Source organism: Allobosea sp. MMO-172 (genome assembly GCF_037147855.1).
In the GTDB taxonomy this organism is placed as follows: domain Bacteria; phylum Pseudomonadota; class Alphaproteobacteria; order Rhizobiales; family Beijerinckiaceae; genus Allobosea.
In genome coordinates, this window is sequence record NZ_JBBCUM010000001.1 from 282,146 (window position 1) to 392,591 (window position 110,446).

Below are 110,446 nucleotides of genomic sequence, written 5' to 3' on the forward strand. Positions count from 1 at the left end.
GAGCCACTGGAGACCTCTCATGCGCCATTTCCTGATCGCCGCGGCGTTTGCCGCCAGCGCAGCCATGATGGCGCCGGCAGCGTCGGCAGCACCGGTGAGCGAAACGCTTCCGCCGGCGTTGGCCGAGCAGCTCGACGCTCAGCCGATCGCCTTCACCGCCAGCGCCGCGAAGCGCGAGCGGATGATGATGATCCAACGGAACCTGGAAGCGGAGCGGCGCTACAACCGCGGCGGCGGACGTGGCCCTGGCGGCTATGATCGTGGCTACGGCCGGGGTCCCGGTTACGGCCGCGGCCCCGGATACGGCCCGCGCCATGACAGCCCGCCGCCCTATGGCCCCCGTCGCAACTACGACCGCCGCTGGTAACGCCGGCAAGGCCCGGACAACAGAACGGGCCCGAACCGGGCCCGCGACATCCACATTCGGCGCGGAGGGCTGGCATCCAGCCCTCCGCTTCGTTTTCATGGAGCTATCAGCTCCAGAATCCTTCCTGATGCACGCGAGGCGAGAACGTATCTTCGTCCTCTTGCTGTTCCTCGCGTTTGTCCTCTTCGCGCTCGGCTTCGAACGCTGAACAGGAATCGTGCCGGTCAAGCATGGGTCTCTCCTTTCGAAGGTCTGAGGGAGGTGCTTTGGGCAACCGTCAACATATGAACTTATGCTGCATCGCACAAGTTCCGCCGCGAAACGCGATCTGCCATGCACCTGCAGCATGACCGGCCGATGACATTGTGGAGCGCGAGAACGGCCTAGCCGGCCCGCTCCCGCACGACCGGCAAGCGCACCGGCGCCCGGTCGATGCGGCCGGCCGCAGCCGCCGCGCGTAGCATGACGAGCCCGGCCCCGAGCCTGCGGGCGCCCAGTGAAAAGGCCAGCCGCTCGCGCAGGGAAGCGGCGATCCCACTTGCGGGAATCAGGGCCGGCTTCGCCGCAGCCACCAGAAGATGGCGCTCCACGGCCTGCACCCAATGGGCCTGCGGCACGTCGCCGGCATCGAACAGGACTACGCGATCACCCCGCGCACCGGCCGCGCCGTCCTGCCAGGCGCTGCCGTTGCTCGCGCGCAGATAGCGGGCACCGGTCGCGTCGGCAGCCCGTTCCGTCTCGGGCGAACCAACCGTATCGACGAGCACCGCGTGGCCGAGAAAGCCTTCCGCCACGGCCGGAATCAGCACGGAGAGGGTCGCGGCGAGCGCCTGCTGGGAACCATCGCTGCGGATCACGGCTGTGAGCATGAGCAAAATCCTATGCCGCAACGCAGCATGCCACAATCCCGTCACTTGCTTTTTGTTCCCTATATGTTCACTCTACATGAGACCAGAACGCGTCGATTCCCGGCGCGTGACGCGGTTCGGAAGCCATGCCCCAGGCCAGACCCACCTTACGGCCCTTCCCGGCGGCCCAGCCCCTGCGGCGAGCTGACAGGGAGCCGAGCGTTTCCGCGCCGGTCGTAGCCCCCGCCGACCCGATGGCCTATGCCGGCCACCGCATCGATCCCGACAGGCGGCGCGGGCGCGGCGCCACGATCAACCCGGGCGGCCGCTACGAGATGGAGCAGCGCGTCACCGAGGATGACGGCTGGGGCTCGCTGGAGGAGCTGCCGCCGTTCTCGACCGAGATCGCCTATGAGAAGGCGCGCACCATCATCACGCGCAACGACTCGCCGGACATCTCCTTCGATCGTTCGATCAATCCCTATCGTGGCTGCGAGCATGGCTGCGTCTACTGCTTCGCCCGGCCGACCCATGCCTATCTCGGCCTGTCGCCGGGGCTCGACTTCGAGAGCAAGCTGACGGCGAAGCCCGATGCGGCAGCGCTGCTGGAGAAGGAGCTATCCTCGCCCTCCTACCAGCCGCGCACGATCGCGATCGGCACCAATACCGACGCCTATCAGCCGATCGAGAAGAAGCTCCGGATCATGCGCCAGATCCTGGAGGTGCTGGCGAAGTTCAACCACCCCGTCGGCATCGTCACGAAATCGGCACTGGTCCAGCGCGACATCGATATCCTCGCGCCGATGGCGGAGAAAGGGCTGGTCAAGGTCGCGCTCTCCGTGACGACGCTCGACCCGAAGACCGCGCGCGGGATGGAGCCGCGCGCCGCCTCCCCCGCCAAGCGGCTGGAGACGATCCGCAAGCTGTCGGAAGCCGGCATCCCGGTCACGGCGCTGGTGGCGCCGATCATCCCGGCGATCAACGAGCACGAGATCGAGCGCATTCTCGACGCAGCGAAGGCGGCGGGCGCCGAAGCCGCCGGCTATGTGCTGCTCAGATTGCCGCTCGAAGTCCGCGACATAGTGCAGGAATGGCTGCTGACGCATCACCCCGACAAGCTCCGGCATGTGATGTCGCTGATCCGCTCGACGCGCGGCGGCAAGGACTACGATTCGCAATGGGGCCAGCGCATGGTCGGCTCCGGCCCTTATGCCTGGATGATCGGGCGGCGCTTCGAAATGGCGGCCGAGCGCATCGGCTTCAACGCAACGCGGCGACGGCTGCGGACGGACCTTTTCGTGAAGCCGGAGAAGGAGAAGGCGCAGTTGAGCCTGTTTTGAGGGTTGGGTTTCCGGGCAGCGCGACGAGACAATTGAAAACCGCGGGATCCCCTCTCCTGTAAGGAGAGGGGTAGGGGTGAGGTGTCGGCCGCTGGACCAGTTGCGTGGCCCCTCACAGCTGCCGCGGTTGGGTTGCAACCATGGCGTCCGACGGCCTACCCCTCACCCTGCCCTCTCCCTCCGGGAGAGGGTTTCCCGCGGTTCCGGCATCGACCAAGTCGGGCACGAGCATGGCGGTGTGAATGCACGTTAGCCGGTGGAGCGCATCCTCGCCGCTCTGGCCCTATGCCCCGGCCTGCTGCATAACCCCGCCATGCCCGCCGATTTCAGCCGCGAGACCTCCGCCATTGCCAACGGCCTGTGGCCACTCGCCGGAATCGACGAGGTCGGGCGCGGGCCGCTCGCGGGCCCTGTCGTCGCGGCGGCGGTGATCCTCGATCCCGGGCGGGTGCCAGACGGGCTCGACGATTCGAAGAAGCTGTCGGCCGCGATCCGCGAGGAACTGTTCGGCGAGATCATGGAACGGGCGCTGGCGGTATCCATCGCCAGCGTGACCGCTGCGGAAATCGACGCCATCAACATCAGGCAGGCGACGCTGCTGGCGATGCGCCGCGCCGTGGCCGCCCTGCCGCTGACACCTCTCCACATCCTGGTCGACGGCAACGACCCGCCGCAATTCGCCTGCTCCTGCGAGGCGATCGTCCATGGGGACGGACAGGTCGCCTCGATCGCGGCGGCTTCGATCGTCGCCAAGGTCACGCGGGACCGGATGATGGCGCGGCTCTCGCAGCTTTACCCGGCCTATGGCTTCTCCGGCCATGTCGGTTACGGCACGCCGCAGCACCGCAAGGCGATCGCCGCACACGGCCCCTGCCCCGAGCACCGCTATTCCTTCGCACCGGTGAAGGGCGTCTGGTTCCGGTAGAAGCCTTGTTCCGCTGCGCGTCATTCTCGGGCTGAGCGAAGCGCAGACCCGATAATCCCTTCCGGAAAGAGGTCCCGGCGCCCCCATGTCACGAGATGCCCGGGTCAAGTCCGAGCATGACGGCCTGTTTTGGCCAAGAGGGAAACGGACCGCCCTTGTAAACTGCCGTAACGGCAGCTCCAGACGTTAACCGCCGTTTACGAATTTCCTTTGATTCCCAATAGGCTAGGCAAAAGTTGCAGCCCCAGAATGGGACGCATTTTTTTCAAAGCGGAAACCCGACCTTTACCCTGTCTGACCAATATCGCCCTCGTTGAAGTTGCGTAACGGTCTTGGCGTCATGGGTATCTCGCGTACCGGGACCGCCAGTGCTCCCGTCCGGATTCAGGTTTCGCGTACCGGACGGCCTGCACTGGGGACCCGGATGAAGGCCAAGAGCCTTCCCGAACATATCGGCATTCCTCAGGAGCTGCCGCTGGATCAGGTCCTCGTCGGCGATTGCATCGCTGCGATGAACGCCCTGCCCCCGGCGAGCGTCGACCTGATCTTCGCCGATCCTCCCTATAATCTCCAGCTTGGCGGCGATCTGCGCCGGCCCGACGACAGCCTCGTCGATGCCGTCGACGACGACTGGGACAAATTCGCCTCCTTCTCCGATTACGACCGCTTCACCCGCGACTGGCTGTCGGCTGCCCGCCGCATCCTGAAGCCGGACGGGGCGCTGTGGGTCATCGGCAGCTATCACAACATCTTCCGCGTCGGCGCGACGCTGCAGGATCTCGGCTTCTGGATGCTGAACGACATCGTCTGGCGCAAGGCCAATCCGATGCCGAACTTCCGCGGCCGGCGCTTCACCAATGCGCATGAGACCCTGATCTGGGCGGCGCGTGGCGAAGCTTCCAAATACACCTTCCATTACGAGGCATTGAAGGGCGGCAATGACGACCTGCAGATGCGCTCGGACTGGTATCTGCCGCTCTGCACCGGCGAGGAACGCCTGAAGGACGAGAGCGGCGCCAAGGTTCATCCGACGCAGAAGCCGGAAGCCCTGCTCGCCCGCGTGCTGCTCTCCGCCTCGAATCCAGGCGACATCATCCTCGATCCGTTCTTCGGCACGGGCACGACCGGCGCCGTCGCCAAGGCGCTCGGCCGCCGCTTCATTGGGCTGGAGCGCGACCCGGTCTATGCCAAGGCCGCGCGCGAACGCATCGCCGCGGTGACGCCGCTCGCGCCGGAAGCCTTCTCGACCGCGCCCTCCAAGCGCAGCGAGCCGCGCGTGCCCTTCCTCAGCCTGGTCGAAGCCGGGCTGGTGAAGGCCGGCGAGACCGTCCATGATGAGAAGCGCCGCTACAAGGCGACGGTGCGTGCCGACGGCACGCTGCTGCTCGGCCCGGCGGTCGGCTCGATCCACAAGGTCGGTGCGTTGGCGCAGGGCTTGCCCGCCTGCAACGGCTGGACCTTCTGGCATGTCGAGCGCGAAGGCGGGCTCACCGTGCTCGACGCGCTGCGCGGCGAGATCAGGGCACAGATGGCCGCAGCCTGAATCGGCAGGCAAGAGCGCCGCTATCGCTCATTCGTTCGGAGGATGCGCGCCCGTCAGGGACACGCGCATCTTCGCACGCATGACAGCGAGGGTGGCAGCATGGCGACGATCCTCAAGACCGGTTCCCGCGGGCCCGAGGTCAAGACGCTTCAGGAAGCGCTGAACGCCAAGCTCAAGCCGGTGCCCAAACTCGTGCCCGACGGCCAGTTCGGCACCTTCACGCATAACGCGGTCATCGCCTTCCAGCGCAAGAACTGGCTGGTCGAGGATGGCCAGGCGGGGCCTGCGACCCAGGCCTGCCTCTACGACACCGAGGCCTTCGCGCCGATCCTGCACAAGGTCCCCTTCATCGCGCAGCCGACCAACACGACGTGCTGGGCGACCTCGACGGCGATGATGAAGAAATCGACCGTGCCGATCATCATCGCCAAGACGCCGCCAGATATGATCGCCTCCGATGGCGGGCTCTTGAACTCCTCCGAAAGCGACCAGGCGATCGTGACCGGCCAGCGCTATGGCCGCGTCCATGGATTGCGCTGCAATGCACCGCAGTCATGGTCGGTGGAGCAGCTCCGTCAGGCGGTCTCGCGCGGGCCGCTGATGTTCGACATGCTCTGGCGCGTCGACGAGTACACGGCCGGCCGCGGCAGCCCCGGCCACATGATCGTCATCGTCGGCATGCGCGGCGACGGCAACCCGGACGGCACCGGCACGACGCTGCGCATCCACGATCCCTGGCCGCCGAACCGCGGCAAGATCTATTCGAAGGGCTATTTCAAATGGTCCGTCGAGCTGCCGACGATGACCTATCGCGTCTTCGAATTGTAGAGCCCGGCGCGCTCGACCACCTTGAGCATCAGGCTCGGCAGCGGCTCGCCGGACAGGTTCGCCAGTGGTGTGAAGCGCATGCCGGCCGGGGCCTGAGTGCGCGCAGGAACGCTGCCGGTGAACACCGTCAGCTCCAGCGGAAAATGCGTGAAGACGTGGCGGACCGGCTCCGCGACCTGTGTCCAGCTCAAGGGCAAGGGCGCATCCTGCGCCGCGCCGTCGAGCTCGTAATCGGCCCGCCATTCGCTGGTCGGCACCTCGGCCATACCGCCGAGCAGGCCCTTGGCCGGCCGGGTGCGCAGCAGGATCGCGCCATCCTGCCGGGTCAGCACGAAGGCCGCGCCATAGCGGGTGACGCCGGCCTTTTTCGGCGCCTTGCGCGGAAAGCTCTCCTGCGTGCCGGCGATCCTCGCCCGGCAGGGCTCGCGCCAGGGGCAGAGGCCGCAGGCGGGATTGCGCGGCGTGCAGATGGTGGCACCGAGATCCATCAGCGCCTGAGCGAAATCGCCGGGGCGACCATGCGGCAGCAGCGCCAGCACATGCTCCCGAATCAGGGGCCGGGCGCCGGGCAGTTCGTCCTCGATCGCGAAGAGCCGACTCATGACGCGCTCGACATTGCCGTCCACGGCCGCCGCCGGCCGGTCGAAGGCGATGGCCGCGACGGCACCGGCCGTATAGGCGCCGATGCCCGGCAGGGCGCGAAGCTCGTCCTCGGTATCGGGAAAGCGGCCACGATGGTTCTCCATCACCGCCTTGGCGCAGGCATGGAGATTGCGGGCGCGGGAATAGTAGCCGAGCCCGGCCCAGGCCTGCATGACCTCCTCGGAGGGCGCCTCGGCGAGGGTCTTCACGGTCGGAAAGCGGGTCATGAAGCGCTCGTAATAGGGCTTCACCGCCGTGACCGTGGTCTGTTGCAGCATGATCTCGGAGGCCCAGACGCGATAGGGATCGGGCCGCTCGCCCGCGCCCGCACGCCAGGGCAGCGCCCGGCGATGACGGTCGTACCAGGCGAGAAGATCGGCGGCGCGGGCCTCTGGAGTCATGAGGTCGATGTAGCCCGAGAGGTCATGGCTGCGGAAGGGCGGGATCGACGGGAACCGTCCTAACGTCCGTCCGCCGCACGTCCGCCCCGGATGACGAAGCTCAGGAGGTTTGCGTAGCCACGCGCGTCATCGATCGCGCGATGCGTATGCTCGACATCGCCGAGCCATTCGGCGGGATAATTCTCCACATCGCATTCCCAATGCCCCCGCCCCGTGCTGCCCGCAACCATGGACATCAGACAAAGCGCCGCGTGAGAAAACAGGCGGTCGGAGACCCACGGGCCTTCCAGCAGCGGGCGCCCGATAAAGCGACGCAAGTAAAAATCGAACCACAGCCCGTCGAGGCCGACCGGGTGCGCGGCAAAGATCGGCTTGCCATCGAATGATCTCACCCAATCGACGAAACGGCCGATGACTGTGGCGGCAGGCTCCGCATTGCTGGTGGCAGCGGCCCAGGCTTCCGGGTGCCTCTGCCAGAAAGCCATGGTGCCGGGATCGCGGCCTGCGCCCTCCAGCGGCTCCAGAACCGCCTCGAACTCCCCGAGAATGCGGCCGCTGGCCGAGACGGCGACGGAGCCGAACGAGAGCATGGAATTTGCACCGGGCGTCGGCCCGTCGAATTCGCAGTCCGTGACGACGTAAAACGGCCCCATCGCTATTCCCGTTGCCCTTCAAGCCTCTGAAGCGATCCCTTGTATAGAGCTTCGCCTGCTCCCCGCCAGCCGCGGCAGGCAGGGGGCGAAGGGCTTGCGGAGACCGCCTCGCGGCGCAGTTACTTCAGCGATGCGATGATGGCCTCGATATCCCTGCAATCCTGCGCGGAGGGCGTCTGGCCGGCCCGCTCGTCGACCGCTCTGATCGCTTCGTGGGCCTTCCTGAGTCGCTCGATCGTTGTCGGCGACTGATCCTTCATCATCATGCCGGAGGTGATCTCCATCACCTGCATGGAACGCTTGTTGAGCTCCTCCTTGCTGCAGCTTCCGGCAGCGGCCGGGGCCGCCCCGCCGCCGGCAGGCTTCGCCTTCGCCGCGGCATCCCGCAGTCGGACCGTGGAGACGGCGAGATCGCAGGCCGGCGCGAATTGCTCGGCCTTGTCCGCCCGGTAGATGCACTCGAAATTATAGGCCTTGCCGTTCGCGATCGTGAAAACGTAGCGCTTGAGCTGCGGACGCTCCTTGCTGAAGGGCATCCGAACGTTCTGGAAGATCATGTCGACGGCGGGGCCACCGAGCATCGTGGTCATCGACGAGGATTTGAGCGTGGTCGAGGGCAAAGGCGCGATCGCCTTGGTGAAGGCGTCCGTGATGCCCCGCCGCGTCGCCTCGCTCGCCTCCTTGAACTCGCCCGCGTCGCGAGGGCCGAGAAGCGTGATGATCACATCGCCATTCGTCGGCGACGATGCGGTGACGCCCGTTACGTCGCCGGTCCCATCGGCGAATTCGTGATCCAGCGCGAAGTTCTGGGGATAGTTGAACGTGTAGGCGCCGTCGGGGGCCTGGAAAACCTGCGTGCCCTGCGCGGCGACGGCGGTCGGCATGGTCAATGCAAGGGCCACGAGTAGGCCGGCACGTGCAAAAAGCGACATCGTCTTCCTTCTGTCTCGATTGCGAGCAGCCTGTCGCGGCTGCTCGATCTTCATGGACCATCCGAACCCGGCCGTCATTGCGGCATGATGAAACGTCTTCACGACAGAATCTCATCTCGCCATCGCCGCTCATTCGTAGGCTACGGCTTGCGGCTCACAAGCGCCGTGCCCACAATGCAGCCATGTCCGCCAAACCTCTCGCAGAGCTGATCGACGACTGCATCGCGCCCGCGCTCGCCGCGCAGGGCTTCGCGGGGCGCGCCATCGTCTCGCTCTGGCCGGAGATCGTCGGCGAGCGGCTGGCGGCGCGCTCGCGCCCGCTCAAGATCGACTGGCCGCGGCGCCGGCCGGCGCCGGGCGAGGCCTCGGAGCCTGCGACGATGGTGGTGCGGGTCGAGAGCGCCTTCGCGCTGGAGATGCAGCATCTCGGGCCGCTTCTGGTCGAGCGCGTCAACACGCATCTGGGCTGGCGGGCTGTCGGCAAGCTCGTGCTCAAGCAGGGGCCGGTGGCGGCGCCTGTCGTTGCGAAGCCGGCCCCGAAGCTCGACAGCGAGACGGCGGCGCGCGTCGAGGCGCAGGTTTCCGGCGTCGCCGACGAGGGGCTGCGCGAGGCGCTGGCGAAGCTCGGCCGGGCTGTGGCGCTGCGCGCGAAAACGCAAGGCGATGACACGGCTTCGTGAGCGGAGCGGTGCGCGGCACGATGCGCTCTTGCCACAATCGCGATGGCCTCTATAGCTCCAACCGATTTCGACCTTTCCGAGGATATCTCACGATGACGAACAGGCGACAGCTCCTGACCGGCGCAGCCGGCATCGCCGCTGCCGCGCTCGCTGGCGGCACCGCCGCGCGGGCCCAGACCAAGCTGCCCGATGCCGGCCCGCTGGGCGATGTCTGGCTCGGCTCCGCCGACGCCAAGGTCAGCATCGTCGAGTACGCGTCGCTGACCTGCTCGCATTGCGCGAGCTTCCACGCTGCGACCTGGCCGGAGCTGAAGAAGAAGTACATCGACACCGGCAAGGTGCGCTTCAACCTGCGCGAATTCCCGCTCGATCCGCTGGCCACCGCCGGCTTCATGCTGGCCCGCTGCAACGGCAACGACAAATATTACCCGATGACGGACCTGCTCTTCGCGCAGCAGCGCAACTGGGCCTTCACCGACAAGCCGGTCGATGCCCTCTCGGCGCTGGTCAAGCAGGCCGGCTTCACACAGGAATCGTTCGAAGCCTGCTTGAAACGCCAGGATATCTATGACGCCATCACCGTGGTGAAGGATGGCGGGGCCAAGGCTGGCGTGGATTCGACGCCGACCTTTTTCATCAACGGGCAGAAGCGTTCCGGTGCGCTCACGATCGCCGAATTCGACAAGATCCTGGAGCCGCTCCTCGGCAACTGAGGCAGCGGATTTCGCGTGCGTTTCCTTCTCCCCTCGCATGTCGGATGTTTCCGACATGCGAGAAAAGATGCCCATATCGGGCAGGCCCGAGATGGGTGGGAGAAGGTGGCAGCGCGAAGCGCTGACGGATGAGGGCAGGTTCGCGCTGCCCTACCCTTCCCTCATCCGACCCGGCTACGCCGGGCCACCTTCTCCCCCGAGGGGAGAAGGAGAAAGGCGCCGATGCATCTGACGCGCCTCAAGCTCGCCGGCTTCAAGACCTTCGTCGAGCCGACGGAATTCCCGATCGAGCCGGGCCTGACCGGCGTCGTCGGCCCCAATGGCTGCGGCAAGTCCAATCTCGTCGAAGCCCTGCGCTGGGTGATGGGCGAAAGCTCGTTCAAGAACATGCGCGGCTCGGGGATGGACGACGTCATCTTCGGCGGCTCCAACGAGCGCCCGGCCCGCAACATGGCCGAGGTCTCGCTCACCCTCGACAACAGCGACCGCAAGGCGCCCGCCGCCTTCAACGAAGCCGATGTGCTGGAGGTCACGCGCCGGATCGAGCGCGAGGAAGGTTCGACCTACCGCATCAACGGCAAGGAGGTGCGGGCCAAGGACGTGCAGCTCCTCTTTGCCGATGCGGCGACAGGCGCGCGCTCGCCGGCCCTCGTCCGGCAGGGACAGATCAGCGAGATCATCTCGGCCAAGCCGCAATCGCGCCGCCGCATCCTCGAGGATGCCGCCGGCATCGCCGGGCTGCACAGCCGCCGACATGAGGCCGAGCTGCGGCTGCGCGGCGCCGAGGACAACCTGACCCGGCTGGAAGACGTGCTCGGCGAGATCGACGGGCAGATCGACGCCCTGCAGCGTCAGGCGCGACAGGCAGGCCGCTATCGCAGCCTCGCCGCCGATATCCGCCGGGCCGAGGCGACGCTCGCCGTCATCGCCCTGCACGACGCCCGCGCCCAGGAAGCACAGGCGGCGCATGTTCTCGAAGAAGCGGTGCGCGGCGTCGCCGACCAGACCGGGCTTCAAGCCGAAGCCGCCAAGAGACAGGCGATTGCCGCGCATGAACTGCCGGCGCTGCGCGAGGGCGAGGCGATAGCCGCAGCAGTGCTGGTGCGATTGAAGCGCGGGCTCGACGAGCTCGAAGCGGAGAACAGGCGGGCTCGCCAGCGCGCCGAGGAACTCGGCAAGCGCCTCGCCGAATTGCAGGCCGACCTGTCGCGGCAGGAGACGATCGGCCGCGACGCTGCCGAGAGCCTCGCCCGGCTGGCGGAGGAGGACGAGGCGCTCGCCCGGGAAGGCAATGGTGCCGGATCAGGCGCCGAGACCGCAGCGGCCGCGCAGCGTACCGCCGAGGCAGCGCTTGCCGCAGCCGAAGCCGAGCAGGCCACGGCGCAGGCCGCCCTGTCCGACCTTGCCGCGCGACGCGGCGCTCTGGAACGCACGTTGCGCGAGGCGCGCGAGCGGCAGGAGCGCGCCGGAGCCGAACGCGACAAGCTGCGCCGCGAACTTGAAGCGCTGGATGCCTCCGATGCGAAGATCGTGCTCGACAAGCTCCGCGAGGCTCTGGCCGCTGCCGAGAAGGCGCTGAAATCCGCCGATGCGGATGTCGTCACGGCGCGCCATGCCGTCGCTTCGGCGCGCGAGCGCGAAGCCGGGCAGCGCGGCCCCCTCGCCGAGGCCGACCGCCGAGCACAGCGCCTCGACACCGAGATCGGCACGCTGCGCAAGCTGCTGGCCCCCGCTGCGGGTGATCGTTGGCCGGCGGTGCTCGAAGCCGTCAGCGTCGCCAAGGGCTACGAGATTGCGCTCGGCGCCGCGCTCGGCGACGATCTCGACGCCTCGACCGAGGCGACCGCCCCCGCTCATTGGGACGATACCGGCGAAGGCCGGGACGACCCAGCCCTGCCTTCGGGCGCTCAACCACTGCTCGCTCATGTCAAGGCGCCGGCGGCGCTCCGCCGGCGGCTGGCGCAGATCGGCGTCGTCACGCCAGAGGATGGAGAGATTCTGCGGCACTCCCTGCAGCAGGGCCAGATTCTCGTGTCGCAGGCGGGCGATCTCTGGCGCTGGGACGGCTTCACCAGCGCGGCCGACGCCCCCTCGCCCGCGGCGCGGCGCCTCTCCGAAAAGAATCGCCTTGCCGACCTGGAACGCGAGGCGCAAGCGGCCCGAGAGGCGGCGGAGGCTGCGCGCCGGGCTCTGGAGGCTGTGAGCGCCGAGGCGCGGCAGGCCGCACAGGCCGAAAGCGCGGCCATCGAAGCCGCAAAGCAGGCACGACGCGGCGTCGATCAGGCCCGCGAGCAACTGACCGTTGCCGAGCGCAAGGCGGCCGAGACGCTGGTCAAGCGCTCGACGCTGGCGGAAGCGATCAAGCGCCTCGGCCAGGCCGTGTCGGAAGCTTCGCAGCAGGTCGCGGCGCAAGAGACCGGGCTTGCCGCCCTGCCCGCTTCCGCCGAACTGGAAAACAGCTTGCTCAAGGCCCGCGTGGCGCTGGGCGAGGCCCGGGCCGCCGCTTCCGATGCGCGTGCCCGCGTCCAGACCCTCGCGCGTGAAGCCGACCTGCGCGCCCGCCGCCGCGAAGCCATCGCCGCCGATATCAAGGCCTGGAAACAGCGCACCACGGCCAGCCTGCAAAGCGCCGAGGAGACGCGACGCCGAATCGACGCCGCCGACGCCGAGCAGAAGGCGCTTCTCGAAGCACCCGACACCTTCCTGACCGAACGGCGCCGCCTCGTCGCCGAAATCGAGCAGGCGGAAGATGCGCGCCGGGACGCTGCCGACAAGCTCGCCTCAGGCGAGACGACCCTTGCGGAGGCCGACCGGCAGGCCCGCATCGCGCTCGAAGGCCTGTCCGGCGCTCGCGAGCGGCGTGCCTCGGCTGAAGCGCGGCTCGAAGCCGCGCGCCAGCGCGTTGGCGACATCATCCGGCAGATCGAGGACGGGCTCGATACCGGGCTCGACGGCCTGCAGGCGATCGCTGGAATCAAGGCCGGAGACGCGCTGCCCGAGCCCGAGGCGATCGAGCGGCGTCTCGCCAATCTCAAGGGCGAGCGTGAGCGGCTCGGCGCCGTCAATCTGCGCGCCGAGGATGAATTGACCGAGGTGAAGGCCAAGCGCGAGGGCCTTTCAGGGGAACGCGACGACCTGACCGAGGCGATCCGCCGCCTGCGGCAGGCGATCGGCGCGCTCAATCGCGAGGGGCGCGAGCGGCTCATCGCCGCGTTCGACGTCGTCAACGGCCATTTCCAGCGCCTGTTCGGCGTGCTGTTCGGCGGCGGCGAAGCCGAGCTCAAGCTGGTGGATTCGGAAGACCCGCTCGATGCCGGGCTCGAAATCTTCGCCCGCCCGCCCGGCAAGAAGCCACAGGTGATGACGCTGCTCTCCGGCGGCGAGCAGGCGCTGACCGCGACCGCGCTGATCTTCGCGGTGTTCCTGACGAATCCATCGCCGATCTGCGTGCTCGACGAGGTCGACGCCCCGCTCGACGACGCCAATGTCGAGCGCTACTGCGACCTGCTCGTCGACATGGCCCGCAATACCGAAACGCGCTTCATCCTGATCACGCATAACCCGATCACGATGGCGCGGATGGAGCGGCTCTTCGGGGTGACCATGGCCGAGCGCGGGGTCAGCCAGATGGTCTCGGTCGATCTCGCGACGGCCGAGCGCATCCGCGACGCGGGATAAGCGGCGCGATCATCCCCAAAAACCTAGCCGGGAACGGCCGCGCCCCGCTGAAAAAATGCCACATTCGGTCCCGCAATGCGGCAAGATTGTCGCACTTTGCCAGAATTTATAGATATTCCAATGCGTTAGACATTATCCACCTGCCTTGACAGCGCGGGGGGCTGCCAATAAAGGAGGCCGTGCTGACGACGGCTCGATGCGCGGGTTTGGTCGTGGTTATAGTGGTTTTTCGCCGGATCGCGGCGTAAACGCGATCAAGACGGAGACCAAGACCATGTCCGAACCCGACCCAAACGCTTCAGACTCGGAGTTGCGCGCAAGACTGGGTTCCCTGAAGTCCGCGATCCAGCGGGCGGAAGAGAACGAAAAGCCGGGCGCCAGCCCGGTTGGAGAGGACAAGGCCCTTGCGGGCGCGATGTCCTCAGGCTTTCGCGCCGCGACGGATCTTGCAGGCGGTGTCATCGCGGGTGCCCTGATCGGGTATCTCGGCGACCGGTGGCTGGGAACGTCCCCGTTCCTGCTGATCGCCTTCCTGGTGATCGGAACCATCGCGGGTTTCAGGGCTGTCTACCGGCTCGGTTCGCGTCCGACCTCCGGGTCGAAGGGCGGTCCGAAGGCGAATTGATCGAAAGGCGGCCGTCCGGGCCGCGCGACGAGGAACGAGACCATGGCGGCCGGCGGCGGAATCGATCCGATCCACCAATTCCACATCACGAATCTCGTTGAGCTGAAGCCGCTCGGCATCAACCTGTCGTTCACCAACACCTCGCTGTGGATGGTGATCGTGCTCGGCGTCGTCTCGGCGCTGATGATCTACGGCTCGAGCCAGCGTGCGGTCGTCCCCGGCCGCCTGCAGTCGCTCGCCGAAATGATCTACGAATTCGTCGCCTCCACGCTGACCGGCGTGATGGGCAAGGAAGGCATGAAGTTCTTCCCGTTCGTGTTCTCGCTGTTCATGTTCGTGCTGGCCAGCAACATGCTCGGTATGATCCCCGGCTCGTTCACCGTCACCAGCCAGATCATCGTCACCGCCGCCTTCGCCGTGCTCGTCATCTCGGTCGTGTTGATCTACGGCATCGTGAAGCATGGCAGCCATTTCTTCGGCCTGTTCGTGCCGTCGGGCGTGCCCGGCTGGCTCCTGCCCTTCATGGTGCTGATCGAGGCCGTCTCCTTCCTGTCGCGCCCGGTTTCGCTGTCGCTTCGTCTGTTCGGCAACATGCTGGCCGGCCACATCGCCCTGAAGGTCTTCGGCGGCTTCGTCGTCGCGCTGCTCGGCTCGGGCGCCGTGCTGAGCTATGCCATCGCGCCGCTGCCGCTGCTGCTGGCGGTTGCGCTGACCGCGCTCGAATTCCTCGTCGCTTTCCTGCAGGCCTATGTCTTCGCGATCCTGACCTGCGTCTATCTCAACGACGCGCTGCATCCCGGCCACTGAGGCCAAGGGCAGCGCTCGCGAGAGTTCATCCCACCCCTGTCAATTAAGTTCCACACTGGAGATAAGACCATGGATCCTGTTGCAGCCAAGTTCATCGGCGCCGGCCTCGCCTCGCTCGGCATGGGCCTCGCCGCCATCGGCGTCGGCACCATCTTCGGCAACTTCCTCTCGGGCGCGCTCCGCAACCCGTCGGCGGCTGACGGCCAGTTCCCGCGCGCCTTCATCGGCGCGGCGCTCGCCGAAGGTCTGGGCATCTTCGCGTTCGTCGTCGCGCTCGTCCTGCTCTTCGTGGTCTGACGTTTTCGTCGACTGCTTTCTCGTCGCGCGTTCGGGCCATCGGCCAAGCGCGCGACGGTTCCTTATCTTAAGCGCTGAAAGGCACGCTATGCCGGTTCGATCTTCAGGGTTCGCGCGACAAGGACGGCTTCTGGCTGTCGGCTCGTTCGCCACTCTGGCGGCGGGTGCGGCGCAGGCTGCCACTCCGGGCCTGAGCGGCGAGAAGGCCTCCTTCCCGCCCTTCGACCCCGCGCATTTCGCCAGCAACCTGTTCTGGCTCGCGGTCACCTTCGGTGCGCTGTACTGGCTGATGTCCAAGGTCGCGCTGCCGCGCCTCGGCTCGATCCTGGAAGAGCGCGCCGACACGATCGGCCGCGATCTCGACCAGGCCACCGAGATGCAGGCCAAGGCCGAAGACATGGCGCAGGCCTATGAGAAGGCCCTCGCCGAGGCCCGCAAGAACGCCCAGGGCATCGCCCAGACGGCGCGCGAAGCCGGCGCCAAGGCGAGCGACGCCCAGCGTCACGCCACCGAGGCCGAGCTTGCCGCCAAGATGGCGCAGGCCGAGGCGACCATCGCCAAGACCAAGACCAACGCGATGGGCAATGTCCGCGATCTCGGCAGCGACATCGCCGCCGCCATCGTCACCAAGCTGACCGGTCAGGCTCCCAGCGCCAGCGAGGCGTCGGCGGCTGTCGACCAGGCCCTGACGCGCGGCTGAGGAGAGTTCAGATGGATACTTTCTGGGTCGGCGTCGCGCTCGTCATCTTCCTGGCCATCCTGGTCAAGTTCGGCGTGCCGGGCGCGATCGTGAAGGCGCTCGACGCGCGCGGCGAGAAGGTCGCGCAGGAGCTGGCGGAAGCCCGCCGCCTGCGTCAGGAGGCCGAGAAGCTGCTCGCCGAGTACGATGCCAAGCGCAAGGCCGCCGAGGCCGAAGCCGCCGAGATCGTCTCCTCCGCCAATGACGAGGCCAAGCGCCTCGCGGCGGAAGCCGAGGCCAAGCTCGCCGATTTCGTCGCCCGCCGGACCAAGGCGGCCGAGGAGAAGATCGCCCAAGCCGAGAGCCAGGCCGAGGCCGAGGTTCGCGCTGCGGCTGCGGAGGCTGCCACCAAGGCGGCCGAGACCATCCTGCGCGGCCAGATGGCCGGCAAGGCTGGCGAAGCGGCCTTCGCCGCCGGGCTGAGCGAGGTCAAGGCCAAGCTCAACTGAGCCTGCAGCCGATTGCTCGATATGATGACGCCGCGCCCGCAAGGACGCGGCGTTTTTCTTTGGCGTTCAATTGAGGGAACTCCGGCGTGGGGCGCCACTATCGCAATCACCCGGCGCCGGTCGATGCGGGCGGAACACAACGTCATCCTGGACGCAGCGAAGCGGAGATCCGGGATCCATCGTAAAGCTCCGGCACTCTTCGATGGATCCCGGGGCAAGCCCGGGATGACCCGTGGTTCGAGGGCGAACGAGCAAGCCTGATCGCACATTTTGAAAGCTAAGGAGGTTAGGGATGATCGGTCGCCTCACCCGCTTGCTCGCCGTCGCGCTCCTGCCCTTCATGGTGGCTACGGCTGCCGCAAACGCCTTCGAAAAGGTGAGCTTTCCGTCGCGCGATTCAAGCGATCTCGTGGGCTGGCTGGCGCGCCCCGCCGGTACAGGCCCCTTCCCCGTCGTGATCGGCCTGCATGGCTGCGCCGGGCTCTACAGGGGTTCAGGGGAAATCAATGCTCGCGAGGACGACTGGTCGCAGCGCCTGACCAGCGCAGGCTATGCCGTGCTCCTCGTCGACAGCTTCGGGCCTCGCGGCATCAAGGCACTGTGCAACGAGCGCGAGCGCGCACTGACGCCGGCCGGCCGCGCCCGCGACGCCTTCGCCGCCGTCGACTGGCTGGAGAAGCAGGGCTTTGCCCTGAAGCAGCGTATCGCCCTGATCGGCTGGTCGAATGGCGGTTCGACGGCGCTGCGCGTCGCGGGTGCGCCCGAGGCCAAGCGTCTGCGCCACGTCATCGCCTTCTATCCCGGCTGCCGCGCCATCCTGAAGCGCGGCTGGCAGGCGCAAACCGATACGGCAATCTTCCAGGGGCTGACCGATGACTGGACGCCGGCCGCCCCATGCGAGGAGCTCGCCCGCAGCGGCGGCGCGCGCTTCGTCGGGTTTCCCGGCGCCCATCACGATTTCGACCATCCGAACCTGCCGCTGCGCGAACGCAAGGCGGCCTATTCGCAGCGGCCCGATGGCATGGTCACGATCGGCAGCGACCCAAAGGCCCGCGCCGAGGCGATCGACGCGGTGATGGCGATCCTGAAGCGTCCCTGAGGGTTCTCAGTTGCTGGCCGTCGCTGTCGCGGCCGGCGGATTGCCTGAGGCCGCCATCGGCGCCGCGGCAGGCCGCGCAGGCGGGACCACGGCCGCCTTCGGCTTTGGCTTACGCGGCTGGATCGTCGAGGTGACAATGCCCTGCGGCGTGTCGAGCCCGTAGATGTCGTCCCGGAACTGCACCTGCCCGTCAGCGCCCTGCCAGCCGGTGAGATAGACCCAGGCGACCGGAACCTGCTTCTTCAGCGTGATGTTCTTGCGTTCGCCCTTGGCGATCTCGTCCTCGATCGACTGGCGGTTCCATTCCGAACCTTCGAGCAGCCAGGCTCCGAGGTCGCGGACGCCCTCGATGCGGGCACAGCCGGAGGAGTTGAAGCGCACGTCGTTGCGGAACAGCGTCTTCTTCGGCGTGTCGTGCATGTAGACCGCATCGCTGTTGGGCATGTCGATCTTCATCTGGCCGAGCGAGTTCGTCGGGCCCGGCTCCTGGCGCACGTAGAAATAGGGGTTCTTCAGGGTCGCCCAGTTGACGCTGGCCGGGTCGATTTCCTTGTTCTCGGCGCCGAGCAATTTCATGTTCGACTTGGCGATGAAGCTCGGGTCCTTGCGCATGTGCGGGATGATGTCGGCCTTCACGATCGACATCGGCACCGTCCAGTACGGATTCAGGTTGACCGAGGAGATATTGGCCTGGATCACCGGCGAGGGCCGGTCCGGCCGGCCGACGATGGCGAGGTGGCGCTGGGCGACCGTGCCGTTCTCCACCGCCTCGACGCTGGCGCCGGGGATGTTCACCACGACATAGCGATTGGCGAAATTGAAGCCGTTGCCCTTGAGGCGCTCCAGCGTCGCGGTGAGCTGGTTCAGGCGCGATTCCACCGGCGTGTTCATCGCCTTGAGGGTCAGGCGCCCGACCGTGCCGAGATCCGACAGGCCATGGCGGCGCTGGAAGCGCTTCACCGCCTCGACCACGTTCGCGTCGTAGACATCGCCGGCCACGGCTTCCGGCGCGAGATCGCCGCTGGCGAGCAGGCGCTGCTTCAGCGCGACGACATCCGGACCTTGCGAATCCGGCTTCAGCGCGCTGGCGCTTGCCGGCACCTTGGGCCAGCCGCCGCGGTTGGCGACGTCCTCATGGGCGATCAGCGCCTCGAGCGTGCGGTCATAGGTGTTGGGGCCGTAGCTCGGCTCGTTGGCACGCACGAGCGCCGTCGAGGCCAGCAGAGCAGCAGCCGCAAGAGCGAGGATGGAGGGACGCGCAGACATGAAAACCCCCGGGCCGCACAGAGCGGCACCGGGGGATCATTCCGCGACATGGTCAAGGAATGCTTAAGAAGCTGCCCGCGCCCTTCACCATGCTGACGAATGTCGTCAGCATGGTCGGGAACGCCCTATTCCGCCGCCTGCGCGGGGGCCGGCTTTTCCCATTTCAGCACCGGCGAACGGGCTGCGCGGGTCTCGTCGAGGCGGCGGATCGGGGCGTGATGCGGGGCGCTGGTGAAGCGCTCCTTGTCATTGCCCTTGGCCGCGATGGCGAGATCACGCAGCGTCGCGATGAAGAGGTCGAGCGCCGCCTTCGATTCCGACTCGGTCGGCTCGATCAGCATGGCGCCGTGGACGACGAGCGGGAAATAGACCGTCATCGGGTGGTAGCCCTCGTCGATCATCGCCTTGGCGAAGTCGAGCGTCGAGACGCCCGAGCCCTTCAGCCACTCGTCGTCGAACAATACCTCGTGCATCGACGGGTGATCCGGGAAGGGCAGCGACATCAGGTCGGCGAGGCCGGCGCGGATGTAGTTCGCGTTCAGTACCGCATCCTCGGAGGCCTGGCGCATGCCGTCCGAGCCGTGGCTCAGCATGTAAGCCAGCGCGCGGACATACATGCCCATCTGGCCGTGGAAGGCGGTCATGCGGCCGAAGGGCTGGTTGCCCGCCGGCGCTTCGCCGCGCGACTCGATCAGATGCGGCTTGCCGTTCTCGACATGAATGAAAGGCACCGGCGCGAAGGGCGCCAGACGCTCGGAGAGCACGACCGGACCGGCACCGGGACCACCGCCGCCATGCGGCGTCGAGAAGGTCTTGTGCAGGTTGATGTGCATGGCGTCGACGCCGAGATCGCCGGGACGGGCCTTGCCGACGATGGCGTTGAAGTTGGCGCCGTCGCAGTAGAAATAGGCGCCGGCCTCATGCATCGCCGCAGCGATCTCGACGATCTGAGGCTCGAAGATGCCGCAGGTGTTCGGGTTGGTCAGCATGATCGCGGCGATATCCGGCCCGAGCAGCGCCTTGACGTCCTCGACCGCGACGGTGCCGTCCGGACGGGCCGGAACCGCCTTCACCGAGAAGCCGATCAGGGCTGCGGTGGCCGGATTGGTGCCATGGGCCGATTCGGGAACGAGCACGACATTGCGGGTCGCGCCCTCGCCCTTGGCGGCAATCGCGGCCTTGATCGCCATCATGCCGCAGGCCTCGCCATGGGCGCCAGCCTTGGGGCTCAGCGCGACGGCCGGCATGCCGGTCAGCGTCATCAGGTAGCGGGCGAGCTCCAGCATCAGGTCGAGAGCGCCGGGCACTGTCGAGGTCGGCTGCAGCGGATGCACGTCGGAGAAGCCCGGAAGCCGCGCCACCTTCTCGTTGAGGCGGGCATTGTGCTTCATCGTGCAGGAGCCGAGCGGGAAGAGCCCGGTATCGATGCCGTAGTTCTTCTGGCTGAGGCGCACGAAGTGACGCATCGTCTCGGGCTCGGAGAGGCCGGGCAGGCCGATCTCGCCCTGGCGGGCATGCTTGCCGAGGCGCGACTTGAAGGGCGCCGGCTTGTCGATATCGACGCCGGTCGCCTCGTGATGGCCGATCTCGAAGATCAGCGGCTCGACCTGCTGGAGAGCCTTGTTGCCGGTGAAGGTGGCGTGCTCGGCGTGAGCCGCCTCGCCGGCCTGGGTGGGACGTCCCTGACGGTTCAACATCACAGCACCTCCACGAACGCCGCCACGAGGGCCGCCCGGTCTTCATCGGTATTCACCTCGGTCGAGGCGATGATCAGCAGGTCGTCGAGCCCGGCCTTGGGCAGGAGTCGCGAGACGGGAACGCCGGCCAGGATGCCCTTGGCGGCGAGCACTTCGACGACCTCGGCAGCGGGCTTCTTCAGCTTCACGGTGAACTCGTTGAAGAAGCTGTCGTTGAGGACGGTCACGCCTTCGACGCCAGCGAGCGCGTCGGCGAGCTTCACGGCGTTGGCGTGGTTCACCTCGGCAAGACGTGCAAGACCGGTCTGGCCCAGCAGCGTCATGTGGATGGTGAAAGCCAGCACGCAGAGGCCGGAATTGGTGCAGATGTTCGAGGTCGCCTTGTCGCGGCGGATATGCTGCTCGCGCGTCGAGAGCGTCAGCACGAAGCCGCGCTGGCCGGTCGAATCGACCGTCTCGCCGCAGAGCCGGCCCGGCATCTGGCGGATATATTTCGACTTGGCGGCGAAGAGGCCGACATAAGGGCCGCCGAAGTTCAGGGCATTGCCGATCGACTGGCCTTCGCCGACGACGATATCGGCATCCTGAGCGCCGGGCGGCACGACGGCGCCGAGCGAGACAACCTCGGTGAAGACCGCGATCAGCAGCGCGCCATGGGCATGGGCCTTCTCGGCGATCGGCTTCAAGTCACGCAGGTTGCCGAACACGTCCGGCGACTGGACGACGACGCAGGAGGTGCTGTCGTCGATCTGGGAGAGGATGTCCTCGTTGGCCGAGACATCGGGCTTCAGGACCACGACCTCGTCATTGGCCATCTCGGAGAGGGTCTCGACGACCGCGGTGTAATGCGGATGCAGGCCGCCGGACAGCACCGCCTTGCGGCGCTTGGTGACGCGATGCGCCATCAGCACGGCCTCGCCGGTGCCGGTCGAGCCGTCATACATCGAGGCGTTGGCGACCTCCATGCCGGTCAGCGCGGCGACCTGGGTCTGGAACTCGAAGAGATATTGCAGCGTGCCCTGCGCGATCTCGGGCTGATAGGGCGTGTAGCTGGTCAGGAACTCCGAGCGCTGGATCAAGTGATCCACCGTCGCCGGAACATGGTGCTTGTAGGCGCCGGCGCCGACGAAGAAGGGCACGGCGGAGGCAGCGGTGTTCTTGCCCGCCATCTTGCCGAGGATGCGCTCGACCTCGAGCTCGCCCTTGGCGCGGGGCAGATCGACCGGGGCCTTCAGCAGCTTGCCGGCCGGCACGTCGCTGAACAGCGCGTCGACATCGGAGACGCCGATCCGCGCGAGCATGTCCTCGCGGTCGGTATCGGTGAGCGGGAGATAGCGCATGGGGTGATTCCGTTTCGGGGTGTCATCCCGTGCGCGCTGCGGCATGGAATGCCGCTGCGCAGACACGGGATCGTGCGACGAGAAGGCGCCTTATCCTGATGGCGGTCCCGCATCTGCGCGGCAGCACTTACGTGCTGCGGCGCGTGCGGGACGACACCCGATCAGAGCGACTTCACGTAGTCCTGGTATTCGGCCTCGTTCATCAGGGCGTCGAGCTCGCCGGCGTCCTTGATCTTGATCTTCAGGAACCAGCCCTTACCGGCCGGGTCCTCGTTGACGGTGCCGGGCGCCGCCTCGAGCTCGCCATTGACCTCGACGACCTCGCCGGAAACCGGGGCATAGACCTCGGACGCCGCCTTGACGCTCTCGACCACGGCGGCTTCGCCGCCCTTGGCCAGCGCCTTGCCGACGCTCGGGAGCTCGACGAAGACGACGTCGCCGAGCTGGGACTGGGCGTAGTCGGAGATGCCGACGGTGCCGACGTCACCCTCGATGCGGATATATTCGTGGTCCTTGCTGTAGCGGGTCTCGGCCATGGTTTCCTCCTGGCGTCAGTTGTCTGGAAAAGGGGTCAGCGTTTGTAGCCGTTCGGCACGAAAGGCATCGTCGCCACGACGGCCGGCAGCGACTTGCCGCGAACGATCAGGTTGAGCTGCGTGCCCGGCGCGGAATGAGCCTTGGCGACATAGCCCATGGCGCAGGGGCCGTTGAGCGTCGGGCCGAAACCGCCGGAGGTCACGACGCCGATCACCTCGCCCTCGGGCGTCGCGATCTCGGTGCCCTCACGAGCCGGGGCGCGGCCTTCCGGCTTCAGGCCGACGCGAATGCGTGAGACGCCTTCCGCCAGCTCGCGCTGGACGCGCGCGGCGCCGGGGAAACCGCCCTCCTCGCGGCGGCGCTTCTGGATCGACCAGTTGAGCGCGGCCTCGATCGGCGAGGTCGTGGTGTCGATGTCATGGCCGTAGAGGCACAGGCCGGCTTCGAGACGCAGCGAATCGCGGGCGCCGAGGCCGATCGGCTTGACGTTGCCGTCGAGTAGCAGCGTGTCCCAGATGTCGCCGATCTTGTTGGCGGCGGCGGAGATCTCGTAGCCGTCCTCGCCGGTATAGCCGGAGCGGCTGACATTCGCCTTGATGCCGGCGACTTTCATGGTGCGCGAGGACATGAAGCCCATCTCGGCCGCTTCGGGAGCGATCGCGGCGAGCGCCGCCTCGGCGCCGGGGCCCTGCAGCGCGATCAGGCCGCGATGCTCGGCCTTGACCAGCTTCACATTCGCCGGCAGGCGCGCCTCGATATGGGCGTAGTCGGCATCCTTGCAGGCGGCGTTGACGACGACATAGAGCGCGCCATCCTCGTCGGGATCGATCGAGCGCGTCACCATCAGGTCGTCGAGGATGCCGCCTTCCTCGTTGAGGAGCTGCGAGTAGCGCTGCTTGCCGGGGGCGAGGTTGACGATATCGGCGGGGATCAGCGCTTCGAGCGCCCTGGCCGTGGTCTCGTGATCGGGGCCGATCAGGAAGCACTGGCCCATATGCGAGACGTCGAAGAGCCCGGCCTTCTCGCGCGTCCAGTTATGCTCGGTCAGGATGCCCGCAGGATACTGCACCGGCATGTCGTAGCCGGCGAAGGGCACCATGCGGGCGCCAAGCGCGACGTGGCGCGCATGCAGCGGGGTCTTCAGCGGCGCAGCAGCGCCGGCAGTATCGGTATTGGCCTCGGCAGCCATGGCATGCCCCTCCCAGAGTCAAGCGCAAGCCCCGGACGATAGTGTCCGGAACGCGCCCCCTCTGTCTCGGCACCTGAGAGATTTCCCCACCCGACCCATAAGATCGGACGAGTTACACCCGTCGGTGGGCGGGCATCGCTGCCCGCCGCTTTCCAGAGCGCCAAATCCCCAGCGGCCCTTTTGCCTGAGCGTTTCCGGGGCGGTTGCGCCTTCGGCGCCGGGCTCGAAGCCCGGTCTCTCCCGCGGGGATATGCGGCTTCGGCACAGATACAAGACGCGCCGATTGAGTCAATCGGCGCGCCGTCGTCTTTCACGGCAAACCCTGCCTCGATCAGCGGCGGCGACGCGCCGGCGCGGCAGGCCCGCCACCGCCCAGACCGACGAAGATCTCGACGTCGCCCTTGCCGGCCGGCACCATGATGCCTTCCTCGACATGGGTGAAGTCGGCGCCGCCCTGGCCCGACGGGATCGTCGCGCCGACGCGCGCGCTGCGCTTACCGAGGACGCTCGTCCCGCGCATCACAGTGGTCGTCAGCGTGGCGCCGTAGCTGCCGGAACCGCCGGCCGGGCCGAGCAGAACGCGCCCCTCGACGCCGACCTTGAGGCGGAAGGTGCCGTTACCGGTCGCGGTGCATTCGCGCGCGACGTTGGTGATCGAGATCTGGTAGCGCAGGCCGCTCGAATCCTGACCCGACTGGGCGCGGATCGCGGCGCCGCCATCGGCGATGATGACCTCCGGGCAGACGAGCTGCTGGTCCTGCTCGTCGTCCTTCGGCAGCTGGTCGGCCGGGGGGGGTGTGGTGGACTGGAACATGATGACGTTGAGCGCGGTATTGCCTCCGGAAGAGGAACCCGCGCCGCAACCGGCAAGGCCGAGGCACAGCAACGGCAGGGCAAGCCAACGGCTCGCGAACACAGTCTGATCGATCACGGCAACGCCTCCACGCCCGGGCCGAAGCCATTGAGGGAAACGGGCACGCCCACCCCCTCTTCCGGCGTCTGGAATACGATGAAAGTCGCGCTCTTGCCGCCCTTGAGCTGGCCGAGCAGGGTATCGTCCATGACGACCTCCGCCACGCAACCGGTGGTCAGGCAGCGCACGAAGCCGGCGCGGCCGATATCCTTGTCGTCGATCTTGAGGCCGAGCCCGGAGGGAAGCAGCACGCCGAGCGGGGCGACGACGCGCAGCAGCCGGCTCTTCTGGTCCGCCGTCTTCAGCACGATGACGAGAAGCGTCAGATTCGGCCGGTCCTCGGCGGCGACGTTCTGGACGAGCGCGCACTGCTCCGCCTTGGCGCCCGGCGGCACCTCGCAGCGCATCTGCCAGTCGCCATGTGTTGAGCGCACCGCGCCCTGCGCGAAAGCGGAGCCGGCGGCGAGGCTCGTCCCCATGAGCGCCAGCGCCAGGGCGCCTGCCGCTCCGATGATCCTCATCATCCCTGCCATCCCTTCCAAACCGGACCGTGAAACCGCAGCAGAAGCGCAGAATTCAGGCAAAACGCCGACCGCGCCAGAGAATCCCGCCGCTCCTCAACATAAAACGCGTTCGGACCATGCAGGGTGGGTCCTGTCAAGGCGGAACGCCCGCCCCGGCGCTTCGTCAAGGCCTCGTGCGATTTTGCCGCACTGTGGATGGGGGCAGTCTTCATTGCCCCTCTGGCGCAAGCGTGATCTTTGATTTATCGCAATCTCGAAGAATGAGGCGACTTCACGGTCGCCCCTTCATGCGTGGGGCAAAGCCGGTCGGCTCCCATGCAAGTCGATTGAGGAGCATGTCGGATCGATGCGATTTCTGAGCAGGACTTTTGCAACAGCGGCCGCCACGGCCCTTGCCGTCGCAGCGCTGGCGACCGTCCCGGCGCTCGCCGGCACCGGCATGCCGTCTCCCTGGCAGATGAACCTGCAGGGCGCCGTCACGCCCGTCGCCGAGTTCATCCACTGGTTCCATGACTGGCTGAACATCATCATCGCCATCGTCACGCTCTTCGTGCTGGCGCTGCTGATCTATGTCGTCTTCCGCTTCAACGAGAAGGCGAACCCGGTCCCCTCCAAGACCACGCATAACGCGCTGCTCGAAGTGGCCTGGACCGTGATCCCGGTCCTGATCCTCGTCGTGATCGCTATCCCCTCGTTCCGCCTGCTCAAGCTGCAGCTCGAAGTGCCGCAGTCCGACATGACCCTGAAGGTCACCGGCAACCAGTGGCGCTGGACCTACGAGTACCCGAAGGAGAGCGGCGGCTTCACCTTCGATTCGCTGATGCTGAACGAGGAAGAGCGCGCCAAGGCGATCGCCAGCAAGCGTATCGCCGAAGCCGAGGCGCCGCGCCTGCTCGCCGTCGACAACGAGGCCGTCATCCCGGTCGGCAAGATCGTCCGCGTCCAGGTCACCGCCTCCGACGTCATCCACAAGTTCACGGTCCCGTCCTTCGGCATCAAGATCGACGCCATTCCCGGCCGCCTGAACGAAACCTGGTTCAAGGCCGAGCGCGAAGGCATCTATTACGGCCAGTGCTCGTTCATCTGCGGCCAGGACCACGCCTATATGCCGATCGCCGTCCGCGTCGTCAGCCAGGAGCGCTATGCCGCCTGGCTCGCGGAAGCGAAGCAGAAATTCGCCAATGCCGAAGATGCGGGCAGCAAGTTTGCTGCCGCGTCCAAGTAAGTCGCCGAGGAGAAGAACGATGGCAACAGCGGCTCACGCTCACGGCCATGACGAGGCCCATCACGACCATCCGACCGGATGGCGCCGGTGGCTCCTGTCGACCAACCACAAGGACATCGGCACGCTCTACCTGATCTTCTCGATCATGGCGGGTCTCGTCGGCGGCTTCCTCTCGATCATGATGCGCATCGAGTTGCAGCAGCCCGGCCTGCAGATCTTCGCCAACGGCCAGAGCTACAACGTCTTCGTCACCGGCCACGGCCTGATCATGATCTTCTTCATGGTCATGCCCGCGGTCATCGGCGGCTTCGGCAACTGGTTCGTGCCGCTGATGATCGGCGCGCCGGACATGGCCTTCCCGCGCATGAACAACATCTCGTTCTGGCTGACGGTCGCCGCCTTCATCCTGATGATCATCTCGATGTTCGTCGAGGGCGCGCCGGGCGCCAAGGGCGTCGGCACGGGCTGGACGGTCTATCCGCCGTTCTCGACATCCGGACACCCGGGTCCGTCGGTCGATTTCGGCATCCTGTCGCTGCACCTTGCCGGTGCCGCCTCGATCCTGGGCGCGATCAACTTCATCACCACGATCCTGAACATGCGCGCGCCGGGCATGACCATGCACCGCATGCCGCTGTTCGCCTGGGGCGTGCTGGTCACGGCCTTCCTGCTGCTCCTGTCGCTGCCGGTCCTCGCTGGCGCGATCACCATGCTGCTGACCGACCGCAACTTCGGCACGACCTTCTATGATCCGGCCGGCGGTGGCGATCCGATCCTGTACCAGCACCTGTTCTGGTTCTTCGGTCACCCCGAAGTGTACATCATGATCCTGCCGGCCTTCGGCATCGTCAGCCACATCATCTCGACCTTCTCGAAGAAGCCGATCTTCGGCTATCTCGGCATGGCCTACGCCATGGTCGCGATCGGCGTCGTCGGCTTCATCGTGTGGGCGCACCACATGTACACCGCCGGCCTGTCGCTCAACACGCAGCGCTATTTCGTGTTCGCGACGATGGTCATCGCGGTCCCGACCGGCATCAAGATCTTCTCCTGGATCGCGACGATGTGGGGCGGCTCGATCCGCTTCACCGCGCCGATGGTCTGGGCGATGGGCTTCATCTTCCTGTTCACCGTCGGCGGCGTCACCGGCGTGGTGCTGGCCAATGCCGGCGTCGACCGCTCGCTGCACGCGACCTATTACGTCGTGGCGCACTTCCACTACGTGCTGTCGCTCGGCGCCGTGTTCGGCATCTTCGCGGGCTTCTACTACTGGTTCCCGAAGATGAGCGGCTACGTGATCCCGGACTGGATCGGCACGCTGCACTTCTGGGTCGCCTTCGTCGGCGCGAACCTGCTGTTCTTCCCGCAGCACTTCCTCGGGCTCGCCGGCATGCCGCGTCATTATGTGGACTATCCGGACGCCTTCGCGGGATGGCATTTCTGGTCGTCGATCGGTTCCTACATCTTTGCCTTCGGCCTGCTGATCTTCTTCTACGGCCTCGTGGTCGCCTTCACGAAGAAGCAGCTTGCCGGTGACAATCCGTGGGGCGAAGGCGCGACGACGCTGGAGTGGACCCTGTCCTCGCCGCCGCCGTTCCACCAGTTCGAGACGCTGCCGCGCATCACCGGCTCGGACCACTGAGACTTCGATCATCGCGCGTCGATGGACGCGCGATGATCTCGCCGACTGCTAGAGCATCCGATTTTTCCGAAAAGTGGGTCCCACTTTTCGGTCCGATGCTTGAGGCGGCGGGTCCCACGACCCGCCGCCGCCCTTCCCCCGAGCGCTCCAAGGAGCGTTCCGGAGACGGGCGGCAACCATCGCCGCGAAGACCCCGCGCCCACGGGCGCCGTTCACAAGAGTACGAAGACGATTCAACCGATGTCTGCTGCGTTCGAGACCCGCACCGAGAGCCTGACAGCCTCCACCGGCGAAGCGCGTGACTTCTTCGCGCTGCTGAAGCCGCGCGTGATGTCGCTGGTCATCGTGACGGCGCTGACCGGCATGGCCACCGCGCCGGGCTCCGTGCATCCCGTGCTCGGCCTTGCCGCGCTCCTGGCGATCGCGGTCGGGGCCGGCGCGTCCGGCTGCCTCAACATGTGGTATGACGCCGATATCGACGCGCTGATGAGCCGCACCGCCAAGCGGCCGATTCCGTCGGGCCGCATCCTGCCCTCGGAAGCGCTGGCCTTCGGGCTGACGCTCTCGATCGGTTCCGTGCTGGTGCTCGGCCTTGTCGCGAACGCGCTCTCAGCGGCGATGCTGGCCTTCACGATCTTCTTCTACGCCGTCGTCTATTCGATGTGGCTGAAGCGCTGGACGCCGCAGAACATCGTGATCGGCGGTGCCGCCGGCGCCTTCCCGCCGATGATCGGCGAGGCCGTCGTGACCGGCGATTTCGGCTGGCACTCGCTTGTGCTGTTCGCGATCATCTTCCTGTGGACCCCGCCGCATTTCTGGGCGCTGGCACTGGTGAAATCGCGCGACTACGCCCGCGCCGGCATCCCGATGATGCCGAACGTCGCCGGCCCGGCCGCGACCCGCCGGCAGATCGTGCTCTATTCGCTGATCATGGCGCCGGTCGCCGTCCTGCCGGCTCTGATGGGCTTCGGCGGCCTGCTCTATCTCGCCGTTTCGGTCTCGACCGGGCTCGTCATGATCGCGCTGTCGATCCAGGTCTGGCTGCGGACCGAAGGCCCCGCCGCGACCAAGGCCTGCTGGTCGCTGTTCGGCTTCTCGATCCTCTATCTCTTCCTGCTGTTCGCCGTGCTGCTCGTCGAGAATGCTTTCGGGCTGATGTGGGCGCTGCCGAAGGTGATCGGATGAGCGATCAGCGCCCTCAGCAGGCCGCTCCGGCCCCGTTCTCGCCCGAGGACATGGCACGCCGCCGCCGCCGCTCGATCGCGCTGGCGCTGGTGCTCGGCGGGCTCGTGATCTTCTTCTTCGTGGTCACGCTGGTGAAGACCGGCCCCGCGATCCTGAACCGGCCGCTGTGATGACGGCGCCCGCCCCCCAGCAGCGCAAGGGCAATCCGGCGCGCACCGCGCTGATCTGCGCCGGCGTTGCCTTCGGCATGCTCGGCGCCTCCTTCGCGGCGGTGCCGCTCTACGACCTGTTCTGCAAGGTCACCGGTTTCGGCGGCACGCCGATGACGGGCACGGCCGGCGCCGGCAAGATTCTCGACCGCACGATGGCGGTGCGTTTCGACGCCAATGTCGCGCCGGGTCTCGGCTGGAAATTCGAGGCGGAAAGCCCGGAGATCAAGGTCAGGGTCGGCGAGACCCAGACCGTGTTCTACAAGATGACGAATCGCTCGGACCGCACGGTCACGGGCATCGCGACCTATAATGTCGCCCCCGAGAAGGGCGCGGCCTATTTCGTCAAGATCCAGTGCTTCTGCTTCACAGAGCACACGTTGAAGCCCGGCGAGAGCTTCGAGGCGCCGGTGGTGTTCTATATCGACCCCGAAATCGCTCAAAACCGCGAGCTCGACGGGGTCCACGCCATCACGCTGTCCTACACCTATTTCGCCTCCAAGTCGGGCCAGCCCGTCGCGGAGGACAAGGCCGGCCCCGTCAAGGGTGACGCGGGCAATCCGAAACTGTAGAACCACGCTAGATCAAAAGCGCGGACAAGACGCCGTACGCGGAGACTGAATACGATGGCCGGGGCCCATACGAAGCACCACGATTACCACCTCGTCGATCCGAGCCCGTGGCCGCTCGTCGGCGCCGCCAGCGCGACGATCATGGCGATCGGCGCGGTGATGTGGATGAAGGCGCTGCCGGTCGGCGGCATGCATCTCGGCCCCCTGGTGTTCGGCGCCGGCCTGCTCGGCGTGCTCTACACCATGCTCGCCTGGTGGATGGACGTGATCCGCGAGGCCGAGAAGGAAGGGCACCACACCCGCGTGGTGCAGCTCCATCACCGCTACGGCATGATCATGTTCATCGCCTCCGAGGTGATGTTCTTCGTCGCCTGGTTCTGGGCCTTCTTCGATGCCAGCCTCTTCGCCGGCGAGCAGATCAACTATCTGCGCTACGATTTCACTGGCGGGCACTGGCCGCCGAAGGGCATCGAGACCTTCGATCCCTGGCACCTCCCGCTGCTCAACACGCTGATCCTGCTGACCTCGGGCACGACCGTGACCTGGGCGCACTACGCCCTGATCAACAACGATCGCGCCGGCCTGAAGCAGGCGCTGTGGCTGACCGTGATCCTCGGCGTCCTGTTCACGATCTGCCAAGCTTACGAGTATTCGCACGCCACTTTCGGCTTCAAGGGCCACATCTACGGCGCCACCTTCTTCATGGCGACGGGCTTCCACGGCGCGCATGTCATCATCGGCACCATCTTCCTGGCGGTCTGCCTTTACCGGGCCTATCTCGGTCACTTCAAGCCGGACCAGCATCTCGGCTTCGAGTTCGCCGCCTGGTACTGGCACTTCGTCGACGTGGTCTGGCTGTTCCTGTTCGCCGCGATCTATGTCTGGGCAGCGGGCGCGCCTGCTGCCGGACACTGACGCCGCTTACCGCGCCCTCGCGGTCAACGTCTGAAAGGCGGCCGCGAGGCCGCCTTTCCTGCTTAGGTCCTTTGATTTCGCATCGATCCGAAAGCCGGATTCCACTTTTCGGGTCTATGCTCTGGGAGGCTGCAATGGCCGGTCCTGAACCCACACTCCCCTCCCCCTATTCGACGGGGCTGGCGGGTCGTTGCCCGCGCTGCGGCGAAGGCGCGCTGTTCGACGGCTTCCTCAAGCTCAAGCCGCGCTGCAATGCCTGCGGGCTGGACTACAAATTTGCCGACTCGGCCGACGGCCCGGCCGTGTTCATCATGCTGATCGCCGGCTTTATCGTGCTGGGCGCGGCCCTCTATGTCGAGATCGCCTATGAGCCGCCGATCTGGCTGCACCTGATGATCTGGCTGCCGCTGGCCATCGTGCTCTGCCTCGGCCTGCTCAGGCCGATGAAGGGGCTCGCCGTCGCCCTGCAATACGCCCACAAGGCCGAGGAAGGCAGACGCGAATCGTGACCGCCGTGTCGTCCCCCGCACCTCGCAGGCCCGGATTGCTGCTGCCGACGCTGCTGACGGTCGTCGGCACGGTGGTGCTGTGCACGCTCGGCACCTGGCAGCTCCAGCGCATGGGCGAGAAGCACGCCTATATCGACCGCCTTCGGGAACAGGCGGCCGGAAGGCCGGCACCGATGCCACCGAGCGCGAGCTGGGCGAAGCTCGATCCTGCCGCGCTCGATCTGACCCATGTCGTCGCCAAGGGCAGCTATATCGACGACCGGATCGCCGGCGTGCGCACCACGATCGCCGCCGGTCCGCCAGGCAGCCGGCAATTGTCCGGTTTCGGACGCTGGGTCTTCCAGGCGTTCAAGCTGGAGGATGGCGGAATCATCCTGGTCAATCGCGGCTTCGTGCCGGAAGGCCGGCTCGGCCAGGTCGGCCCGGCCAGCGGCCCCGACACGATCAAGGGTTTCCTGCGGGCGCCGGAGAGCCGCAACAGCTTCACCCCGCAGGACCTCCCGGCGATCCGCGAGTTCTACACGCGCGACCCCGCCGCGATCGCAGCCGCGCTCGGCCAGCCACCCGCACCGTTCTATCTGGAAGCGGCCCGCGAGGGCGACGGCATGACGCCACCGGCCGGCGTCGATGTGCGCGAGCTGATCGCGCGCATCCCGGACAACCACCTGCAATACGCGCTGACCTGGTTCGGGCTGGCACTGACGCTGCTCGGGGTGTTCGCGGCCTGGGTCTGGCAGACGCGGAAGGGAGCGGCGGCGGGCTGAACGCGCAACGGTTTTGCCCAAAGCGCCGGACCGGCCTATAGCATCAGGCTGAGACCACCGAGGCCAAGATCGTGCTGCATGTTTCCACCCGGGGTGAAGCCCCGGCGCTCAGCTTTTCCGACGCGCTCCTGACCGGGCTCGCCCGCGATGGCGGACTCTACCTGCCGCAGAGCTGGCCCAAACTCTCGACCACGGAGATCGCCGGTTTCGCCGGCAAGCCCTATACGGCAGTGGCCGAACGCGTGCTCGGCGCGCTCGCCGACGGCGATATCGAGAGCGGCGCGCTGTCCGGCATGATCCGCGAGGCCTATGCCGGCTTCCGCCATCCGGCCGTCTGCCCGCTGACGCAGATCGGCGACAATCTCTTCGTGCTGGAGCTGTTCCACGGCCCGACGCTCGCCTTCAAGGACGTGGCGATGCAGTTGCTCGGGCGGCTGATGGACCATGTGCTCGGCCAGCGCGGCCAGCGCGCGACCATCGTCGGCGCAACCTCTGGCGATACCGGCGGCGCGGCGATCGATGCCTTCAAGGGGCTGAAAAGCGTCGACGTCTTCATCCTCTATCCGCAGGGCCGCGTCTCGGACGTGCAGCGCCGGCAGATGACCACGGTCGATGCCGACAACGTCCATGCCATCGCGGTCGAGGGCACTTTCGACGATTGCCAGAACCTCGTGAAGGCGATGTTCAACCATCACGCCTTCCGCGACGAGATCGGGCTCTCCGGCGTCAACTCGATCAACTGGGCGCGCATCGCGGCGCAGGTGGTCTATTACTTCACCGCGGCCGTCTCGCTGGGCGGGCCGGGGCGGAAGGTCTCCTTCACCGTCCCGACCGGCAATTTCGGCGATATCCTCGCCGGCTGGGTTGCCAAGCAGATGGGCCTGCCGATCGAGCGGCTGGGCATCGCGACCAACAGCAACGACATCCTGGCGCGCACGCTGGAGACCGGCGCCTATGAGATGCGTGGTGTCCAGGCGACGACCTCGCCCTCGATGGACATCCAGATTTCCTCGAATTTCGAACGCCTCCTGTTCGAAGCGCATGGTCGCGACGGCGCCGCCGTGCGCCGCCTGATGCAGTCTCTGCAGCAATCCGGCCGCTTCGAGATCGCGCCCGAGGCGCTCCAGCGCATCCGCAGCGAGTTCGACGCGGCCTCGCAGAGCGAGGACGAGATCGCCAATGAGATCAGGAAGAGCTGGACCGAGGCCGGCTATCTGCTTGATCCGCATACCGCGATCGGCGTCGGCGCGGCGCGGCAGGCGCTGAAGCGCGATTCCGCCACGCCGATGATCGTGCTCGGCACCGCCCATCCCGCCAAGTTCCCGGCGGCGGTGAAGGCAGCGAGCGGCGTCGAGCCGGCACTGCCCGCCCATCTCGCCGACCTGATGGAGCGCAAGGAGCGCGTCACACTGCTGCCGAACGACCTCGGCACGATTGAGGCCTTCGTGCGCGAGCATGCGCGGGCCGTGCGCGGAGCGGCGGCGTGAGCGCGACCGCCCCGGTGGACGAGCACGAGCTGGCCGCGCCCGCGCGGCCGGAAGGTCCTCACGATCCCGATGTCGCGCTGACCACCCTGCCCTCGGGCCTGCGCATCGTCTCGCAGCGCATGGACCATGCCGCCACCGTCTCGCTCGGCATCTGGATCGGCGCCGGCGCGCGCGACGAGCTCCCGAACGAGCATGGGCTCGCCCATCTGCTCGAGCATATGGCGTTCAAGGGCACCGCACGACGCAGCGCGCTGGAGATCGCCGAGGAGATCGAAAGCGTCGGCGGCGATCTGAACGCCGCGACCTCCGTCGAATACACCTGCTACACCGCCCGCGTGCTTGGCTCGGATCTCGGCCTCGCCGTCGATATCCTCGCCGACATCATCACCTCGCCCTCCCTCACCGAGGAGGAATTGAAGCGCGAGAAGGGCGTGATCCTGCAGGAGATCTCGGCCGTGCAGGATACGCCGGACGATCTCGTCTACGATCGCTTCCTGCAGGCGGCCTTCCCCGACCAGCCGATCGGCCGGCCGATCCTCGGCACAGCCAAGACGGTGAAGGGCTTCACGCCCGACGCGATCCGCGCCTATCTCGCCCGCAACTACCATGCCGGCAACATGGTGCTCGCGGCTTCCGGCGCGGTCGACCATGACGAGCTCGTGGCGCTGGCAAGCGAGCATCTGTCGAAGCTGCCGGCCGCGCCCGCCAAGCCTCTTGAGCGCGAAGCCGGCGAGTATCGCGGCGGCGAGGCCCGCATCGGCAGCGACGAGGAGCAGGTCCATCTCGTGCTCGGCCTGCCCGGCCTGCCCTTCAAGGGCGGCCAGCATTACGCGCTGCAGATCTTCGCCTCTGTGCTCGGCGGCGGCCTGTCCTCGCGCCTGTTCCAGGAGGTGCGCGAGCAGCGCGGCCTCGCCTATGCGATCGACGCCTTCCACTGGCCCTTCTCCGATTGCGGCGTCTTCGGCATCGGAGCCGGCACGGCGCCTGAGGATGCGGGCGAACTGATCGAGGTCGCGCTCGGCTGCCTGCGTCAGGCGGCGGAGGATGTCAGCGAAGCGGAAGTCGCCCGTGCCCGTGCCCAGATGAAGGTCGGCCTGCTGGCTTCGCTCGAAAGCCCCGGCGGCAAGCTGGAGCAGATGGCGCGGCAGGTTCTGCTCTTCGGCCGGGCGATCCCACGCGAGGAATTGGCCGCCCGGCTCGATGCGGTGACGCTGGACGACGTCCGCGCTGCCGGCCGCTCGCTGCTCGGGCACCAGCCGACCATCGCGGCGGTGGGTCCGACCCATGGCCTGCCGCCGGCCAAGCGCCTGCGCCACGCGGCCCGGGCGGCGGACTGACCGGCGATGGCGCTCTTCCGTTTCCCGAGCGAGCCGCCAAGCCGCCCGCTGATCCGGACGCCGAACCTCTATCTGCGCGCGCCCCAGGCCAGCGATCACGCGGCCTGGGCACTGCTGCGCATGGAAAGCCGGGAATTCCTGACGCCCTGGGAGCCGACCTGGAACGAGGACGACCTGACCCGCGCCTCGTTCCGCCTGCGCGCCAAGCGCGCCACCCGCGAGATCTCGACCGACGAGGCCTATTCGCTCTTCATCTTCGAGACGGGGACCGAAACCCTGATCGGCGGGCTGACGCTCGGGCTGATCCGGCGCGGCGTCGCGCAGGCCTGCACGCTCGGCTACTGGATGGGCCGGCGCCATGCCGGCAAGGGCCATATGACGGAGGCCGTGCGCGGCGCCGTGCGCTTCGCCTTCTCCGACCTCGCGCTGCACCGTGTCGAGGCCGCCTGCCTGCCCAATAACGAGCCGTCGCGGCGCCTGCTGGAGCGCGTCGGCTTCCAGCACGAGGGACTGGCGCGGGCCTATCTCAAGATCAACGGCAACTGGGCCGACCACCTGCTCTATGCCGTACTCTCCACCGACACCTTGCCCGGAAGCCGGCCGTGACTGCGGCGGTTGACCACAGCCCCGCTCCGCCTTGCCCTTGCCATGAGCGGCCGATAGGGCTTTTCGTTAAATTGCGAATGATCGCTTCCCGCCTGATAGCCGAGCACAGCTTGTCCATTTCCGCGCGCATCTTAAGGGTCGGCCTCGCCCTGGCCGGCCTTGTCCTGTGGTTCTGCGCTGCAGTCCTCCCGGCCCAGGCCGTCGAGCCGGTGCGCGTCCCGGTCGATGCTCCCGTGATCGACCTGACCAATGTCGTCGAGCGCAACAAGTCCGACGGCGACGTCATCCAGATCTCGACCGCTCCGGGCCCGGACGGCATCGTCCGGCGCATCGCTGTGAAGGCCCGAGAGGCCGGCGCGCGTCCGGACTGGATCGTCTTCGCGCTCACCAACGATTCCGACGAGCAGATCGACCGCCTGCTGGTCGCGCCCTTCCACCGGCTGATCGGCTCCGGCGTGATCTGGCCCGATCTCGGCGACAAGCGCATCGAGGCCGTAACGGCGAGCCAGGGCCTCGCGCCCGATCGCGAGCCCAGCCCCGACGCCGACGTCTTCCTGATCACGCTCGACCCCGGCACGACGGTCACCTTCGTCGCCGAGCTCAAGTCGCCGAACCTGCCGCAGCTCTATCTCTACGAGGCCGAAGCCTATCGGCAGAAGACCAACGGCCTGACCCTCTACAAGGGTATCATCATCGGCATTGCCGGCCTGCTGGCGCTGTTCCTGACCATCATCTTCGTGGTCAAGGGCGCGGTGATCTTCCCGGCCGCGGCGGCACTGGCCTGGGCGGTGCTGGCCTATGCCGGCCTCGATTTCGGCTTCTTCCAGCGTCTCTTCCCGCTGACCCCGGCGATCGAGCGAATCTATCGCGCCGGCGCGGAGGTCGTGCTGGCGGCGACGCTGCTCGTCTTCCTCTTCGCCTATCTCAACCTGTCGCGCTGGCATGTGCGCTACGGCCATGTGACGCTGCTCTGGATTCTCGGTCTGGCCGGTCTGGTCGGGCTTGCCGTCTTCGACGCGCCGATGGCGTCCGGCATCGCGCGCATCTCGATCGCAGCCGTCGCGGCGATCGGCTTCATCCTCGTCGTGCATCTGGCGACGCATGGCTACGAGCGGGCGGTGATGCTGATCCCGACCTGGTTCCTGCTCGCCGTCTGGGTCACCGCCGCCAGCTTCACCGTGACCGGGCAGTTCCAGCGCGATCTGGTGGCGCCTGCCCTGCTGGGCGGCCTCGTCCTGATCGTGCTGCTGATCGGGTTCACCGTGATCCAGCACGCCTTCGCCGGCGGGGCGATCTCGCAGGGGCTCGTGTCCGATACCGAGCGCCGGGCGCTCGCGCTTTCCGGCTCGGGCGACCTCGTCTTCGACTGGGATGTCAGCTCCGACAAGGTCTTCGTCTCCCCGCAGATCGAGACGCTGCTCGGCCTGCCGAAGGGCTCGCTCGAAGGCTCGGCCGTGCGCTGGCTGGAACACATGCATGTCGCCGATCGCGACCGCTACCGCGTCACGCTCGATGCCGTGCTGGAACAGCGCCGCGGCAAGCTCAATCTCGACCTGCGCCTGCGCTCCGCCAACGGCGCCTATCACTGGATCAACGTGAAGGCGCGGCCGGTGATCGGCTCGGACGGCGAGGTCATCCGCGTCATCGGCACGCTGGCCGACGTCACCGAGCAGCGCACCGCGCAGGAGCGCCTGCTGCACGACGCGGTCCATGACAACCTGACCGGCCTGCCCAACCGCAAGCTGTTCCAGGACCGGCTCGGCGCAATCTTCGGCTTCACCCGCGCCGACGACAATATCCGCCCGACCGTGCTCGTCATCGATGTCGACCGCTTCAAGCAGGTCAACGAATCCGTCGGCTTCTCGGCCGGCGATTCGATCCTGCTGACGCTGGCGCGCCGTCTCGGCCGCCTGCTGCGGGCGCAGGACACGCTCGCCCGCATCGGCGGCGACACCTTCGCGATGATCCTGGTCTCCGAGCGCGATCCCGAGCGCATCCTGGCCTTGGCCGAGCTGGTGCGCCGCGCCGTCTCGACGCCGATCACCTATGCCGAGCGCGAGATCGTGCTGACGCCCTCGATCGGTCTGGCCCTGTTCGACCCGGCGCCGGCCTCGCGCAAGGAAGACGCGCTGAAGAACGCCGAGCTCGCCATGGCCCATGCCAAGCGCCAGGGCGGCAACAAGATCGAGGTCTTCGTGCCGGCGATGCGGACCGACCGCAACGACCGGCTCGCGCTCGAAAGCGACCTGCGCCGCGCGATCGAGCGCAACGAGATCCAGGTCATGTACCAGCCGATCGTCCGGCTGGAGGACCGCACCATCGCCGGCTTCGAGGCGCTGGTGCGCTGGGACCATCCGCGCGAAGGCCGCCTGATGCCGCAGGATTTCCTCGCCATCGCCGAGGAGACCGGGCTGATCGTCGATCTCGGCGTCTATGTCATGGACAAGACGGCGCGCGAGCTGGAGGCCTGGCAGGCGGCGCTCGAAGTCGACCCGCCGATCTTCGCCAGCGTCAACGTCTCAAGCCGGCAATTGCTGCGCCACGACCTGCTGCATGACGTGAAGACCGTGCTCGGGCGCCGCCGCGTGCTGCCGGGCACGCTCAAGCTCGAGATCACCGAGAGCCTCGTGATGGAGAATCCGGAATATGCCGCGCAGATGCTGCAGCGCATCCGCGATCTCGGCGCCGGCCTCTCGCTCGACGATTTCGGCACGGGCTATTCCTCGCTGTCCTACCTGCAGCGCTTCCCGTTCGACACGATCAAGATCGACCAGAGCTTCGTGCGCCAGATGGGCAATGGCCGCCCGCCGGTGATCCTGCGCTCGATCGTGCAGCTCGCCGCCGATCTGCACATGGATGTCGTCGCCGAAGGCGCGGAGAGCGAGTCCGATGCGATCGAGCTCTACCAGCTCGGCTGCCAATACGCGCAGGGCTACATCTTCGGCCAGCCGATGACGGCGGCGGAGGCGCGGCGCCTGATGGGCGCAGCGGCTGCGGCTGCCACCGAGGTGGCTTAAGAATCCTTCTCCCCTCGGGGGAGAAGGTGGCAGCGCGCAGCGCTGACGGATGAGGGCAGCACCACATCGCAGAAACAGAAAAAGGGCCGTTCGTGCGGCCCTTCGCTCATCCGTCTGCTTCGCAGACACCTTCTCCCCCAAGGGGAGAAGGGATCAAGCGTGCCCCGCCTCACGCGACAGGAAGGCCGGGTCGATGCCGATCTTGCCGAGGGCGCGCTGGTACTTGGTCTCGACACTCTCGTCGAAGAGCAGTTCGGGATCGGCGGCGCAATGCAGCCAACCGTTCGACTGGATCTCGGCCTCCAGCTGTCCTGCGGCCCAGCCGGCATAGCCCAGCGCCAGCACCGCGTTCTCCGGCCCGTCGCCATTGGCGATGGCGCGCAGGATATCGAGCGTCGCGGTCAGGCAGATGCCCTCGTCGATCGGCAAGGTCGCCGATTCCAGGAAGAAATCGGCGGTATGCAGGACGAAGCCGCGCTTGGTCTCGACCGGGCCGCCGCGCAGCACCTGCATGCGCTCGGCCCGACTCGGCAGGCGGATCACCTCCTCGGAGGGAATCACGTCGAGCTGGACGAGCAGCTCCGGGAATTTCGTATCGCCCGCCGGCTTGTTGACGATGATGCCCATCGCCCCGTCCTCGGAATGGGCGCAGACATAGACGACGCTGCGGCTGAAGCGTGTATCGGCCATGCCCGGCATCGCGATCAGGCATTGCCCATCGAGATAGCTGCGGCCGCCGACGCGCGATTGTGAGCCGATTTTCATGAGGCTCATGCTAGAGGCTGTCGGGGAGTCTCGGCAAGACTTGGCTGAGGCCGATGGTGCCGAGGAGCGCCTTCGCGGCTGCGCCCCGCTCCCGATCACGTTCGCGTGCACCGGCAGCGTCATGCCACGTGGGGCCGCCCCTATCGCGATTGTGCCCCAATCCTGCGCGATGTTGCCGCGAGATCGTTCAGGCGCCGACCGGCGGAGGAAGACAGGTTTTGTTCGCTTTTCAGGCTCGCGATCGTTAAAGGCTGGGCCCGTGAACCGCATCCTTCCCCTGCTGGCGCTGCTGCCCCTGACGCTCGGCCCCGCCCCGCACGCGCAGGAAACACCCAACGAGGCCGCGACGTCGCCATGGTCCGCGAGCGAGCACGCGAAGCTGCGCCTGATCGCCGGGCCGACCACATCGACCGGCAAGCAGCGCGTCGGCGTCGAGATCGTGATGTCGCCGGGCTACAAGACCTATTGGCGCAGCCCCGGGCAGTTCGGCGTGCCGCCGGCCTTCGACTGGTCGGGCTCGACCAATATCGGCGGGCTCGACGTGCGTTGGCCCGTGCCCGAGCGCTTCCAGGATTCGGCCGGCTATTCCATCGGCTATGTCGGCGAGGTCGTGATCCCGATCTCGGTCCAGCCGGTCGATCCGTCGCGGCCGGTCCTCGTCGTGCTCAAGCTCGACTATGCGGTCTGCGAGAAGATCTGCATACCCGCAAAGGGCGAGGCCAGCCTCTGGCTCGAACCCGGCGTGACCACCGTGACCTCGCCGCGGCTCGAAAGCTTCGAAGCGCGCGTGCCGGTTCCGGTCAAGCCCGGCGCCCATAAGGAGAAGATCGCGATCGTCGAGGCCGCGCCAGACGACAGCGTGGTCGATCCCGGCCTGCGCCTCATCCTGCAGCCGCCGCCGGAAGGCAGGATCGAGGACATCTTCGTCGAAGGCTCGGGCATGTGGTCCTTCGGCAAGTCCCGCCTGACGCCGCAGGCGGACGGCACGGTCCTCGCCCAGATCCGGATCGACGAGCGGCCGAAAGGCGTGGCCGGCCCGGTTCCGCTGATCTTCACCGTGCGCGGCACGCCGCGGCCGATCGAGACGCGGCTCGACCTCGACATCCCCGCCTCAAAGCCCTAATCCCTCAAGCTGGGCGGCCCCTCTGGCCGCAGGCTTCACGGAGAGACAGGCTCATGACCATCAAGGTGGGTGACAAGCTTCCCCAGGCGACGTTCCGCGTCATGACCGCCGACGGCCCCGCCGCGCGCACGACGGACGACCTGTTCAGCGGCAAGAAGGTGGTGCTCTTCGCCGTGCCCGGCGCGTTCACCCCGACCTGCCACCGCAACCACCTGCCCGGCTATCTGGAGAAGGCAGCCGAGATCAAGGCCAAGGGCGTCGACGCCATCATGGTCACCAGCACCAACGACGTCTTCGTCATGGAGGCCTGGTCGAAGGCGACCGGCGGCGCCGGCGTGATCGAGTTCCTCTCGGACGGCAACGCCGATTTCGCCAAGGAAATTGGCCTCTCGCTGGACGGCTCGGGCTTCGGCCTCGGCACCCGCTCACAGCGCTATTCGATGCTGGTCGAGGACGGCACCGTGAAGGTGCTCAGCGTCGAGGAAGCCGCCGGCAAGGCGGAAGCCTCCGGCGCCGAGGCGATGCTCGCCAAGCTCTGAGCCCGAGGGCACGGAGAGAGATTGGAGCCCGCGCAGGCGCTGCGCGGGCTTTTTGTTGGCTGGCCGGATCGAGCAAATGTCTGCAGAGGGCCGGAAGCGGACGGAATGACGCTTGGAAGGGTAAGAAGGCGCCTTTAACCTATCTGGCGCACGATGAGGTATCCTAATTGGAGAGTAATTTGATATGGCGCTACTCTACATAATTGATATGCTTTTTATATTTATATCCTCATATTTGCTGATGTTTGTTTTTATAGAAATCAAGCCTTGGGTCGGCGTTCTGGCGGTGTTCTTTGCCGCATGCGCCCTGCATTTTGCTTTATACTATGTGATAAAGCCAAAATAAACTTCCGCAACGCTGCATCCCGTGGCTGTTGTTATGCGGCGATGGAATGACGGCAAAGGGGCGGAAGCCGACCTAGCTTTTGACATTGCGAGGAGTGCACCGCCTCTTAAATTGCTCCACTTCTCCGGCACATGGAGGAGGACATGCCGTTTCAAAGCGCCGTTGTCGAACCTGCGGAGCTGGCAAAATTGGCTGGCGCGTTCGACGCCGCCTGGATGGCGGTGAACAGCGTCAACACCGTCGGCGGCCAGCAGCAGAGCCGGGCGAGGACCCGCCTGGCGGCTATCATTCTCGATCTTTGGAGAGAAGATCCCGCTCAGGCCTTGAGCGCCAGCGCTGTCGAGCGCTTCCTGGCGTCAGACCAGCCCAACTGATCGATCCGATCTGCGCTTGTCATGAGACAAGCCGGAAAACCAAAGCTAGCTTCCGGGCCGGAGGAGAACACCGATGGCCGAGATCACCATTCGCCCGCTTGCCGCGACCGACCGGGAGGCCTGGACGCCGCTCTGGCATGGCTACCTGACCTTCTACAAGGCGACGCTGCCGCCGGAGATCGACGCGATCACCTTCGGGCGCCTGACCGGCGGCGAGGAGCCGATGGGCGGCTTTCTTGCCTTCGAAGGCGACAAGCCGCTCGGCATGGTCAACTGGGTGCTCCACCGCACGACCTGGAGCGAGAAGCCGATCTGCTACCTGCAGGACCTGTTCACCGTGCCGGAATCGCGCGGCGCCGGCGTCGGCCGCAAGCTGATCGAGGCCGTGAACCAGATGGCGCGGGCGAAGAACTGCTACCGCGTCTACTGGCAGACGCATGAATCCAACCTGCAGGGACAGGCGCTATACGACAAGGTCGCCGACAAGTCCGGCTTCATCGTCTACCGCCAGCCGCTGGGCTGAGAGACCCGGCCGGAGCGAGCGTGATCGCGATCCGGGACAAGGCTGAGATCATCGAGCGGCTCGGCGCCGATCCGCTCGGCAATGTGGTCTTGCTGAAGCACCTGCAGGCTTTTCCGCAGCATACGCGGGCGCTTCAACGGCTCTCGCCGGCCGGCACGGCGACGCTCGTCCTGCTCGACACCGCCGCCAGCGACTACGACCGCAAGACCTATCCGACGGCCGCCCATGCCGCCCTCCTCCGCAGCGACGACACCGCACTGACGGAAGCGCTGCTGGACGAGTTGCCGATAGATGGCGGCGTCGTCTTCAAGCTCGGCAGCACGGCCGAGCACGACGCCGTCCACCCGCGCTATCCGCTCGTGCGCAAGACCAGCTTCCTGTCATTCACGTCGCCGGAGCGCGTTGGCGATCACGATGGCGTCCTCGTCGCGAGCAGCGCCACGAATGCGATGTACGCGCTCTATCGCACGCAGGATCATGAGCGGGATTGGCTCTCGCCGCTGCTGGCGGATGGACGCGCCTTCACATGCGTGGTCGGCTCACGCGATGAGCCGCTTTCCGTCTGCCTCGCCTTCGAGAGCTATGGCAATGTCTGGGAGATCGGCGGCGTGGTCACGCGGCCCGACCAGCGCGGACGCGGCCTCGGGGCGCGCGTGGTCGCGGCAGCGCTCGACCAGCTGAAGCGGCGCGGGCTGCTGGCCCGCTATCAGGTGCATGAGGACAACGTCGCCTCGATCCGCCTGGCGCAGTCGCTCGACATGAAACCACTCCTGCGGCTGAGCCATTATCTGCACGAGCGCTAGCTTCCAGCTTTCGGTCCGGTGAACTGCAACCGCGTCAACCCGAAAGCGGCGCAGGCCAGTGCCAGCCCCGAAGCAACCGTGCGAACCTGATTCCAGACCTGCCAGCGGCCGGAATAACCGGCCCAGATATCCCGGGCCGCGTCGATATCCGACGGAACGGGTGAGACCTTCGCCAACGCCTCATTCATCGGAACGTTGACGAGCATCGTGAGGCCGAGCCCGAAAGCCGCGTAGATGACGGCCGCAGCCATGAACCAGCACGCCGCCTGCCGCTGACGGAACAGGAACAGGGCGAGCGCCGTCAGCGCCAGAGCCACCGGGGTCAGGAAGAAGGCCGGGAAGAAGGTGATGTTGCGCACCGATGCGTTCATCGCCTGCATCGCGGCGATCGCGACGCGCGGATCGGCCTGATCCAGCCCCCACATCGTCGAACAGACCCAGGCATAAAAGAAACCGAAGATCGCGCCGCAGAGCAGGATCGACGCCGTCGATATCATCACGAGCAGATTGGCCATGGCGCCGCCCCTATCCGTACACACTAGTACACTTGATTTATCCGTACATAGAGATACGGATTCGATCAAGATGCGGCGGAGATCGGCATGCGGGACGAGAGCAGGACGGAGCGCCAGCGCGAGATCGAGGCCGTGGCCTATCGGCTGATCCGGGAGCGCGGCTATGGCGGGGTGTCGATGCTGGCCATCGCCAAGGAGGCGAAAGCCTCGAACGAGACGCTCTATCGCTGGTATGGCAGCAAGCGCGGACTGCTCGCAGCGATGGTCGAGCGGAACGCGCAGGCGACAGCGGACACGTTGCAGTCGGCGATAGAAGACGGGAGGGATGCTATCTCCACGCTGGAGGGGATCGCACCGATCCTGCTCTCGATGCTGCTGGGCGAGAAGGCGATCCTGCTGAACCGAGCCGCCGCTTCCGACGAAACGGGAGAGCTGGGTGCCACGATCAATCTCGCCGGTCGCAGCACCGTCTTTCCGCTGATCGAAACGCTGATCGCACGCGGAATAGCTGACGGCGAGCTGAATGCCCCGTCAGCGCGCGAGGCGACCGAGTGGTTCCTTTGCCTTCTGATCGGCGACCAGCAAATCAGGCGCGTCATCCGCACGCTGGAACAGCCCAGCGAGGCGGAGATCGGTGCGCGAGCCGCCAGCGCGGTTTCGGCCTTCCGGAAGCTGTGCGGAGACTAGCGCCCCGGCTTGAACGGCGCCATGCCGGCGCGTGCCCGAGCTTGAGGCTCCGAGCGGATTACGGTCCGGCCGCCCGTTGGCTTTCGCAAGGCTGCCCTTCGCCCTTCAGCGCTGCCAAAAGGCGTTGCGAACCGGGACGGCCCCGTCGAAGGACATCTGGACGCCGTCTCCGGAAACCGCGTCGATGGCGTGGATGTGCAGATGCGGCTCGGTGCTGTTGCCCGAATTGCCGGCCTGCCCGATGGGGTCGCCGACCTGGATGGGCTTACCGACAGCGACAGCAACGCTCCCCTTGCGCAAATGAGCGAGCTCGACCAGCAGCCCGCCGCAGGCCAGCACGGCGTGATTGCCGGCAGGATTGTTCCGGTCGGCCTGCGGCGGCGACAGGTCGGGCAGGCCGTCGACTGCCGCCGCAACGGTTCCATCGCAAGGGCTGATCACGGGCTTGCCGAAAATGGCGTAGCGTGCAGGGTCCTGAGGCAACAGGCCCGACGCCCGAAAGCCCGAGGCTCCCACGGCCGTAATATCGACAGCGTGGCGCTGGACGCGATGGCCGCTGTGATGGTTCAGGATGCCGATGCCACCGCCCTGGGCCACGACGAAGCGGCCGCCATCGAGCGGAAACGCCAGCGCATGCGGCCGGTCCCGCGCCGCCAGCCCACTCGTCACATAGGCGAGCGCCATCCCGGACAGGGCGAGCGCGGCCAGCCTGTGGCCATGGCTGTGCCAGATCGACGCTTGCCCAGCCACCAGCCATGGCCGCCGGGCATGGCGCATCAAGGAGACGAAAGCCGCTGCAACGACTGCCCCGAGGAGCAGGACGCGGCTCCACAGGCCCGCCATGTCCCAGCGTCCGAGCAACAGGATCAACGCCAGCAACACCGCCGCCTCGGCCAACGCGATCAACCATGCCAGGCGGCTTGGTTCGTCGAGGCGCCATAGTCTCCACGCCAGACCGGCCGGCACGGCAAGGCAGACAAACAGCATCAGGGCGACGACGGCGATCATGGGCCGTACCTATGCAGCGGCCCGGAAAGCGCCAGATGCCCTCCTGTCGAGAGCGGTCGCGAGGTCTCAGCGACCGCCGCTCTTGAACGGCGCCATGCCGGCGCGCGCCAGGGCGTCGGCACGCTCGTTCATCTCGTCGCCGGCATGGCCCTTGACCCATTTCCACTCGATCTTGTGGCGGCCGAGCGCGGCTTCCAGGCGCTGCCAGAGCTCGGCGTTCTTGACCGGCTTGCGATCAGCCGTCTTCCAGCCGTTCTTCTTCCAGCCATGGATCCAGCCGGTGATGCCCTGCCGCAGATACTGGCTGTCGGTGTGGAGCGCGACCGTGACGGGACGCTTCAGCGCCTCAAGCGCGGCGATCGCCGCCATCAATTCCATGCGGTTATTGGTGGTCTGCGCCTCGCCGCCGGAGAGTTCCTTTTCGACGCCGTTGAAGGTCAGGATCGCGCCCCAGCCGCCGGGACCGGGATTCCCTGAACAAGCCCCGTCCGTCCAGACTTCGACCGTCCCCTCGCTCATCGCTTCAGCCCGTATTCGCGAGCGTCGGCGATGCGCTGGTGGAAGACGAGCCTGCGGTCATATTCGAGCGGATCGAGCGGCTTGACCAGCGCGCCCGGAGGCACGTTGAGCCAGTCGACCAGTCGCGTCACCAGGAAGCGCAGCGCCGAGCCGCGGCAGAGCTGCGGCAATGCCTCGACCTCCGCCGGAGTGAGTGGCCGCACGCTCTCGTAGCCGGCGAGCAGCGCCTGGCCCTTCGTCAGGTTGAACGAGGCATCGGCCTCGAAGCACCAGGAATTGAGGCAGATCGCCAGATCATAGGCGAAGGCATCGGTGCAGGCGAAATAGAAGTCGATCAGGCCGGACAACCTGTCCTTGATGAAGAAGACATTGTTCGGAAAGAGATCGGCATGGATCACGCCGCGCGGCAGGTCCTGCGGCCATGAACGCTCGTGGACCTCGACCTCCGCCATGACGCGCCGCGCCAGCCCCGGGGAAACCGTATCCGCCGCCGCCCCCGCCTGCTCGGCCAGCGGGCGCCAACCGGGAACCGACAGCGAATTGACCCGCTCCATGCCGAAATCGGCACCGGCTTCGTGCAGCTGGGCAAGCCCGCGCCCAAGCTCGGCGCAATGCGTCACGTTCGGGCGCCGGACGGACAGGCCGTCGAGGAAAGAGACTATCGCCGCCGGACGGCCGGCCAGCCGGCCGACGGCCGCACCGTCATCCATGCGCAGCGGGACCGGGCAGATCAGGCCGCGCCGGGCGAGATGGTCCATCAGCCCGATGAAGAAGGGCAGCTCCGTCTCGTCCACCCGCTCCTCATAGAGGGTCAGGATGTAGAAGGCCTTGGTCGTATGCAGCAGGAAATTGGAGTTCGAGACGCCCTCGGCGATGCCCTTGACGGAGAGGAGATCGCCGATGCCATAGCGCGCCACGAAGGCGGCCAGCTCGTCATCGGGCACTTCGGTATAGACGGCCACGCTTGCACTCTTCTGCTGAGATTATTCCGCCGCGTCCGGCGTCGCCTCGCCGCGTAATTCGCGCGGAAGCGGGAAGAAGACGTTCTCGTCGGCGGTCGAGACGGTCTCGACGCGGACATCGTAGCGCGCGGCGAAAGCGTCGATGATCTCCTCGACCAGCACCTCGGGCGCACTCGCACCGGCGGTGATGCCGAGGCTGCGGATATTGCCGAAAACCGACCAGTCGATCTCGTCGGTGCGCAGCACGAGCCGCGCCACCGGACAGCCGGCGCGCTCGGCGACCTCGCGCAGGCGCTGCGAATTCGAGGAATTGGGCGAACCGACGACGATCAGCCCCTCGACCAGCGGCGCGACGCGCTTCACCGCCTCCTGGCGATTGGTCGTGGCGTAGCAGATGTCTTCCTTGTGCGGGGCGATCAGCTCCGGGAAGCGGGCCTGCAAGGCCTCGACGATTTCGCGGGTGTCGTCGACCGAGAGCGTCGTCTGGGTGACATAGGCGAGCGGCTGGCCTTCCGGCGCCTCAAGCGTCGCAACGTCGTCCAGCGTCTCGATCAGCGTGATCGCGCCCTCGGGCAGCTGGCCCATCGTGCCGATCACCTCGGGATGGCCGGCATGGCCGACGAGCAGGATATGGCGGCCGCGCTTGTGGTGGACCTCGGCCTCGCGATGGACCTTGGTGACCAGCGGACAGGTCGCGTCGATGGCGAAGAGATTGCGTGCCTTCGCCGCCGCCGGCACCGCCTTGGCGACGCCATGGGCCGAGAAGATCACCGGCCGCGTCTCGTCCGGCACCTCGTCGAGCTCGGCGACGAAGACCGCGCCCTTCCGCTTCAGGGATTCGACGACGTATTTGTTATGGACGATCTCGTGGCGGACATAGACCGGCGCGCCATGCAGCTTCAGCGCCTTCTCGACAGCGTCGATGGCACGCACGACCCCGGCGCAGAAGCCGCGCGGGGCGCAGAGCAGGATGTCGAGCGGCGGCTTGGTCACGCGCGAAGAGTTCTCCATCGGTCCGCGTCTTCTTTCGGCGGGATCGGGGCGATGTCAAGGAAGCGAAGCGGCGCAGGCTTGGCCGCCATGCCGATTGCCTCTCGCAGGATCGCCACCGAAAGCCTAGATAGAGCAACGGACCGCCACGCCGCGCGTCGCGCCGGACCGCCAAGCCCGTTCCAAAAGCCCCGAGTTCCGCATGGCCGACGCCGCCTCGCATGCCAGCTACCTTCCGCCGATCCTGACCTTCTGCGCCGCAGCGGTGATCGCCGTGCCGCTGTTCCGCAAGCTCGGCCAATCGGCGGTGCTCGGCTATCTTGCGGCCGGCATCGTCATCGGCCCCTCGCTCCTCGGCGTGATCAAGGACCCCGATGCGATCCGCGGCACGGCCGAGATCGGCGTCGTGCTGCTGCTCTTCCTCGTCGGCCTCGAATTGCAGCCCTCGCGCCTTTATTCGATGCGCAAGGACATTCTCGGCTCCGGCCTCGCGCAGATGGCGCTGAGCGCCGGCGGCATCGGACTCGCCGGCTGGTATTTCGGCCTGTCGGCAGCGGGAGCGGTCGCCGTCGGCGTCGCGCTTGCCCTCTCGGCGACCTCGATCGCGCTGCAATTGCTGGAGGAGCGCGGCGACGGCAACGAGACCTATGGCCGGCGCACCTTCTCGATCCTGCTGTTCCAGGACATGGCGATCGCGCCCGTGCTGGCGCTGCTGCCGCTGCTCGCAACCACGGGCGGCAAGGAAACCGGTAGCCCGATGATGGCGCTGGCCAGCCTCGGCATCGCGCTCTTCGCGCTGGTGCTGATCGTGCTGGCCGGGCGCTATGTCATGAACCCCTTCTTCCGCATCCTCGCCCATACAGGCGCCAAGGATGTGATGACGGCGGCTGCGCTGTTGATCGTGCTCGGCGCCGCGCTCCTGATGGAGCATGTCGGGCTCTCGATGGCGATGGGCGCTTTCCTCGCCGGCGTGATGCTGGCCGATTCGCACTTCCGGCACGAGCTCGAAGCCGATATCGAGCCGTTCCGCGGCGTGCTGCTCGGCCTGTTCTTCATGGCGGTCGGCATGTCGCTCGACCTCAAGCTCGTTGCCGACAACTGGCTGCTGCTGGCGCTCGCCGCGCCGCTCCTGGTGCTGTTCAAGATCGCGGTGGTGACCTCGATCCTGCGGCTGTCCTGTTCGTCCTGGCTCGAGGCGATCCGGGCCGGCACCCTGCTCTCGCCTGCCGGCGAATTCGCCTTCGTGCTGCTGCCGCTCGGGCTCGCGAACGGGCTGCTCACGGCCCAGCAATCGGCGATGGTCACCGCGCTCGCGGCGATCAGCATGCTGCTCGGTCCCGTCGTCGCCAAGCTGATCGATGCGGCGCTGCTGGCGCGCGTCACGCCCGCGACGATGGACGAGGACTATGAGGGCGCCGGCGACAGCCCGGTGATGGTGATCGGCTTCGGCCGCTTCGGCCAGATCGTGACGCAGGCTTTGCTGCTCCAGCATATCGACGTCACCGTCATCGATTCCGATGTCGAGCGCATCCGCTCGGCCGCGCAGTTCGGTTTCAAGATCTATTACGGCGACGGCACGCGGCTCGACGTGTTGCGCGCGGCCGGCGCCGGCAAGGCCCGCGTCATCTGCATCTGCGTCGACGACAGGCAGGCGGCGCTCCGGATCGTCGAGATGGTCAAGGCCGAATTCCCGAGCGTTCGCCTCCATGTGCGGGCCTATGACCGTATCCATGCGATCGAATTGATGAAGGCGAATGTCGATTTCCAGATGCGCGAGACCTTCGAATCGGCGCTGGGCTTCGGCCGCGTCACGCTGGAGACGCTGGGCCTGACCCGCGACGAGGCCGAGCTCGTCATCGACCATGTCCGCGACCGCGACGCGCAGCGCATGGAGATCCAGTTCAACGAAGGGCTCGCCGCCGCGATCAACCGCGTGCCCCGCGTCACGCCCGAGCCGCTCGTGCCGCCCAAGGCCAAGTCCAAGCCGCTCACGCCCGAGACGCGGCAGGTCATCGAGGATGGCGGCGCAGAGGTCGCGGTCGGCGGCGTCGGCGAGCCCGAGCGATGAGCGAGGCTACCGCGCGGCCGGCGCAGGCCGTCTTCCTCGAAGGCCCTCTGATGCGCCATGTCGCGGTGATGACCGCGACGAGCTCGGTCGGGCTGATGGCGGTCTTCGTCGTCGATCTTCTGTCGCTGCTTTACGTCTCCTGGCTCGGCCGGCCGGAGGCGACGGCCGGGGTCGGCTTCGCCACCATCGTGCTCTACCTGATGGTCTCGGTGAATGTCGGGCTGATGATCGCCGTGACGGCGCTGACCTCGCGCAGCATCGGGGCGGGCGACCGCCCGGCCGCGCGGCGCATCGCGGCCTCGACCATGGTCCTGTCGGCGCTCGTCGCCCTCGTCATCTCGCTCGCGGTGCTGCCCTTCCTGCCGAAGCTGCTCAGCCTGCTCGGCGCGCGCGACCAGTCGCATGCGGTCGCCCTCTCCTTCCTCTACATCGTGCTGCCGTCGAACGCCCTGATGGCGATCGGCATGGGCCTATCCGGCATCCTGCGCGCGGTCGGCGACGCCCGGCGCGCGATGTTCGTGACGCTCGGCGGCGGCATCGTCACGGCAGGGCTCGACCCGCTGCTGATCTTCGGTTTCGGGCTCGGGCCGGACGGCGCCGCGATCGCGATCGTGCTGGCGCGCATCATCATCATCGCCATCGGCTTCCATGCTTGCGTGACGGTGCATGACATGATCGACCGGCCGCGCCTGTCCTTCATCCGGCAGGATGCCGCCCGGACCTTCGCCATCGCGGGGCCGGCGATCCTGACCAATCTTTCGAACCCGATCGCCAACGCGGTTTTCGCCAGCGTCATCGCCCGGTTCGGCGATGCGGCGATCGCAGCGCTCGCTATCGTCGACCGGCTCGTGCCCGTCGCCTTCGGCGTGCTCTTCGCGCTGTCGGGCTCGGTCGGGCCGATCCTCGGCCAGAACTGGGGCGCCGGGCGCTTCGACCGGATGCGCCGGGGCCTGACCGATTCGGCGATCTTCGCCGCAGCTTGCGTCCTCGTTTCCTGGGCGCTGCTCTTCGCCTTCCGCGACATCCTCGTCTCCGCCTTCCATGCGACGGGGCTGACGGCGGAGCTCGTGCTGTTCTTCTGCCTGATCGCCGGGCCGATGTGGATCTTCGTCGGCATGCTCTTCGTCGCCAATGCCGCCTTCAACAATCTCGGCATGCCGTTCCTGTCGACGATCTTCAGCTGGGGCCGCGCCACGCTGGGCACCGTGCCGCTCGCCATTCTCGGCGCACATCTTGCCGGGCCGAAGGGCGCGATGGCCGGCTCGGCACTCGGCGCCGTCGCCTTCGGCGTGCTGGCGCTCGTCTTCGCCTATCGCGGCATCACCCGGCTGGAGCGCCGGGCCGCGCAACGGCAGGCCGCAACAGATTTGCCAGGCAAGGACACCCTGCTATCGTCCTCCTAGGTACGGAGCCAAAGGCCGGCCGGGGAGAAGCGTCGATGATGAACCTGTTCGATATCATGCAGTCGGCCCAGCACGGCCAGGCGCTGCCGAACCTCGCCCAGCAATACGGCCTGAGCCTGCAGCAGACGCAGGCCGCGCTCGATGCCCTGCTGCCGGCCTTCTCGATGGGGCTGCAGCGGCAGACTCGCGACCCCTACGCCTTCGGCTCGCTGGCGCAGATGATGACGGCCTCGCCCTATGCCCGCTTCTTCGAGGCCGGCGGCTACGGCATTCCGGCCGGCGCCCAGAACGCCGGCAACGACGTGCTGAGCCAGCTCTTCGGCTCGCGCGAGGTCAGCCAGGCGATCGCCGCGCAGGCGGCCGCGACCAGCGGCGTCTCGCAGGCGATCCTCAAGCAGATGCTGCCGGTGATCGCCGCAATGCTGATGGGCGGCCTGTCCAAGACATCGAGCAACGAGGGGCTGGGCGGCATCCTCGGCCAGTTCGCCGAGATGATGCGCGGCCAGATGCCCGGCATGCAACCGCCGCAGCCGCAGATGCCGGCCAATCCGTTCGAAGCGATCCTCAAGGGCATGTTCGGCCAGGCCGGCGGCCAGCCGCAGCCCAACCCGCAAGCCGCGCCCTCGGACCCGTTCGGCGGCGCGCTCGGCCAGATTCTCGGCGGCATGTTCGGCGGCATGGCGCCCCAGCAAGCGGAGCCGGAGCCCGCTCCCCGCCCGCGCAGCGCGCCGCGGCGTGCGCCCGCGCCGGAACCGGAGCTCGAGGAGGCTGCGCCCTCGTCCTCGGCCAACGGGCCGGGCTCGATCGGCCTCGACGCGCTCAACCAGATGTTCGAGCACGGCCGCCAGATCCAGGACGACCATCAGAACGCGCTGAAATCGATCCTCGACGCCATGCTCGGCGGCGGACAGGGGCGCCGCTAAAGCAAGCCCAGCCCCTCAAAGCTGAAGACATGAAAAAGGGCGGAAGCACGAAGCTCCCGCCCGCAGGGACGCTGTCGCCAAGGGGTCAGGCGCAGCGTGCAACCGTGATATCGGCCTTCCCGGCCAGCATCGGCGCCGCGCCGGCATGGCGCAGGGCGTGCTCGCGCCGCGCGGCGGCGAGATTCGACGTGGAGCGCGAGCGCTCGGCCAGGACGGTCGAGGGATCGTCGAGCCAGGACGTCGCCAGCGCGCCATCGATATCTGAACGCACGAGGCCGATATCCTTGAGCCCGCGCTCGTCGAGCTCGGCGCCCAGGCGCATCACCTCTCGGCGATGGGCGAGCGCGCGCACGAATTGAATGGTTCCGGCAGCAGCGATGGTGGCAACACGCGTGACGCCGGCCGAAACGGACGAGAGCGACTTCGCGGCAATGGTCATGAGCAGCATGACGGCCTCCTCTGGCGGTGCGGAACGTTGATCTTGTGCCTCTCCGCCCCGCCCGGACGCGCCATTGACGGAAAATTTCGGAGTGCATCCAGACCTTAGCGAGGCTCTGGTCATCAGCCAAACGAATGGTTATGATGTCTCGCAACACTGATATTGATGAACGGTGGATGGGGATCGCCAATGGCTCATGTGCTCGATGCCGATCAGCTCAAGACCTTCGTCGCGATTGCCGATACCGGGTCGTTCACGCGCGCCGCCGAGATCGTCTTCAAGACGCAATCGGCGGTTTCCATGCAGATGAAGCGGCTTGAGGAGCGGGTCGGCCGCCCCCTGTTCGGGCGCGACGGCCGCCATGCCAAGCTGACCGAGGATGGCGAGCGGCTGCTCGACTATGCCCGCCGGATCGTGCGCCTCAACCTCGAATGCGTGGCCTCCTTCGCCGATGCGGATCTCAAGGGTCGCATCCGCCTCGGCGTGCCCGACGATTACGCCGACCGCTACCTGCCGGAAATCCTGGCGCGCTTCGCCCATTCGAATCCGCGGGCCGAGGTCACCGTGGTCTGCGAGCCGACGCCGATGCTGGCGGAGCGGATCGCAACCGGCGATATCGACCTTGCGATCATCACCCATGTCGAAAGCCGCGGCCAGGGCGAGATCATCCGCATCGAGCCGCTGCTCTGGGTCACCTCGGCGCGCCACAGCGTCCATGAAGAGGATCCGCTGCCGCTCGCGCTGGGGCGGCCGACCTGCAACTGGCGGCAGGCCGCGGTCGATGCGCTGGAATCGAAGGGCCGCCGCTTCCGCGTGCTCTATGCGAGCTGGAACTCCACGGCGGTCGGCGCAGCCGTCCTCGCCGGGCTCGCGATCTCGGTGCTGCCGGAGAGCGCCGTCCGGCCGGGCATGCGCATCCTCGGCCCCTCGGAAGGCTTCGCAACCTTGCCGTCATGCAAGATCGGGCTGCTGCGGACCCGCTTCGATCCCTCGGTTCTGTCGAACGCGCTGGCGGAGCACATCATCCAGAGCCTCGACAACCTGGCGAGCTTCAAGACAGCGGCGGAATAGGGCTGAGCCGGGGGGCCTGCCTGGGCTTTTTCAGCCCTTGAAGCCTGCCAGGACCGCTGTGAACTTCGCGGTGAGATCCTGGCCGATCGCGGTCGCGCCCGCGACGATGCTGATCGAGACCAGACCGGCAATCAGCGCGTACTCGATCACGGTCGCTCCGCGTTCGTCGCGAAGAAGCGCAGCAAAGCTGGTGCAGATCTGCTTCATGCCGCCAAGCTAGCGGCATGAATCGTCCAATTCGTTAATTCCGGACCGGCAATCCGCTCTAAACCAGCTCTTTTGAGTGAATTCTGGCGGCTTAGAGCGCCATCTCGGTCATGACCGGCTCGACCTTGCCGTGCCAGGCATCACGATAGCGCGCTTCCAGCGCCTGGGCGAGGCTCTGGCCACGCTCCAGAATGCCATGCAACGGCGTCAGGAAACGGGTTTCATCCTGCCCGGCGGCGTTCTTCAAGGCCCGACGCGCAAGGCCTGCACGCGACAATTCCACGACTTCGGCAGCGATCTCGGTCAGCTTGCGTCCGCCGACCGTGGCGGCGAGCCCTTCGCGCGGCACTGCGTCGCGCAGCGCCTGCCGCTCCGCGGCGCTCCAGCCCTTGACCAGATCCCAGGCCGCATCAAGCGAGGTCGCATCGTAGAGCAGCCCGACCCAGAAGGCGGGCATCGCGGTCAGCATGTCGACAGGGCCGGCATCGCAGCCACGCATTTCGAGGAAGCGCTTGAGCCGGACCTCGGGGAACAGCGTCGAGAGGTGATTGGCCCAGTCCGACATCGTCGCCTTCTCGCCCGGCAGCTGCGGCAGGCGGCCGGCCAGCAGGTCGCGGAAGGAGGCACCGGCGACGTCGTGATAGGTGTCGCCGCGCTTGACGAAATACATGGGCACGTCGAGCGCCCAGTCGACATAGCCCTCATAGGACATGCCCTCGTCGAAGGCGAAGGCCAGCATGCCCGAGCGGGCATTGTCGGTATCGCGCCAGATCTCGGAGCGCATCGACTGGAAGCCGTTGAGCTTGCGCTCCAGGAAGGGCGAGGACGCGAACAGGGCAGTGGAAAGCGGCTGCAATGCCAGCGAGACCCGGAGCTTGCGGACCATGTCCGCTTCGCTGGCGAAGTCGAGATTGACCTGCACGGTGCAGGTCCGGAACATCATGTCGAGGCCCATCGTGCCGACCTTCGGCATGTAGTTCGCCATGATCTTGTAGCGGCCCTTCGGCATCACCGGCGTTTCGGCGCGGGTCCAGAGCGGCGAAGCCCCGAGGCCGACGAAGCCGATATCGTGCGGGGCGGCCACGGCCTTCACATCGGCGAGATGGGCCTGAAGCTCGGCTTCCGTCTCGTGCAGCGTCGCCAGCGGCGCGCCGGACAATTCGAACTGGCCGCCGGGCTCCAGCGAGATCGCCCCGCCGCCATCCGGCCCGGCCAGGCCGATGATGTGGCCGGCATCGACGATCGGCTCCCAGCCCAGTCGCTGCTGCATGCCTTCCAGCAGGGCGCGGATGCCGGCGGCACCGGCGCGGCCCTCATAGGGAACAGGCGCCAGATCGCTCCGGTAGAACGGGAATTTCTCGTGCTCGGTGCCGATCCGGAAGGATGAGGCCGGTTTCTCGCCGGCGGCGATCCACGCAATCAGTTCGGCCTTGGAACCGATCGGGGTCGAATCGGACACGTCGCGAGCCATGGGCGCTCCGGCAGATGAGACAAGACAGCCGGCCCCGACGCCGAAAGCGCGGAGGAAGCCGGAAGAGGATGCACAGACATAGGCGAGCGCCGGGCGCTCGACAACGACCGGTATCGTGCATTCGCGCAAAGGCGACCGGCGCTGGCGGCAGGCCTCGCAGCCCTCCGCGTCAGCTGCGCGGCCAGTCGCCGAGCGCGGCCTGCACCAGAGCGAGCGCCGCGACCGCAGCCGTATCCGCCCGCAGAATGCGCGGGCCGAGCGAGATCGGCAGCGTATTGGGCCGCGCCCGGATCGACTGGCGCTCGGCTTCGTCGAAACCGCCTTCGGGGCCGATCAGGACGGCGAGCGGCGCGGGCTTGCACGCCGCCAAGGTCGAAAGCGGGCTCGCTTCCGCCATGCCCTCGTCGCAGAAGACCAGCAGCCGCTCGGGCGCCAATTCAGCAAGGGCGACTTCGAGCGAGCGTTCCGGCGCGATCTCCGGCAGGCTGAGGATGCCGCATTGCTCGGCCGCCTCGACCGCGTTGGCGCGCATCCGGTCGAGATTGAGCCGCGAGACCTGGGTGCGCCGGGTCAGCACCGGTTGCAGCACCCCTGCCCCCATCTCGACCGCCTTCTGCGCCATGTAGTCGAGCCTGGCATGCTTCAGCGGTGCGAACAGGTAATGCAGATCAGAGGCGGGGGGCTGGGGCTTCGTCTGCCGGACGAGTTCGAGACTGGCCTGCTTGCGCCCTTCCGGCACGAGGCGCGCCAGCCATTCGCCGTCACGCCCGTTGAAGACGAGGATAGTACCATCGGCCCGCAAACGCAGGACGTTGAGCAGATAATTGGCCTGCTCGCGTTCGAGCGGGAGAATCGCCGCCGCGGCCAAGGGCTGGTCGATGAAGAGCCGGTGCCGGGCGAAATCAGGAACGGACATGGGCGCAGGCGTCTCCAAGACTCGATGGTAGCGTTGGGGAAGCAACGCGAAAAACGCCACAATCCCCATGTAACAGGCGGCGCATCCCATAAGGCCACCCATGGACTCGCAAGAGTCGTTGGCGTTAACAGCGCCTGCTGTTAAGGACGTATTTAACGATCGGCCGGGCGGGCCGGCAATCCGGAGTAAGGACACCATGCGGCGTTGGATGGCTTCAGGCGTTATCGCGGTGCTCGGCCTGGCCGTGGCCCCGTTCCTGATGGCGGCTCCCGCAAACGCGCAAGCCTCGGGTTGCGAGCAGATCCAGAAGCTGCTCTCCGAGCGCCAGTCGATCGTCGCGCGGCTTGCGGCGTCCCAGAAGTCCAAGCAGAAGATGACGCCGCAGGAAGCCTGCAGCGCCTTCGGCCGCCTCGCCAATAATGGCGATGCCGCGATCAAGTTCGCGACCGCCAACCAGGACTGGTGCCAGATTCCGCCGACCTTCATCGAAGGCATGCAGGCCGACAACAAGAAGGTATCCGGCTTCCGCGCCCAGGCCTGCAACGCCGTGAAGCAGCAGGCCGCGATGCAGCGCCGCGCCCAGCAGCAGGCGCAGGGCGCCAACCCGTTCGGCGGCGCAGATTCCATCACCGGCGGTGTCGGCGGCGGGATGCGCGTCCCGCAAGGCGCGCTCTGACCGGCGCGCCGGCGCCATGCCCGATCCGTCTCCCCTCGGAGCGATGCCCGGGCGCGATGCGCCTCTTCCCGACGCGCTGACCGGTCACTGGGTCGACACGACAGCGCCTCGGGCGACCCGGCCGTTCCTGAAGCTTGCCCGCATCGAGCGGCCGATCGGCTGGTGGCTGCTTCTTCTGCCCTGCTGGTGGGCCGCTGGTCTTGCCGCCATCGCGGCCGGCCAGCCTTATCCCAATCCCTGGCACTGCCTGCTCTTCTTCATCGGCGCCGTCCTGATGCGCGGGGCGGGCTGCACCTTCAACGACATTATCGACCGCAAGCTCGACGCCGAGGTGGCGCGCACGCGCGGGCGACCGCTGCCTTCGGGACAAGTGACGGCGAAAGCCGCCGCCATGTTCATGGTCGCGCAGGCACTCCTCGGCTTCGTCGTGCTGCTGCAGTTCAACCGCTTCACGATCATCCTCGGCATCGCCTCGCTCGCGATCGTCGCGATCTACCCGTTCATGAAGCGGGTGACGAACATGCCGCAATTCGTGCTCGGCCTCGCCTTCTCATGGGGCGGGCTGATGGGCTGGAGCGCGGTCTTCGGCCGGCTCGATGCGCCTGCCTACCTGATCTACGCGGCAGCGATCGCCTGGACGGTCGGCTACGACACAATCTACGCGATGCAGGATCTGGAAGACGACGTCATCGCCGGCATCCGCTCGAGCGCGCGCTATTTCGGCGACCACACGCGCGAGGCAGTGGCGCTCTGCTTCGCGCTGGCGGCGATACTCACCGGTACGGCGATCTGGCTTGTTGGCGGCGGCCCTGTCGCCTGGCTCGGCTTCGCCGCCTTCGCCGGTCATCTCGGCCGGCAGGTCACACGGATCAACGGTGCGACGGCGCCCGAAGCACTCAGGATATTCCGGTCGAACCGCGATGCCGGGCTGCTGCTGGCAGCCGGGCTCGCGCTCGATGCGGCGAGCCGGTCGCTGTTCTGAGGCTCAGTCCGTCATCCGGTCGCCGCTGACGATCACCGGCAGTTCGGCGAGGCGGCCGGTCTTGCGGCGGGTCAGGAAGCGCGGGCGACGGCCATTGAGCAGACCGTGGCGGCGGCGGATGCGAACCGCTCCGAGCGCAACGCGGCCGAGCTGCGGGTAAGGCTCGCTCACCACGCCATCGGCACCTTCCAGCAGCAGCTGCAGACCGCTGGTCCGGCCGAAATCACGCCAGAGCGCGACGGCATCCTCCTGATCGACCGAGGCCACCACGATGGAGCGCCCGTCACCGGCGGTAAGAGCCAGTTCGAAACGCTCATCGTCGCCGGCCGGATTGGCCAGGCGCAGCGCGACGCCGCGCCAATTGGCGGTGCCGCGCAGGATCCGCACGGAGCCGACGCGCTCGATCGCCGGAGCGACCGGCCGAGCCGGCATCGGGTTGCGGGAAACGATCGCGGGGGTTGTCGGACCGCCGGAGAGAACAGGCACAAAACCGCTCTCTCCGGCGGCCGGCGTGACGCTGGCCATCGGTTGTAACGCCTCTCTGTAATCCCTGCTGCAACGGAGCCCTCTGTCGATGCCGGGGCTCTCGTGCTTGCCATGTGAGGATGGCCGCCAGCCGTGTCCGAGCGCTTAAGGGGTTGGGTTAAAGGAAGGTGATTCCGCCCCGATCCGGCCTCAAACCGCTCGTTTCCTGCCGGATGCTTGACGGAATCTTTCGATCCGCTGCCGCATTTTCGGCTTGTAACGGCGACTTTCACGGCCGATAGGAAAGCCATGAACCCCACCACGCTACCGATCGCGGCCGAGCTGCTGAAAGCCGTCGGCGAAAGCTGCCTCGAAGCCGGCGCGATCGCATTGGACCTGTTCCGGCCGGGCGCGACGACGGCGGCGCGGACATGGTCGAAGAGCGGCGGCTCCCCCGTCACCGAGGCCGATATCGGCGTCGACACCTTCCTGCGCATCCGCTTGTCCGAACTGCTGCCGGAGGCCGCCTGGCTCTCCGAGGAGACGGTCGACGACGCGCAGCGGCTGTCGCACCGGTATGTCTGGGTCGTCGACCCGATCGACGGCACGCGCGCCTTCATGCAGGGCTCGCCGGACTGGGCCGTCTGCGTGGCCCTGCTCGACCAGGGCGCGCCGATCCTCGGCGTCGTCCACGCGCCGGCCTGCCAGGCGACCTATCGCGCGCTGGCCAATGGTGGTGCGACGCTCAATGGCGAGATCATCCGGACATCATCCGCGGAAAGCCTGACCGGCGCGCGCATCGCCGGGCCCAAGCCGATGCTCGACGCGCTCGCGCAGACCGAGCGCTTCGAGGCCGTCGGCCGGATTCCGTCGCTGGCGCTGCGTCTCACCCGCATCGCCGACGGCACGATCGATGCCGGCCTGATCTCGCCCGATGCCCGCGACTGGGACCTGGCCGCTGCCGATCTCGTGCTGAGCGAGGCCGGCGGGCGACTGACCGACGGCGAGGGCCGGCCGGTCGTCTATAATCGCGAGGTGCCGGTCCATGGCATGCTCGCGGCCAGCAACGGCAGGCTTGCCACGCCGCTGCAAGCGGCGATCGAGCGGCTGCGCGACGGACGGCCGCAGCCCGCCTGACGATTTTTTTCAACGCCCCCGGCGCGGCCCGCTCGCTTGGGCCGCCGGGATGGCTTATGGGGGCGCCAAGCCCCTTGCAGGAGAGTTCGATGAGCACCGAGCCTGAACAGAAGCAGCTTCTTCACCTCGTGCTGGGCGGCGAGCTCGCCTCGCTCGACGGCATCACCTTCAAGGACCTGGCGAAGCTCGACATCGTCGGCGTCTTCCCGAACTATGCCACCGCCCACACCGCCTGGAAGGCCAAGGCGCAACAGACGGTCGACCAGGCGCAGACACGCTATTTCATCGTTCATCTCCACCGGCTGCTCGACCCCGAGACCGCCCAGAGCTGAGCTGAAACCGGCGGGGAGCGTCAGACCGGGTATCGTATTCGGCCCGATGCTCCCAGCTCTTTGATTCTGCATCGGCTCAGCCCGAAAACCGCGTGCCACTTTTCGGGCCGATGCTCTAGAACGACAGGACCCATGGGTTTTTCGATCCTCAAGACGCGCGTGGCGCAGGAAACGCTCGGCCGCCTGCTGGCCGGCTATCTGCGCCTCGTCCAGCGCACGAACCGGATCGTCTTCGAACCCGCCGATATCTACGATCATGTCCGGCCGGACCTGCCGCTCATCTTCGCGATGTGGCACGGCCAGCACATCATGATCCCCTTCGCCCGGCCGGACTGGATGCCGGCCTGTTCGCTGGTCTCGCGCCATGGCGATGGCGGCTTCAACGCCGTGGCGCTGCGCGAGCTCGGCATCGGCGCGATCCGCGGTTCGGGCGCGCTCGGCAAGAAGGTCCGCGAGAAGGGCGGCGCCAGCGCCTTCCTCGCCATGGTCAGGCGGCTCGCGGCCGGCGACACCATGGTGCTCACCGCCGACGTGCCGAAGCGCGCCCGCATCGTCGGCCCCGGCATCATCGCGCTGGCCCGCGCCTCCGGGCGGCCGATCCGCGCGGTCGCCGTGGTGACCAGCCGGCGCATCGATTTCAACAGCTGGGACCGCGCCTCGATCGGCCTGCCCTTCGGGCGCTGCGCCATCGTCGTCGGCGATCCGATCCTGGTCGCGCGCGACGCCGATGAGGCGACGCAGGAGGCGGCGCGCCTCGCGCTTCAGGCCAGCCTCGACGATGTCCATGCCCGCGGTTACGCGCTGGTCGGCAGCAGCGATCCGGGCGCCGGCCTGCGCGAGAAGCAGCTCGCTGCCGGGGCGCCGGCATGAGCGGCAAGGGCGCGATCCTCCGCAGCTATCGCTACGCGACCTCCCTGCTGGAGCCGGCGGCGGCCGGGCTCCTGCTCTGGCGCCAGCGGCGCGGCAAGGAAGATGCCACGCGCCTCGCCGAGCGGCGCGGCCACGCGAGCGTCAAGCGACCGAACAAGCCGCTGGTCTGGCTGCACGGCGCCAGCGTCGGCGAGACCGTGACCCTGCTGCCGCTGATCGCGAAACTGCAGAAGCGCGGCTTCGCCGTGCTGGTGACCTCCGGCACCGTCACCTCCGCCAAGCTGATGGCGGCACGGCTGCCGGGCGGCGTGATCCACCAGTACATTCCGCTCGACGTGCCCCGCTACATGCGCCGCTTCATGGATCACTGGCGGCCCGACCTTTGCCTGATCTGCGAATCCGAGATCTGGCCGAACCTGCTGATCGAGGCGCAGCGCCGCGACATCCCCGTCGTGATGGTGAACGGCCGGATGTCGGAGCGCTCCTTCGCGCGCTGGTACAAGACGCCGAAGACCTCGCGCTTCCTGCTCTCCTGCTTCGAGGCCTGCCTCGCGCAGTCCCAGGGCGATGCCGAGCGGCTGGCCCAGCTCGGCGCGCCGCGCGTCAGCGTCGCCGGCAACCTGAAATTCGACGTGCCGGCTCCGCCCGCCGATCCGGACACGCTCGCCATTCTCGACGGCCAGACGACGGGCCGCCCGGTCTGGATCGCGGCGAGCACGCATCCCGGCGAGGACGAGCTGGTGCTGGCCGCCCATCTCGCGATCAAGCCCTACCTGCCGAAGCTGCTCACCATCATCGCGCCGCGCCACCCGCAGCGCGGCCCGGATATCGAGGCATTGGCCGAGGCGAACGATGTCGCGGTCTCGCGCCGCGCGGCGGGCGGAAGCCCCGAGCGCGATGTCGATCTCTATGTCGCCGACACCGTCAACGAACTCGGCCTGTTCTACCGGCTGTCGCAGGTCGCCTTCCTCGGCGGCTCGCTGGTCGAGGGCATCGGCGGGCATAACCCGATCGAACCCGCCAAGCTCGGCTGCGCCCTGCTGCACGGCCCCTATGTCCATAACAATGCCGAGATCTTCGCCGCCTTCGACCGCGACAGCGGCTCGCGCGAGGTCGCCGATGCGCAGGCTCTCGCCGGCGCGGTCCATCGCTGGCTGAACAATCCGGCCGAGGCCCGACAGGCAGCACGTGCCGCCGCGCAGACAGCGACCGAGCTCGGCGGCGCCTTGAACCGCACGCTCCACGCGATCGAGCCTCTGCTGATGCGGGTCGCGATCGGCCAGCGCGAGAGCGCGCCCTGATGCTGCGGGCCCCGCGCTTCTGGTGGCGGGACAAGCCCACGCTGCTCGCCCGGCTGCTTCAGCCGCTCGGCTTCGTCTACGGTCGGATCACCTTGCGGCGAATGCAGCAGCCCGGAACGGAAGCCAGCCTTCCGGTCATCTGCGTCGGCAATTTCATCGCCGGTGGTGCGGGCAAGACACCGACCGCGATCGCCATTGCGCGCCTGCTGGCAGAGCGGGGCGAAAAACCCTTCGTGCTGATGCGCGGCTATGGCGGGCGGCTCACGGGGCCGGTCGAGGTCGATCCGGACCGGCATCGCGCAACCGATGTCGGCGACGAGCCGCTGCTGATGGCCCGCCATGCCCGCACCGTCATCGCCCGCGACCGCGTGGCCGGCGCCAGGCTGGCGCGCGGGCTCGGCGCCAGCATCGTCGTGATGGATGACGGGCTGCAGAACCCGTCGCTGGTCAAGCGGCTCAGGCTCGCGGTGGTCGATGGGGCAAGCGGCGCCGGCAACGGGCTTTGCCTGCCGGCCGGCCCCTTGCGCGCGCCGCTCGCCGAGCAGATGAGCCAGACGGACGCCATCATCGTGATCGGGCCGGGCGATGCAGGCGAGCGCGTTGCCGCTGCCGCGCGCGAGGCGAAGAAGCCGGTTCTCGCCGGCACGCTCAAGCCTGCCGATGTTGCCGTCGAGCGCTTGCGCGAGCGGAAGGTCGTGGCCCTGTCAGGGATCGGACGGCCGGAGAAATTCGCGGCCACGCTGCGGGATGCGGGAGCGATCGTCGCGGCCGAGCAGGCCCATGGCGATCATCACCCTTACGCCGAAAGCGATGTCGCGGCGGCGCTGGCGGCTGCGCGGGAGCATGACGCTCTGGTCGCCACGACGGAGAAGGACTGGACCAAGCTCGCGCCGCTCTGGCCCGAGGATGCGCGCAATTCGCTGGTCGTGGTGCCGGTTTCGCTGGTCTTCGCCGAGCCGGCCGGGATCAGCGGCTTGCTCGCCAGGCTTGACGAAGGGCGCTGAACATCTCTCAACAGCCCTCATCCTGAGGAGCAGCCTTCAGGCTGCATCTCGAAGGATGCTCCAGATGTCTCAGGAGCCTCCTGGACCATCCTTCGAGACGCGCTCTGCGAGCGCTCCTCAGGATGAGGGCTGGAGGGACAGGCTTCTGGTCGTCAGGCGCGGCCGGCGCGGCGCAGCCTGAGGAGCGCGGCTTCCGACGATGCATAGGCTTCCTGCCACTCGATCGACCAGTAGCGGAGATCGTCGAGACGGATCGGCGCACCGGTCACCGCGCAGCGCACGAAGGCGCCAGGCTTGACCACGCGGAACTCGCCGGGGCCGTAATCGATGACCGCTTCTGGACCGTGAGGCGGAAGGCGCTCGCTGATGTTCATGAAAATTGCATCAAATCATTGATCGGGAAACGGAAAGCCGGGATACTCCGGGGTTTGTGATAACCTTCTGGTCGACGATGTCCAGTCTCCTGCGCCTCATGGCGTGTCTGATGAGCTTTGCGCTGCTCGCAGCACCGGCCGTCCACGCCGGTGGCTACGAGCGCGTGGCCATTGCGACCGACCAGGGAACGTTGACCGGCGTGTTCTATCTGCCGCCCGGCCAGGGGCCGTTTCCGGCTGTCGTCGCGCTGCATGGTTGCGGCGGCTTGTGGCGCGAGCAAGGCCAGCTTTCGCTCCGCCATGCCGACTGGGGCGAGCGGCTGGCCGCCGCCGGCTTCGCCGTGCTGATGCCGGACAGCTACGGCTCGCGCGGACTCGGCTCGCAATGCGGTGTGAAGGACCTGACTGTCCGGGCCAACCGGGAGCGCGTCGCCGATGCGATGGCGGCGCGGAGCTGGCTGCAGCAGCGCGGCAATATCAAGCCCGACTCGATTGCGCTCCTCGGCTGGTCGAGCGGTGGCCTCACCGTCCTGACCGCGATCCGCAAGGAGCGCCTGCCCGCCGACGGCATGCCGGATTTCAAGCGCGCCGCGGCCTTCTACCCTGCCTGCCGGAGCCAGTCGGAGTCGCCGAGCTTCTCAGCCCGCATCCCGCTCCTGATCCTGATCGGCGAAGCCGACGACTGGACGCCGGCCGCGCCCTGCAGCCATCTCGCCAAGGCCGCGCAGGCCCGCGGCGAGCAGGTCGGGCTCGTGCTCTATCCCGGCGCGCTGCATGATTTCGACCATCCGCGCCTCGAGGTGAAGGAGCGCGACAACATCGCCTATTCCGCCAGCGGCACCGGCAAGGCGACGGTCGGCACCAATATGGCGGCGCGCGAAGACGCGCTGAAGCGGGTCAAGGCCTTCCTGACCGCGCCCTGAACCTCAGAACAGGTCGCCCTGCGATCCCGGCGTCGGCGCCTTGCGCAAGGGGCGCGGCGCAGGCGGCCTTGCTCCCCCGCCTTCCCCGCCCGAGACGGTGACCCCGAAGCTGCCATCGGCCGTTTGCACCGAGAGCGCCCGGCCCGGCTGGGCAGCCTCGACGCTGCGCACCAGCGCTCCAGCTTCGTCGCGGATCAGGGCATAGCCACGGGAGAGCACGGCGTCCGGCCCGAGCGAACGGATCAGTGCCCAGAGCGAGGACAGCCGGTCGGCACGGCGATGCAAGGTCTGGCCGAAGGCGCGCTCGGCTCGCTGCGCCAATACGATCGCGCGTTCACCGCGCTGGATCAGGCTTTGCCCGAAGGCATTGCGCGCCCGTGTTTCCAGCGTCGCGAGACGGTCCTGGGCATTGGCGATCCGGGTGCGCTCGCCGGCAACGGCATTGCCTCTGGCGGCGGCCAGCGCGCGCCCGAAACCATCGAGCTGTGTCCGCAGGCGAACCAGCGTGAGCCGAGGCGAACGTGCCTCCAGCCGACGCGAGAGCGCCTGCAATTGCTGCTCATGCGTGCGCGCATTGCGCGCCAGCGCGGGCGCCAGCCGCGTCGCGGCGAGATCAAGCCGCTGGCGCGGGCCGGAGAGAACCGCTTCCGGCCCGGGCAAGGCGCGAGCCAGCGCGCGCAGGTCGCTGCGGCGGCGATCCGACAGGCGAAGCATCGCGCCGGCATGGCGGCGCGCGAGATCGGCGACGAAGCCCATCAGCTCGGCCCGCACCGGCACGACCTTCTCGGCCGCGCCGGTCGGCGTGGGCGCGCGCAGGTCGGCGGCGTGGTCGATCAAGGTCCAGTCGGTCTCATGGCCGACGGCGGAGACCAGCGGTATTTCCGAGGCCGCTGCGGCGCGGACCACGATCTCCTCGTTGAAGCTCATCAGGTCTTCGAGCGAGCCACCGCCGCGCGCGACGATGATGACGTCAGGCCGCGGGATGCGCCCGCCCACGGGGAGCGCATTGAAGCCAGCGATAGCGTTGGCGACCTCGGCCGCGCTGGTCTCGCCCTGGACACGCACCGGCCAGACCAGGACGTGACGCGGGAAGCGATCCTCGAGGCGGTGCAGGATGTCGCGAATGACGGCGCCGGTCGGCGAGGTCACGACGCCGATCACAGAGGGCAGATAGGGGATGAGCTGCTTGCGCTCCTCGGCGAAGAGCCCCTCGGCGGCGAGGCGCTTGCGGCGCTCCTCCAGCAGCGCCATCAGCGCGCCGACACCGGCCAGCTCCAGCGAATCGATGACGATCTGGTAGCTCGACTTGCCGGCGAAGGTGGTGATCTTGCCGGTGGCGACGACCTCCAGCCCTTCCTGCGGACGGGTCTTCAGGCGGCCGAACACGCCCTTCCAGATCACCGCATCGATCTTGGCGTTGGTGTCCTTCAGCGAGAAATAGACATGGCCGGAGGCGACCGGGCCGCGATAGCCGGAAATCTCGCCGCGCACGCGCACGAAACCGAAACTGTCCTCGATCGTGCGCTTCAGCGCTCCCGAGAGGTCAGAGACGCTCCATTCGGGCGCATTGCCGGTCGTCTGCTGCGATTCGCTGCTCATGGCCGGGACCATAGCCGGACGGACGAAACAGCAGAAGCGTTGCCCGCGGCGCCCGGTGCCGCTATTGCGCAAGGGTCCTTTCGACCGACCTCAGCCCTCATCCTGAGGAACGCGTCTCGAAGGATGTTCCAGCGCGCTCTGGAGCATCCTTCGAGACGCGTTCCTCACGGAACGCTCCTCAGGATGAGGGCTCACACAACCGCCCATGCGGATCGGAGCCAGCATGAAAATTCTTCTGATCGGTTCGGGCGGCCGCGAGCATGCGCTCGCCTGGGCGATTTCGGCCTCGCCGCTCTGCGACACGCTGTTCATCGCACCGGGCAACCCCGGCACGGCCCATTGCGGCGAGAATGTCGTGGTCGATGTCGCCGACCACGCCGCCGTCGTCGCCTTCTGCCGCTTGCAGGGCATCGACCTTGTCGTCGTCGGGCCGGAGGGGCCGCTCGTCGCCGGCATCGCCGACGATCTGCGCGCCGCCGGTTTCAAGGTCTTCGGCCCGTCCAAGGCCGCGGCCCAGCTCGAAGGCTCGAAGGGCTTCACCAAGGAGCTCTGCGCCGAGTTCAACATTCCGACCGCCGGCTTCGGCCGCTTCGCCGACGCCGCCTCCGCCAAGACCTACGTCGCCGCGCAGGGCGCGCCGATCGTGATCAAGGCCGACGGGCTCGCCGCCGGCAAGGGCGTGATCATGGCCGAGACGCTGGATGAGGCGAACGAGGCGATCGACATGATGTTCTCCGGCAGCTTCGGCGCGGCCGGCGCCGAGGTCGTGGTCGAGGAATGGATGATCGGCGAGGAAGCCAGCTTCTTCGCGCTCTGCGACGGCACGCATGCGCTGGCGCTCGCCTCGGCGCAGGACCACAAGCGCGTCGGCGATGGCGATACCGGCCCGAATACCGGCGGCATGGGCGCCTACTCCCCGGCCCCCGTGATGACGCCCGCTCTGACGGAGCGCGTCATGGCCGAGATCATCCGACCGACGCTCGCCGGCATGGCCAAGCGCGGCACGCCGTTCCAGGGCGTGCTCTTCGCCGGGCTGATGATCACGGCGCAGGGGCCGAAGCTGATCGAGTACAACACCCGCTTCGGCGATCCCGAATGCGAAGTGCTGATGCCGCGCCTCAAGAGCGACATCGTGCCGGCCCTGCTGGCCGCCTGCGACGGCGTACTCGACCGGGTCGACCTGCGCTGGCGCGACGAGGCGGCGCTGACCGTCGTGCTTGCCGCGAAGGGCTACCCCGCCAAGCCGGAAACCGGCAGCATCATCCGCGATGTCGAGAAGGCCGAAGCGCTGGACGATGTCCTCGTCTTCCATGCCGGTACCAAGCTCCGGAACGGCGATCTCGTCGCCAATGGCGGGCGCGTGCTCAACGTGGTCGCGCTCGGCAAGAGCGTCGGCGAGGCGCAGAAGCGTGCCTATGAGGCGGTCGACAAGATCGACTGGCCCGGCGGCTTCTGCCGGCGCGACATCGGCTGGCAGGCGGTCAAGCGCGAGCAAGGCTGACAGGGCGCTGTGACGGGGGTTATGCTCCCGGCCATGGCGAACATCGACTCCCTCTTCCCCGGGTTCAAGGCGCACTGGATCGACGGGCCGGTCGGCAAGATCTTCGCGCGCGTCGGCGGCGAAGGCCCGCCGCTGGTGCTGATCCACGGCTTCCCGCAGACCCATGCCGAATGGCACCGGCTCGCGCCGGAGCTGGCCAAGACCCACACCGTCATCTGCCCCGACCTGCGCGGTTATGGCTGGTCGGCGGCGCCGCATGGCGATGGCGGCAAGGACACCTATACCAAGCGCGGCATGGGCGAGGACATCGTCGCGGTGATGCAGGCGCTCGGCCATATCCGCTTCGGCGTGATCGGCCATGATCGCGGGGCGCGTGTCGCCTATCGGCTCGCGCTCGACCATCCCGGCCGCGTCGAGCGGCTCGCCCTGCTCGACATCCTGCCGACGGTCTCGATGTGGGAGGGCATGAACGCGGCCCGCGCCATGCAGGTCTATCACTGGACCTTCCTGGCTCAGCCCGAGCCGATCCCGGAGAACCTGCTCAAGGCCGACCCGGTCGGTTGGCTCGACCGCACGATCGCAAGCTGGAGCCGGGCCAAGAATCTCGACCTGTTCGACCCGCTGGCGATGCAATCCTACGCGGAATCCTTCAGCGACCCCTCACGCAGCCATGCGGCCTGCGAGGATTATCGCGCCGGCGCCAGCACCGATATCGAGCATGACAAGGCCGATCTTGCTACGAGCAAGCGCATCCTCTGCCCGACGCTGGTGCTCTGGGGCGAGGCTGGCATCCCCGCCAAGGGCGCGAGCCCGCTGGATATCTGGCACCAGACCTTCGCGCCACAGGCCGAGGGGCAGGCCATCGACAGCGGCCATTTCCTCCCGGAGGAGAACCCGCAGGCGACGCTGGCGGCGCTGAAGCCGTTTCTCGCACGGGCCCCGGCCTGAGCAGCAAGGCGGAACCGAGGGCATGCTGGGCTCCCGCGCCGCCAAGTCCGCTCGAAACGAAACCACGCCCGAAATCGCGCTCGTGCTCGGAGCCGGCGGAGCGCGGGGTCTGAGCCATATCGCGGTGCTGGAGGCTTTCGACGAGTTCGGCCTCAAACCAGCGCGCATTTCCGGCTGCTCGATCGGCGCGATCATCGGCGCAGCGTATTCCGCCGGGCTATCGGGCCGTGAATTGCGCGAGCATGTGCTCGCGACCTTCCGCGACCGGGCACCGGTGATCGCACGCCTGCTCGATTGCCGCGTCGGCAAGCTCGCGGATCTGGTACGCGGCCTCGGCAATCCCGTGCTGATCGACGGCGAAAGGCTGCTCGACCTGTTCTGGCCGGAAGCCGTGCCCGACCGCTTCGAGGAACTGGCGACCCCGTTCACCGCGATCGCGGCGGATTATCACCGCCATGCCGTGGTCGCGCTGCACGACGGGCCGTTGACACCGGCGGTGGCGGCCTCACTCGCCATTCCAGGGCTGGTGCGGCCGGTCGCGCTCGGCGGGCGCGTGCTGATCGATGGCGGCGCGATCGATCCCCTGCCCTATCGGAACCTTCTGGCGCCAAACCGCATCGTCGTCGCGGTCGATGTCAGCGCGCCGATGACCGAGCCTGGGGAAGCGCGCATTCCCGGCGCGATGGAGGCGCTCGTCGGCGCCTCGCAGATCCTGACACGCACGCTGGTCCAGCGCGTGATCGAGCAGGAGCCACCGGATATCCTGATCCGGGCCGGTGCAGACGGCGTCGGCGGGCTCGACTTCTTCAAGGCCAGGGCGATCCTCGCGGCGGCCGAGCCGATCAAGGACGAGGTCAAGCGAGCGCTGGAACGGGCTCTCGAAGCGCGGGGCTGACGGGCTCCGGCGCATCGCAACGGAAGCCGGGCAGCGTCGCCCCCAGCACCGCGCGGCCCTCCTCGGTCAGGATCACGGCGCGGCTATCCTTGCGGCGGCTGACCCAGTCCATCTCGAAGCAGCGGCAGGCGAGCGCCGCCGCGAGATGGCCGGCGAGATGCGGCCGGCGCTCGCTCCAGTCGAGGCAGGGGCGCAGCGCGGCGCGGCGGCTCCTGGCGGAGGCGTCGGGATCGAGGCCCAGCGCCCGGAAGATCGCCTTGCCCGAGGCGGTCAGCGCATAACCGCCCTCGCTCGCGGCGAGATGGCCGCCCGCCATCAGGGCATCGTGGATGCCGATGCCGAGCCTTCCGGCAAAATGATCGTAGCAGGTGCGGGCCTGGCTCAGCTCGGCGCCGACGCGCGACGGCAGGCGCCGGCTGGTGCCGTCGAGATTGGCGAGCACCATCAGGCCTTCCAGCGCCGTCGCCACCTCCGGCCCGGCGAGCCGATAGTAGCGATGGCGCCCCTGCACGGCGACGTCGATCAGCTTGCCCTGCATCAGCTTGGCGAGATGGCCGCTTGCCGTCTGCGGCGCGACGCCAGCTATCCAGGCGAGTTCCTTGGCCGTCAGCGCGCGCCCGTCCATCAGTGCGTGCAGCATGTTGGCGCGAGCAGGATCTCCCATCAGATGGGCGATCTCCGCGAGATAGGGGCCAGAGTACAGATTTGGCGTGCTCATGATCGCATGATGCGCCATCGCCTTCGCATCGCAAGCGGGAACGCTACGGCGACGGCCGTAGCATCGGGCCGCGACAGCCACCGTCAGCGATGCCACAAGCGAGCCATGGACAACACGACCCTCCTCATCTTCGTCACCGCGACCTTCGTGCTCGCCGGCTTCGTCAAAGGCGTCATCGGGCTGGGCTTGCCGACCATCGCGGTCGGCATTCTCGGCGTGGTCATGGCCCCGGCACAGGCGGCAGCGCTCCTGGTCGTGCCCAATCTCGTCACCAATGGCTGGCAGATCGCGACCGGGCCGAAGCTCGGGGCCACGCTGAAGCGCCTCTGGCCGATGCTCGCGACCATCTGCCTGGGCACCTGGGCCGGCGCCGGGTTGCTGCAACAGCAGAAGGACGGCCGCGCCACGCTCTGGCTTGGCGCGGCACTCATCCTCTATGCGCTCGTCGGGCTGAAGGCGGCGAAACTGCGCGTGCCGCCCCATTGGGAAAGCTGGCTCGGCCCCGTCATCGGCTTCACCACGGGCGTGGTCACGGCGGCGACCGGCGTCTTCGTGCTGCCGGCCGTGCCCTATCTGCAGGCCCTCGGCTTCGACAAGGACGAGCTGGTGCAGGCGCTCGGCATCTCCTTCATCGTCTCGACGCTGGCGCTGTCCTTCGGCCTCATCGGGGCAGGCGCGCTCAACGGCACGGTCGCCTGGCAGTCGCTGCTGGCGCTCGTTCCCGCGCTGATCGGCATGGGCGCGGGGCAGTTCATCCGCAGCCGCATCTCGCCGGCGACCTTCAAGATCTGCTTCTTCGCCGGTTTGCTCGCGCTGGGCGCCTATCTCTGCTGGCGCAGCCTGGCCTGATGGTCCGGCCCTTGCTTAGCAAAGCTGGGCGGAGTTCGCAGGCTTAACCAAGCGCTAACCATACGGGCGCAGCCTCGGCCGGCAGCAACGGGAGCGGCTCGCATGGATGCCTTCACCATGGTCGTCATGGCCTGCGTCGCCGGCGAGGCGCATTGCGCCACAAGCCGCATCAGCGAGATGGACTTCACCACCGCGCAGGCCTGCGAAGCACGGGTCGACGACATCCTCCGCTCGATGACCCGGGAACTCGGCAAGCGGCCCGAGTTCAAGGGCCGGCAGGTGACCTATGACGTCTCCTGCATGGACCGCGCGCAGCTCGCGGCGAAATTCGGCATCGCCTCGTCGGATACCTGAGCGTCAGCGCCGCTCGCGGAAGAAATCGCGCAGCAGCGCCGAGGCTTCCGTCTCGCGCAGGCCGCCATAGACCTCCGGCGCGTGGTGGCAGGTCGGGCTCTCATAGAGCCTGACGCCGTTCTCGACCGCGCCGCCCTTGGAATCGCCTGCGCCGAAATAGAGCCGCCTGATCCGGGAGAACGAGATCGCCGCCGCGCACATCGGGCAGGGTTCGAGCGTGACGTAGAGGTCGCAGCCGATCAGACGCTCGCTGCCGGTCGTCTCGCAGGCGAGCCGCAGCGCCAGCATCTCGGCATGGGCCGTCGGGTCCTTCAGCTCCAACGTGCGGTTACCGGCGCTGGCGAGGATCGTTCCGTCCCGCACCACAACCGCACCGACCGGCACCTCGCCGCGCAAGGCAGCGGCCTTCGCCTCGTCGAAGGCGAGCGCCATCGCGTCAAGCGCGGAGGGTGATTGCGGTTTCGACATCAAGAACCCCGGTTTTGGCGCTCGCAGCGAGGGAAAGCCTCTGCTACAAGCGCCGGCTATAGAGCCGGATCCGATCAGGTTGATTCAACCTGATCGGTGAATCCGTCTCTCAGATATTGATAGAGACCGCGTTCTCCGGTCAGATTTGCAATCTGATCGGCGCGGGCTCTAGCGAATAAGCGAGCCAGGCCTTTCCCGCAAAGCGGTTGTGCTCGGCCGGCTCAGGAGCAACCATGAAAGACGACGACAACAACAGAGGCCGCGGCCCACGCAAGGGCGGTGGCGCCGGCGGCCGTGGACCCGGCTCCGGCGGCAAAGGCTTCGGTGGCAAGAGCTTCGGCGGCCGCTCCGGCGGCGAAGGCCGCGGCCCTGCCCGCGATGGCGAGCGCAAACCCTTCCGTAGCCGTTCGGCCGGCGATGACCGTCCCGCCCGCGACGGCGAGCGCAAGCCCTTCCGCGGCCATTCGGCCGGCGACGAGCGTCCGGCCCGCCGCTTCGAGCGCCCTGCCGGCGCCGAGGGCGAGGCTCCGCGTCCGCGCCGCTTCGACGGCGACCGCCCGGTCCGCGCCAGGACCGAAGGCGAAGGCCGCAGCTTCCGCGAGCGTTCGGGCGATGAGCGCCCGCGCCGCACAGGCGACCGTCCCTTTGCTGGCCGCGACAGGCCACAGGGCGACCGGCCGCCGCGTGGCGAGGGTCGCGATGGTGAGAAACGGTTCTCGCGGCCACGCGGGCCGCGCTTCGAGGGGCAGGACGATCGCCCGCGCCGTCCGCGCGAGGCTCAGCCCGAGCGCAAGCTGATCACTGCGGAAGAGCCTGAGCGGATCGCCAAGGTGATGGCGCGTGCCGGCGTCGCCTCGCGCCGCGACAGCGAGGCGATGATCGCGGAAGGCCGCGTCAGCGTGAACGGCACCGTGCTGGAAAGCCCGGCCTTCGATGTGAAGCCGACCGATATCGTGCTGATCGACGGCGAGCCCTTGCCGGCCCGCGAGCGCACGCGGCTCTGGCTCTACCACAAGCCCCGCGGCGTGGTGACGACCAATTTCGACCCGGAAGGCCGCCCGACCGTCTTCGACGTGCTGCCGGAGGATCTGCCGCGCGTGCTGACCATCGGCCGGCTCGACATCAACACCGAAGGCCTGCTGCTGCTCACCAATGACGGCGGGCTGGCGCGCGTGCTGGAGCTGCCGGAGACCGGCTGGCTGCGCCGCTACCGCGTGCGCGCCTTCGGCGAGGTGACGCAGGACGTGCTCGACACAGTCAAGGACGGCGTCACCATCGACGGCATCCAGTATGGGCCGGTGACGGCGCGTTTCGAGCGCCAGCAGGGCTTCAACACCTGGCTGACGGTCGATCTGCGCGAAGGCAAGAACCGCGAGGTCAAGACCGTGCTCGAGCATCTCGGGCTGACGGTGAACCGCCTGATCCGCATCTCCTTCGGCCCGTTCCAGCTCGGCGAGCTCGAAGAGGGCGAGGTCGACGAGATCCGCTCGCGCGTGCTGCAGGACCAGCTCGGCACCGAGCTCGCGGCCAAGGCCGGCGCCGATTTCGAATCGCCGCGCCGCGACGCCCTGCCGGCCGCGCCGCGCCCGGCCCCGGGCGGCGACGACCGCCCGCGCCGCCGTCGCGAGAGCGTCGAGGACGAGCATGAGACCCGCCGCGAGGCGGTGCGCGAATTGCGCGGCGACAAGCCCTGGACCCGCACCGTCTGGCGCGATGCCGAGACCGAACCGCAGCGCGAGCGCAAGGCCCCACCGCGCCGCGGCGCCGATCCGAAGCTGGAGCGGCAGGAGCGCGAGGCCACCGGCGACGTCAAGCGCCGCCGCGACACGCCGATCGCCGATCCGAAGGGCCGGCGCGTGCTGGTCGAGCGCGTCAGCGCCCCGGCGGCAGAGGAACGCGCCGCGCCTGCCCGCGAAAGCAAGCGCAGGCCCGACCGCATGCCGCGCCAGGAGCGCGGCCGCGAAGAGCGTGGCGGCGACGAGGCGCGCACGCAGCGCCCCCTCTCCCGCACCGGCGGCGACGAGCGGCCGGCACGGCGCCCCCGCAGCGAGGCCGGCGAACGCGATCGCGGTGGCGATCGGCCGTGGGAAGATCGCGCCCCGCGTGGCGAGCGCCCCGACCGTGCCCGGCGGGACGGCGCCGAGCGTCCTGCCCGCGCCTTCCGCGAGCGTTCGGCCGAGGACCGGCCGCGCGGCCGGAGCTTTGGCGACAAGCCGGCCGGCAAAGGCTTCGGGGGCAAGAGCTTCGGCGGACGGCCCTCCGACCGGCCCGGCGATGACCGGCCCCGTGGCCGCGGCTTCGGTGACAAGCCGGGCGGCAAGGGCTTCGGCTCACGCTCCTCGGATCGTCCCGCCGGCGGCGGGCGGCCCTTCGGCGGCAAGCCGGGCGGCGGACGTGGTCCGCGCCCCGGCGGCGGCCCGCGCGGCGGCAAGCGCGACTAAGCGATGCGGATCGTCGGCGGACGCCTGGGCGGCCGGCCTCTGGCCGGCCCGAAACCGGGGATCGGCAGCATCCGGCCGACCTCGGACCGCCTGCGCGAATCCCTGTTCAACGTGCTCGTCCATGCCTATGGCGATGCGGTCGAGGGCGCACGCGTGCTCGATCTCTTCGCCGGCACGGGCGCGCTCGGCTTCGAGGCCTTGTCGCGCGGCGCGGGCTTCGCGCTGCTCGTCGACGACGGCACGGAGGCGCGCGGCATCATCCGCGAGAACCAGATGGCTCTCGGCGTCGCCGGCTTCAGCCGCATCTTCCGCCGCGACGCCACCAAGCTCGGCCCGATCACCGGCATGGCGCCGTTCGGCCTTGTTTTCTGCGATCCGCCCTACCGCAAGGGACTGGGCGAGAAGGCGCTCGTCTCGGCCCGCGAGGGCGGCTGGCTCGCACCCAATGCCCTGATCGTGCTGGAAGAAGCGGCCGATGCCGAGATCAGCCTGCCCGAGGGCTTCGAGGAGCTGGAGCGGCGGGGTTACGGCGAGACGCAGGTTCTGGTGTTGCGGGCCTCGTAAGGCGAGCGCGGCGAGACCTTATCCCCGGCGACATTTCCGCGCTTAATCTCCGCATCCGCCGCGGAGACCAAGCGCCGGATGCCAATCCTCAGTTTCATCGAACCTCGCGGGCCTACATTGGTGGCCCGCCGCCATACCCTCGCATGCCACTTCGCTGGCGAACGCCTGATGCGCGCCCTCACCCGGTTGCAAGCGCTCGTCGAAAAAGGCGGCTTCAACCCCGACCAGCCGCGTGTGCCGGCGGGCAGCCCGGAAGGCGGCCAGTGGGGCGGTGGCGAAGGCGGCGGTCAAAGCCGACGGCCAGCCATCGGCGACAATGGCGGCCCGGCGCTCGATCCTGCCGACTCATCCAAACCTCTTCAGAAAGACAAGCCTGGGAAGGTGAGAGCGGGCAAGGCCTTGGCAAAGGCCATTGCGCGGCGGGCCGGTCCGATCGGCGCCGTCCTGGCAGCTATCGAAGCAGGGCAGAAGCTTTACGATGAATGGCCCTCGATCCGCTCCTACCAGAATGAGCCGCAATCACTCGCCGAGTTGCAGCAGCATGCCGGCAAGAAGCGGCCGGGCTATGATGACCATCACATCGTCGAGCAGGCTGCGGGGTCACGCCAAGGCTTTCCGCGTACCGATATTGACGACATGGCAAACGTAGTCAGTATCCCGCGCTACAAGCACCATGAGATCACTGGATGGTACACCAAGCAGAACACCAACTACGGGAACCTCGCGCCGCGAGATTATCTGCGCGGCAAGAGTTGGGCGGAGCATGTGGACGTCGGGCATCAGGCTCTAAGGCTTTTCAAGGTAATGAAATGACCCCATCAAAGCTGAGATCACTCACATCCGAAGAGCTGAAGCGCCTCTTCGAGCAGCTTTGTATCCTGCAATACGACGCTCTCGAAGACAACGCCATTGCCAGCTACAACAGGCGTTACAACAAAATTCTAGCCATTCAGAACGAACTCAAATCCCGCCCCGGAGATCAGCGGCGGGTTCTCATGAGCTTGTTTGGGCATCCGAACATGCAAGTCCGCCTGACGGCTGCGCATGCCAATCTTGCAGTCGATTACATCGTGGCGCGGCGCGAACTTCAGGCCATCGTCGATGAGCAGTGGTTTCCACAATCGGGGGACGCCGGCATGACGCTCTGGAACCTCGACCGTGGCTTCTATCGTCCGACCTGAGCCTCACCTCCGCCCGAACAGCTTCTCGATATCCGACAGCTTCAACTCGACATAGGTCGGCCGGCCGTGGTTGCACTGGCCGGAATTGGGCGTGATCTCCATTTCGCGCAAAAGCGCGTCCATCTCCTCCGGGCGCATGCGCCGGCCGGCGCGGACGGAGTTGTGGCAAGCCATCGTCGCCAGCACATGGTCGAGCCGGCGCTCCAGCGAGCCAGCCGTGCCGTGCTCGGCGAGCGCATCGGCGACATCGCGGACGAGGCGCTGGAGATTGCCGCCGGCGAGCTGGCTCGGCGCCTCCCGCACCAGCACCGCACCGGGGCCGAAGGATTCAAGCACGAGGCCGAGGCTTTCGAGTTCGCTGCCCGCCGCGATCAGACGGTCGGCATCGACCGGATCGAGCTCGACCACTTCGGGCAGGAGCAGCGGCTGGCGGGCGATGCCGTTGCGGGCGCGCTCGGCCTTGAGGCGCTCATAGACGAGGCGCTCATGGGCGGCGTGCTGGTCGACGATGACGACGCCTTCGCGGGTCTGGGCGACGATATAGGTTTCATGGACCTGGGCACGGGCGGCGCCGAGCGGCCGCTCGAGCGCGTCCGCCGAAGGCTCGGCGAGATGCGCGCGGGCATCGGCCGAAGGTGCTGCGAAATCGGAGAAGCCGGATTGCGGAGCGCTCATCGGCAGCGGGGCCGGCGCGTTCCAACTCTGCGCCTGCGGGAAGGAGGGGCGCGGGATCGCGTTGCCGCTGCCGCCCATCGACAAAACGGCGCGGAAGGCATCGAGCGTGCGGGCGCCGCCTGTGGTGGTGGCGCGGTGGCCGGCGGCGGCAAGCGCCGCCTTCAGGCCGGAGACGACGAGACCACGCACCAGAGCGGGATCGCGGAAGCGCACCTCGCTCTTGGCCGGATGGACGTTGACATCGACCGAGCGCGGATCGCAGCCGATATCGAGGAAGAGCACCGGGTGCCGGTCAGAGGGCACGACATCGGCATAGGCGCCGCGAACCGCAGAGAGCAGCAGCTTGTCGCGCACGGGCCGGCCGTTGACGGACAGATGCACGCCGGCCGAGGTGCCGCGATGGAAGGTCGGCAAGCCAGCGAAACCGGAAATGCGGAAGCCCTCGCGCTCGGCCTCGATGCGCAGCGCGTTCTCGGGAAAGTCGCGGCCCAGCGCGCGGCCGAGACGGCGCAGCAACCCCTCCTCCCCGATCGGTTCGGCCGGCCAGTCGAAGGCGCTGATATGCTCGCCTTCGAGCGAGAAGCGGATCTCGGGATGGGCGATGGCGAGGCGCCGGAGCATCTCGGAGACGGCTTGCGCCTCGGCGCGGTCGCTCTTCAGGAATTTCAGGCGGGCCGGGGTGAAGATGAAGAGGTCCGAGACCTCGATGCGCGTGCCGGGCGCGGCCGCGACGGGCCGGACGACGCCCTTCTCGCCGGCCTCGACGACCAGGCCTGAGCCCTGCGCGGCATCGCGCCGGCGCGTCGCGATCGAAAGCCGGGCGACCGAGCCGATCGAGGGCAAAGCCTCACCACGGAAGCCAAGCGTGTCGATGGCGAAGAGATCGCCGTCGGGGAGCTTCGAGGTGGCATGGCGGTCGACCGCGAGTTCGAGGTCCTCCGGCGTCATGCCGGCGCCGTCATCGACGACGCGGATCAGCTCGCGCCCGCCACCCTGGATGGTGACGGCGATCGACCGCGCGCCGGCATCGATCGCGTTCTCGACCAGCTCCTTCACGGCCGCAGCCGGCCGTTCGATCACTTCGCCGGCAGCGATGCGGTCGACCAGAACGGGATCAAGGCGGCGGACGGTCATGGCTTCTTCGTCGTTACGGTGCAGTGCGCTCAACCGTTGTCATTCCGGGGCTTCGCGTCAGCGAAGAACCCGGAACCCACGACTGGGTGAGCGATCCGGGCAGCGTGACAAGGGCTCGCCCAGTCGTGGGTTCCGGGTTCGGCTCTGCGAGCCGCCCCGGAATGACAACGGGCGCGCCTGCGACTCAGGCCCGCCCTTCGGCAAGATAGCGCTTGGCGAGGAGCTTCGCTTCTTCCACCGCCGGCTGGTCGAAGGGGTCCACGCCCATCGCGTAACCGGTCAGGATCGTCTCCAGCATGAAATGCATCAGCATCTCGCCATGGCTGGTCTCGTCGATGCGCTCGACATGGAAGCGGCGGACCGCGCAGCCATTCTTGGCGAAGGTGTCGATCATGGCGATGCCCTGGGCCGCGACGAGATCGCCGATGGTCTTGCCGGCGAAATCGGCCTGGCCGATCTTTTCCGCCAGCGCAGCGTCGATCTGCGGGCCCTTGCCCTTCACGCTGGTCGTGATGACCGTGAAGAACTTATCCTTGGGACCGGCGAGATAGAGCTGCTGCTGCGAATGCTGGTCGACGGGGCCGAGCGCGCCGACGGGCTGCGTGCCCTGCCCGTCCTTGCCGAGGCTCTCGGCCCAGAGCTGCATCCACCAGCGCGTGAGCAAAGCGAGCTTGTCGGCATAGGGCATCAGCACGGCGATGTTCTTGCCCGAGCGCATCGCGGCGAGATGCAGCGCGGCACCGACCGCGGCCGGCGTCTCGCGGACATCCTTGCCGGCGAAGAGCGGCGCCACCGCCCGGCCGGCGCCGAGCCGAAGCGCCTCGATATCGAGACCGAGCACGGCGGCGGGCAGCAGGCCGCAATTGGTCAGGACGGAATAGCGGCCGCCGACATCGGTGTGATGCTCGAGGAAGGGCGTGCCGAAGGGCTCGAGCAAAGCGCGCAAGGGGTGCAGCTTGCCGGATTTGGCCGGCTCGGACAGCCCCTCGAAATGTGTGCCTATCTGCTGATCCGAGAGATGCGCGCCGCGCAGCGCCTCGATCGCCGCGATCGATTGCAGCAGGGTTTCGCCGGTGCCGCCCGATTTCGAGATGGCGACGAATTTGGTCGTCTTGAGCGGCAGCTTGGCGAGCAAGGCCGCATAGGTCGCCGGGTCGAGATTGTCGATGAAATGGACGCGCACGCCGGAGGTGAATTGCGAGAGCCCGGCGATGCCGTAGCCGGTGAGCTGCGCCAGCGTCTGGCCGCCGAGGCTGGAACCGCCGGTGCCGAGCACCAGGACGTCAGTGGTTCCACCGGACTTCAAGCGTTCGGCTGCGGCCTTCACGGGGCCGAGATCGGCGGTGTCGCTCGGCAGCTTCAGCAGCGGTAGCGAGCCGTCCCTGGCCTGGCCCTGCAGCTTCGCCAGCGCGGGCTTGAGATCGGCCAGCGCCGTCTCGAAAGCCGCATCGGGGATGCCACCCTTGCCGACCTTGGATTCGAGCGCGAGATCGAAGCTTTGCTGAAGCATGAACCTATCCGTATCGATCAGAGAGACGACGCTATTTCAGACCAGCGCGACGGGCTTGCCAACCGCCTGCACGAGCAGCTCGGGGTTGCCGAACAAGCGCTTCGCGACGCGCCTGACGTCGTCGAGCGTGACCGCCGCGAAGAGGCCGTTGCGGCGGGCGAGGAAATCCGGCGTGTCGCCGCGCAGCGCCAAGGCCAGCAACTCGCCAGCGATTTTCGGCGAGGTGTCGAAGCGCAGCGGATAGGAGCCGATGATGTAGCGCTTGGCTTCCTCGACCTCGTGTTCGGTCGGGCCTTCCTCGGCGAGCTTCAGCATCTCCTCGCGGATCACCTGCATCGACTCGGCAGCGCGGTCGTTGCGGGTCGCGGTGCCGCCGACCAGCATGGCGCTCTCGCGCATCGGCATCAGGCTGGAGGAGACGCCATAGGCCAGGCCGCGTTTCTCGCGGACTTCCATGAACAGGCGCGAGGTGAAGGCGGAGCCGCCGAGGATATGGTTCAACACGCTCGCGGCGATGAAATCGGGATCGTCCCACATCAACCCCGGCCCGACGAAGCGCAGAACGGTCTGCGGGACGTCGAGATCGATGACATGGGTCTGGCCAAGCCCCTGGATCGGCAGCGGCTCGGACGGGCGCGGACGCGCCTCGCCCTTGGGCAATTCACCGAAGAGCGCATCGAGCCGCCCGGCCAGCTCGTCCGCGGTGATATCCCCGACGACGACGATCCTGAGGCCGGCGCGATCCAACAGCGTGGGCCGCAGCGCCTTCAGCGCCGGCGCTTCCAGCCTGGAGACGCTGTCGATATCGCCCTTCTCGGGGCGGCTATAGGCATGGCCCGGGAAAGCCGCGGCATAGAGCGCGTTGCGGCACATCACCTCGGGATTCTTCGCCTGGCGCTGCAAGCCGGCGATGACCTGCGCCCGGACACGAGCGACGGCGTCGGCATCGAAGCGTGGCTTGTTGAGGGCCAGTCCCAGCAGCTCGAAAGCCGTGTCGCGATGGGTCGAGAGCGTCTGGAGATAGCCGTGGAAATCGTCGCGGCGGGCCTCGAAGCCGAGGCTGATCGCGTGGTCGGCCATGCGGCCCTGGAAGGCCTCGGCGTCGAGATCGCCGGCGCCCTCGTCAAGCAGGCCGGAGATCAGATAGGCGCTGCCCGCGGCATTGTCGGGATCGAGGCTGGCGCCGCCGTCGAAGGCGAAATCGACCGCGATCAGCGGCAGGCTGTGCTCCTCGACCAGCCAGGCCTCGACGCCGCCGGGCGAGCGGACGGTCTGGACGGCGATGGCGGGGCCGGCCGTGTTGAGCTTGGGCGTCGGAATCGGGGCGTTCATGTCGCTTCCTGTCGGCGGAGCAGGGTCTCCGCCCGTTCGGTGAGACGGCAGTGTCAGGCGGGCAGCAGCAGGCCGGTGACGCTGCGATCAGGCTTGAGGTAACGGCGCGCGGCCTCGATCACGGCGTCGCGGCCGATAGCCTCGATCCGCTGCGGCCAGGCGAGCACGTCCTCGACGGTCTCGCCGACGGCCAGCGCCGAGCCGAAGATGCGGGCGAGCGAGGACTGGTTGTCGCGAGCGAAGATCGTCTCTGCCACCAGCCGGGTGCGGGCGCGGGCGAGTTCAAGCTCGCTCGGCCCGTCCGCCAGGAAGGCGGCGAGCGCCGCATCGAGCCCGGCCTCCATCGCCGCCATCTCGACGCCGGGGCGCGGGCTGGCGGAAATCTGGAAGGCGGCGCGATCGACCATCGAGCTCATGAAATAGGCGCTCGCACCGGCGGCCAACTCGTCCTCGACGCAGAGCTTGCGATAGAGCCGCGAGGTCGTGCCGCCGCCGAGGATCTCGGCGACGAGTTCGAGCGCCAGAACCTCGTCACGCGCACCGGCGGTATAGGTCGGGGTCAGCCAGCCGCGGCGCAGCGAGGGCTGCTGCACGCGCGGATCGTTGAGCTGGACGCGGCGCGAGGCGCGCGGCTCCGGCTCGATCGGGCGCGAACGGACGGGCGCCGCGCCGCGGGCCGCGATCTTGCCATAGGTCTCCTCGGCGAGGCGGCGCACTTCGGCGGCGTCGGTATCGCCGGCGACGACGAGGATCGCGTTCTCGGGCGTGTAGAAGCGCTGGTAATAGGCGAAGGCGTCGTCGCGGCTCAGGCGCTCGATCTCGTGCTCCCAGCCGATGATCGGCGTGCCATAGGGATGGTGGAAGAACAGCGTCGCCGAGAATTCCTCGCCGAGCTGGGCGGAGGGGTCGGAATCGACGCGCATGCGCCGCTCCTCCAGCACCACGTCGCGCTCGGGAGCCACCACGCCCTCGTCGAAGGAAAGGCCGGTCATCCGGTCGGCCTCGTAATCCATCATCGCGCGCAGATGCTCTTTCGGCACGCGCTGGAAATAGGCGGTGTAGTCGAAGGAGGTGAAGGCGTTCTCCTGGCCGCCATAGCTCGCGACGATCTTGGAGAACTCGCCGGCGGGCCACGCTTTCGTGCCCTTGAACATCAGGTGCTCGAGGAAATGCGCGATGCCGGATTTGCCCGCCGGATCATCGGCCGAGCCGTTGCGATACCAGACCATGTGGGTGACGACCGGGGCGCGCCGGTCCTTCACCACCACGACATCGAGGCCATTGGCCAACCGGAAGGATTCGACCGGCTCCGCCTGGTCGCTCCGGCGCGCATGGATGTTCACCTGATGCCGTCTCCTTGATCGAAAAAAGGGCGGGCGCGACGCGCCCGCCCTTCTGGACAACTTGGTCAGGCAACCCTGCTTCGGCAAGGGGCAATCGGACCGGCGTTCACGCCCGTGCGATCACGCCCGGCCGAAGGCCGGCCTGCTCACTGCATGACGGGGCCGCGGCCGGTCGAAAATTCGCGCGCGCCGACAGCCTGCTTGTCTTCGACCGGACCGCGCTCGCCCGGGCCGAGCGCTGCCGCGGCGGACGGACGACGATAGCCGACCGGCGGCTCGGTGAGGGTGCGGCGCGGCGGCTCGGAGCCGTAAGTGGCGGCGTTCTGATCGATCTGGGCCTGGCGCGCGGCCATTTCGCGGCCGATGCGGATCGGCTTGATCGAGTTCTCGTACGGGCTGTCGTCCTGCGTGAACTGCGGACCGACAGGCTGGGGCGCCGAGGTCCGGCCGCGGCGAATCTCCTGCGGCGACATGACCTGCCTGTTCTGCAAGCCGAGCGCCGGGATGTAGATCGGCGTGCTGGCCTCGTCCTTGCGGCGCTGCACGTCCGGGTCGTTCGGCCAGGCGGCGTTGCGCTCGCTGGCCGCCTGCTGCGGACGCGGTAGGGTCGAGTTCGGCGGCACGACCAGCGGGGCGCGGGCGCGATAGTCGATATCGGCATCGGCTCCCTTGCCCAAGACACCTTCCATCAGGTTCTTGAACAGCATGCCGTCCTGGGCGAAGGCCGGCGAAGCGGCGAGCACAAGCCCGCCGGCGATGAGCAGATGAGCCGCGCGCATGCGTTTGGCCATGTCAAATCTCCCTTCGGACAATCTCGCCTCGTCTCAAAACCCAGACGAACGGCAAAACAATGGCGAAACCGTCGTTAAGCTGTCTTTTCCACGCTCGGGCGGAAGGACTCATATAGCAGACCGAGCACTCCGACAACGATCGCGACGTCGGCGATGTTGAAGATATACCAGCTGAAGCTGCCCCAGTGGAAATGCACGAAGTCGACGACCGCGCCATAGACGGCACGATCGACGCCGTTTCCGAGCGCCCCGCCGATGATCAGCGCCAGGCTGAACACGCTGAAGCCACGCGGCTCGCGCCACATCCAGCGCCAGAGCCAGATGGCCGCGACGAAGGAGATGACGACGAGGAACCAGCGACCGAGATCGGTGCCCTGCTGGAACAGGCCGTAGGAGATGCCGCGGTTCCAGGCCAGCACGATCGTCAGGAAGGACGTGAGATCGTACGGCCCGTTCTCGGCCAGCCCGACGCTGTAGAGCAGCCACCATTTCAGGAGCTGATCGGCGACGAAGACGATCAGCACGGTGAGCAGGCCGAGGCGGCGGGTGGGCGTCATCAGGCGCGCACTCCCAGCTCCTTGAGCGCCTTGGCATCGCGCGGCGTCACCTGGGGATAAGCCTTGTCGGCCGTCGCCGGATCGAAATACTTCCAGGACCGGGCGCATTTGATGCCGGCGGCACGATGCGGCACGACCGCGACACCCGGTACATCGGCAAGACGGAAGGCCTCGGCCGGCCCCTCGCCGCTCTCGACGCGGATGCCGGAGGTGATGCTGATCTCGGCGAGGTCGGCCCCGGAGAGCGCGGCATAGAGGTCGCTGTCCGAGACGAAGACCTGCGGCGCCGCCTCCAGCGAGGAACCGAGGCGCTTGGCCGCGCGCTCAAGCTCCAGCGCGCCGGTGACGACGCGGCGCACGCGGCGGATCTTGCTCCAGCGCTCGGCCAGCTCCGGGTCGAGCCAGTCGGCCTTGGCCGCGACGAAGCGCTCGAGATGGACCGAGCCCTCGGCCGCCTTCTGGTCGGGATAGCGATCGAGCCAGGCTTCCTCGGCGGTGAAGACGAGGATCGGGGCGAGCCAGGTCGTCAGGCAGCGGAAGAGATGATCGACGACGGTGAGCGCGCTCTTGCGGACATGGCTGGAGAGCGGGTCGCAGTAGAGCGCGTCCTTGCGCACGTCGAAATAGAAGGCCGAAAGCTCCGTGTTCATGAACTGCGAGAGCAGGAACACGACCTTCTTGTAGTCGTAGGTGCGATAGGCTTCCTCGACCTGCGGGCCAAGCTCGGCCAGCCGGTGCAGCATCAACCGCTCCAGCTCCGGCATGGTCTGCGGATCGGCGACGCGGACATCCTCGCTGAAATGGGCGAGCGTACCGAGCATCCAGCGCATGGTGTTGCGCAGCTTGCGATAGGTCTCGACGAAGGTCTTGAGGATTTCCTTGCCGATACGCAGGTCGTCGGAATAGTCGGCAGCCGCGACCCAGAGGCGCAGGATGTCGGCGCCCGAGTCCTTGATGATGTCCTGCGGGGCGGTGACGTTGCCCTTCGACTTCGACATCTTCTCGCCCTTCTCGTCCAGGCAGAAGCCATGGGTGAGGACGATGTCGTAGGGCGCCCGGCCGCGCGTGCCGCAGCTCTCCAGCAGGCTCGAATGGAACCAGCCGCGATGCTGGTCCGAGCCTTCGAGATACATCACGCGGTCCTTGCCGCCATCGCCGCGACGGCGGGCGCGCAGGTCGGCGCGCTTCTCGAGCGTGAAGGCGTGGGTCGAGCCGGAATCGAACCAGACGTCGAGCACGTCGGTGACGCGCTCGTACTTCGCCGGGTCATAGCCGAAGGGCTTGAGGAAGCGCGCGCCGTCGGTATCGGTGAACCAGGCATCCGCGCCCTCGGCCTCGAAGGCGTCGGCGATCGCTGCGTTGACCCTGGCATCGACGAGGATGTCCTTGGTCTCCTTCTCGACGAAGACCGTGATCGGCACGCCCCAGGCGCGCTGACGCGAGACGACCCAGTCCGGACGGTTGGCGATCATGCCGTTGATGCGGTTCTCACCGGCGGCGGGAACCCATTCCGTCTCCTTGATCGCCTTCAGCGCGCGGTTGCGCAGCGTGTCGGTGTTGCCGCCCGCGACCGGCTGCGGATCGGCAGCGTCCGGCGCGCCGGCCTCGCCGATCGGCTTGTCCATGGCGATGAACCATTGCGGCGTGTTGCGGAAGATCACCGGCTTCTTCGAGCGCCAGCTATGCGGATACTGATGCTTCAGGCGGCCGCGCGCGATGATGTTGCCGGCCTCGACCAGCGCCTTGATGACGACGTCGTTGGCATTGCCCTTGTCGCCCTTGTCGGTGATGACCTGCGCGCCCTCGAAGCCCGGCGCTTCCTTGGTGAAGCGGCCATCGGCATCGACGGTGTAGGGGATGCGGGTGTCGATGCCGCGCTCGGTGAGCTGGCGGCCATTGGCCATCCAGACGTCGAAGTCCTCGCGACCATGGCTCGGCGCGGTGTGGACGAAGCCCGTGCCGGCATCGTCGGTGACATGGTCGCCGTCGAGCAGCGGGACGACGAAGTCATAGCCACGCCCGTGCAGGGGATGGGCGGCGGTCAGGCTTTCGAGAACGCCGGGCGGAACCCGGCCGAGCGACTCGAATCCCTCGACCTTGGCGGCCTTGAACACGCCTCCCGCGAGGTTCCGGGCCAGGATATACTTCGCGCCGCGCTTGGCCCAGTTGCCTTCCGCCGCAGCGGTAACGCGATAGACCTCATAATCGAGCTTGTGATTGAACGAGATCGCGCGGTTGCCAGGAATCGTCCAGGGCGTGGTGGTCCAGATGACGACGGAGGCTCCGGAGAGGGCTGCCTCCAAAGCCGCGTTTGCGGCTTTGCTCTCGCTAAGCCCGTCGAAAGACCGAACCGGAAACGCCACGAACACCGTGTCGCTCGTATGCTCCTCGTACTCGACCTCGGCCTCGGCGAGCGCGGTCTTCTCGACCACCGACCACATCACCGGCTTGGAGCCGCGATAGAGCTGGCCGGTCTCGGCGAATTTCATGATCTCGCGGGCGATCTGCGCCTCTGCGGGATAGGCCATGGTCAGGTAGGGATTGGCCCAGTCGCCCTCGACGCCGAGGCGCTTGAACTCCTCGCGCTGGACATCGACCCAGTGCTCGGCGAAGGCGCGGCATTCCTTGCGGAACTCGACGACCGGAACGTCGTCCTTGTTCAGACCCTTGGCGCGGTACTGCTCCTCGATCTTCCACTCGATCGGCAGGCCATGGCAGTCCCAACCCGGCACATAGTTGGAATCGTAGCCCAGCATCTGCTGCGAGCGCGTTACGAGGTCCTTGAGGACCTTGTTGAGCGCGTGGCCGATATGGATATTGCCATTGGCATAGGGAGGGCCGTCATGCAGGACGAAACGGTCCCGCCCCTGCCCCGCTTCGCGCAGCTTGCGGTAAAGGTCCATCTTGGCCCAGCGGGCCAGCAATTCCGGCTCGCGCTGCGGCAGGCCGGCGCGCATCGGGAACTCGGTCTGGGGCAGGAAGAGCGTCTGGGAATAATCGACGCCGTCGGCAGCGGTCTCGGCGGCTTTGGCGGTGTTGGTCTTGTCGGTCATCATCCGGCTCGGACAGTCGGGACGGCGGGCCGGTCAGGGGCCTCGGGCGTCCACTCTTGAAACGGGAAAAGCGGTCTTCAACCCGGACTGCGCAAGCCCCCGTGCTCTTCAGCGCGAGGCGGCAGCCGGGCCCGTAATTCGCCGGGAAAGATCGATCAGCATGGCGCGTTCTGCGGGCATGAGGGGCTTCTAGCAGGCGCGGCTTACGGAAGGAAGGGCGGCGTTCCCGCCAGAATGTCGCGTGCGCGGGCGCTGTCGGCGTCCATCTGGACGATCAGCGCCTCCAGCGAATCGAACTTCTCCTCGCCGCGCAGCCAGTCGACGAAGGCGACATCGACCCGCTGGCCGTAGAGATCGCCGGAGAAATCGAAGACGAAGGTTTCAAGCCGCGGCGCGCCGTCGTCGAAGGTCGGGCGACGGCCGAAGCTGGCGACGCCGTCATGCCAGATGCCGTCGATCTTCATCCGCACCGCATAGATGCCGTGGCGCAGCTTGCAGTCGCGAGCGAGCTGCATGTTGGCCGTGGGGTAGCCGAGCTCGCGCCCGCGCTTGTCGCCATGGGCGATGAGCCCGCGCACCAGCCAGGGCCGGCCGAGGAACTGCGCAGCGCGCGCGACATTGCCGGCTTCCAGCGCCGTGCGGATCAGCGTCGAGGAGACGGGCTCGCCCTTCCAGCTGAAAGGCGGCACGACCGAAACGGGAATGCCCGCCGCGAGGCCATGGGCCTGCAGCATCTCGGGCGAGCCGGTGCGGCCCTTGCCGAAATGGAAATCGTAGCCGCAGACGAGGCCGGCGGCACCGAGCCGGCCGATCAGCAGATCGTCGACGAAGCTTTCGGCGGGGATCGCGGCGATCTCGCGATCGAAGGGCAGGACGAAGACCTGCGGGAGGCCGGCTTCGGCCAGCAGTTCCAGCTTGAGCTGCGGCGCGGTCAGGCGGAAGACCGGCTCCTCGGGCCGAAAGACGCTGCGCGGATGCGGCTCGAAGGTGAAGGCGGCCGGGCGGCTGCCAAGCTCGCTCGCGAGAGAAGCGGCGCGATGCGCCAGCTCGGCATGGCCGCGATGGACGCCATCGAAATTGCCAAGCGCCAGGACGGCGCCGCGCAATGCATCCGGAAGGGACTTGTCGAGGTCGAGGACCACGGCCGTCGGCTCGGGGCGGTCAGGCGCATCGGCTTGGGATGGCATCAATCGGAAACGTCCACCTGCCCTCACGAACAGGGCGATGATCGTCTTTGCGGCGAAGGCCGGCGGGGCGTCAAGGCCGCAAGCCGGCCGAAAGCGTCAGCCGCGCGGCTTCGGCGGCATGGCGACCCAGGCCTCGCCCTCCATCACCGCCTTGCCGTCCACGAGGCATTCGCAGAAGAAGCGGGCCCGGCGGCGCTCGGCCACCAGCTCGACGACCTCGACGCGGGCGGTGACGACATCGCCGATCTTGACCGGGGCGAGGAAGGTCAGCGTCTGCGAGAGATAGACCGCGCCCGGCCCCGGCAGGCGCGTGCCGAGCAGCGCGGAGACCAGGCTCGCGGTCAGCATGCCATGGGCGATGCGCTGGCCGAACTTGGTGTTGGCCGCGAACTGGTCGCAGAGATGGATCGGATTGGCATCGCCCGAGAGTTCCGCGAAAAGCGCGACATCCCGCTCCATCACGGTCCGCATCAGGCTTTCGCTCCGGCCGATGGCCAGATCCTCGAAGGCGTGGACGGTGTAGAGCCCGCCAGATATCGGCTGAACTGTCATGGATCCCGCGCGGCCCGTGGGCCTGTGCCCTCCTGTCTGCGATCGGGTTAAGCATCTCGCAACCGCAACATCCGCGCAATTGGACTTTGGTGCGGCGCACCTTCCTCCCCTTGCGTCAGTTCGCAATCGGATTAACCGGTTCGCAAGGCGGGCCGGCTATCTACTCAGGCGAGCGGCACGGCGCTGGTATGTTCCAGCACCGCGACCGTCATGCCTGGAGCACCAGAATGGCTCTCGACCCGTCCATGCCGATCCTCGTCGTCGACGACTACCAGACGATGGTCCGCATCATCCGCAACCTGCTGAAGCAGCTCGGCTTCGAGAATGTCGACGATGCCTCGGACGGCTCGGCCGCGATCTCGAAGATGCGCGACAAGAAATACGGCCTGGTGATCTCCGACTGGAACATGGAGCCGATGAGCGGTTTCGAGCTGCTCCAGAAGGTCCGCGAGGAGACGGCGCTGGCGGAAACGCCGTTCATCATCGTTACCGCCGAGTCGAAGACCGAGAACGTCGTCGCCGCCAAGAAGGCCGGCGTGAGCAACTATATCGTCAAGCCGTTCAACGCGCAGACGCTGAAGACGAAGATCGAATCGGTCTGCGCCGCGGCCTGACTTCCGGCGGAAAGCTTCCCCCCGAAATTCCGCAGCCCTCATCCTGAGGAGCAGCCGCAGGCTGCGTCTCGATGGATGCTCCAGATGGCTCGGGCGCTTCCTGAAACATCCTTCGAGACGCCATTCCCAAGGAATGGCTCCTCAGGATGAGGGCTCAGGATACGTCAAACGACCTTCTATCGCCGGCTCACCACACGAGATGCGGCATGGCATAGGCCGGGCGGTGCGTCTGCCGGCCGAACCAGCCATGACGCTCGTCCCATGACGCTTCCATCAGGTCCTGGGCGTGGATGCCGGCCAGCACCATGATGCCGGCCACGCCGAAGGCGTCGGCGCCGGCGATATCGGTGCGGATCGCATCGCCGATCGCGCAGATCCTGTCGCGGGCGATGGAAGCGCCGCGCGCCTTCTCGGCCGCCGCCACCGCCGCCTCGTAGATCGGCCGGTGCGGCTTGCCGGCATAGATCGTCGGCCCGCCGATCTCCTCATAGGCCAGCGCGACGGAACCGGCGCAGGGAATGATGCGCCCGCCGCGCTCGACGACGAGGTCGGGATTGGCGCAGATCAACGGCAGCCCGCGCGCGGCGAAGCCGGCGAGCAGATCGGCATAGGTCGCCGCCGTGTCCTTCTCGTCGTCGAACAGGCCGGTGCAGAGCACATAAGCCGCCTCTTCAGGGGAGGTCTCGCGCACGTCGAGCCCGGCGATGAGCGGCAGGTCACGATCGGGGCCGAGGCGGAACATCGGCTGGCCGGCCCGCTCGCGGATCAGCGAGCGACAGACATCGCCGGAGGTGACGATCGCGTCCCAGGTCTCGCGCGGCACGGCGAAGCCGTCGAGCTGGCCGACGATGACATCGGCCGGGCGCGGCGCATTGGTGACGAGGACGACGCTGATGCCGTGCTCGCGCATCCGCATCAGCGCGGCGACGGCATCGCGATAGGCGGCGACGCCGTTATGAACCACGCCCCAGACATCGCACAGGCAGAGATCGAAGCGATCCGCGACCTCGGAGAAGCCCGAAAGCGGAAGGGTGGAAGCGATCCCCGATGGCGACACTGTCTCGATCTCCGGCGGCTGGATGAGAGGGGCGAACGTCGCCCCGCAGCTAAACCTGATCTAGACGGGATTCGCCGGAAGCGGAACCGGAGAGCGCGACAGGCAGCCGCGCGTCAGGCGCTGGCGCGGCGCAGCACGGCCCGGAAAGGCAGCCGCTCGGGCCGTGTTTCCTGCGGAGCGGTGGCAGGGGACGGCAGCGGAGCCGGCGAAGCCTTGTTCCGGCCGAGCAGGCGTTCGGCGATGCTCTGCGGCGCAGGCGGGGCCTCGACCTGAACAGGGGCCGGAGCAACCGGAGCAGGTGCAGGTGCTGCCACCGGCGCAGCTTCCGGCTCGGCGAAGACCTCGGGCTTGACCGGGCGCGGCGGCGAGAAGGCCAGCCCCTGCCCCATCGTGGCGCCGAGTTCGATCATGTCGGCGGCGGCGGGATTGTCCTCGACCTGATCGGCGACGAGCGTGACCGAGACGCGGGCCAGCAGCGTCGCGAGATCGCCGGCCGCGATGTCGCTCTGGATCCGGCCGTCGAGATGCGCCTGGAGCAGCGTGGCAGGGGCCTTCACATAGCGGATGCCGCGATCGAACAAGGCGCTCGGATCGAGGCGCAGATCGACGAGCTGGTCGAGCGCGAAGCGCACGCCATTCGCAGACATCGCGCCGAGCAGCCCGAGGCTGGTCGGATCGAGCTCGCGGAACACCGCCTGCGGCATCTCGACGACGAGATGAGCGGTATGGTCGCGATATTTGTCGAGGATGCGGGTCAAGGTCGCCAGCGCCCGCGACGAGCTCCAGGTCGCACGGCTGAAATTGCAGGAGACGAAGATGCCGCCATCCTTCGAGCCGAGATGGCGCGCGATAGCCAGGGCCCGCGTCAGCACGAGCGCGTCCAGCGTCGGCCCGAAGCCGCGCGTCTCGACGGTCTCGATGAATTCATGCGGCAGAAGCAGCGTGTTCTCGTCCAGCCGCAGGCGCGCCAGCGCCTCGTAGCCGCAGGTCCGGCGCTGCGGCAGCGAGACGATCGGCTGCAAATGGACTTCGAGCCTGCCTTCGCTGAGGGCCTTGCCGATCAGCGCCGCGCGTTCGGCCTCGGCCTCCTCGCGTGCAGCAGCTGCGGCGGCGGCGCGCTCGGCGGCCAGCTTCTCGGCCCTTTCCCGGCGGATCGCCTCCGGATCGAGCACCACCTCGGGTGCCGGCGCCGGCACCGGCGCGGCGGCGGGCTCCGGCAGGCGCGCGAGCACCGTCTCGTGGTCGGCGAGCGTCGTCGCGACCTGATGGATCAGGTCGCCGAGCAGCCCGACCTCGGCCGTCAATTCATGGATCGCTGCGCGCGCCGGTGCCGCATCGGTATCGCGCATCGGCATCTGCTCGACGCGCTGCGACAGGGCGTCGAGGCGAATGGCATTGGTCGCGAGCCGGACCTTGACCTCTCCGATCCCCGCCATGGCCTGCTCGTGCCGGGCCAGACCACGCCGCTCGAAGGCCCGCATCGCCAGCATAACCCCGGCTCCGGAGGCCAGAATACCCAACCCCGTGCCGAGCCCGCCCGGAAGCAGGATCGCAACCGCTGCGCCAGCCGACAGGCCAGTCACGGCGCCAGCGAGAGGATGCAGGGATTTCAGGCGGGCAGGTGCCACGGCAGCGTTCGCGCGACGTCGAGGAATCGGAATGGGAAGCGAATCACGGTCTACAACCGCAGATTAACCTTGCCGGCGCGGTTATGCGAGCGCGTGCCCCAGTTCCGCCACATCCGGCCCGCGCCGGACGAGCTTACGGCTTGTCCAGCCCCAGCGCCGTCAGCAGTCTGTCGACCACCGGCCGGGAGAATCCGCGCCGTTCGAGGAAGGTGCGCGGGTCCTGCCCGAAATGCGGGGATTTCTCGACGAGCTGGGCCAGTACCTTGGCCTGCTTCTCCGGGTCCTTGTCGGCGGCGGCCTTGAGCGCCTGACCGAGCAGGCTGAACTGACTCGTATCCGCGGCCAGCATCCCGGCATGGGTTTCCGATACCTTCCCGGCTCCGACGAGATAGGCGCCGAGGAAGGCATAGAAATCATAGCGCGGCGGGCGGGCGACGCTGAGCGCTGTCGCGCGCTCCAGCAAAGGCAGCCCTTCGAGCGGGCGATCGAGCCGGATGAAAACCGAGCCGACATCCGCCAGAATCTCGGGATCATAGGGATTGCGGGCCTGCGCCTCGCGGCCCATCTGGACCGCTTCCTCGGTGGCGCCGCGCAGCAGCAGCACCCGCATCATCGCCTGATAGGCCCGCGCGCCCGACGGCGCGAGCCGGATCGCCGTCACGGCGGCGGCGAGCGCGCGGTCGAGCGGGGGCCGCGTGCCGACCGCATCATCCGGCTGGGCCGCCGTCAGGGAGGCCGAAGACGCGTCGTACTCGTTCATTGTCATGATCGCGAGACTGGCCCAGCCCGGATAAAAGCCAGGATCCTGCTCGACCAGCTTGGCCAGGCAGCTCCGGGAGGCCTGACGCATCTCGGGCAGCATCGCGCGCCGGGCATCGAAAGCCTTCAGGATGCAGCGGATGGCGGGAGATGGCAGGAACTGGCGCGCATCGGCGAGAATGATGCCGAAAGGCTCGGTCAGGCGCGTCGCCAGCCGCCGGGCCATCTCGGCAAGCTCGCTTTCCTGCAGCGCCGTGAGCGACGGGCGGCTCGACGATGTCGTCCAGACGATGCGACCGTCCCTGACCGAGCGCAGACGGCCGAACCCCTCGGCCCCGCCTTCGACGGCCTGAACATCGATTTCGAAGACATAGTCGACCTCGTCCGCCAGAGCGGAGCCGGGCAACGGCGCCTTGATCGTCACGAGGTCGTCGAAACGCACCATCGCGTCGACCAGCAGGGCCGAGAAGCGGCGCAGGATATCGGCCAGCCGGGGATCGGAGGGGGGATCGGGAATCGTGATCGCGACGCGCACGAGCTGAGGCATCGCAGCGACGTCCCGCCGCGATGCGGCGGCCTGCTCGACGGCGGCCGGCTTCGCCGCCTCGGTCATGACCGGGTCGCGGGGCGGCGCCAGATACCACCAGCCGAGCGCGAGCAGGCCGACTGCCAGGGCCGTGACGGTCAACCCGGCCCAACGCAACGCGGTCCGCCGATCCGGCTCGAGCGCCTCGTCCGAGGCATCTGGCACGGCCCGGTTCCCCTCCCCGCCGAACCAGGTGAAGACCGGAACATAGCCGCCGACCGGCATCGATATCTGCACGGGGTCGTCGCGGCCATCACCGGCGTAATACTGCGCCAGCGCCCGCCGCAGCCGCCCGGCCTCCACCCTGACGATCGGATCGAGCTGCGGGTTGAAATCAGCCGGCCGGCCGAGGCCCTCCACCGCAATCGTATAGCCCTTGAGCTCGGCCGCACGCCCTTCGACGGTGCGCTCGACGACGAAGCTCAGGAAGGCCGAAAGCTGGGGCGCGGCGCGGAAGGCATCCGAGACGAGGACGCGGTCGAGGCCCGCGCGAATGATCGCCGCGGCTCGTACGTCCAGCCGTCCAGGATCATCAGCGCCTTCCGCCATCGGGGTCCGTTCTGTTCTACGCCCCTCAAGCGGGGAGCTTACGCCATCGGCGACCTAACGTCACCCACAAGCGGGTTCACGCCGTCATCCGTTGGGCGCAGCCATCCTCGGCCATGATGGCGATTTACAGGCGGCTTGCTCCTGCTAGCTTGAACCAAGGTTAATCCACAGGGGCCTCGAATGACGTCAGCATCCTCCGCCATCGCCACGCCGAACGACCTCGAGGCCTACTGGATGCCGTTCACGGCCAACCGGTCGTTCAAGAAGAACCCGCGCATGGTCGCCCGCGCCGAGGGGATGTTCTACTACACGCCCGACAACAAGCCGGTCATGGACGGCACCGCCGGCCTGTGGTGCTGCAATGCCGGCCATGCCCGCGAGCCGATCATCCAGGCGATCCAGGCGCAGGCGCGCGACCTCGACTATGCCCCGTCCTTCCAGTACGGCCACCCCAAGGTCTTCGCCGCCGCGGCCCGCATCGCGGCGCTGGCGCCGGGCGATCTCGACCATGTCTTCTTCGCCGGTTCCGGCTCGGAAGCGGCGGATTCCGCTCTCAAGATCGCGCTGGCCTACTGGAACGTTTCGGGCAAGGCCGCCAAGACCCGCCTGATCGGGCGCGAGCGCGGCTATCACGGCGTCGGCTTCGGCGGCATCTCGGTCGGCGGCATGTCGAACAACCGCAAGTTCTTCGGCTCGCTGCTCACCGGCGTCGACCATCTCGCCCATACCTATGACCGCGAGAAGCAGGCCTTCAGCAAGGGCGAGCCGGAATACGGCGCGCATTTCGCCGATGACCTGGAGCGCATCGTCGCGCTGCACGACGCCTCGACCATCGCCGCCGTGATCGTCGAGCCGATGGCGGGCTCCACCGGCGCGCTGCCGCCGCCGAAGGGCTATCTCAAGCGCCTGCGCGAGATCTGCGACAAGCACGGCATCCTGCTCATCTTCGACGAGGTCATCACCGGCTTCGGCCGCCTGGGCTTCGCCTTCGCGGCCGAGCGCTACGGCGTGGTCCCGGACATGATCACCTTCGCCAAGGGCGTCACCTCCGGCACCGTGCCGATGGGCGGCGTGATCGTGCGCAAGCATATCTACGACGCCTTCATGGGCGGCCCGGACAACGTGATCGAGCTGTTCCACGGCTACACCTATTCGGGCCATCCCCTGGCGGCGGCCGCCTGCCTGGCGACGCTCGACATCTACCGCGACGAAGGCCTGTTCGAACGGGCGCGGGCGATGGAAGGGGCCTGGGCCGATGCGGTGATGAGCCTCAAGGGCGAGCCGAACGTCGTCGATATCCGCACGCTGGGCATCGTCGGCGCGATCGACCTTGCGCCGCGTGCCGACGGCATCGGCAAGCGTGCCTTCGAGGCGATGGACCGCCTGTTCCGCGATGAAGGACTGATGGTGCGGACCGCGGCCGACACCATCGCCTTCTCGCCGCCGCTGATCATCTCGGAAGCGCAGATCGAAGAGCTGATCGGCAAGCTGCGCCGGGCGATCCGTTCGGTCGCGAACTAGGCTCAAGCCAGAACGCCGGCGTGACCAGCCGCAGAAGACAGAAGGCCCGCCTCCCCCGGGAGGCGGGCCTTCGCACTTTTGTCAGCGCGCGACGCGCCAGGCGATCAAGAGAGCGAGCAAGGCCGGCACGGCGAAGACCAGAACGAGGATCGGCAGCTCATCACGCACGGAATAGCCCGCCTTGGTGACGCCGACCCACATGTTGACCAGCGCGACCGCAAGCCAGACCGGCACGAAGAGCTTGGCGGCGATACCATAGTCTGGCTGGGCTTCGCCCCACAGCTTGCCGAAGAGCAGGAACAGGCCCAGCAGCACCACGCCGCCGCCGATGACCATCGCCATATGCATATGCCCGCTCCTCACCGTCGAAGTACTGAAAACAGATCCTGCGAAACCCACGACGCCCGAACGCAGGCAGGCGAAGCGCTCCCGCGCTCAACCTCGCCGCAGCTTGTTGTAGCGCGCGATGAGCCTGTCGCGCTTGAGACGTGACAGGCGGTCGATCCAGAAGACGCCGTCGAGCTGGTCGATCTCGTGCTGATGGCAGACGGCCAGCAGGCCGTTCGCCTCCTCGAAATGCTCCGCCCCGTCGAGATCGTGATAGCGCACGCGGACATGGGCGTGGCGCTCCAGCTCGTCGGTAATGCCCGGCATCGAGACGCTGCCCTCGACATGGCGGACGGTCTCGCGCGAGACGCCGTCGAGAACCGGATTCACGTAGGTCCGGACGCTGCCCGGCACCAGCTCCAGCACCACCAGCCGCAGCGACACGCCGACATGCGGCGCGGTGATGCCGATGCCTGGCGCCTCCCGCATCGTCTCGAGCAGATCGGCCGCGAGCTCGCGCAGATCGGCATCGAAGCGCGTGACGGGTGCAGCCGCCACGCGCAAACGCGGATCGGGAAAACTCAGGATCGTCCGCGACGGCATAGACTCGTTCCAACTTCCTGCTTGCGCCCCCGATTCCGACCTTCGCGGAACCGGTTCCAACCGGCAAACCGCTTCCCGATCTTATCCAGAAGCGCATCATGCGATCGAACGACGACAGGCGCTTCGCAGGCCTGCCGCCGCTCCGACCGCAAGCTCACTTCGTGGTGTAGCCGCCATTCACGAGGATGGTCTGGCCAGTCATCCACCAGCCGTCCGAGACGAGGAAGCGGACCCAGGGCACGATGTCCTGGATGTCGGTCAGCCCGGTCTTCGAGAAAGGCGAGAGCGCGGCGGCCGTCTTGTGATAGGCGACCGCGTCGGCGCCTTCCGCCGGATAGAAGAACGGCGTGTCCATCGGGCCGGGGCCGATGGCGGTAACCGAGATGCCGCGCGCGCCGAATTCCTTGGAGGCCGCGCGAGTGTAATGCTCGACCGGCGCCTTGGTGCCGGCATAGCTCGCATAGAAGGGCGTGAAGGCACCGAGCAGCGAGGTCACCAGCGTGCAGACCTTGCCGTTGTCGCTGACCTGCTTGCCCGCCTCCTTGAGGAAGAAGAATGCCGTCTTGGAGTTGACTGCGCTCATCTCGTCGAACTCGGCTTCGCTGATCTCGACCATCGGCTTCTTCAGCACCTTGCCGACGGTGTTCACCGCGATGTCGATCGAGCCCATCGCCGCCTTGGCCTCGGTGAAGAGCTTCTCCATGGCAGCAGCGGAGGTGAGGTCCGCCTGGAAGGCATAGGCCTGCGCGCCGGCAGCCTTGATCGCAGCCAGTGTCGTCTCGGCTTCAGCCTTGGCCGGCGCGCTGTTGTAATGGATGGCGACAGCCTTCGCGCCCTGCGCCGCTAGGTCCTTCGCCAGCAGGCCGCCCAAATTCTTGGCGCCGCCGGCGATCAGAACCGTCTTACCCTTGATGCCGTGATCGGCCATCGCACGCTCCTGTTCGCTTGCAATCGATGGCCACAAGATATCGTCCTGAAATCAGCTATAAAGATTTCGATCAAGACATCACTGGTCAGACATCACGAACAATAGGAAACACCGACTTGGACCGCATCGACCTCTTCCGCATCTATGCCCGCGTGGTCGAATGCGAGAGCTTCACCCAGGCTGCCAAGGCGCTCGGGCTGCCGCGCTCCTCCGTCTCGGCGGCGGTCGCGACACTGGAACAGCGGATCGGCACAAGGCTGCTCCAGCGCACGACGCGGCGCGTCTCGGCGACGCAGGATGGTACGGCCTTCTACGAGCATTGCGCCCGGCTCGTCGCCGATGTCGAGGAAACCGAGGCGCTGTTCCGCCACAGCGCCGCCAGCCCCGCCGGGCGGCTCAGGATCGACGTGCCCGGCCGGATCGGGCGCCTGATCATCGCACCGGCCCTGCCGGATTTCCTCGCCCGCTACCCCGAGATCGATATCGACCTCAGCGTGACCGACCGGGCGAGCAACCTGATCGAAGACGGCATCGATTGCGTGCTGCGTGTCGGCCCCTTGAGCGATTCAGGACTGATCGCGCGCTCGGTCGGGGAATTGCCGCTGATCAATGTCGCCAGCCCCGGCTATCTCACGGCGTATGGCACGCCCCGTCATCCCGGCGAACTCGACGGGCACAGGGCCGTCAACTACGCTTCGCCGACGACGGGGCGGATCGAGCCCTGGGAATGGCTGGAGGATGACGCGCTTCACGGCCGCGCCCTGCCCGGCCGCGTCACCGTCAACAGCGCCGAGGCCTATATCGCCTGCTGCCTCGCCGGACTCGGCCTGATCCAGATCCCGGCCTATGACGTCACCGAGCATCTGGCTTCCGGCGAGCTCGTCGAGGTCATGCCCCGGCACCGGGCTCAGCCGATGCCGATGACATTGCTCTATCCCCACCGCCGGCACCTGTCGCGCCGGCTGCAGGTCTTCGCGGACTGGCTCGTGGCGCTGCTGCGCACGCGGCTCGCAGCTTAAGCCCTGAGGCTCAGGCCGCCTTCTTTTCGGCCGTGCCGTAGAAGCTCTCGCCGGTCTTGGCCATGCGCTTCAGCAGGCGGTTCGGCTTGAAGCGCTCGCCATGGGCCTTGGCCAGCTTCTCGCAGAGCTTCACGAAGGCAGCCGCGCCCATGTTGTCGATATAAGAGAGCGTGCCGCCCGAGTAAGGCGCGAAGCCGAAGCCGATGATCGAGCCGACATCGGCCTCGCGCGGATCGGTGACGACGCCTTCCTCGTAGGTCTTCGCGGCTTCCAGAGCCTGCGTCACCAGGAGGCGGTGCTTCAGCTCCTCCATATCGACGCTGTCGGGATCGAGCCGCTTGCCGACGAGATCGGCCAGGCCCGGCCAGAGGCGCTTCGGCCCGGCTTCCGGATAGTCGTAGAAGCCCTTCTTGTTCTTGCGGCCGAGGCGGCCATGCTTCTCGACCATGTCGGCGAGCAGCTTCTCCTGCGCCGGGTCGACCGCACTTTCGCCGAGCTGGGCCTTGGTCGCCTTCAGCACCTTGTAGGCGAGATCGACCGCGACCTCGTCATTGAGCGAGAGCGGGCCGACCGGCATGCCGGCCTGCTTGCCGGCAGCCTCGATCATCGCCGGCGGCACGCCTTCCATCAGCATCAGATGGCCTTCGCGGATATAGTTGCCGACGCAGCGATTGGCGTAGAAGCCGCGCGTGTCGTTGACGACGATCGGCGTCTTCTTGATGGCGCGGACGAAGTCCAGCGCCATGGCGAGCGCCTTCTTGCCGGTCTTCTTGGCCATGATGACCTCGACCAGCAGCATCTTCTCGACCGGCGAGAAGAAATGGATGCCGATGAAGTTCTTCGGGCGCTGGCTGGTCTGGGCGAGGCCGGTGATCGGCAGCGTCGAAGTGTTGGAGCCGAAGATGGTGCGCGGGCCGACCACGGCCTCGACCTTGGCGATGACCTCGGCCTTGACCTTCGGATCCTCGAACACGGCCTCGACGATCAGGTCGCAGCCCTTGAGATCGGCATAATCGGCCGAGGCCTTGATGCGGCCGAGCAGCGCATCGCGATCGGCGGTCTTGGCGCGGCCCTTCATGATCTGGTCGGAGACCAGCTTATGGGAATAGGCCTTGCCCTTCTCGGCCGCCTCGATGTCCTTGTCGACCAGCACGACCTCCAGGCCGGCATTGGCGGTGACATAGGCGATGCCGGCGCCCATGAAGCCGGCGCCGATGACGCCGACCTTCTTGAGCTTGGACGGCGGCACGTCGGCCGGGCGGCGGGCGCCCTTGTTCAGCTCCTGCATCGAGACGAAGAGCGAGCGGATCATCGAGGCCGCCTCTTTCGTCCTGAGGATCTTGGCGAAGTAGCGGCTCTCGACCTTGAGGCCGAGATCGATCGGCAGCTGCAGCCCCTCATGGACCGCGCAGAGGATGGCGCGCGCGGCCGGATAATTGTCGTTGGTCTCGCGGCGGTAGATCGCGTTGGCCGGCGGCCAAATCTGCATGCCGGCCGGCGAGTGCACCTTGTTGGAGGGCAGCTTGAAGCCCTTCTGGTCCCAGGGCTGCGTCGCCTGCGGATTGGCCTTGAGCCAGTCCTTGGCGTTCTGGACGATGTCGCCGCGCGGCACGACGGCATGGACGAGGCCGGAATTGCGCGCCGGAAGCGCCTTCACCTGCTCGCCCTTGAACATCATCTGGAGCGCGTCGCCGGTCTGCATCAGGCGGGCCACCCGCTGGGTGCCGCCGGCGCCCGGGAAGAGCCCGACCTTGATCTCGGGCAGGCCGACGCGGGTCGAGGCATCGTCGGAGACGACGCGATACTGGCAGGACAGCGAGAGCTCGAAGGCACCGCCGAGGCAGACGCCGTTGATCGCGGCAGCAAAGGGCTTCCCGCAGGTCTCGAGCTTGCGATAGAGCAGCGAGAGCTTGCGGCTCTCGTCGAAGAAGCTCTGCATCGCGACCGCCTCGCCCTTCTCCTTGGCGAGCTTCACATAGAGGTCGCGCAGGCCCTGGAGCATGGTGAGGTCGGCACCGCCGGAGAAGCTCTCCTTGCCGGAGGTGATGATGCAGCCCTTGATGGCTTCATCGCCCGCGACCTTGTCGACGATCTGGTTGAGCTCTTCCATCACCTCGGGGGTGATGACGTTCATCGAGCGGCCCGGCATGTCCCAGGTCGCAACGGCAATGCCGTCAGCGTCGGTCTCGAAGCGGAAATTGGTGAGGTTCATGATCTCTCTCCCTGCCGTTCCGCTCAGACGCGCTCGATGATGGTGGCGACGCCCATGCCGACGGCGACGCAGAGCGTCACCAGCGCGGTCTGCTTGTCCTGACGCTCCAGCTCGTCGAGCACGGTGCCGAGCACCATCGCGCCGGTCGCGCCGAGCGGATGGCCCATGGCGATGGCGCCGCCGTTCACGTTCAGGATGGCGTCGTCGATGTCGAGCGCCTGCTGGTAGCGCAGCACGACCGAGGAGAAGGCCTCGTTCAGCTCGAACAGGTCGATATCCTTGACGGACATGCCGGCCTTCTTCAGCACGCGCTCGGTGACGTCGACCGGGCCGGTCAGCATCAGCGCGAGATCGGAGCCGACGGTGGCGAAGGCCTTGATGCGGGCGCGGGGCTTGAGGCCCGCCGCCTTGCCGGCCTTCTTCGAGCCGACGAGCACGGCCGCCGCGCCATCGACGATGCCCGACGAATTGCCGGCATGGTGGACGTGATTGACGAACTCGACATCCGGGTGTGCGGCGGTCGCGACCGCATCGAAGCCGCCCATCTCGCCCATCTGGACGAAGGAAGCCTTGAGCGACGCCAGCGCCTGCATGTCCGTGCCGGGGCGGATCGTCTCGTCACGATCGAGGATGACGAGGCCGTTGACGTCGGTGACGGGGATCACCGAGTTCTTGAAGCGGCCCTCGGCCCAGGCCTTTGCGGCGCGCTGGTGCGAGCGCACGGCGAAGGCGTCGACATCGTCGCGGGAGAAGCCGTATTTGGTCGCGATCAGGTCGGCCGCGACGCCCTGCGGCATGAAATAGGTGTCGATGGCGACGCTGGGGTCGACCGCGATGCCGAAGCCCGAGGCGCCCATGCCGACGCGGGACATCGACTCGACGCCGCCGCCGATCGCCATCTCCTTCTGGCCGGACATGACCTGCGCCGCGGCGAGGTTCACCGCATCGAGGCCCGAGGCGCAGAAGCGGTTGATCTGCACGCCCGGCACTTCCTTGCCGTAGCCGGCCTTGAGCGCGACGGTGCGGGCGATGTCCGCGCCGGCCTCGCCGACCGGATCGACGCAGCCCATCACCACGTCCTCGACGAGGAGCGGATCGAGATCGTTGCGGTCCTTGATCGCGCGCAGGGCCTGGGTGCCGAGCTCGATCGCCGTGACTTCGTGAAGCGAGCCGTCGGCCTTGCCCTTGCCGCGCGGCGTCCGGACGTGATCGTAGATGAATGCGTCTGCCATCGAGGGATCTCCCTGGCCTGCCGCGACCCGGCGGCTTGTTGTCGTGCCGGACGTCATGGTCGGGCTTGACCCGACCATCTTCCTATCCGGCGAACTCATCAAGATATGCCCGGGTCGAGCCCGGGCATGATTGTCGTTCGATCAGAACTGCTCGACGCTGAGCGCCATGGTCGTGTCGGCGCCGGAGGTGATGCGCGCCAGATGGGCGGCGGTCTCGGGCAGGGTGCGCTCCATGAAGAAGCGGGCCGTGACGAGCTTGGCGCTCATCCGCTCGTCGGCACCGGCCTTGAGCTTCTCCTGCGCGGCCTTGGCCATCTTCACCCACATGTAGCCGAGCGAGACGAGGCCGAGCAGGTGCATGAAGTCCGACGCACCGGCGCCGGCATTGTCGGGCTTGGCGAGCGCATTGTTCATGAACCACATCGCCGCCTGCTGAAGATGGCCCAACGAAACCTGCAAAGGCCCGAGCAGCGGCTTCAGCGCCTCGTCCTCGGCATTCTCCTTCAGGAAGCTGCCGACCTCATTGAAGAAGGCCATGATGCCGCGGCCGCCGTCGCGGCCAAGCTTGCGGCCGACGAGGTCCATCGCCTGCACGCCGTTGGCGCCCTCGTAGATCATGGCGATGCGAGCATCGCGGACGAACTGCTCGACGCCGGTCTCGGCGATATAGCCGTGGCCGCCGAACATCTGTTGCGCCTTCACGGCATTGTCGAAGCCGACATCGGTCAGCACGCCCTTGAGCACCGGCGTCATCAGGCCGAGCTGATCGTCTGCCGCCTGGCGCTCGGCCGCATCGCCGGAGCGATGGGCGATGTCGGACTTCAGCGCGTTCCAGAGCACGAAGGCGCGGGCGGCCTCGTTGAAGGCCTTGATCGACATCAGCGTGCGGCGCACGTCCGGGTGGACGATGATCGGATCGGCCGGCTTGGCCGGCTCCTTGGCGCCGGTCAGGGCGCGACCCTGCAGGCGCTCCTTCGCATAGGCGACAGCGTTCTGATAGGCGACCTCGGACTGGGCGAGCCCCTGGATTGCGACGCCGAGGCGGGCCTCGTTCATCATCACGAACATGGCGTTGAGGCCCTTGTTCTCGGCCCCGACCAGCCAGCCCTGCGCGCCGTCATAGTTCATGACGCAGGTCGAATTGCCGTGGATGCCCATCTTGTGCTCGATCGAGCCGCAGGACACGCCGTTATTGGCACCGACCGAGCCGTCGGCGCCGAGCTTGTTGCGCGGCACGACGAAGAGCGAGATGCCCTTCACGCCGGCCGGCGCGCCCTCGATGCGGGCGAGCACGAGGTGGATGATGTTCCCTGTGATGTCCTGCTCGCCGGCCGAGATGAAGATCTTGGTGCCGGAGATGGCGTAGGAGCCGTCGCCGTTCGGCACGGCCTTGGTCTTGAGCAGACCGAGATCGGTGCCGCAATGCGGCTCGGTCAGGTTCATGGTGCCCGACCAGGTGCCGTCGATCATCTTCGGCAGATAGGTCCGCTTGATCTCGTCGGAGCCATGGACATAGAGCGCAGCGATCGCGCCCATGGTCAGGCCCGGATACATCGCGAAGGCCATGTTCGCGGCCGAGGCATATTCGTTCATCACGGCGCCGAGCGTGTAAGGCAGGCCCTGGCCACCGTATTCAGGGTCCATGGCGAGGCCGATCCAGCCGCCGCCGGCATAGGCCTGATAGGCTTCCTTGAAGCCCTTCGGCGTAGTGACGCGACCGTCGGGATGGCGGGTGCAGCCTTCCTGATCGCCGGAATGGTTGATCGGCTGGAGGACTTCCTCGCAGAGCTTGGCGCCCTCGCCGAGAACGGCCTCGATCACGTCCGAAGAGGCGTCGGCGAAGCCCGGCAGGTTGTTGTAGCGCTCGATGTTGAAGACGTCGTTGAGCAGGAAAAGCGTGTCGTCGACGGGTGCCTTGTAAACCGGCATCTGATCCTCCCTCTCGTCGCAAAGGCGGCGCTTGATCCCTGTCGCCGCATCAAGATAGTTCACATATAAACAATCTGGACGAAGTTGCAACTGTGACGATACGATTTTGTCGGTCATGCGACAGAGGGCGCACGGCACGGCGCATAAAAAAGCCCCGGCGGAGCCGGGGCTTTGGAGAGATGCCGATGTCATCCCGTGCGCCCTGCGGCATGAAATGCCGCTGGGCTGACACGGGACGGCGCCCTTCAGTGGCGCCGAAGCGCGGCCATTCAGCCCTTCGGCATGCGCGAGAGCGAGCTCTCGAGCTCGGCGATCGCGCCCTCGATCTCGGCGCGCTGGCTGCGTAGCAGCTCGAGCTGCTCGACGATCTGCTCGCGGCTGAGCTGGAGGCCGCCGACGGATGCGGCGGCATCGCCGGCCCCACCCTTCTTGTCCTCGTTGGCGAGCATGGCGCGGATCTCGACGAGCGTGAAACCGAGCTGCTTGCCCTTCAGGATCAGGGCGAGACGGGCCCTGTCGCGCGCCGAATAGATGCGCGTCATGCCGGAGCGGCTGGGCGCGATCAGGCCCCGCGATTCGTAGAAGCGCAGCGTGCGCAACGTCACGCCGAAGTCGCGGGCGAGGTCGCTGATGGTGAAATCGCCGGTCTGGTCGGCGGCGGAGTCGTCGGCGGAGCGGGTTTCATGAATCGAGGAACCCGCCATAGCCAGGCTTTGGCGTGACATGAAAGCTGCAATCCTTGCGATTGGATCGAATCGCCGGCCCATATGGCGGCATCGACCGATACGCACTGATACGGGCGGAGTTCCCGCTGCGTCAGGTAATACGCCCCCGCTGTGGGGTAAGTTACCGTTACATGGCCGGAAAAGCCCCCTTCCCAAAGGGCATTCGGGAAAAATTAACGATCCGGGCCCCGGTTATTAACCCGCTGTTTACCATGCGGGCCAAATGTCGGGAACGCGTATCGGCGTCGTGGCTTCGTCAACGGTATTTTCACGATCAGCCAAGGTTCGCGCGGAGGGCGATGGCACCAGGGGGCCTCGCCGGCCGAAGACAAGGTCCCCTTAGGCGAGCAAGATCATGGCCAATAGCTTGCCCTGGAGCGTGAAGGGCGTCGATCCCCGGACACGCGATGCGGCAAAGGCGGCAGCCCGCCGGGCGGGCATGACGCTGGGCGAATGGCTCGACCACAAGATCCGCGACGAGAGCGAGGAAGCCCTTGCGCCCCCGCCCCCGGAACAGCTCGACATCGCCGCCCTGTCCGAGCGGCTGGCGCGCCTGTCGCAGGGCCGGATGGATACGGCACCGCGTCAGCCGGAGCCGGCCCCGTCGCGCGAGGCGATCGACAGTCTCGTCGGCCAGGCTGCCGCCCTTGAAAGCATGACCCGCGAAGCCAACGCCCGGACCGCCGGCGCGCTGGATTCGATCACCCGCTGGATCGAGAAGACCGAAGATCGCCTGTCGTCGAGCGAGCGCGGCTCGGCCGAGCGGCAGGAGCGCGCCACCAACGTCATCGCCGACGCCATCAAGACGATGGGCGAGCGCATCGCCGAGATCGAGCGCCGCAACGTCGAAGCGCAGCACTCCCGCGCCGAGCAGGCGCCCCGTCTCGCCTTCAGCCGCGAGGGGCTTGCCGCCGCCGTCACCGATATCCGCACGCGCCAGCGCATCCTCGACACCGACGAAGCCGTGGCCGCCCGCCCGGCCGCGGTCGCCCCCGAACGCATCTCGGCCTTGCGCGAGGACCTGCGCGAGCTCGGCTCGCGCCTCTCCTACGAGACCCGCCGCCCGGCCCAGCCGCAGCGGCCGGCAGCGCCGGTGCGCGTCGATACCAGCGTCATCGAGGCCAAGATCGGCCTGCTGGCGGAGCGCCTCGACAGGCTCGACCGGCGCGACCAGTTCGAGCCCCTGCTCAAGCCGCTCACCCGGATCGAGGCTGAAGTCTCGCGCATCTCGCAGGACCGTTCCGGCGAGAGCTACCAGCGCTTCCAGCTGGAGATCGCGCATCTCGCCGCCAAGGTCGATGCACTCGCCACCCGCGGCGGACAGGTCAGCAATCTCGACCCCGTCCGGCGCGACATCGCGGAGCTCCGCGACCTGCTCGGCGCCAGTGGCCCGGACCACAAGCTGGAGAACCTCTCCGAGCAGGTCGCCACGCTCGGCTTCGAGATCGGGCGGCTGCGCGACGTCCAGCCCGACATGAGCGAATTGCGCAGCCTGGCGAACGCGATCGACGACGTGCGCGGCGCCGTGCTGTCGCAGCGCGGCGAGTTCCCCGGCGCCGGCCTGCTGTCCTCGCTGGGCAACCAGATCGATGCCCTCTCGCACAAGTTCGACGCAGTCGCGTCCCAGAAGCTCGACGAGGCTGCGTCCCAGCGCCAGAGCGACTATCTCGTCAGCCGCATCGACTCGCTGCAGCATCGGATCGAGACGCTGGCCGAGCAGGGCCCCTCCGCCGTCACCCGCCAGATCGAGGCGCTCTCCGGCCGGATCGAAAGCCTCGCCGCTTCGAGCCAGCTGACCCGCATGGTCGGCGAGGGCACGGCCACGGTCGATCTCCACCCGATCGAGCAGATGCTGAAGCATCTCGCCGAGAAGATCGACGAAGCCGGTGCGCCCGGCGCCAACGCCGACTCCTTCGATGCGCTCGAGCGGCAGATCTCAGGCATCGCCAGCCGCCTCGACGAGGCGTCCGCCACCCGCTCCGCCGAGAACGGCATGGAGCGGACGCTGCAGGACCTCGTCGTGCACCTGCGCTCGATGCGCGAGGAGACCGCCGCCGAACGCGCCGCGCTCGTGCAGGCTGCGAGCACCGCGGCGCCCGGCAAGGGCATCGCCGAACTGTCGAGCCTGGTCACCGGCCTGCGCGACACCCATGTCTCCTCCGATCGCCAGACCCGCGATGCGCTCGGCGCCGTCCACGGCTCGCTTGAGACGATCATGTCGCGGCTCGCCAGCCTCGAAGCCGAATTGCAGGGTGAGCGGCGCCCGCCCGCCGGCACTCTTGCGGCGGCGATGCGCGGCGACGATTCCGTCGTCCAGGCCAAGCCCGCCCCCGCTCCCAAGCGTGACGGCGCGAGCCTTTCGGTCGGTGCCGCCGCGCAGGACCGTTTCGCCGCGCCGGCGAGCGAGTCCGTCCGCGCCGAGCCCACGCTGCCCACCACGACCGCCTTCGACATGCCGCTGGAGCCCGGCTCCGGGCGCCCGCGCCCCGAGGCTGCGGCCGCCGCCGGGCAGGATGCGCAATCGGTGCGCCAGAGCCTGATCGCCGCCGCGCGGCGCTCGGCCAAGGCCGCGAGCGAGGCGGCCGCCTCCGCCCCCACGCCCGCCGCCGAGCCGGCGGCGAAGAGCCCGAGCCGCATCAAGGAGATCCTGGAGAAGCGCAAGCGTCCGCTCCTGCTCGGGCTCGCCGCGCTTGTCCTCGCGATGGGCACCGCGCATCTCGTCACCACCTCGCTGCGCGGCGACGGCGACAAGAGCGCCAACAACGAAGCCCGCAGCCTGATCGCTCCGCCGGCCGCCCAGCCGGAGGCGCCCGCCACCCCGGCTCAGGCCCCGGCCAAGGACCAGTCCTCGGCTCTCCCCGCCGCTCCGCAGGAGGCCCCGGCCCAGCCGGCCGCCAGCAATTCCGCGCCCGAGCGCTCCATTACCGCAGCGGCTGCTCCCACGGCGCCCGCCGCCGCAGAAGCTCCTGTAGCGGCGCCGCCGGCGGCTCCGGCCGAACAGGCCCAGGTCGTGACCGCGATCGGCGACCTGCCGGTCGGTCTCGGCAGCGCCGGCCTGCGCAAGGCCGCTCAGGACGGCGATGCGCGCGCGGTCTACGAGCTCGCGAGCAAGGCCGCCGACGGCCCGGCCAACCAGCGCGACGCCAAGCTGGCCCTGCGTCTGTTCGAGCGCGCCGCGGTCGCAGGCCTCGCGCCGGCCCAGTTCCGCGTCGGCAACATGTTCGAGAAGGGCATCGGCACGCAGCGCGACCTCGGTCTCGCCCGGATCTGGTACCAGCGCGCCGCCGAGCGCGGCAATGCCAAGGCGATGCATAACCTCGCCGTGCTCCATGCCGAGGGCGTCGCCGGCAAGCCGGACTATGCGATGGCGACCGAATGGTTCCGCCGCGCCGCCGAGCTCGGCGTGCGCGACAGCCAGTACAATCTCGCCGTGCTGCTCGGGCGCGGCCTCGGCGCGCCGACCGACCTCGCCCAGTCCTTCGTCTGGTTCTCGGTCGCGGCGAGCCAGGGCGACGAGGACGCCGGGCGCAAGCGCGACGAGGTGGCCCAGCGCCTGAAGACCGAAGACCTCGCCGCGGCCAAGGGCCTGGCGGCAAGCTGGAAGCCCCGGACGCTCGACGCCGTCGCCAACGAGGTGACGCCGCCGGCCAAGGGCTGGGATGCCCAGCCCACCGCAGCGGTGGCCAAGCCGGCAAAGCCGTCCCGGTCCTGAGCCGCTCCGCGCCACGTCATGCTTTCGACGTGTTGACGCGGGAGTAAGAACGATCGTTTCCTAGGGCGGGCCGGAAGCGGCCCGTCTTTCCATTTCAAGACCTTGTCTTAACCCGGACAGCCTAGTCTGGGGTCAATCAGGCGCATGCAAACGCCCATGCGCCGCTTGCGAGGGGACAGCGTGCAGATCTACCTGCCGATCGCCGAGCTGCCGATCAGCGTGCTGATGGTTCTCGGCCTGAGTGGTGCGGTGGGCTTCATCTCCGGCCTGTTCGGCGTCGGCGGCGGCTTCCTGCTGACGCCGCTCCTGATCTTCCTCGACATCCCTCCCGCCGTCGCGGTCGCGACCGTCGCGGCGCAGGTCGCGGGCTCCTCGATGACCGGCGTGCTGACCTATCTGCGGCGAAAGGCGCTCGACCTCAAGCTCGGCGGCGTGCTGGTCAGCGGCGGCATCCTTGGCACCGTGCTCGGCGTGCTGTTCTTCAACACGATGCGCCGGCTCGGCCAGCTCGAGCTCGTCATCACGCTGTCCTATGTCACGCTGTTCTCGATCATCGGCGGGCTGATGCTCTACGACGCGCTGCGCGCGATGCTGCGCGTCCGGGCCGGCAAGCCGGCGCGCCTGAAGCGGCGCGGCGGCATGCATCCCTGGTGGATGGGCCTGCCCTTCCGCCAGCGCTTCTACCGCTCCGGGCTCTATTGCAGCGTCATTCCCATCGCACTCCTCGCCATCGTCATCGGCTTCATCGGCGCGGTGCTCGGCGTCGGCGGCGGCTTCATCCTGGTACCCGGCCTGATCTATTTCTTCCGGATTCCGCCGGCCGTCGTGGTCGGCACCTCGCTGTTCCAGATCCTGGTGACGATGACCGGTGCGACCGTGCTGCACGCCGTCACCAACCAGTCGGTCGATATCGTGCTGGCCGTGCTGCTGCTGGTCGGCGGCGTGATCGGCGCGCAATTCGGCGGACGGGCGGCACGCAACCTCAATGTCGAATCCTTCCGCCTGCTCCTGGCGCTGCTGATCCTGTCGGTGGGTCTGCGCTTCGCCATCGAGCTCTTCATCCCGCCGAACGAGCCGTTCTCGGTCGTCGTGCCGGAAAGCGCGCGATGAGGTGGCTCTCCGCGCTCCTCGCCGCCCTGTCCATCGGGCTCACGGCCGGCACGACCCGCGCCGAGACGCTGATTGCGGCGATGTCGAGCCACCAGATCCAGATCACCTCGAACTATACCGGCAGCCAGCTCACCGTATTCGGACTGGTCGAGCGCGACGGGCGGACGATCGCGCGCGGCGACCCCTACGACATCATCGTCACCGTGCGCGGGCCCCGGCGGATGCTGCTGGTGCGCGAGAAGGAGCGGCTCGGGCCGATCTGGATCAACCGGACGCAGCGGCGCTTTCCCGACAACCCGGTCTTCCTGCATGTCGCCAGCAACCGGCCGATCGCGGAGATGATGTCCAAGGAGACGGCGCAGCGCGACCGCATCGGCCTCGCCAATGCCGAGCGGCCTTCCGGCAGCTGGGTCGATCTCGATCCCGGCGCGCAGCGCTTCCGCGAGAGCCTGGTCAGGATCATGCAGGCCAAGGACCTCTACGGCTACGAGGAGCGCGGCGTCACCTTCCTGTCGAGCGCGCTGTTCAGCGCACCGGTCGACATCCCCGCGACGGCGCCGACCGGCTCCTACACCGTCGATATCGTGCTCTATTCCGGCGGCGTGCCGCTGGCGCGGCAGCAGACCAATTTCGAGGTGATCAAGACCGGGATCGAGCAGCGGCTGGCATCGGGCGCCTATGACTGGGCCGTCCTGTATGGCCTCGTCACCGTGCTGCTGGCCCTCTTCCTTGGCTGGAGCGCGAGCGTGATCTTCCGGCGCGACTAGAGCATTTTCGAGCGAAGTGGACACCGGTTCGCGTGAAGAAAATGCGTTAAAACAGAAGCCTAGAGAAGCTCAGCATAGGGCAGGAAGGGCGCGGAATCGCCTGCCTCGACCCGCGCGACATCTTCGGCCAGCACGATGAGCCCATCGGACTGCGCCAGCGAGGCGAGCGAGCCCGCGCCTTCGCCGGGATGGCGGCGGGCGACGACGCTGCCATCGACGCCCTGCTCCAGGGAGACGCGCAGGAACTCGCGCCGACCCGGCTTCCTGGCATGGGCGAAGCCCAGCCTGATCGGATGGGCCCGCGGAGGGACATAGGCTTCACCCGCCAGCCGGGCCAGCAGCGGGCGCGCGACGAAGGCGAAGCCGACGAAGACCGCGACCGGGTTGCCGGGCAATCCAACGAAGGGCGTGCCGGCGACGCTGCCGATCGCGATCGGCTTGCCTGGCTTGATCGCCACGCGCCAGAGATCGAGCGTGCCGCAGGCGAGCACCGCATCCCTGACATGATCGGCCTCGCCGACCGAGACACCGCCCGAGGTGATGACGAGATCGCTGCCGGCCGACGCGTCGCGCAATTGCTGCTCCAGGTCTTTGGCCTCGTCGCGCAGGATGCCGAGATCGACGACCTCGGCACCGGCTCGCGCCAGCATCGCGCGCAGCATCGCCCGGTTGGCGTCGTAGATCGCGCCCGGACCAAGCGGCCGGCCGGGCTCGGTGAGTTCATCGCCAGTCGAGAACAGCGCGACGCGCGGGCGGCGCCGTACGGTGACCTCTCCCAAGCCGAGCGCGGCCAGCAGGCCGAGATCCTGCGGGCGCAGACGCCGGCCGGCGGGCAAGACCTCGTGCCCGCGCGCGACATCCTCCCCCGCCAGCCGCAGATTGGCGCCGCGCCTGATGCCGGCGGGGAGCATGACGGCCCCGTCGCCCGCGACGGCATCCTCCTGCATCACGATGGTATCGGCACCCTCGGGAACCGGGGCGCCGGTGAAGATGCGCCAGGCTCCCTGCTCCAGCAGGGCAGAAGGCTCGCCGGCCATCGTCCTGCCCAGCACCGGCAGGCGGGTCGCGGCGCCAGGCGCAAGATCGGCAAAGCGGACCGCATAACCGTCCACCGCGGAATTGGCGAAGGGGGGCAGGTCGAGCGGCGCGATCACCGCATCGGCCAGCACATGGCCGTCGGCCTCGGCGAGCGGGAGCTTCATGGTGCCGGAAACCGGCTGCACGCGAGAGACCGCATCGGCAGCCGCCTCGTCGAGCGTGACGAGCCCGGAATCGGTCCGGCCACCACCCAGCCGCGCCA

General features: G+C 67.7%; 106 protein-coding genes and 1 riboswitch (1 of these 107 only partly in view). Of the genes, 59 read left to right on the plus strand and 47 right to left on the minus strand.

The features are described from left to right. Positions 1-19: 19 nt before the first annotated feature. On the plus strand, positions 20-367 hold the full coding sequence (locus WFK61_RS01300) for a hypothetical protein (RefSeq protein ID WP_336809728.1): 348 nt from the start codon (positions 20-22) through the stop codon (positions 365-367). Positions 368-473: 106 nt separating this feature from the next. Here WFK61_RS01300 and WFK61_RS01305 read toward each other — a convergent pair whose 3' ends face one another. Both WFK61_RS01305 and WFK61_RS01310 read right to left on the minus strand, forming a co-directional pair. Continuing rightward, complete coding sequence (locus tag WFK61_RS01305) at positions 474-599, minus strand: hypothetical protein (RefSeq protein WP_257732482.1); 126 nt, start codon at positions 597-599, stop codon at positions 474-476. Positions 600-750: 151 nt separating this feature from the next. After that, complete coding sequence (locus WFK61_RS01310) at positions 751-1,236, minus strand: hypothetical protein (protein WP_336809729.1); 486 nt, start codon at positions 1,234-1,236, stop codon at positions 751-753. Positions 1,237-1,469: 233 nt separating this feature from the next. Here WFK61_RS01310 and WFK61_RS01315 point away from each other — a divergent pair, with 233 nt between their 5' ends. The 4 genes from WFK61_RS01315 to WFK61_RS01330 all read left to right on the plus strand — a co-directional run bounded on the left by WFK61_RS01315 (position 1,470) and on the right by WFK61_RS01330 (position 5,851). Then, on the plus strand, positions 1,470-2,555 hold the full coding sequence (locus WFK61_RS01315; protein ID WP_336810087.1) for a PA0069 family radical SAM protein: 1,086 nt from the start codon (positions 1,470-1,472) through the stop codon (positions 2,553-2,555). A gap of 256 nt (positions 2,556-2,811) precedes the next feature. Next, entirely contained in the window at positions 2,812-3,480 is a 669-nt protein-coding gene (locus tag WFK61_RS01320) for a ribonuclease HII (RefSeq protein WP_442896241.1), read from the plus strand. Positions 3,481-3,820: 340 nt separating this feature from the next. Beyond that, positions 3,821-5,023 (plus strand): site-specific DNA-methyltransferase, encoded by a 1,203-nt coding sequence (locus tag WFK61_RS01325; protein ID WP_442896242.1) that lies wholly within the window; start codon positions 3,821-3,823, stop codon positions 5,021-5,023. Between the two features lie 99 nt (positions 5,024-5,122). Next, on the plus strand, positions 5,123-5,851 hold the full coding sequence (locus WFK61_RS01330) for a peptidoglycan-binding protein (protein ID WP_336809731.1): 729 nt from the start codon (positions 5,123-5,125) through the stop codon (positions 5,849-5,851). On the opposite strand, the gene mutY is transcribed toward WFK61_RS01330, so the two are convergent. The 3 genes from mutY to WFK61_RS01345 form a co-directional block, all read right to left on the minus strand. After that, entirely contained in the window at positions 5,830-6,894 is a 1,065-nt protein-coding gene (mutY, locus tag WFK61_RS01335; protein ID WP_336809732.1) for an A/G-specific adenine glycosylase, read from the minus strand. The two genes, WFK61_RS01330 and mutY, sit on opposite strands and share 22 nt — an antisense overlap. Positions 6,895-6,953: 59 nt before the next feature. Next, positions 6,954-7,547: a DNA polymerase III subunit epsilon gene (locus WFK61_RS01340; RefSeq protein ID WP_336809733.1), complete on the minus strand. Its 594-nt coding sequence runs from the start codon at positions 7,545-7,547 to the stop codon at positions 6,954-6,956. Between the two features lie 119 nt (positions 7,548-7,666). Continuing rightward, a complete protein-coding gene (locus WFK61_RS01345) occupies positions 7,667-8,479 on the minus strand; it encodes a hypothetical protein (protein WP_336809734.1) in 813 nt (270 codons plus the stop codon). A gap of 182 nt (positions 8,480-8,661) precedes the next feature. On the opposite strand from WFK61_RS01345, the gene WFK61_RS01350 reads away from it, so the two are divergent. The 9 genes from WFK61_RS01350 to WFK61_RS01390 all read left to right on the plus strand — a co-directional run bounded on the left by WFK61_RS01350 (position 8,662) and on the right by WFK61_RS01390 (position 17,566). Beyond that, positions 8,662-9,159, plus strand: coding sequence for a DUF721 domain-containing protein (locus tag WFK61_RS01350; protein ID WP_336809735.1), 498 nt, complete (start codon positions 8,662-8,664; stop codon positions 9,157-9,159). A gap of 92 nt (positions 9,160-9,251) precedes the next feature. Continuing rightward, positions 9,252-9,872, plus strand: coding sequence for a DsbA family protein (locus WFK61_RS01355; protein ID WP_336809736.1), 621 nt, complete (start codon positions 9,252-9,254; stop codon positions 9,870-9,872). A gap of 222 nt (positions 9,873-10,094) precedes the next feature. After that, on the plus strand, positions 10,095-13,550 hold the full coding sequence (gene smc, locus WFK61_RS01360) for a chromosome segregation protein SMC (protein ID WP_336809737.1): 3,456 nt from the start codon (positions 10,095-10,097) through the stop codon (positions 13,548-13,550). Positions 13,551-13,824: 274 nt separating this feature from the next. Further along, positions 13,825-14,175: an AtpZ/AtpI family protein gene (locus WFK61_RS01365; protein ID WP_336809738.1), complete on the plus strand. Its 351-nt coding sequence runs from the start codon at positions 13,825-13,827 to the stop codon at positions 14,173-14,175. Positions 14,176-14,217: 42 nt separating this feature from the next. After that, the gene (locus tag WFK61_RS01370) at positions 14,218-14,982 is read left to right on the plus strand and encodes a F0F1 ATP synthase subunit A (RefSeq protein ID WP_336809739.1); all 765 of its coding nucleotides are present in this window, start codon (positions 14,218-14,220) and stop codon (positions 14,980-14,982) included. Positions 14,983-15,051: 69 nt separating this feature from the next. Continuing rightward, positions 15,052-15,279, plus strand: a complete 228-nt coding sequence (locus WFK61_RS01375) for a F0F1 ATP synthase subunit C (RefSeq protein ID WP_038360954.1) — start codon at positions 15,052-15,054, stop codon at positions 15,277-15,279. Between the two features lie 88 nt (positions 15,280-15,367). Then, positions 15,368-15,979, plus strand: a complete 612-nt coding sequence (locus WFK61_RS01380; protein ID WP_336809740.1) for a F0F1 ATP synthase subunit B family protein — start codon at positions 15,368-15,370, stop codon at positions 15,977-15,979. A gap of 11 nt (positions 15,980-15,990) precedes the next feature. Beyond that, complete coding sequence (locus WFK61_RS01385; protein ID WP_336809741.1) at positions 15,991-16,467, plus strand: F0F1 ATP synthase subunit B family protein; 477 nt, start codon at positions 15,991-15,993, stop codon at positions 16,465-16,467. A gap of 292 nt (positions 16,468-16,759) precedes the next feature. Then, entirely contained in the window at positions 16,760-17,566 is an 807-nt protein-coding gene (locus WFK61_RS01390; protein WP_336809742.1) for a dienelactone hydrolase family protein, read from the plus strand. Positions 17,567-17,572: 6 nt separating this feature from the next. On the opposite strand, the gene WFK61_RS01395 is transcribed toward WFK61_RS01390, so the two are convergent. From WFK61_RS01395 to WFK61_RS01425, 7 genes are all read right to left on the minus strand, one after another. Beyond that, a complete protein-coding gene (locus WFK61_RS01395) occupies positions 17,573-18,832 on the minus strand; it encodes a L,D-transpeptidase family protein (protein WP_336809743.1) in 1,260 nt (419 codons plus the stop codon). Between the two features lie 125 nt (positions 18,833-18,957). Then, positions 18,958-20,529: an aminomethyl-transferring glycine dehydrogenase subunit GcvPB gene (gene gcvPB / locus WFK61_RS01400; RefSeq protein WP_336809744.1), complete on the minus strand. Its 1,572-nt coding sequence runs from the start codon at positions 20,527-20,529 to the stop codon at positions 18,958-18,960. Further along, positions 20,529-21,869, minus strand: coding sequence for an aminomethyl-transferring glycine dehydrogenase subunit GcvPA (gcvPA, locus tag WFK61_RS01405; protein ID WP_336809745.1), 1,341 nt, complete (start codon positions 21,867-21,869; stop codon positions 20,529-20,531). Before gcvPA ends, gcvPB begins: the two co-directional genes overlap by 1 nt. A gap of 161 nt (positions 21,870-22,030) precedes the next feature. After that, positions 22,031-22,405: a glycine cleavage system protein GcvH gene (gene gcvH / locus WFK61_RS01410; protein WP_336809746.1), complete on the minus strand. Its 375-nt coding sequence runs from the start codon at positions 22,403-22,405 to the stop codon at positions 22,031-22,033. Positions 22,406-22,440: 35 nt separating this feature from the next. Continuing rightward, on the minus strand, positions 22,441-23,595 hold the full coding sequence (gene gcvT, locus WFK61_RS01415; protein ID WP_336809747.1) for a glycine cleavage system aminomethyltransferase GcvT: 1,155 nt from the start codon (positions 23,593-23,595) through the stop codon (positions 22,441-22,443). Positions 23,596-23,757: 162 nt separating this feature from the next. After that, positions 23,758-23,848, minus strand: a riboswitch (glycine riboswitch). A 78-nt stretch (positions 23,849-23,926) separates the two neighbouring features. Continuing rightward, on the minus strand, positions 23,927-24,526 hold the full coding sequence (locus WFK61_RS01420) for a hypothetical protein (protein ID WP_336809748.1): 600 nt from the start codon (positions 24,524-24,526) through the stop codon (positions 23,927-23,929). After that, complete coding sequence (locus tag WFK61_RS01425; protein ID WP_336810089.1) at positions 24,523-24,987, minus strand: invasion associated locus B family protein; 465 nt, start codon at positions 24,985-24,987, stop codon at positions 24,523-24,525. Before WFK61_RS01425 ends, WFK61_RS01420 begins: the two co-directional genes overlap by 4 nt. Positions 24,988-25,378: 391 nt before the next feature. Between WFK61_RS01425 and coxB the strand changes: the two genes are divergently transcribed. From coxB to WFK61_RS01485, 12 genes are all read left to right on the plus strand, one after another. Then, complete coding sequence (coxB, locus tag WFK61_RS01430; protein ID WP_442896243.1) at positions 25,379-26,257, plus strand: cytochrome c oxidase subunit II; 879 nt, start codon at positions 25,379-25,381, stop codon at positions 26,255-26,257. A 19-nt stretch (positions 26,258-26,276) separates the two neighbouring features. Next, entirely contained in the window at positions 26,277-27,899 is a 1,623-nt protein-coding gene (gene ctaD / locus WFK61_RS01435; RefSeq protein ID WP_336809749.1) for a cytochrome c oxidase subunit I, read from the plus strand. A gap of 240 nt (positions 27,900-28,139) precedes the next feature. Continuing rightward, positions 28,140-29,084: a heme o synthase gene (locus WFK61_RS01440; RefSeq protein WP_336809750.1), complete on the plus strand. Its 945-nt coding sequence runs from the start codon at positions 28,140-28,142 to the stop codon at positions 29,082-29,084. Beyond that, entirely contained in the window at positions 29,081-29,254 is a 174-nt protein-coding gene (locus WFK61_RS01445; RefSeq protein ID WP_336809751.1) for a hypothetical protein, read from the plus strand. Before WFK61_RS01440 ends, WFK61_RS01445 begins: the two co-directional genes overlap by 4 nt. Further along, positions 29,254-29,865 (plus strand): cytochrome c oxidase assembly protein, encoded by a 612-nt coding sequence (locus tag WFK61_RS01450; protein WP_336809752.1) that lies wholly within the window; start codon positions 29,254-29,256, stop codon positions 29,863-29,865. Before WFK61_RS01445 ends, WFK61_RS01450 begins: the two co-directional genes overlap by 1 nt. Before the next feature lie 54 nt (positions 29,866-29,919). Beyond that, positions 29,920-30,780 (plus strand): cytochrome c oxidase subunit 3, encoded by an 861-nt coding sequence (locus WFK61_RS01455; RefSeq protein WP_336809753.1) that lies wholly within the window; start codon positions 29,920-29,922, stop codon positions 30,778-30,780. 134 nt (positions 30,781-30,914) lie between these two features. After that, a complete protein-coding gene (locus WFK61_RS01460) occupies positions 30,915-31,289 on the plus strand; it encodes a DUF983 domain-containing protein (RefSeq protein WP_336809754.1) in 375 nt (124 codons plus the stop codon). After that, entirely contained in the window at positions 31,286-32,053 is a 768-nt protein-coding gene (locus tag WFK61_RS01465) for an SURF1 family protein (RefSeq protein ID WP_336809755.1), read from the plus strand. The genes WFK61_RS01460 and WFK61_RS01465 overlap by 4 nt, the downstream gene beginning before the upstream one ends. A 71-nt stretch (positions 32,054-32,124) precedes the next feature. Continuing rightward, positions 32,125-33,540: a threonine synthase gene (gene thrC, locus WFK61_RS01470; protein ID WP_336809756.1), complete on the plus strand. Its 1,416-nt coding sequence runs from the start codon at positions 32,125-32,127 to the stop codon at positions 33,538-33,540. 29 nt (positions 33,541-33,569) lie between these two features. Beyond that, positions 33,570-34,877, plus strand: a complete 1,308-nt coding sequence (locus tag WFK61_RS01475) for a M16 family metallopeptidase (RefSeq protein ID WP_336810091.1) — start codon at positions 33,570-33,572, stop codon at positions 34,875-34,877. 6 nt (positions 34,878-34,883) lie between these two features. Beyond that, complete coding sequence (locus WFK61_RS01480; RefSeq protein WP_336809757.1) at positions 34,884-35,483, plus strand: GNAT family N-acetyltransferase; 600 nt, start codon at positions 34,884-34,886, stop codon at positions 35,481-35,483. Positions 35,484-35,560: 77 nt separating this feature from the next. Continuing rightward, positions 35,561-38,500 (plus strand): EAL domain-containing protein, encoded by a 2,940-nt coding sequence (locus WFK61_RS01485; RefSeq protein WP_336809758.1) that lies wholly within the window; start codon positions 35,561-35,563, stop codon positions 38,498-38,500. 153 nt (positions 38,501-38,653) lie between these two features. On the opposite strand, the gene WFK61_RS01490 is transcribed toward WFK61_RS01485, so the two are convergent. Beyond that, positions 38,654-39,274 (minus strand): YqgE/AlgH family protein, encoded by a 621-nt coding sequence (locus WFK61_RS01490; protein ID WP_336809759.1) that lies wholly within the window; start codon positions 39,272-39,274, stop codon positions 38,654-38,656. Positions 39,275-39,524: 250 nt separating this feature from the next. On the opposite strand from WFK61_RS01490, the gene WFK61_RS01495 reads away from it, so the two are divergent. The 5 genes from WFK61_RS01495 (at position 39,525) to WFK61_RS01515 (ending at position 42,973) form a co-directional block, all read left to right on the plus strand. Then, complete coding sequence (locus WFK61_RS01495) at positions 39,525-40,388, plus strand: protein-disulfide reductase DsbD domain-containing protein (RefSeq protein ID WP_336809760.1); 864 nt, start codon at positions 39,525-39,527, stop codon at positions 40,386-40,388. Between the two features lie 53 nt (positions 40,389-40,441). After that, positions 40,442-40,927 carry a peroxiredoxin gene (locus WFK61_RS01500; protein ID WP_336809761.1) on the plus strand — a complete coding sequence of 162 codons (486 nt, stop codon included), beginning with the start codon at positions 40,442-40,444 and terminating at the stop codon, positions 40,925-40,927. Between the two features lie 489 nt (positions 40,928-41,416). Next, positions 41,417-41,647 (plus strand): hypothetical protein, encoded by a 231-nt coding sequence (locus WFK61_RS01505; protein WP_336809762.1) that lies wholly within the window; start codon positions 41,417-41,419, stop codon positions 41,645-41,647. Positions 41,648-41,720: 73 nt separating this feature from the next. Next, positions 41,721-42,170, plus strand: a complete 450-nt coding sequence (locus tag WFK61_RS01510) for a GNAT family N-acetyltransferase (protein ID WP_336809763.1) — start codon at positions 41,721-41,723, stop codon at positions 42,168-42,170. Between the two features lie 20 nt (positions 42,171-42,190). Next, positions 42,191-42,973, plus strand: coding sequence for a GNAT family N-acetyltransferase (locus WFK61_RS01515; RefSeq protein ID WP_336809764.1), 783 nt, complete (start codon positions 42,191-42,193; stop codon positions 42,971-42,973). Here WFK61_RS01515 and WFK61_RS01520 read toward each other — a convergent pair. Next, positions 42,970-43,557, minus strand: coding sequence for an anthrone oxygenase family protein (locus tag WFK61_RS01520; RefSeq protein WP_336809765.1), 588 nt, complete (start codon positions 43,555-43,557; stop codon positions 42,970-42,972). The genes WFK61_RS01515 and WFK61_RS01520 overlap by 4 nt on opposite strands. 18 nt (positions 43,558-43,575) lie before the next feature. Here WFK61_RS01520 and WFK61_RS01525 point away from each other — a divergent pair, with 18 nt between their 5' ends. Next, positions 43,576-44,175: a TetR/AcrR family transcriptional regulator gene (locus WFK61_RS01525; RefSeq protein ID WP_336809766.1), complete on the plus strand. Its 600-nt coding sequence runs from the start codon at positions 43,576-43,578 to the stop codon at positions 44,173-44,175. 105 nt (positions 44,176-44,280) lie between these two features. Here the strand turns inward: WFK61_RS01525 and WFK61_RS01530 are convergent, their stop codons facing one another. The 4 genes from WFK61_RS01530 to ispH form a co-directional block, all read right to left on the minus strand. Next, positions 44,281-45,183, minus strand: a complete 903-nt coding sequence (locus WFK61_RS01530; protein WP_336809767.1) for a M23 family metallopeptidase — start codon at positions 45,181-45,183, stop codon at positions 44,281-44,283. A gap of 66 nt (positions 45,184-45,249) precedes the next feature. Continuing rightward, on the minus strand, positions 45,250-45,702 hold the full coding sequence (rnhA, locus tag WFK61_RS01535) for a ribonuclease HI (RefSeq protein ID WP_336809768.1): 453 nt from the start codon (positions 45,700-45,702) through the stop codon (positions 45,250-45,252). Next, a complete protein-coding gene (locus tag WFK61_RS01540) occupies positions 45,699-46,664 on the minus strand; it encodes a homoserine kinase (RefSeq protein WP_336809769.1) in 966 nt (321 codons plus the stop codon). The genes rnhA and WFK61_RS01540 overlap by 4 nt, the downstream gene beginning before the upstream one ends. A gap of 21 nt (positions 46,665-46,685) precedes the next feature. After that, positions 46,686-47,657, minus strand: coding sequence for a 4-hydroxy-3-methylbut-2-enyl diphosphate reductase (ispH, locus tag WFK61_RS01545; protein ID WP_336809770.1), 972 nt, complete (start codon positions 47,655-47,657; stop codon positions 46,686-46,688). A 199-nt stretch (positions 47,658-47,856) separates the two neighbouring features. On the opposite strand from ispH, the gene WFK61_RS01550 reads away from it, so the two are divergent. The 3 genes from WFK61_RS01550 to WFK61_RS01560 are packed head-to-tail and all read left to right on the plus strand — an operon-like array spanning position 47,857 to position 52,048. Then, positions 47,857-49,722: a monovalent cation:proton antiporter-2 (CPA2) family protein gene (locus WFK61_RS01550; protein WP_336809771.1), complete on the plus strand. Its 1,866-nt coding sequence runs from the start codon at positions 47,857-47,859 to the stop codon at positions 49,720-49,722. Continuing rightward, on the plus strand, positions 49,719-51,125 hold the full coding sequence (locus WFK61_RS01555) for an MATE family efflux transporter (RefSeq protein ID WP_336809772.1): 1,407 nt from the start codon (positions 49,719-49,721) through the stop codon (positions 51,123-51,125). Before WFK61_RS01550 ends, WFK61_RS01555 begins: the two co-directional genes overlap by 4 nt. A gap of 35 nt (positions 51,126-51,160) precedes the next feature. Beyond that, positions 51,161-52,048 (plus strand): DUF937 domain-containing protein, encoded by an 888-nt coding sequence (locus tag WFK61_RS01560; RefSeq protein ID WP_336809773.1) that lies wholly within the window; start codon positions 51,161-51,163, stop codon positions 52,046-52,048. Positions 52,049-52,133: 85 nt separating this feature from the next. Here the strand turns inward: WFK61_RS01560 and WFK61_RS01565 are convergent, their stop codons facing one another. Beyond that, positions 52,134-52,496 (minus strand): DUF1127 domain-containing protein, encoded by a 363-nt coding sequence (locus WFK61_RS01565; protein WP_336809774.1) that lies wholly within the window; start codon positions 52,494-52,496, stop codon positions 52,134-52,136. 180 nt (positions 52,497-52,676) lie between these two features. On the opposite strand from WFK61_RS01565, the gene WFK61_RS01570 reads away from it, so the two are divergent. Continuing rightward, positions 52,677-53,558: a LysR substrate-binding domain-containing protein gene (locus WFK61_RS01570; RefSeq protein ID WP_047580398.1), complete on the plus strand. Its 882-nt coding sequence runs from the start codon at positions 52,677-52,679 to the stop codon at positions 53,556-53,558. A gap of 30 nt (positions 53,559-53,588) precedes the next feature. Here the strand turns inward: WFK61_RS01570 and WFK61_RS01575 are convergent, their stop codons facing one another. The 3 genes from WFK61_RS01575 to WFK61_RS01585 all read right to left on the minus strand — a co-directional run bounded on the left by WFK61_RS01575 (position 53,589) and on the right by WFK61_RS01585 (position 56,152). Then, positions 53,589-53,765 carry a Flp family type IVb pilin gene (locus WFK61_RS01575; RefSeq protein WP_336809775.1) on the minus strand — a complete coding sequence of 59 codons (177 nt, stop codon included), beginning with the start codon at positions 53,763-53,765 and terminating at the stop codon, positions 53,589-53,591. Between the two features lie 91 nt (positions 53,766-53,856). Continuing rightward, complete coding sequence (locus tag WFK61_RS01580) at positions 53,857-55,236, minus strand: glutamate--cysteine ligase (protein ID WP_336809776.1); 1,380 nt, start codon at positions 55,234-55,236, stop codon at positions 53,857-53,859. Positions 55,237-55,405: 169 nt separating this feature from the next. Continuing rightward, positions 55,406-56,152: a 16S rRNA (uracil(1498)-N(3))-methyltransferase gene (locus WFK61_RS01585; RefSeq protein ID WP_336809777.1), complete on the minus strand. Its 747-nt coding sequence runs from the start codon at positions 56,150-56,152 to the stop codon at positions 55,406-55,408. A gap of 208 nt (positions 56,153-56,360) precedes the next feature. Between WFK61_RS01585 and WFK61_RS01590 the strand changes: the two genes are divergently transcribed. Continuing rightward, the gene (locus tag WFK61_RS01590; protein WP_336809778.1) at positions 56,361-56,828 is read left to right on the plus strand and encodes a hypothetical protein; all 468 of its coding nucleotides are present in this window, start codon (positions 56,361-56,363) and stop codon (positions 56,826-56,828) included. Positions 56,829-56,844: 16 nt separating this feature from the next. Beyond that, the gene (gene ubiA / locus WFK61_RS01595) at positions 56,845-57,810 is read left to right on the plus strand and encodes a 4-hydroxybenzoate octaprenyltransferase (RefSeq protein WP_336809779.1); all 966 of its coding nucleotides are present in this window, start codon (positions 56,845-56,847) and stop codon (positions 57,808-57,810) included. A 3-nt stretch (positions 57,811-57,813) separates the two neighbouring features. Here ubiA and WFK61_RS01600 read toward each other — a convergent pair whose 3' ends face one another. Next, positions 57,814-58,335, minus strand: coding sequence for a DUF6101 family protein (locus tag WFK61_RS01600; RefSeq protein ID WP_336809780.1), 522 nt, complete (start codon positions 58,333-58,335; stop codon positions 57,814-57,816). Between the two features lie 249 nt (positions 58,336-58,584). On the opposite strand from WFK61_RS01600, the gene WFK61_RS01605 reads away from it, so the two are divergent. From WFK61_RS01605 to lpxK, 5 genes are all read left to right on the plus strand, one after another. Next, on the plus strand, positions 58,585-59,412 hold the full coding sequence (locus WFK61_RS01605; RefSeq protein WP_336809781.1) for a 3'(2'),5'-bisphosphate nucleotidase CysQ: 828 nt from the start codon (positions 58,585-58,587) through the stop codon (positions 59,410-59,412). Between the two features lie 89 nt (positions 59,413-59,501). Next, the gene (locus WFK61_RS01610) at positions 59,502-59,744 is read left to right on the plus strand and encodes a DUF4170 domain-containing protein (protein ID WP_336809782.1); all 243 of its coding nucleotides are present in this window, start codon (positions 59,502-59,504) and stop codon (positions 59,742-59,744) included. Between the two features lie 132 nt (positions 59,745-59,876). Then, the gene (locus tag WFK61_RS01615) at positions 59,877-60,614 is read left to right on the plus strand and encodes a lysophospholipid acyltransferase family protein (RefSeq protein WP_336809783.1); all 738 of its coding nucleotides are present in this window, start codon (positions 59,877-59,879) and stop codon (positions 60,612-60,614) included. Beyond that, positions 60,611-61,915: a 3-deoxy-D-manno-octulosonic acid transferase gene (locus WFK61_RS01620; protein ID WP_336809784.1), complete on the plus strand. Its 1,305-nt coding sequence runs from the start codon at positions 60,611-60,613 to the stop codon at positions 61,913-61,915. The genes WFK61_RS01615 and WFK61_RS01620 overlap by 4 nt, the downstream gene beginning before the upstream one ends. Further along, positions 61,915-62,919, plus strand: coding sequence for a tetraacyldisaccharide 4'-kinase (lpxK, locus tag WFK61_RS01625; protein WP_336809785.1), 1,005 nt, complete (start codon positions 61,915-61,917; stop codon positions 62,917-62,919). Before WFK61_RS01620 ends, lpxK begins: the two co-directional genes overlap by 1 nt. 152 nt (positions 62,920-63,071) lie before the next feature. Here lpxK and WFK61_RS01630 read toward each other — a convergent pair whose 3' ends face one another. Continuing rightward, positions 63,072-63,293: a DUF2093 domain-containing protein gene (locus tag WFK61_RS01630; protein WP_336809786.1), complete on the minus strand. Its 222-nt coding sequence runs from the start codon at positions 63,291-63,293 to the stop codon at positions 63,072-63,074. Between the two features lie 110 nt (positions 63,294-63,403). On the opposite strand from WFK61_RS01630, the gene WFK61_RS01635 reads away from it, so the two are divergent. After that, the gene (locus tag WFK61_RS01635; RefSeq protein WP_336809787.1) at positions 63,404-64,216 is read left to right on the plus strand and encodes a dienelactone hydrolase family protein; all 813 of its coding nucleotides are present in this window, start codon (positions 63,404-63,406) and stop codon (positions 64,214-64,216) included. Between the two features lie 3 nt (positions 64,217-64,219). On the opposite strand, the gene xseA is transcribed toward WFK61_RS01635, so the two are convergent. Beyond that, on the minus strand, positions 64,220-65,815 hold the full coding sequence (gene xseA / locus WFK61_RS01640) for an exodeoxyribonuclease VII large subunit (RefSeq protein WP_336809788.1): 1,596 nt from the start codon (positions 65,813-65,815) through the stop codon (positions 64,220-64,222). 223 nt (positions 65,816-66,038) lie between these two features. On the opposite strand from xseA, the gene purD reads away from it, so the two are divergent. The 3 genes from purD to WFK61_RS01655 are packed head-to-tail and all read left to right on the plus strand — an operon-like array spanning position 66,039 to position 69,159. After that, entirely contained in the window at positions 66,039-67,316 is a 1,278-nt protein-coding gene (gene purD / locus WFK61_RS01645) for a phosphoribosylamine--glycine ligase (RefSeq protein ID WP_336809789.1), read from the plus strand. 33 nt (positions 67,317-67,349) lie between these two features. Beyond that, positions 67,350-68,264: an alpha/beta fold hydrolase gene (locus tag WFK61_RS01650; protein WP_336809790.1), complete on the plus strand. Its 915-nt coding sequence runs from the start codon at positions 67,350-67,352 to the stop codon at positions 68,262-68,264. A gap of 22 nt (positions 68,265-68,286) precedes the next feature. Further along, on the plus strand, positions 68,287-69,159 hold the full coding sequence (locus tag WFK61_RS01655; protein ID WP_336809791.1) for a patatin-like phospholipase family protein: 873 nt from the start codon (positions 68,287-68,289) through the stop codon (positions 69,157-69,159). Here WFK61_RS01655 and WFK61_RS01660 read toward each other — a convergent pair. Beyond that, the gene (locus tag WFK61_RS01660) at positions 69,119-69,877 is read right to left on the minus strand and encodes an ArsR/SmtB family transcription factor (RefSeq protein ID WP_336809792.1); all 759 of its coding nucleotides are present in this window, start codon (positions 69,875-69,877) and stop codon (positions 69,119-69,121) included. The genes WFK61_RS01655 and WFK61_RS01660 overlap by 41 nt on opposite strands. A gap of 105 nt (positions 69,878-69,982) precedes the next feature. Here WFK61_RS01660 and WFK61_RS01665 point away from each other — a divergent pair, with 105 nt between their 5' ends. Beyond that, the gene (locus WFK61_RS01665; RefSeq protein WP_336809793.1) at positions 69,983-70,726 is read left to right on the plus strand and encodes a sulfite exporter TauE/SafE family protein; all 744 of its coding nucleotides are present in this window, start codon (positions 69,983-69,985) and stop codon (positions 70,724-70,726) included. Between the two features lie 102 nt (positions 70,727-70,828). Then, entirely contained in the window at positions 70,829-71,080 is a 252-nt protein-coding gene (locus tag WFK61_RS01670; protein ID WP_336809794.1) for a hypothetical protein, read from the plus strand. A gap of 3 nt (positions 71,081-71,083) precedes the next feature. On the opposite strand, the gene WFK61_RS01675 is transcribed toward WFK61_RS01670, so the two are convergent. Further along, positions 71,084-71,548, minus strand: coding sequence for a nucleoside deaminase (locus WFK61_RS01675; protein WP_336809795.1), 465 nt, complete (start codon positions 71,546-71,548; stop codon positions 71,084-71,086). 233 nt (positions 71,549-71,781) lie between these two features. Here WFK61_RS01675 and WFK61_RS01680 point away from each other — a divergent pair, with 233 nt between their 5' ends. The 4 genes from WFK61_RS01680 to WFK61_RS01695 all read left to right on the plus strand — a co-directional run bounded on the left by WFK61_RS01680 (position 71,782) and on the right by WFK61_RS01695 (position 75,734). Then, a complete protein-coding gene (locus WFK61_RS01680; RefSeq protein ID WP_336809796.1) occupies positions 71,782-73,989 on the plus strand; it encodes a pseudouridine synthase in 2,208 nt (735 codons plus the stop codon). A gap of 3 nt (positions 73,990-73,992) precedes the next feature. Then, positions 73,993-74,553: a 16S rRNA (guanine(966)-N(2))-methyltransferase RsmD gene (gene rsmD, locus WFK61_RS01685; RefSeq protein ID WP_336809797.1), complete on the plus strand. Its 561-nt coding sequence runs from the start codon at positions 73,993-73,995 to the stop codon at positions 74,551-74,553. 168 nt (positions 74,554-74,721) lie between these two features. Then, complete coding sequence (locus tag WFK61_RS01690) at positions 74,722-75,366, plus strand: hypothetical protein (protein ID WP_336809798.1); 645 nt, start codon at positions 74,722-74,724, stop codon at positions 75,364-75,366. Then, a complete protein-coding gene (locus WFK61_RS01695) occupies positions 75,363-75,734 on the plus strand; it encodes a DUF2019 domain-containing protein (protein WP_336809799.1) in 372 nt (123 codons plus the stop codon). Before WFK61_RS01690 ends, WFK61_RS01695 begins: the two co-directional genes overlap by 4 nt. Positions 75,735-75,737: 3 nt before the next feature. On the opposite strand, the gene mutL is transcribed toward WFK61_RS01695, so the two are convergent. The 9 genes from mutL to WFK61_RS01740 all read right to left on the minus strand — a co-directional run bounded on the left by mutL (position 75,738) and on the right by WFK61_RS01740 (position 87,868). Further along, a complete protein-coding gene (mutL, locus tag WFK61_RS01700) occupies positions 75,738-77,543 on the minus strand; it encodes a DNA mismatch repair endonuclease MutL (RefSeq protein WP_336809800.1) in 1,806 nt (601 codons plus the stop codon). A gap of 184 nt (positions 77,544-77,727) precedes the next feature. Next, positions 77,728-79,053 carry a glucose-6-phosphate isomerase gene (locus WFK61_RS01705; protein WP_336809801.1) on the minus strand — a complete coding sequence of 442 codons (1,326 nt, stop codon included), beginning with the start codon at positions 79,051-79,053 and terminating at the stop codon, positions 77,728-77,730. A gap of 36 nt (positions 79,054-79,089) precedes the next feature. Next, positions 79,090-80,385, minus strand: a complete 1,296-nt coding sequence (locus WFK61_RS01710; protein ID WP_336809802.1) for a M16 family metallopeptidase — start codon at positions 80,383-80,385, stop codon at positions 79,090-79,092. Between the two features lie 53 nt (positions 80,386-80,438). After that, a complete protein-coding gene (locus tag WFK61_RS01715) occupies positions 80,439-81,728 on the minus strand; it encodes a M16 family metallopeptidase (RefSeq protein WP_336809803.1) in 1,290 nt (429 codons plus the stop codon). Between the two features lie 146 nt (positions 81,729-81,874). Next, positions 81,875-82,519 carry a hypothetical protein gene (locus WFK61_RS01720; RefSeq protein WP_336809804.1) on the minus strand — a complete coding sequence of 215 codons (645 nt, stop codon included), beginning with the start codon at positions 82,517-82,519 and terminating at the stop codon, positions 81,875-81,877. Between the two features lie 74 nt (positions 82,520-82,593). Next, a complete protein-coding gene (gene lspA / locus WFK61_RS01725; protein WP_336809805.1) occupies positions 82,594-83,076 on the minus strand; it encodes a signal peptidase II in 483 nt (160 codons plus the stop codon). After that, positions 83,076-86,129 (minus strand): isoleucine--tRNA ligase, encoded by a 3,054-nt coding sequence (gene ileS, locus WFK61_RS01730; protein WP_336809806.1) that lies wholly within the window; start codon positions 86,127-86,129, stop codon positions 83,076-83,078. The genes lspA and ileS overlap by 1 nt, the downstream gene beginning before the upstream one ends. 203 nt (positions 86,130-86,332) lie before the next feature. After that, positions 86,333-87,316, minus strand: coding sequence for a bifunctional riboflavin kinase/FAD synthetase (locus WFK61_RS01735; RefSeq protein WP_336810092.1), 984 nt, complete (start codon positions 87,314-87,316; stop codon positions 86,333-86,335). Positions 87,317-87,412: 96 nt separating this feature from the next. Then, complete coding sequence (locus tag WFK61_RS01740) at positions 87,413-87,868, minus strand: MaoC family dehydratase (protein ID WP_336809807.1); 456 nt, start codon at positions 87,866-87,868, stop codon at positions 87,413-87,415. A 227-nt stretch (positions 87,869-88,095) separates the two neighbouring features. Here WFK61_RS01740 and WFK61_RS01745 point away from each other — a divergent pair, with 227 nt between their 5' ends. Then, on the plus strand, positions 88,096-88,482 hold the full coding sequence (locus tag WFK61_RS01745; RefSeq protein WP_199090620.1) for a response regulator: 387 nt from the start codon (positions 88,096-88,098) through the stop codon (positions 88,480-88,482). A 187-nt stretch (positions 88,483-88,669) separates the two neighbouring features. On the opposite strand, the gene WFK61_RS01750 is transcribed toward WFK61_RS01745, so the two are convergent. The 3 genes from WFK61_RS01750 to WFK61_RS01760 all read right to left on the minus strand — a co-directional run bounded on the left by WFK61_RS01750 (position 88,670) and on the right by WFK61_RS01760 (position 93,061). Next, positions 88,670-89,539, minus strand: coding sequence for a TIGR01459 family HAD-type hydrolase (locus tag WFK61_RS01750; protein ID WP_336809808.1), 870 nt, complete (start codon positions 89,537-89,539; stop codon positions 88,670-88,672). 113 nt (positions 89,540-89,652) lie between these two features. Then, positions 89,653-91,167, minus strand: coding sequence for an EAL domain-containing protein (locus WFK61_RS01755; protein ID WP_336809809.1), 1,515 nt, complete (start codon positions 91,165-91,167; stop codon positions 89,653-89,655). Positions 91,168-91,300: 133 nt separating this feature from the next. Then, positions 91,301-93,061: a tetratricopeptide repeat protein gene (locus tag WFK61_RS01760; RefSeq protein WP_336809810.1), complete on the minus strand. Its 1,761-nt coding sequence runs from the start codon at positions 93,059-93,061 to the stop codon at positions 91,301-91,303. A gap of 180 nt (positions 93,062-93,241) precedes the next feature. On the opposite strand from WFK61_RS01760, the gene aptA reads away from it, so the two are divergent. Continuing rightward, positions 93,242-94,582: an omega-aminotransferase AptA gene (gene aptA / locus WFK61_RS01765; RefSeq protein ID WP_336809811.1), complete on the plus strand. Its 1,341-nt coding sequence runs from the start codon at positions 93,242-93,244 to the stop codon at positions 94,580-94,582. A gap of 81 nt (positions 94,583-94,663) precedes the next feature. On the opposite strand, the gene WFK61_RS01770 is transcribed toward aptA, so the two are convergent. The 3 genes from WFK61_RS01770 to WFK61_RS01780 form a co-directional block, all read right to left on the minus strand. Continuing rightward, a complete protein-coding gene (locus tag WFK61_RS01770) occupies positions 94,664-94,930 on the minus strand; it encodes a hypothetical protein (RefSeq protein ID WP_336809812.1) in 267 nt (88 codons plus the stop codon). Between the two features lie 87 nt (positions 94,931-95,017). After that, entirely contained in the window at positions 95,018-95,512 is a 495-nt protein-coding gene (locus WFK61_RS01775; protein WP_336809813.1) for a peptide deformylase, read from the minus strand. Between the two features lie 154 nt (positions 95,513-95,666). After that, entirely contained in the window at positions 95,667-96,440 is a 774-nt protein-coding gene (locus WFK61_RS01780) for an SDR family oxidoreductase (protein ID WP_336809814.1), read from the minus strand. Positions 96,441-96,556: 116 nt separating this feature from the next. On the opposite strand from WFK61_RS01780, the gene WFK61_RS01785 reads away from it, so the two are divergent. Further along, entirely contained in the window at positions 96,557-97,459 is a 903-nt protein-coding gene (locus WFK61_RS01785) for a LysR family transcriptional regulator (protein ID WP_336809815.1), read from the plus strand. A 10-nt stretch (positions 97,460-97,469) separates the two neighbouring features. On the opposite strand, the gene WFK61_RS01790 is transcribed toward WFK61_RS01785, so the two are convergent. The 4 genes from WFK61_RS01790 to WFK61_RS01805 all read right to left on the minus strand — a co-directional run bounded on the left by WFK61_RS01790 (position 97,470) and on the right by WFK61_RS01805 (position 103,557). Next, positions 97,470-99,671, minus strand: coding sequence for a 3-hydroxyacyl-CoA dehydrogenase NAD-binding domain-containing protein (locus WFK61_RS01790; protein ID WP_336809816.1), 2,202 nt, complete (start codon positions 99,669-99,671; stop codon positions 97,470-97,472). A 23-nt stretch (positions 99,672-99,694) separates the two neighbouring features. Beyond that, the gene (locus WFK61_RS01795; RefSeq protein WP_336809817.1) at positions 99,695-100,903 is read right to left on the minus strand and encodes an acetyl-CoA C-acetyltransferase; all 1,209 of its coding nucleotides are present in this window, start codon (positions 100,901-100,903) and stop codon (positions 99,695-99,697) included. A 141-nt stretch (positions 100,904-101,044) separates the two neighbouring features. After that, positions 101,045-102,832: an acyl-CoA dehydrogenase C-terminal domain-containing protein gene (locus tag WFK61_RS01800; protein ID WP_336809818.1), complete on the minus strand. Its 1,788-nt coding sequence runs from the start codon at positions 102,830-102,832 to the stop codon at positions 101,045-101,047. Positions 102,833-103,101: 269 nt separating this feature from the next. Next, complete coding sequence (locus WFK61_RS01805; RefSeq protein ID WP_336809819.1) at positions 103,102-103,557, minus strand: MerR family transcriptional regulator; 456 nt, start codon at positions 103,555-103,557, stop codon at positions 103,102-103,104. 355 nt (positions 103,558-103,912) lie between these two features. On the opposite strand from WFK61_RS01805, the gene WFK61_RS01810 reads away from it, so the two are divergent. The 3 genes from WFK61_RS01810 to WFK61_RS01820 all read left to right on the plus strand — a co-directional run bounded on the left by WFK61_RS01810 (position 103,913) and on the right by WFK61_RS01820 (position 109,146). Then, positions 103,913-107,269, plus strand: coding sequence for a hypothetical protein (locus tag WFK61_RS01810; RefSeq protein WP_336809820.1), 3,357 nt, complete (start codon positions 103,913-103,915; stop codon positions 107,267-107,269). 180 nt (positions 107,270-107,449) lie between these two features. Continuing rightward, entirely contained in the window at positions 107,450-108,379 is a 930-nt protein-coding gene (locus tag WFK61_RS01815) for a sulfite exporter TauE/SafE family protein (RefSeq protein ID WP_336809821.1), read from the plus strand. Further along, a complete protein-coding gene (locus WFK61_RS01820; RefSeq protein ID WP_336809822.1) occupies positions 108,376-109,146 on the plus strand; it encodes a TIGR02186 family protein in 771 nt (256 codons plus the stop codon). The genes WFK61_RS01815 and WFK61_RS01820 overlap by 4 nt, the downstream gene beginning before the upstream one ends. A 59-nt stretch (positions 109,147-109,205) precedes the next feature. Here the strand turns inward: WFK61_RS01820 and WFK61_RS01825 are convergent, their stop codons facing one another. Next, a protein-coding gene (locus tag WFK61_RS01825; RefSeq protein WP_442896248.1) for a molybdopterin molybdotransferase MoeA crosses the window boundary here: on the minus strand, positions 109,206-110,446 show its 3' portion. The gene runs 1 nt beyond the window's last position; 1,241 of the gene's 1,242 nt are visible here — the last part of the coding sequence; the start codon is cut by the window's right edge — 2 of its three bases fall inside, at positions 110,445-110,446; its stop codon occupies positions 109,206-109,208.

What these genes read in the sequence shown, in the direction of transcription:
- WFK61_RS01300 (WP_336809728.1), top strand. Translation starts at nt 20, where the DNA reads ATGCGCCATTTCCTGATCGCCGCGGCGTTTGCCGCCAGCGCAGCCATG.
- WFK61_RS01305 (WP_257732482.1), bottom strand. Translation starts at nt 599, where the DNA reads ATGCTTGACCGGCACGATTCCTGTTCAGCGTTCGAAGCCGAGCGCGAA.
- WFK61_RS01310 (WP_336809729.1), bottom strand. Translation starts at nt 1,236, where the DNA reads ATGCTCACAGCCGTGATCCGCAGCGATGGTTCCCAGCAGGCGCTCGCC.
- WFK61_RS01315 (WP_336810087.1), top strand. Translation starts at nt 1,470, where the DNA reads ATGGCCTATGCCGGCCACCGCATCGATCCCGACAGGCGGCGCGGGCGC.
- WFK61_RS01325 (WP_442896242.1), top strand. Translation starts at nt 3,821, where the DNA reads ATGGGTATCTCGCGTACCGGGACCGCCAGTGCTCCCGTCCGGATTCAG.
- WFK61_RS01330 (WP_336809731.1), top strand. Translation starts at nt 5,123, where the DNA reads ATGGCGACGATCCTCAAGACCGGTTCCCGCGGGCCCGAGGTCAAGACG.
- mutY (WP_336809732.1), bottom strand. Translation starts at nt 6,894, where the DNA reads ATGACTCCAGAGGCCCGCGCCGCCGATCTTCTCGCCTGGTACGACCGT.
- WFK61_RS01340 (WP_336809733.1), bottom strand. Translation starts at nt 7,547, where the DNA reads ATGGGGCCGTTTTACGTCGTCACGGACTGCGAATTCGACGGGCCGACG.
- WFK61_RS01345 (WP_336809734.1), bottom strand. Translation starts at nt 8,479, where the DNA reads ATGTCGCTTTTTGCACGTGCCGGCCTACTCGTGGCCCTTGCATTGACC.
- WFK61_RS01350 (WP_336809735.1), top strand. Translation starts at nt 8,662, where the DNA reads ATGTCCGCCAAACCTCTCGCAGAGCTGATCGACGACTGCATCGCGCCC.
- WFK61_RS01355 (WP_336809736.1), top strand. Translation starts at nt 9,252, where the DNA reads ATGACGAACAGGCGACAGCTCCTGACCGGCGCAGCCGGCATCGCCGCT.
- smc (WP_336809737.1), top strand. Translation starts at nt 10,095, where the DNA reads ATGCATCTGACGCGCCTCAAGCTCGCCGGCTTCAAGACCTTCGTCGAG.
- WFK61_RS01365 (WP_336809738.1), top strand. Translation starts at nt 13,825, where the DNA reads ATGTCCGAACCCGACCCAAACGCTTCAGACTCGGAGTTGCGCGCAAGA.
- WFK61_RS01370 (WP_336809739.1), top strand. Translation starts at nt 14,218, where the DNA reads ATGGCGGCCGGCGGCGGAATCGATCCGATCCACCAATTCCACATCACG.
- WFK61_RS01375 (WP_038360954.1), top strand. Translation starts at nt 15,052, where the DNA reads ATGGATCCTGTTGCAGCCAAGTTCATCGGCGCCGGCCTCGCCTCGCTC.
- WFK61_RS01380 (WP_336809740.1), top strand. Translation starts at nt 15,368, where the DNA reads ATGCCGGTTCGATCTTCAGGGTTCGCGCGACAAGGACGGCTTCTGGCT.
- WFK61_RS01385 (WP_336809741.1), top strand. Translation starts at nt 15,991, where the DNA reads ATGGATACTTTCTGGGTCGGCGTCGCGCTCGTCATCTTCCTGGCCATC.
- WFK61_RS01390 (WP_336809742.1), top strand. Translation starts at nt 16,760, where the DNA reads ATGATCGGTCGCCTCACCCGCTTGCTCGCCGTCGCGCTCCTGCCCTTC.
- WFK61_RS01395 (WP_336809743.1), bottom strand. Translation starts at nt 18,832, where the DNA reads ATGTCTGCGCGTCCCTCCATCCTCGCTCTTGCGGCTGCTGCTCTGCTG.
- gcvPB (WP_336809744.1), bottom strand. Translation starts at nt 20,529, where the DNA reads ATGTTGAACCGTCAGGGACGTCCCACCCAGGCCGGCGAGGCGGCTCAC.
- gcvPA (WP_336809745.1), bottom strand. Translation starts at nt 21,869, where the DNA reads ATGCGCTATCTCCCGCTCACCGATACCGACCGCGAGGACATGCTCGCG.
- gcvH (WP_336809746.1), bottom strand. Translation starts at nt 22,405, where the DNA reads ATGGCCGAGACCCGCTACAGCAAGGACCACGAATATATCCGCATCGAG.
- gcvT (WP_336809747.1), bottom strand. Translation starts at nt 23,595, where the DNA reads ATGGCTGCCGAGGCCAATACCGATACTGCCGGCGCTGCTGCGCCGCTG.
- WFK61_RS01425 (WP_336810089.1), bottom strand. Translation starts at nt 24,987, where the DNA reads ATGGGGACGAGCCTCGCCGCCGGCTCCGCTTTCGCGCAGGGCGCGGTG.
- coxB (WP_442896243.1), top strand. Translation starts at nt 25,379, where the DNA reads ATGCGATTTCTGAGCAGGACTTTTGCAACAGCGGCCGCCACGGCCCTT.
- ctaD (WP_336809749.1), top strand. Translation starts at nt 26,277, where the DNA reads ATGGCAACAGCGGCTCACGCTCACGGCCATGACGAGGCCCATCACGAC.
- WFK61_RS01440 (WP_336809750.1), top strand. Translation starts at nt 28,140, where the DNA reads ATGTCTGCTGCGTTCGAGACCCGCACCGAGAGCCTGACAGCCTCCACC.
- WFK61_RS01445 (WP_336809751.1), top strand. Translation starts at nt 29,081, where the DNA reads ATGAGCGATCAGCGCCCTCAGCAGGCCGCTCCGGCCCCGTTCTCGCCC.
- WFK61_RS01450 (WP_336809752.1), top strand. Translation starts at nt 29,254, where the DNA reads ATGACGGCGCCCGCCCCCCAGCAGCGCAAGGGCAATCCGGCGCGCACC.
- WFK61_RS01455 (WP_336809753.1), top strand. Translation starts at nt 29,920, where the DNA reads ATGGCCGGGGCCCATACGAAGCACCACGATTACCACCTCGTCGATCCG.
- WFK61_RS01460 (WP_336809754.1), top strand. Translation starts at nt 30,915, where the DNA reads ATGGCCGGTCCTGAACCCACACTCCCCTCCCCCTATTCGACGGGGCTG.
- WFK61_RS01480 (WP_336809757.1), top strand. Translation starts at nt 34,884, where the DNA reads ATGGCGCTCTTCCGTTTCCCGAGCGAGCCGCCAAGCCGCCCGCTGATC.
- WFK61_RS01485 (WP_336809758.1), top strand. Translation starts at nt 35,561, where the DNA reads ATGATCGCTTCCCGCCTGATAGCCGAGCACAGCTTGTCCATTTCCGCG.
- WFK61_RS01490 (WP_336809759.1), bottom strand. Translation starts at nt 39,274, where the DNA reads ATGAGCCTCATGAAAATCGGCTCACAATCGCGCGTCGGCGGCCGCAGC.
- WFK61_RS01500 (WP_336809761.1), top strand. Translation starts at nt 40,442, where the DNA reads ATGACCATCAAGGTGGGTGACAAGCTTCCCCAGGCGACGTTCCGCGTC.
- WFK61_RS01505 (WP_336809762.1), top strand. Translation starts at nt 41,417, where the DNA reads ATGCCGTTTCAAAGCGCCGTTGTCGAACCTGCGGAGCTGGCAAAATTG.
- WFK61_RS01510 (WP_336809763.1), top strand. Translation starts at nt 41,721, where the DNA reads ATGGCCGAGATCACCATTCGCCCGCTTGCCGCGACCGACCGGGAGGCC.
- WFK61_RS01525 (WP_336809766.1), top strand. Translation starts at nt 43,576, where the DNA reads ATGCGGGACGAGAGCAGGACGGAGCGCCAGCGCGAGATCGAGGCCGTG.
- WFK61_RS01530 (WP_336809767.1), bottom strand. Translation starts at nt 45,183, where the DNA reads ATGATCGCCGTCGTCGCCCTGATGCTGTTTGTCTGCCTTGCCGTGCCG.
- rnhA (WP_336809768.1), bottom strand. Translation starts at nt 45,702, where the DNA reads ATGAGCGAGGGGACGGTCGAAGTCTGGACGGACGGGGCTTGTTCAGGG.
- WFK61_RS01550 (WP_336809771.1), top strand. Translation starts at nt 47,857, where the DNA reads ATGGCCGACGCCGCCTCGCATGCCAGCTACCTTCCGCCGATCCTGACC.
- WFK61_RS01555 (WP_336809772.1), top strand. Translation starts at nt 49,719, where the DNA reads ATGAGCGAGGCTACCGCGCGGCCGGCGCAGGCCGTCTTCCTCGAAGGC.
- WFK61_RS01560 (WP_336809773.1), top strand. Translation starts at nt 51,161, where the DNA reads ATGATGAACCTGTTCGATATCATGCAGTCGGCCCAGCACGGCCAGGCG.
- WFK61_RS01565 (WP_336809774.1), bottom strand. Translation starts at nt 52,496, where the DNA reads ATGCTGCTCATGACCATTGCCGCGAAGTCGCTCTCGTCCGTTTCGGCC.
- WFK61_RS01570 (WP_047580398.1), top strand. Translation starts at nt 52,677, where the DNA reads ATGGCTCATGTGCTCGATGCCGATCAGCTCAAGACCTTCGTCGCGATT.
- WFK61_RS01575 (WP_336809775.1), bottom strand. Translation starts at nt 53,765, where the DNA reads ATGAAGCAGATCTGCACCAGCTTTGCTGCGCTTCTTCGCGACGAACGC.
- WFK61_RS01580 (WP_336809776.1), bottom strand. Translation starts at nt 55,236, where the DNA reads ATGGCTCGCGACGTGTCCGATTCGACCCCGATCGGTTCCAAGGCCGAA.
- WFK61_RS01585 (WP_336809777.1), bottom strand. Translation starts at nt 56,152, where the DNA reads ATGTCCGTTCCTGATTTCGCCCGGCACCGGCTCTTCATCGACCAGCCC.
- WFK61_RS01590 (WP_336809778.1), top strand. Translation starts at nt 56,361, where the DNA reads ATGGCTTCAGGCGTTATCGCGGTGCTCGGCCTGGCCGTGGCCCCGTTC.
- ubiA (WP_336809779.1), top strand. Translation starts at nt 56,845, where the DNA reads ATGCCCGATCCGTCTCCCCTCGGAGCGATGCCCGGGCGCGATGCGCCT.
- WFK61_RS01600 (WP_336809780.1), bottom strand. Translation starts at nt 58,335, where the DNA reads ATGGCCAGCGTCACGCCGGCCGCCGGAGAGAGCGGTTTTGTGCCTGTT.
- WFK61_RS01605 (WP_336809781.1), top strand. Translation starts at nt 58,585, where the DNA reads ATGAACCCCACCACGCTACCGATCGCGGCCGAGCTGCTGAAAGCCGTC.
- WFK61_RS01610 (WP_336809782.1), top strand. Translation starts at nt 59,502, where the DNA reads ATGAGCACCGAGCCTGAACAGAAGCAGCTTCTTCACCTCGTGCTGGGC.
- WFK61_RS01615 (WP_336809783.1), top strand. Translation starts at nt 59,877, where the DNA reads ATGGGTTTTTCGATCCTCAAGACGCGCGTGGCGCAGGAAACGCTCGGC.
- WFK61_RS01620 (WP_336809784.1), top strand. Translation starts at nt 60,611, where the DNA reads ATGAGCGGCAAGGGCGCGATCCTCCGCAGCTATCGCTACGCGACCTCC.
- lpxK (WP_336809785.1), top strand. Translation starts at nt 61,915, where the DNA reads ATGCTGCGGGCCCCGCGCTTCTGGTGGCGGGACAAGCCCACGCTGCTC.
- WFK61_RS01630 (WP_336809786.1), bottom strand. Translation starts at nt 63,293, where the DNA reads ATGAACATCAGCGAGCGCCTTCCGCCTCACGGTCCAGAAGCGGTCATC.
- WFK61_RS01635 (WP_336809787.1), top strand. Translation starts at nt 63,404, where the DNA reads ATGAGCTTTGCGCTGCTCGCAGCACCGGCCGTCCACGCCGGTGGCTAC.
- xseA (WP_336809788.1), bottom strand. Translation starts at nt 65,815, where the DNA reads ATGAGCAGCGAATCGCAGCAGACGACCGGCAATGCGCCCGAATGGAGC.
- purD (WP_336809789.1), top strand. Translation starts at nt 66,039, where the DNA reads ATGAAAATTCTTCTGATCGGTTCGGGCGGCCGCGAGCATGCGCTCGCC.
- WFK61_RS01650 (WP_336809790.1), top strand. Translation starts at nt 67,350, where the DNA reads ATGGCGAACATCGACTCCCTCTTCCCCGGGTTCAAGGCGCACTGGATC.
- WFK61_RS01655 (WP_336809791.1), top strand. Translation starts at nt 68,287, where the DNA reads ATGCTGGGCTCCCGCGCCGCCAAGTCCGCTCGAAACGAAACCACGCCC.
- WFK61_RS01660 (WP_336809792.1), bottom strand. Translation starts at nt 69,877, where the DNA reads ATGAGCACGCCAAATCTGTACTCTGGCCCCTATCTCGCGGAGATCGCC.
- WFK61_RS01665 (WP_336809793.1), top strand. Translation starts at nt 69,983, where the DNA reads ATGGACAACACGACCCTCCTCATCTTCGTCACCGCGACCTTCGTGCTC.
- WFK61_RS01670 (WP_336809794.1), top strand. Translation starts at nt 70,829, where the DNA reads ATGGATGCCTTCACCATGGTCGTCATGGCCTGCGTCGCCGGCGAGGCG.
- WFK61_RS01675 (WP_336809795.1), bottom strand. Translation starts at nt 71,548, where the DNA reads ATGTCGAAACCGCAATCACCCTCCGCGCTTGACGCGATGGCGCTCGCC.
- WFK61_RS01680 (WP_336809796.1), top strand. Translation starts at nt 71,782, where the DNA reads ATGAAAGACGACGACAACAACAGAGGCCGCGGCCCACGCAAGGGCGGT.
- rsmD (WP_336809797.1), top strand. Translation starts at nt 73,993, where the DNA reads ATGCGGATCGTCGGCGGACGCCTGGGCGGCCGGCCTCTGGCCGGCCCG.
- WFK61_RS01690 (WP_336809798.1), top strand. Translation starts at nt 74,722, where the DNA reads ATGCGCGCCCTCACCCGGTTGCAAGCGCTCGTCGAAAAAGGCGGCTTC.
- WFK61_RS01695 (WP_336809799.1), top strand. Translation starts at nt 75,363, where the DNA reads ATGACCCCATCAAAGCTGAGATCACTCACATCCGAAGAGCTGAAGCGC.
- mutL (WP_336809800.1), bottom strand. Translation starts at nt 77,543, where the DNA reads ATGACCGTCCGCCGCCTTGATCCCGTTCTGGTCGACCGCATCGCTGCC.
- WFK61_RS01705 (WP_336809801.1), bottom strand. Translation starts at nt 79,053, where the DNA reads ATGCTTCAGCAAAGCTTCGATCTCGCGCTCGAATCCAAGGTCGGCAAG.
- WFK61_RS01710 (WP_336809802.1), bottom strand. Translation starts at nt 80,385, where the DNA reads ATGAACGCCCCGATTCCGACGCCCAAGCTCAACACGGCCGGCCCCGCC.
- WFK61_RS01720 (WP_336809804.1), bottom strand. Translation starts at nt 82,519, where the DNA reads ATGGCCAAACGCATGCGCGCGGCTCATCTGCTCATCGCCGGCGGGCTT.
- lspA (WP_336809805.1), bottom strand. Translation starts at nt 83,076, where the DNA reads ATGACGCCCACCCGCCGCCTCGGCCTGCTCACCGTGCTGATCGTCTTC.
- ileS (WP_336809806.1), bottom strand. Translation starts at nt 86,129, where the DNA reads ATGACCGACAAGACCAACACCGCCAAAGCCGCCGAGACCGCTGCCGAC.
- WFK61_RS01735 (WP_336810092.1), bottom strand. Translation starts at nt 87,316, where the DNA reads ATGCCATCCCAAGCCGATGCGCCTGACCGCCCCGAGCCGACGGCCGTG.
- WFK61_RS01740 (WP_336809807.1), bottom strand. Translation starts at nt 87,868, where the DNA reads ATGACAGTTCAGCCGATATCTGGCGGGCTCTACACCGTCCACGCCTTC.
- WFK61_RS01745 (WP_199090620.1), top strand. Translation starts at nt 88,096, where the DNA reads ATGGCTCTCGACCCGTCCATGCCGATCCTCGTCGTCGACGACTACCAG.
- WFK61_RS01760 (WP_336809810.1), bottom strand. Translation starts at nt 93,061, where the DNA reads ATGGCGGAAGGCGCTGATGATCCTGGACGGCTGGACGTACGAGCCGCG.
- aptA (WP_336809811.1), top strand. Translation starts at nt 93,242, where the DNA reads ATGACGTCAGCATCCTCCGCCATCGCCACGCCGAACGACCTCGAGGCC.
- WFK61_RS01770 (WP_336809812.1), bottom strand. Translation starts at nt 94,930, where the DNA reads ATGCATATGGCGATGGTCATCGGCGGCGGCGTGGTGCTGCTGGGCCTG.
- WFK61_RS01775 (WP_336809813.1), bottom strand. Translation starts at nt 95,512, where the DNA reads ATGCCGTCGCGGACGATCCTGAGTTTTCCCGATCCGCGTTTGCGCGTG.
- WFK61_RS01780 (WP_336809814.1), bottom strand. Translation starts at nt 96,440, where the DNA reads ATGGCCGATCACGGCATCAAGGGTAAGACGGTTCTGATCGCCGGCGGC.
- WFK61_RS01790 (WP_336809816.1), bottom strand. Translation starts at nt 99,671, where the DNA reads ATGAACCTCACCAATTTCCGCTTCGAGACCGACGCTGACGGCATTGCC.
- WFK61_RS01795 (WP_336809817.1), bottom strand. Translation starts at nt 100,903, where the DNA reads ATGGCAGACGCATTCATCTACGATCACGTCCGGACGCCGCGCGGCAAG.
- WFK61_RS01800 (WP_336809818.1), bottom strand. Translation starts at nt 102,832, where the DNA reads ATGCCGGTTTACAAGGCACCCGTCGACGACACGCTTTTCCTGCTCAAC.
- WFK61_RS01805 (WP_336809819.1), bottom strand. Translation starts at nt 103,557, where the DNA reads ATGTCACGCCAAAGCCTGGCTATGGCGGGTTCCTCGATTCATGAAACC.
- WFK61_RS01810 (WP_336809820.1), top strand. Translation starts at nt 103,913, where the DNA reads ATGGCCAATAGCTTGCCCTGGAGCGTGAAGGGCGTCGATCCCCGGACA.
- WFK61_RS01820 (WP_336809822.1), top strand. Translation starts at nt 108,376, where the DNA reads ATGAGGTGGCTCTCCGCGCTCCTCGCCGCCCTGTCCATCGGGCTCACG.